The sequence below is a fragment of the Pedobacter vanadiisoli genome, assembly GCF_042684385.1.
Classification (GTDB): domain Bacteria; phylum Bacteroidota; class Bacteroidia; order Sphingobacteriales; family Sphingobacteriaceae; genus Pedobacter; species Pedobacter vanadiisoli.
The window spans coordinates 1-81,006 of record NZ_JBHULL010000012.1; the positions used below are offsets into that span (position 1 = coordinate 1).

Genomic DNA, 81,006 nt, shown 5'->3' on the forward strand with positions numbered 1-81,006 from the left:
AAACCAAAGATTTCTCTCTACTTAAGACCTGACCGATGATAGCCAGTTTAAATTCCAGACTATACTTAATTTTTCTGCTCATAAAATGCTCCTATTAAAGTGTCCAACTTTTTGGGGGCAGTCCACAACATGTGGCTTTTTTTTATAAAAAAATCGAGAACCACTGTAGCGTTTTCATTTCGTAAACCGTTTTACAAGAAAAAAGCGTTAATGGCCATTAACCAATTTGCTTTATAAAATTGATTTAACATTAAAATGAAAACGAATTTGAAAAATTTTAGCATTACGGCAAAAATTATACTCTCTCTCTTCGCAATAACCTTAACCATTACCGCTTGTAAAAAGGATTTTAATAATGATCCGATAGAAGCAGCAGGAATTGGTTTCGTGCATGCATCGCCAGGTACAGGCCCCCTGGATTTTATTCTGGATAATCAAAAAATAAACTTTTTTACCTACACCAAGGATTTAGGATATTATGCAGCTTACCCGGGAATAAGACTGGCAGGTGTTGCTAAAAAAGATTCTTTAAAATATTTAACAACTTCTTCTGTTAGTTTAAAATCAGGATCATTTTATTCGGTATTCGTTGTTGATACTTTAAAATCCACAAAACTCTTAGTTCTTGAAGATGATTTAAAAGCACCTGAAGCAGATAAAGCCAAAGTTCGTTTTGTAAACTTAAGCCCTGGAACGGCCACTTACGATCTAGCTATAGCCGGAACCGATGCGCCATTATTCACCGCCAAAGCTTTTAAAGAATTTACCACCTTTACCAATATTGCACCTAACGACAGCTATACTTTTCAATTAAAACAGAGCGGTACGGTTAAAGTAAGTTTACCATCAATTAAAATTGAAAAAGGAAAGATTTATACCATTTGGGCAAAAGGTTTAACCAGTAAAACGGACAGTACCGGACTGGGTTTATCGGTGATGACGAATAAGTAAAAAAATCACTCTACCTGTGAGATGGAAAATTAGCACCGCCCAGAAAATTGGGCGGTGTTATTTTCTTAAATTTGAAAGCAATTAATCATGATAAACCTTTAAAAAATAGTCCTTTACAAGGGTGATAAAAAAAATACTCAGTTTTGAGGAAATTTTAAAAGGCTGTGTAAAAAACGACAATAGCTGTAAAGAAATGATGTATAAATCATTTTATGGCTATTTAATGGGCATTATTTTAAGGTACACCAAGAACACTTCTGATAGTGAAGAGCTTGTAAATGACAGTTTTATCAAGATTTTTAAACATGTTGCCGGCTTTAAGGCACCTAAAAATCCGGAAGAACTGCTTCGGTCTTTTAAAGGCTGGATTGCCCAGATTGCTTCGAGAACCGCAATAGATAAAATACGAAGTTCGAAAGCGCAATACTATGTAGATGACCTTTCAGAAAACGAACATCCGATTTCGCATGTTTCTGTTGCTTCAGAACTTCATGTTAATGATATTTTAAATTTATTAAATCACTTACCAGACACACAAAGACTGGTGTTTAACTTATACGAAATTGAAGGTTTTGCACACGATGAGATATCGAAGATGCTGAATATCCCTGAAAGTTCGAGCCGTGTGTATTTAACACGTTCTAAAAATAAGTTACGTACCCTTTATTTAAATACCATGGTCAATTCATACGAGAAAAATGGATAAGGAATTAATTGAGCATATTGCCACGCAGCTCAAAAACCATGAGGAAACCTATCCTAATGGTGCCTGGGAGCGCTTTTCGGAAAAAGAAAAGAAGAAAAGGAGAATAGTGTATTGGCCTCTTTGGGCTGCTGCTGCCCTGATTTTGGTTTTTGGCGGTGTATTTTTCACCTTAAACAATGCCAATCAAAAAACTGATCTAACAACAGCTAAAACTAAAACACCACGAAACTCAATCACCGGGCTTAATAACCATGCTCCTGCAAAAAACAGCACTGACCAATTAAATGAAAATACCATTGTTTTAAACAACCTTAATGGAACTAAGCTTCCGGTTAAAACTGCAGAAAGAACAACTCTGCCCCTTGAAGAGAACAAGCAGTACAGTGATGTCAATAATTCGGAATATTTAGTGCCTGTAAACACAAATTTATTAGATAATAAACTTGCGGGTAATAATATTTCGACTTTTAGCTCTAAAAATTTTGAAATTTTAACTGAAAAGAAAAAAACAGCACCAAATAAAAAAGTAACATTTGAGGAATTATTGGCACAGGATAGTCGTGCAAATCAGCATAAAACTTCATCTAAAACGAATGAAAACTCCAAATGGCAACCAGATGTATATGTTGCCCCTGCTATGGGTAATGACAATAAGGTAAATATGAATTATGGATTTTCTTTATCGTATGCCATTGCCAACAAGTTATCAATAAGCTCTGGTATATCTTACGCCTCTATAAGTGCAACAGAATCGCTGGATGCTTCTGCACCACAAACCTTATCAGGCAAAAATCTGGCTTCTGTTGATGCTAAAGTACGTGGAATTAATGTTCCTTTAGAATTAAAATATAATATAAGTGATAAACTTTATACAAATGTTGGGGTTTCTGCACTTGCTGTTTTAAATAATTCGCTGCAAAACAGCTATATCGTAAACCAGGTTCAGAGTTTCTCTTCTCCGGCGGTAAATGGCTATGCTGATTCCAAAACCATGATTGTAAAGGAAAAAACAGTTGAGCCACAGCCCGAAGCCAGTATAGACCCCGATAAATATATCGGATTTTACAATTTCTCTCTGGGCTATAAGCAAAAAATATCCAAAAAGAATAACATTGCGATAGAGCCCTTTTTAAGGCTGCCCATGAAAACCTTTTCTAAAGAAAACCTTAACCTTACCAATGGTGGACTGCGGCTGAAAATTGATTTTTAAAAAACTAAGATATTTAGTATATTTGGTTAAATACCTCATATGAAAAATATCAAGCCATATCCTACCGAAGAAGAGCTACCTCCTATTAAAACCCTTAATGAGGTAGATTTTTCTGCTATTTACAGTTATGCAGATTATATGCGTTTCGAATTTGAAGAGCGTTTAGAAATTATTAAAGGCTACATTTTTGAAATGAGCCCAGCTCCTTCCAGGATTCATCAGAAAATATCAGGAAGAATCTATGTACCAATTTACAATGCATTAAACGGCCATCAATGCGAAGTTTATTCAGCACCTTTTGATGTACGTTTAGCCAAGAAAACGCAAGATGACAGAGATGTTTTTACCGTAGTTCAACCCGATATTGTGGTGGTATGTGATCCTGCTAAACTCGATAAACGGGGCTGCATTGGCGCACCGGATATCGTTGTCGAAATTTTATCGCCTGGCAATAATAAAAAGGAACTGGTTAACAAATATGAAGTCTACGAAGAAGCAGGCGTAAAAGAATACTGGATTGTAAGTCCTTCGGATAAAACATTTTTCAGGTATATCCTTGATGATAACGGCAAGTTTCAGCCTACCAAACTCCTCACTGAGGGCGAAGAGGTAACTACCCGGATTATACCTGGCTTTAAACTTATTTTAGAAGAGGTTTTTCAGGATTAGGCATAGATATAAATGAAAGAAGTCAGGTTTAAACGGCAATTTGCTATTTAAACCTGACTTCTTTGAAAATCGCTATATTTATTATTTAGTGACCTGAATGTCCATCTGCTCCATGAGCATGGCCATGGGCCAATTCGTCTTGAGTCGCTTCGCGTACATTTAAAATCACGCCGCTGAACAATAAATTTTTACCAGCCATTGGGTGATTTAAATCAACTGAGATGGTTTCATCATGAACTGCAGTAACGCCAGCCCTGAACTGATTACCATTATTGTCCTGTAGAGGGATTACATCACCAACATTTGGCAGTTCGCCACCGGCTTCGGTAAACATTGTTTTTGGCAGGTCGGCAAAAGCCCCTGGATCGATATCGCCATAACCATCTGCAGCAGATAGCTCGAAAGAATACTCATCGCCAGTTTTTAAACCGGTTAAATGCTCTTCAAATTTAGGCAACATCATGCCAACGCCATATAAAAATACTAAAGGATTTTGTTCGTCAGCTTTTTCTACAAAAACTTGTTGTCCTTCTTCGTTAGTAGTATGCAATTCGTAAGTTAACGCTACTACAGAGTTTGGTGAAATATTCATTTAAATTAATTTATTGTACATACAATAATGCTTCCTCAACAGTGTTAACCGGCAACTGGCATACTTTATTTCGGCAAATATAAACTTTTGTTTCATTGCTTTGCTTACCTTTTAACAGCGGGAGGCTACTTTTTGTTCCACCCAATGTAATTTTATTCGGAATATAATGTCCGCTTAATGCTAATTTAATACTATCGGTTTCGAAACCGGTTATGGCAATTTCGTTTATACAGTAAATTTCGTTTAACAATTGAATGGCCCAGTTTGAGTAGGCAGAACCATAGCTTTTAATCTTCGGATGAACCGCAGCGAGCATTTCAGAAGCTTTTTCGGTATATTTTTCTATGTCAAAAAGCAAGCCTAGTTTCTTTAAGTTCTGCGCCATGGTAGAGTTTGAAGCCGGAATAACATTGTCCATCACTTCGTGTTTACGGGCAATTAAATCTTCACTTTCAGCAGAGGTATAAAAAAACATAGGTGAATCTGCATCTGTAAAATTAGTCATCACATAATCGGTCAATAATTTCGCTTCTTCTAACCATTTTTCATCAAAATCGGCTTCATACAAAGCAATCAGTGCTTCAATAAAAAAGGCATAATCGTCTAAGAACCCTATAATTGAAGCCTTTCCATTCTTATAATTACGGTATAAGCCACCATTTTCTGATTTTAAGTGGTTTAAAATAAAATTAGCTGCAGTTGAGGCTTTTTCGTAATATGGCTGATGATTGAATACTTCGGCAGCATCAGCTAATGCTTTAATCATCATTCCATTCCAGGCGGTTAAACATTTATCATCCAAACCTGGCCTGATCCTTTTGCTACGCACAGCCAATAATTTTTCTTTGGCTGCGTTTACCTTATCATAAAGCACCTCAGCCGTAATGTTAAATTTCGCCAGTAAATCGTCATCACTGATTGTTTTGCGCAAGATATTAGTTTGTTCTTCTTCCCAGTTACCTTCTTCTGTAATATTGTAATAGGCCCCAATCAATTGGGCATCTTCGCCCAAAACCTGGTCGAATTCTGTTTTATCCCAAACGTAAAATTTGCCTTCTATCCCTTCGCTATCCGCATCCAGTGCCGAATAAAACAACCCCTCTGCAGAAGTCATCTCATCAGCAACCCAATGTATCGTTTCCACAACAGTCTGTTTAAAGGAATCGAATTTGGTGCACTGGTAAGCTTCGGCATATAAACTGATCAATTGCGCATTATCGTAAAGCATCTTTTCGAAGTGAGGCACATGCCATTTATCATCAACCGAATATCGGGCAAAGCCTCCCCCAATCTGATCGTAAATCCCACCTCTGCTCATTTCTTCGAGCGTATGGCAAACCGCCGTAAAAACAGATTCATCGTCTTTTAAAAAGCCATAACGCAATAAAAATACCCAATTATTAGGCAAAGGAAATTTTGGAGCCCGGTTATAACCTCCGTAACCAATATCGAAATGACGTTTCCAGGGATCGATAATTTCAGTTAAATGTTCGTGCGCATATTCTTCTGCTGTTTCCACAGCAATTATCTTTTCGCTGTCTTTGATCCCCGAAGTTAAACGCTCGGCATATTGAATGGCTTTATCGGGTTCGTTTATCCAAAGGGCAGCCACATTTTCCAGAATATTGATCCAATCGTTTTTCCGGAAATAAGTTCCGCCATAAATCGGACGCTGATCGGGCAAACAGATGCAGTTTAAAGGCCAGCCGCCGCTACCGGTCATGAGTTGGATGGCATACATGTAAATCTGGTCAATATCCGGACGTTCTTCCCGATCAACTTTAATGCACACAAAATGCCGGTTCATTACTTCGGCAACTTCGTGGTTTTCGAAACTCTCTCGCTCCATTACATGGCACCAATGGCAGGCTGAGTAACCAATACTTACCAAAATCAGCTTGTTTTCGGCTTTTGCTTTTTCTAATGCCTCTACACCCCATTCATACCATTCAACCGGGTTATGGGCATGTTGAAGCAAATAAGGCGATGAAGCGTGGATTAAATTATTGGTTTCTGACATGGGATGGCCTGTAAAATGTAAGAAAGAAAGTGGAATTTTAATTTGAGGCGTAAATCTATTAATATTCTACAAACCTGTTCCTATTTAGTTTTTGTTTTTATACTTTAGTTGGAAATCCAGCCTTAAAAAAAATGAAAATCACCCACACCGAAATATACCGCTTCAGCATCCCCATGGAACCTTTTGTGATTGCCACAGGAACCATGCATTTTGCCCAAAATGTGTTGGTACGCATTTACACCGATACCGGCATTCATGGTATTGGCGAATGCTCGGCATTTCCGATGATTGTGGGCGAAACGCAGGAAACCTGCATTGCCATGGCCAAAGACTTTGCCGCCATTTTAAAAGGTAAAGATCCCTTAGATATTCCGGAGCGGATGAACGACCTGCTGGGTTATGCTGATCATAACAGTACCATTAAAAGTGCTTTCGATATGGCTTTATTTGATATTTCAGCTAAAAATGCAGGCTTACCACTTTATAAATTCCTCGGTGGAACTAAACGTATTATAGAAACCGATATGACCATTGGCATCGATACACCAGAAGGAATGGCCACTACGGCTTTGAAATATAAAAGCCAGGGTTGCCGGATTTTAAAAATTAAACTGGGCAAAAAAGTACATGACGATATAGAAAGGGTAAAACATATTCGTGAGGCAGTGGGCGAAGATTTGATTTTACGCCTGGATGCCAACCAGGGCTGGAGTTTTGATGATGCTTTATTCGCTTTAGGTGAATTGGAAAAATACAATATAGAGTTTTGTGAACAACCCATGCGCACCTGGTACGATGATAAATTACCCGAACTGAAACTTAATTCGCCAATTAAATTAATGGCCGATGAAAGCTGCTACAATCACCACGACGCCCGGAAACTGATCAATAGCCAGTCTACCACTTACCTGAACATTAAATTTTCAAAATCCGGGGGTATTTTAGAAGCGCAAAAAATCCACGAAGAAGCCTTACAACGGGGTGTGAAATGTATGATTGGCAGCATGCTCGAAACCAGGATTGCTTTAAGTGCCAACCTGCATTTCGCTTATGCAAGTCCGAATGTAGAATTTTTCGACTTAGATACAGCTCTATTGGGTCACCTGGTTGATCCGGTTGTTGGCGGCCTCACCTACAACGGCTACTTTCTTGATGTTCCCGAAGAAATTGGTATCGGTGCTGAAGCCGATGAATTTTTCTTAGCGGAATGTGAAAGCTGGACTATTTAGTTCAGTTGTTCATTGGTCAATGGTTTATTAGTTTTCAGGTATAGCGCCAATTACATAATGTAGTTTAGGGTTTATGGTTTAGCATGATAGTTTGGAGTTGAGCGTTTGGCGTTTGGAGTCGCTTAACCGATTTGAACAATTAACCCACGAACTAACGACTAGTGAACCAATAACCTATCAAGTGCCAGGCTATCGCCGTTAAAAGCATTAAAATCGACTACATGGCCTATTCCGTTAATTTTGGCTTTATCAGAATGCTGCCAAAATTTCCAGCGGCTTTTATCCATCCTTAACTTTGGCTGATAATAATGGGCAATCCATAAGGGATAATCATCAAAATAACCGGCCAGATAATCATCATAAAATTTAAGTCCCGTGTAAACAATCGGCCTTACTCTGGTCTTCATTTCTATGTAATTGAGAAAATCAGAAAGTTCTGCCCTCATTTTTAGCGGAGAAACGCCATCTAAAGATTCAATATCTACAACGGGCGGTAAATCGCCTTTCTCGATGTTTACCACTTGCAAGAAAAATTTAGCCTGCGTTTTCCCATCTTTTTTTGGCCTGAAAAAATGATATGCACCGCAAATAATACCTGCTTTTGGGGCTTCGCGCCAGTTACGCTGAAAATATGGGTCAACCAACATTAAGCCTTCTGTGGCTTTGATAAAGGCAAAACTGATACTCACTTCATCCTCCTTCATTTCCTTTACTTTTTGCCAGTTTATTTTACCCTGATAGTAAGAAACATCAATACCATGAACCGTATATTTTTTAGGGATCCTGATGTTAAAGCTTTCATAAGTCCTGTAATTAGGGTCTTGCCCCCAGTCTTTCACCCACCGCCAGGTTGCCACAAAACCCTTTAATACATAACCATAATAAAAGGGAGAGAGTAGAATCAACAATAGACCGGCAATAACCAACTTCAGCTGAATGGAAAGCACTGCTTTCTTTTTTCTGCCCGATGTAGATTTTCTGGCTACAGGTTTCTTAGCAGCGGGTTTTCTAGCAACCGGGGTTTTGTTTATTGGGGTTCTTTTCTCTGGGGGCATTTGATCTTTTTCCGGATGCAAATTTGTAAAAATTATAGAACATTTTTCGCTCAACTTTTTTAGTTTAATACAGGATATGGAATTCAGATGATTAATTAATACCCCGCTTTTGGTATTTTTACAGCATCCGGAATTACCATGTTCAAACTCATTTTTAATACTTATAAAGCATCTTTTAGCGGCCTCAGTCGCGAAACCTGGTTATTAAGCATCGTAATGATGTTTAACAGGTGTGGCAGCATGGCCGTTCCATTTATGGGTTTATATGTTACCCAAAGTTTACACCGGTCTGAAATGGACGCAGGTTTAATCATCACCTTATTTGGTGTGGGTTCTATTTTAGGTTCGGCAACAGGAGGTAAACTAACCGACATGATCGGATTCAGGCCGGTACAGATCCTATCATCCGTTATCGGGGGATTGTTGTTCATCTTGTTTTCTACCATTACCCATTTTTCTACCCTGTGCGTACTGGCAGTGGTGATCAGCTTTTTTTCTGAAGCCTTCAGGCCTGCAAATTTTACAGCAGTGGCCCATTATGCAAAAGAAGATACCATTACCCGCTCCTATTCATTAAACCGTTTGGCGGTAAATATCGGTTGGTCGGCCGGGATTAGCCTGGCCGGTATTGTTGCCTCTATTAATTATAAGCTTTTGTTTATTGTAGAAGGTTCTGTAAGTATCCTGGTGGGGCTCTCTATTCTGCTTTTGTTGCCTAAAGTGAAAGATTTTATCAAAAAAGCGAAAGAAACGCGTAATAACATGGTGATTTTAAAACCCTGGGAGGATGGTTTTTATGTAAGATTTATTCTTTTAACCACCCTGTTTATTACTTGCGCTTTCCTGATGTTCAGGGTTGTACCCGTATTTTTCAAAGAACAATGGCACATCAACGAATTTGCCATCGGGATTATTATCGGCTTAAACGGCGCAATAATCGCGCTCTTCGAAATGATTATGATCAATAAGATCGAAAAGAAAAAATCGCCCATGTTTTTTATCAATATCGGTGCAATTTTCTTTTCTGTTTCTTACCTGTTGTTAAGTGCACCGATTATTTTTCATGTCATATCTGCTGCATTAACCATCGTAACTTTTACAATCGGCGAAATGTTTGTACTGCCCTTTATAAATACAATAGTAATTAGCCGGAGTAATGCCCATAACAGGGGCTTATATGCAGCAGGTTATACATTGAGCTGGTCGTGTGCGCAAGTTGTCGGACCGTATTTTGGTTTTTTAATTGCCAAACAATTTGGTTACAACTGGCTTTGGTTTGGATTGGCATGTATCCTTTTGCTTTGCGCCTATGGCTTTAGCGTGTTGAATAAACGTCAGCAGCCTGTATTAAAAACAAATTAGTTTACAGTGGAAACATCCCCACTGTAAACTAAAAATATGAGTTAAAAGGCAAACTATTTCACTTTTTGTGCCTTAACGCCTTCATTGGTAATTTTTACAGGTAAAATCATTCCATTTGTATCAAATTTCATTTCATCAATGCAGGTAACACGGTGGTTTCCATCAGTTTCGGTTAAAGGCCTGCGGTGATACACAATATAATAAGCGCCTTTTTTCTCGTTGATAATTACCGAATGATGCCCTGCACCTGTTGCTATAGCCGGGTCTTGTTTTAATATTTTACCAACGCGCTTAAAAGGTCCGAAGGGCGAATCGCCAATAGCGTAGGCTACAGAATAATCCGGGCCGGTCCAACCACCTTCGCTCCACATGAAATAATATTTACCGTTCCTGATAAACATATAAGGTCCTTCAACATAATTATCAGGTGTAATTTCTTTAAAGGTTGTACCATCTTCAAAAGGCAAAAACCCACTAAAATCTTTATTCAGTTTTGCAATGTTGCAATGTTTCCATCCACCATAAATTAAATAGTATTGCCCATCTTTATCTTTAAACACAAACTGATCAATAGGTTGTGCACCATTGTAGAATTTATCAACCAAAGGTTTACCTAAATGATCTTTATAAGGTCCTTCAGGCTTATCGGCCACCGCCACCCCAATCCCACCGATTTCTCGATCATTCTGAATATCATTAGCACCGAAAAACAAATAGTATTTTTTGTCTTTTTGCACTATTGCTGGTGCCCACATTGCTTTATTGGCCCATTTTATTGCGGCGGTATCTAAAATATGGGGATGTTTTTCCCATTTCACCAAATCATCAGAAGAAAAGGCATCCAAAAATACCTGTTCCTTATACTTTGCTGAATAAGTTGGGTAAACCCAGTATTTATTGTTGAAAATAGTTGCATCAGGATCGGCATACCAACCCTGAAAAATTGGATTTCCAGACTGCTTAATCGTTTTAGTATTCTGAGCAAAAGAAACGATACCGGATAAAAGTAAAAGAGGTGAGAATAAATATTTCATAGGTACAAGTTAGAAAAAAATCTGTGGTTTAAAAATTTGACGTTCTATTTAACTGCTAAGTACAAGAAGGAAGTACGCAAAGCACGCTGAGTGAAGGCAGGGAGAACACTAAGTCGAGCAGGAGTACAAGCCAAAGTTAAATAAACCCGACAAAGCCGATAGCCAGAAATGAAGTGCAACGCAATGAGGACTATAAGCGATGGCGGGACGAAAGCACCTATGAAAAGCAAACCACTCATTTTCAAAAAAATACCTGAGATAAGAATTCGTATCGTTTTGGAAAGCAAAACCTGTAATCCTTAGCTTGGGGAAGCCCCGCTCTTGGTTTCAAATCCTCGTCCTCATGCTTCGGCCTGCGGGTTTTACACTCCGATCAGGTTTAGCTGGCCAAGCTGGCAATACTATTTAAGTTTTATAACCTGGTGCCATAACAGGCCATTCTCCGAAGAAAAAACCGCGGTTAAATAAACCCGACAAAGCGGATAGCCCGGAATGAAGTGCAACGCAATGAGGACTATGAGCGATGGCGGGACGAAAGCAACTATGAAAAGCAAACCGCTCATTTTCAAAAAAATACCTGAGATAAGAATTCGTATCGTTTTGGAAAGCAAAACCTGTAATCCTTAGCTTGGGGAAGCCCCGCTCTTCGTTTCAAATCCTCGTCCTCATGCTTCGGCCCGCGGGTTTAAAATTGACATCGGGTTTAGATGGCCAGGCCAGCAATATTATTTAGGTTTTAGAATCCGGTATTGCAAAAAAATCCCTGCTCATTATAAAATAGACAGGGATTTATTCTTCGACTCCGCTCAGACTGACACATCGGTTGTTCAGACTGATGCGATTAAGCTTATTTACTCAATTCTGCGAAATATTTATGGAATAATGGCAATGTTTCGATTCCTTTATAATAATTGTAAATATCATATTTCTCGTTTGGAGAATGTAAGGCATCACTGTCTAAACCAAAACCGAAAAGTACTGATTTAATACCCAAAACATCCTCGAACAACGCTACAATCGGAATACTGCCCCCACCACGTGTTGGTATAGCGGTTTTACCGAAACTGTCTTCAATCGCTTTTTCAGCGGCTTTATACGCTACGCTGTCGGTTGGGGTTACCACCGGCTCGCCACCATGGTGCGGTGTAACTTTTACCTTTACATTTTTAGGCGCTATGCTTTCGAAATGTTTGGTAAAAATTTCGGCAATTTCTTCTGAGTTTTGGTTCGGCACCAAACGCATCGAAATTTTGGCATTGGCTTTACTTGGCAGTACCGTTTTTGCACCTTCACCAATGTATCCACTCCATATTCCGTTAACCTCTAAAGTTGGACGGGTACCGGTACGCTCTAAAGTGGAATAACCTTTTTCGCCCCAAACTTCTTCAATATCGAGATCCTTTTTATATTCTGCTTCATCGTAAGGAGCAGAATTCAAGGCTTTTTTCTCTGCATCTGTTAATTCTACCACTTTATCGTAAAAAGCAGGAATAGTAATATGGTTATTTTCATCGTGTAATGAAGCGATCATTTTGCAAAGAATGGTTGCCGGGTTAGCCACTGCCCCACCATATACACCTGAGTGTAAATCGCGGTTCGGTCCAACCACTTCCACTTCCATGTAGGCCAAACCGCGTAAACCGGTTTCGATTGATGGATGCTCCATACTAATCATTGACGTATCTGAAATTAAAACCACATCGGCTTTTAAACGTTCGGCATTGTCTTTTACAAAAATACCAAGGTTTGCTGAACCTACCTCCTCTTCACCTTCGATCATAAATTTAACGTTGCACGCCAGTGTATTGGTTTCCATCATCAGCTCGAAAGCCTTAACATGCATGTAAAACTGTCCCTTATCATCGCAGGCACCACGGGCATAAATTTTGCCATCGCGCACTGTAGGTTCGAAAGGAGGAGTATGCCAAAGTTCTAACGGATCGGCCGGCTGAACATCATAATGGCCATATATTAAAACGGTTGGTAAAGCAGTATCTATAATTTTTTCGCCATATACAATCGGGTAACCGGCTGTCGGACAGATCTCAACATTATCTGCGCCGGCATCCTTTAATTTCTGCGCAACATAATCGGCAGTTTTTAAAACATCGCCTTTGTATTTCGGATCAGCACTAACCGATGGAAAACGCAACAACTCAAACAGCTCATCTAAAAAACGTTGCTTGTGCGTTTCTACGTATTTTTTAATTTCTTGCATAACAAAATGAATTTGGACAAATATAGGCTTTACCAAATAAATGGCCTAAAAGTAGCTACAAATTATAACTTTCGGCAAATGAGGATCAGGTACACTCCTGAATTCGCTTTTTAAACCCACATTCGTCTGTTAACAAATACAAAAAATCGTTTATTGTTTGTAAAAAAGAAAAAAGCCCAGTATCATTTATATTTACTTTTTTGTAAATTGCGCCCTTAACAGATATCCTTAAATCCTGTAAGAAAGAATTTTAACAATGAAGTTTAGCGCAAAAGTATTTTTATCTCTGCTGCTGCTTCTGTTTGTCTGCATTTATTCTTTCGCTCAAGGCCAGAATCCTACCCGTGTAAGCTGCCCTGAAGCAGCTCAATATTACTCAAAAGACAGCATAAATATTGTAACGTTTGGAGCCAGCACTGTCGAAGGGGTAAAAGGTCTTGGTTTTCAAACCATGCTACAGAACAATTTTTTAAATTGTTATACAAATAAAATCGTTGATATTACCAACCATGGCATTGGCGGCCAGACTACCTTTCAGGGCCTGCTCAGAATTGATAACGCAATAGCCAATAGAACAGGCTTTATTGTGATTGATATGGGCATTAATGATGCGATTTCGATTGCTGCCGGCAAAGGCAGTGTAGCTGAAACCGTTGCCAATATGAGGGCTTTAATTACGGCAAGCCTCAAACAAAAATTAGTCCCGATTTTGTGTACACTTCAGTTTATAGACGACAGGACCAATAAAAGTTATGTTGCTGTAAATACCAATATCAGGAACATTAACACGGCATACAAAAAGTTGGCTCTTGAGTATAAAATATATTTAGCGGATGTAAATGCAGTAATGAGACGCGATTTCAGCTTATATCAGGATGCCTTTCATCCAAATGCTCGCGGCTATAGATTGGTAAGTTATGTGATTTTTGACACAATTAACAAGGCTATTTTCGATAAATTCCTAAAGTTCACCGTTTCTCAGAATTATCCCAACCCTGCTGCCATGCAAACTTTCATTGATGTGGTTTTACCTGAATCGGATAAACTTAACATACAGATTTATGATTTAATGGGCCGATTGGTTAAAACTGTGGTAAACGAATATCTGAATACGGGTAAACATACATTAGAAATCAATACTTCTACTTTCGTTCCTGGTATTTACTTCTTTAAAATCTCTTCGGATTCAGGACAATACAATAGTGTAAAAAAGTTTATTGTGGCGAGGTAACAAAAGATTTAAAGATTAGTCTATTCATAGATTAATATGATTTGTACCTTTAAATATGAGCACTGAGACATTTTTTACCAATGAAGTTATTGATCTTGAACTTCTTCCAAAATATGAAGAAATTCAGTTACGCCGCCCACATCCCGATTATTGGAAAATCATCTGTATTAACCTATTGATCTTTTTTGGCTTGTTGGGCCTGGGATTAGGTACTCTCCTGTTATTTGTTGATGAATTTAAAGCCAATGCTGTATGGATTATACCTGTTTATGTGGTTTTAATCATTATTTTTTTCCTTCTTTTCCGTTTAAGCTTTAAAAAACGTGGTTATGCGGTACGTACGCATGATGTAATTTATAAAAGTGGAATTATAGCCGAATCGACCACAATTGTTCCCTTAAACAGGATTCAGCATATCGAATTAAACGAAGGTATTTTTTCGAGGATATATAAATTAGGATCACTGCAGTTATTTACTGCAGGTGGTCAAAGCGGGCATATTCACATTTCTGGTATAGCCATCAGCGAGGCAAAAAGCATCAGGGACTTACTTTTGAAAAAATTAGACCTGCCAGAAAACTCAATAACTGAAACAGAAGCGTAATGGACAACGATTTTAGCAAACCACAACGTGAATCGGCCTTTGGTATTATTATAATGGGTGCGCATACCCTGCTAAAAATTGTAAAGGCAAGCTTTTTCTTATTTATAATAGCATTTGTAAAAATGTCGAGCACCTCTTTTATCTACCTGGTATTGGGCATTCTGGCTATTATATTAATCAGCTTCGTATTTGCTTATTTATGGTATTTAAAATTTACCTTCTTTTTAGATAAGGAGAAGCAGGAATTTGTAGTAAATAAAGGCATATTCAGCCGTGATCAGGTCATTATTCAACTCGATAAAATACAACAGGTTAACATTAACCAGAATATTCTGCAAAAAATTATTGGCGTTTATGGATTAAAAATTGATACCGCCGGTGCGCATGGAGAAGAAGTAAGCATAAAAGCCATCGACGAAACGGCTGCCTACAACCTTCAGGCACATCTACTGAACAGAAAGGCCATAGGTGGAGAACAACCGGAAGCGGTTCGTGAAAATAACCTTACTGAAGAAACACCATTTTTAAAGATCAGTGGTCTTACTTTACTTAAAGTGGGCCTAACTTCTAATTACGGACAAAGTTTAGCTTTGCTTGCCGCTTTTTTTTATACGGTTATTTACGAAGGCAGGCAACTGCTTGATGCATTCAAAATTAACAGGGATGAAATTCAGAGTACGGTAACAGGAATGCTAACCATTGTTACGGTTTTCATTTTAATTGCATGCCTTTTAATTGTACTGCTGATTATCAATCTCGTAAGAACCTTCTATAAATATTTCGAGCTTCAGATCATGCAGCATAAAGATGCCCTGCTCCTTTCTTCGGGATTAATTGCCAAGAAAAATACATTAATCAGCCCAAATAAAGTGCAGGTTACCAAGTACAGCCAAAATTATTTTCAGAAAAAAATGAACATGCTGAATATGAGTTTAAAGCAGGCTCATTTTGGCCAAAGTAAAAAAGGACATGAAATGCAGGGGAACACCCTTGAAATCCCGGGTTGTAATGTTACTGAACGTGATGAACTGTTAAAAATGATTCTGGGGAAGGCTCCCCTAAAGGGTAAAACCTTCATCCCGGACTGGCGTTTTCTGAACCTGCCGATTTTTTTCAAACTGGTTTTACCCGTTTCAATCTTTTTAATCCTGGCTTTTAATATTCCAGAGGTGAAACCCTTTATCGGTGCTGCATTCGCCTACTTTTTAACAGGTGTATTGATGATTTATATCAGTTACAGAAGGCACCGCATATCGGTAAATCAAGATTTCATTATCAAAACCAGTGGAATATGGGATATTTCGAATGAAATTGTGCAGCCAAATAAAATTCAGGCCATTACTACCTTTCAATATCCTTGGCATAAAGGGGTTGATGTTGGCCACCTCACCTTACATACCGCAGCAGGTCAGATCCATTTCAAATATGGCAATTATACCCAAATTAAACGGCTCGTAAATTATTGGTTATACCAGGTTGAGCACGATAACAAGAGCTGGATGTAAATGAAATAGCAATTGCCAGGTTTTAAAACCCGGCAACTATTATGGTATCTTACTATTGTAAACAGCTGCAAATTCAGCTGCAAAATCCTGAAGAGTAATGTTTCCCAGAACCGTTCTGTTTTTGTAATAATCTGTAAAAAGCCTGTTGCTTCTGATCGCATCGCCCATTTCTACGTAGTTTTTGGCAATTTCTTCTGGTAAACCCGCACCAGTCATACCATTAAAAGCTTCCTCATCGCTAAATTCAATCCATGGTAATTCGGGTTTACCAACAGCGGCTCCTAAAGTTTTAGCTACATCGGCAGCTGTGCTTTGGTCATCATTAGCTACATACAATACACTTTTCCCACTAAATTCACCTTCCAATGTTTCGGCAGCCACTTTGGCAATATGACGTGGGTGTACCAATACTAATTTTGCATCGGCACCAAAGTTAGAACCTAAAATATTGGCATGTTTAACCATATCGATATTTGCCAGGAAATTGATAAAGAAATAACCTGCACGCAAATGTTTAATCGCTACTCCGTCCAGTTGGGCAAAAGTATTTTCCACCTGGTGTAATCCGGCAATAGGCCCGGTTCCGTCTGGTAAATCGGCACCAATACTGCTCAAATTCACTACCTTTTTTATGCCCGATTGCTGAATGGCCACAGCATAGTTTTTACCGATTTCGCTAATGTAAGCTTTAAATCGAGGTGCAGAAAAATCAGGCGGCACCATGGTGTAAATAGCATCGGCACCTGTAAAAGCGGCGGTTAAAAATGTAATATCGGCCACGTTACCAATCAGCGGAATAGCGCCCAGTGCCTTAATAGCCTCTGCCCGACCGGGATTGCTGCTGATAATTTTTACTTCGTGACCTTTGGCTAGTAAAGTTTCGGCAAGTGGTTTGGTAATATTTCCTAACGATCCTGTTAATGTGATTTTCATGATATTTTGTTTTTAAATTATGGATGCAAAGCTATATTTGTACTTACTTTTATACAAGTACTTACCCCAAAGTATGTAGACATGACAGCAATTAAAGAGCTTTCGACCAGAAATTTTAACAAGGGTGTGGCATTAACCAGCTGCCCGGTAACCTTTGTAATGGAAAAAATTGGCGGTTACTGGAAGCCTATCATTATATATCATTTAATGAGTGGGCCAAAACGTTACAGTGAATTGAAAAGAGCCATTCCGCAGATTACCGAAAAAATGCTCATTCAGCATTTAAAGCAGTTACAGGCTGACGATATTGTGTACAGGGATGCACAGGCTGTTGTGCCTCCTGTTGTTACTTATAGCTTAACAAAACCAGGAGAAGATCTTTTTACCGTGCTCGACTCAATGGTGGATTGGGCAGTTAAGAATGGGTCGATTTAACTTCAGTATTGTTTATACTATATCATTAAAAAGCACCCACCCAAACGAACGGACCGGTATGAGCAAAGCAAAAGACTAACAGTACAAATGAAATACGGAAGTGGCTTTTATGAAAACCAGGGTAACCGTTTTGCATACCAATAATTAATCCGCCGGAATTAAGTATAGTTGATTTCCCGTTGATGCTGAAACAAGTTCAGATGATGAACGATAAAATATAACCTTGGGTTCTAACCCTTAATAGTTGCACAGCATAGTCTAAAGAATCATAATTCCTTTGATGTTTCCAACCTGCTTATAAACAGCAATTACCTCATCGGCATTTTGCACCTGTTTTTTCACCGTAATAGACACATATTTCCCAGTTTTTGAGGGCTGCTCAATAAATTCATCATCAGGTAAAATAGTGCGTAAATCATTTATTTTATCTAAACCACCGGTAATGATAAATTTAAAGTGGTAAACCCCAGGGAACCGCTCAACACTTTCCAATTTCTCTTTTAAATTCACATAAATATCCTGACTCTTTCCCTCTGGTATATCAGTTAATTCAATATCCTTGTTTATTCTTTTCTCTTCCATGATCAGATCCAATCAAAATCTATACCTAAACTACCTATGTGTAATTCTGACAGCATCATGCATATATTTCACCTAAATTCGGCCATTTTAGCCTACTTACCTTGTCCTTCCACAGCACCCAATTTGTCTTCGGGAGGCATTATTTCAGATAAGGTGAATATCAGGGCAATAGTACTTTTTGGCCCCTAAATAGTAGCACAGCATAACCTTGCCTAAACCTTGGCGAAGCGGGTACCGGCCCTGGAGCATAAGGCCTGCAGGCGTATGAGCAAAGCAAAGGACTAGCGGTACAATGAAACAACGATGTAACTTATCTATAGGCCTTCAGAATAATTCAAATTCACAACACCAAAGGTGGTTACCCATATAGGCTTTATATAAGCTCAGCTAAAAAAATTCTTAATTTAATGCTTTTCTTAACCTTATATTTTCGTATATGCCTTCATTTTTTTGAAATATTACAGCAAATAATTTCGAACAAGTTCAACCCGAAAATAAAGTAATTATCTATATTAGTTTTTTAATTAATGCTCAAAAAATGCTGAAAGAAGAAAAAATTAGTGCGCTTGCACAGATGTTTAGAAGCGATGCCTACGAATTTGAAATAGAAAATTTCATCAAAGCAAACACCGTAGATGATGATGACGCTAAGGATATAACCGAAAGAGCAAGGAAAATTGTTCTACAGGAAAAATTAAAATACCTACCTAAGAGAAATTTAATCATTTTTTCAGCCTGGACAATAGGTGTAATAGTCTCTTTCTATCTCTTCAATTCTGTTATCCCCTATCAGGACGTGGTGGGCTACACCACGTTATTATCAATCATTGGTGCTATTATTGTCTGTTTTTGTATCTTACATGCTTACGCATATTTTGAAACCTGGACTATTGATTTTCTTAAAACAATGGATAAACCAAACATCCAGTATAGCTTTTCCATTATTTTCTTGATACCCTGTTTTATATTGGTATATGTATTTTCAAAAAAGTTTGATTATGCAGAAAATGAACTGTTACAAGCTTCGAAAATACAAACTGTGGGTACTGTAATTTCTGGTAACTCAACCGAATATAAAAGGTTGCTTCGAGGGGGGAGTGGAGTGAAAACAAACAAGGTGAATGTAAAATTTGTAACCAAAGAGGGAAAGGAATTTATAGTTACTAAAGAAATCGGTAGTTATGATTACACCAGAAAATTTTACAAAGGCTTAAATGTAGATTTGATATATTCAAAAAACAACCCTAAAAACATGCAATTAATTAATCTCGAGAGTCTACCGGAACAACCAATTGATTTTGAAAGCATTTATCGACAGTAAATCGGAAAAAGAATAAGAAAGCATTCAATAACGTCTGGATATAGATTTTCAAAAAACTGCACTCTATTTCTCAACAAATTCAAATAAAAGCCACAGGAATTGTTATTTTTGAACCTCAAAAAAACAGGAGCCGATTTGGATTATTTAGCAGGATTAAACCCACAACAAAGAGCAGCAGTAGAAAACACAAAGGGACCGGTAATGATTGTTGCGGGTGCCGGTTCGGGCAAAACCAGGGTAATTACCTTCCGGGTAGCCCACCTGATCCAAACCGGTACCGACCCGTTTAACATCCTGGTTTTAACCTTTACCAACAAAGCGAGTAAAGATATGCGCGAGCGTATCAGTAAAGTGGTTGGTGCAGAGGCTAAAAACATCTGGATGGGCACTTTTCACTCCGTTTTTGCAAAAATATTGCGTGTAGAGGCCGAGAAAATCGGTTACCCTAACAATTTTACCATTTACGATACTGACGACAGTAAAAGCGTAATCCGTGCCATCTTAAAAGAGATGCAACTGGACGACAAATTATATGCCCCGAATTTTGTTTACGGCCGGATTTCCTCGGCAAAAAACAACCTCATTTCGTGGGGAGAATATCAGGCTAACGATCAGATCCAGGCTGAGGATATCCAGAATAAACGTCCACTGTTAGGCCAGATTTACGAACAATACACCAAACGCTGCTTTAGGGCCGGGGCAATGGATTTCGACGATTTATTGTTCAAAACCAATATCCTTTTAAAAGAGCATCCTGATGTTTTAAACAAATACCAGCAGAAATTCAGGTACCTGATGGTGGACGAGTACCAGGATACCAACTTTTCACAGTATACCATTGTTAAAAAGCTGGCTGCCGCCTATCAGAACATCTGTGTAGTGGGCGATGATGCACAGAGTATCTACGCTTTCCGTGGTGCAAACATCCAGAACATCTTAAATTTCGAACGCGACTATCCGGATTTGAAGGTTTACAAACTGGAACAAAATTACCGTTCTACCCAGAATATTGTTGATGCAGCAAGCAGTATTATTGCCAACAACAAAAACCAGCTGGAAAAAAATGTATTTTCTGAAAATGTTCCAGGCGACAGGATCAAAGTTTCCCGTGCTTTTACCGATAATGAGGAAGGTAAACTGGTTGCCGAATCTATTATCCAGGAGCGCGGCTTAAAAGGTTATTCCTACCATGATTTTGCCATTCTTTACCGTACCAATGCGCAGAGCCGTGCAATGGAAGAAGGTTTGCGCAAACTGAATATCCCGTATAGAATTTACGGGGGTACATCTTTCTATCAACGTAAAGAGATTAAAGATTTAATTGCCTATTTCCGTTTAACCTTTAACCCGAAAGATGAAGAAGCCATTAAAAGGGTAATCAATTATCCAAAACGTGGTATTGGTGATACTTCGGTCGATAAAATTATAGTTGCAGCTGATCAGCACAACCTCACCATGTGGGATGTGATTTCGAATGCGCACCAGTATGTAGACGGACGTTTAGCCAATCAGCTAAATGATTTCGCGATGATGGTACAAAGCTTCCAGGCAGAGGCAAAAAAACTCGATGCCTACGATTCGGCCCTTTTTATCGCACAGCATACTGGCATTTTAAAGGAATTATATACCGATGACAGTGTTGAAGGACGTGCACGTTACGAGAATATCCAGGAATTATTAAATGGTATTAAGGAATTTGCCGAGCGTGAAGATATAGAAGAAAAGGGACTTGATATCTTTATGCAGGATGTTGCCCTTTTAACCAATGATGATAAAGACGGAGATAAAAACAAAGATACCGTTTCGTTAATGACCATCCACTCTGCCAAAGGTTTAGAGTTTAAAAACGTATTTATTGTAGGTTTAGAAGAAAATCTTTTCCCATCCCAAATGTCTGTCAATTCCCGTTCCGATCTGGAAGAGGAACGCCGTTTGTTTTATGTGGCCATTACCCGTGCTGAGGTTAAGTTAACCATTACCTATGCTACTTCGCGCTACCGTTGGGGAACACTAACCAACTGCGAACCAAGCCGTTTTATCAACGAAATTAATCCTAAATTTTTAGAACTGGACGTTAAACCTGCCAGGTCCAATTCTTTTGACGGTAATTTTGATGATGAGCGCAAAACATGGACTTCGCAACCACGCGATTTCTTTAGCAAACCCAAACCGGCTGCAGGTGCAACGGCTCCTGCCCCGCCGGCAAGACCAAAAACCACCTCATTACTGGCAAAGGCACACATTCCAACACCTGGTTTTACCCCATCACAACCACATGAATTTCAAGGCGGTATGGAAGTAGAACACGAAAAATTTGGTTTTGGAAAAATCATTAGCCTCGAAGGAACATTACCAGATGTAAAAGCAACGGTATTTTTTCAGGGATTAGGTAATAAACAACTGCTCCTGAAGTTTGCAAAACTGATGATTGTGAAGTAATTTTTTACCACAAAGGCACCAACGCACGAAGAAAGTTAATTTATACTTTGTGTTTTTGTGCCTTCGTGGTTAATTATGAAAAATAGAATAAGAACAATGAAGTAATTATCCTTTCAATTTTGCGTTTTTTACGTTTTCTGTCATTGGCCTTTACGGTGAAAGCCACTTGAAAAAACACAAAATTATCCTTAATATTGAGGTCGGTTCTCCCGATTATAAACCATGCAACTTACCAGGTTAGAAATTAAAGGTTTTAAGAGCTTTGGCGATAAAGTGACCATCAATTTTAATGAGGGGGTTACCGCTATTGTTGGCCCTAATGGTTGTGGAAAATCAAACGTTATCGATGCCATGCGCTGGGTTTTGGGCGAGCAGAGTACCAAAGCCTTACGTTCTGAAAAAATGGAGAACATTATTTTCAATGGAACAAAAAACCGTAAACAGGCACAACTTGCCGAAGTTTCGCTAAGCTTTGACAATACCAAGAACATTCTTCCTACCGCGTACTCACAGGTAACCGTAACCCGTAAACTTTATAGAAACGGCGATAGTGAATACCGTTTAAATGATGTTCAGTGCAGGTTAAAAGACATTACCGACCTATTTTTGGATACCGGGATCGGATCGGATAGTTATTCGATCATCGAACTCAAAATGGTCGATGAGATCATTACCAATAAAGAACACAGCCGCCGTTCCCTGTTCGAGGAAGCCTCCGGAATTTCGAAGTACAAGCTACGTAAAAGACAGACTTTCAATAAATTAAAAGATACCGAAGCCGATTTAGAACGTGTTGAAGATTTACTTTTCGAAATTGAAAAGAACCTTAAAACATTAGAAAACCAGGCGCGTAAAGCCGAACGCTATTATAAATTAAAGGAGCAGTACCGCGAATTGAGCGTGCAATTGGCTACCCATCGTATTGCTTTCTTCCGTACTGATTTAAATGCCCTGGAAACACAGGAGCAAAATCAGCAAATTAACCGCACCGAACTTAGTGCCAAAATTGATACCGGCGAAGTCGAACTGCAAAAACTTAAGCTGGCGAGCATCAGTCAGGAGAAAAACCTTTCGGTACAACAAAAAGCTACAAACGAGTTTATTTCCAAAATCCGCGCCTACGAGAGCGAGAAAAAAGTAAAGAACGAACAGATGCGCTTTTTACAGGAAAAAGAAACACGTTTATCCGGCGAACTCGAAAAAGATAAGAACCAGATTAACCACATAAAATACAATATCAAGCGCTTAAACGAGGAAGTAGTAACTGAAACAGAGGTATTTAACCGACTGGATTCTGACTTAAAACAGCTAAAATCAACGCTTGATACTTTACGCGAACAGCAGCAGACTGAAAAAAACAGGATCGATAACCTGATCAGATCAGTTAATGAACTGCAGAACAACGTGTATCAGTCTCAAAAGGAAATAGATATCCTCAATATCCAAAAAGATGCCCTCGTACAGGAAAGCAACCGGAATGTTGATGATACCGAAACCAAGACTTTAGAATTAAAAGCATTTGATCATGCCCTAGCTGAGTTAGATATACAGGTTAGGGAAAAACAGGCCCATATTAAAAACCTGACTGAAGCCGAAGAAATCTTAAAGGAAAAATTGGCCGATTCAGAAGTAAACCTAAGTTCGAACAAGGAAAAACTAACGGCCGAAAACCGTAAAAAAGACGCCAAGCAGAACGAATATAACCTGACTAAATCGCTGGTAGACAGCCTGGAGGGCTTTCCGGAATCAATCTGTTTTTTAAAGAAAAATAATGCTTTTGCGAAAAGTGCCCTACTCCTTTCAGATATCTTGTTCTGTAATGAGGATTACCGGATTGCCATAGAAAATTACCTCGAACCGGTAATGAACCACTACGTTGTTGAAAAATATGCCGATGCCGTTCAGGCCATTAATCTTTTAACTGATGCGAGCCGGGGAAGAGCGAATTTCTTTATTTTGGAAAATGTTCCTGATAAAAACCCGGTTATTGGTACCCATGAAGGCCTGATTTCTGCTTTATCGGTTATTGAGGTCGACAAAAAATACCAGCACCTCTGCAACCTGCTTTTACAAAATGTATATATCGCCGTAACCGAGCAGGAAAACCTGTTCAAGGAAACGCCAACCGATAGTTTAACCATTTTAGCCAAAAATGGAAAATATGCACAGACCAAATTCACCTTATCGGGTGGTTCAGTGGGTTTGTTTGAGGGTAAAAGAATTGGTCGTGCCAAGAATTTAGAAAACCTGGCCAAAGAAATTAAAGCTTCAGAATCACTGATTAATCAATATAATGCAGCCATAAAAGCTGAAACAGACAATATATTCGCCCTAAAAGAGGCTTCAAAAATCAATCAGATCAATGCTTTACAGCAGGAAATGAACCGTTTAAACAACGAACACATTTCAGTGCAGACCCGTCGCGATCAATACCAGGAGTTTATCACCACCAGCGAAAACCGCAAAACTGACATTGCCCAGAAGATCGTATCAATAGAAAAAGCTTTATCAGAAAAATTGCCGGCCCTTGTTCAACTGCAAAAAGACCAACAGGAAGCACATATTAATTTACAGGAGCAACAGCTTAATTATCAGGAAATTGCCGACCAGGTAAATGAAAGCGCGGGTAAATACAACCAGGACAATATCCGTTTCCACCAACAACAGAATAAATTATCAGGTCTGGAAAAAGATTTAGACTACCGTTTTGTACAGGAAGAAGCGTTGAACAAACGTATTGCCCAAAACGACAAAGAGTTACAGGAAGCTTTAGTCCAGATTACCGCAACATTACAACATACCGACCTGAATGATGATACGCTCTTAGAGATGTATCAACAACGTGAGGAAATGGAGAAAGGGCTTGCTGAAGCCGAACAAGCTTATTTTACAAGCAAGGGAAGTATAAACGAGGTTGAAAACGACTTGACCAATATCCGTAAAAACCGTGAAGAAACAGATTTTCTATTAACCGAGATCAAGGATAAAAAAAATGCTTTAAAAATCGACTTAAATGCATTAAAAGAGCGTTTGGCTGTCGAATTTAACATTGATATTAATGACCTCTTAGAAACCGAGAATGAAATTGAAGTGCTGGAAAGCGAGTTCGAACTGCGCCAAAAAGTAGAAAAAATGAAGCGCCAGCTGGATGAGTTTGGTGCCATCAACTCGATGGCTATGGAGGCCTTTAAAGAAATGGAAGAGCGTTATACTTTCATCCAGAGTCAGAAAAAAGATCTCAATGCAGCAAAAACTGATCTTTTACAGACCATTAAAGAAATAGACGACACCGCAAAAGAGAAATTTATGCAGGCTTTTACCCAGGCCCGCGAGCACTTTATAGTGGTATTCCGCTCTTTATTTAATGAAGAAGATAGCTGCGACCTGATTTTATCAGATATCAACAATCCTTTAGAGGCTGATATCGACATAGTGGCCCGTCCGAAGGGTAAAAGACCATTATCCATCAATCAACTATCGGGTGGTGAAAAAACATTAACAGCTACAGCCCTGTTATTTTCACTTTATCTGTTAAAACCTGCGCCTTTCTGTATTTTCGACGAGGTTGATGCGCCACTGGATGATACCAACATCGATAAATTCAACAATATTATCCGTAAATTCTCTGATCAATCGCAGTTTATTATTGTATCGCATAATAAACGGACCATTGCCAGTACCGATATTATTTATGGTGTAACCATGGTAGAGCAAGGCGTTTCGAGGGTTGTGGCCGTCGATTTAAGAGAAGTAGCGGCATAGCATATTCCAGACCCTGCAGGTTTTAAAAACCTGTGAGGCCTAAGGGGTTACAATAGCACACCTCAATTTTAGACAAAGCAATCTTTTATTAGCATTTTTTTTAATTTGAAAATGAAAGCAACAGCTTTTGTCGGCCTTCAGTCCTGCTGTACACTATAGCCTCGCGAAAAGCTCGGGCTGCCGTTTCCATCAGGTTTAGCAATGCAATACAGTACAAAAAACAGCGTTTGCAGTTCTATATCCTAATAATTAATATCTTTAGAAAATTTTAAACGTTTAATCGTCATTTCGAGCAAAGTGCAACGCAGTCGGGAAATCTGTACCGATAGCTGTCGTAGCAGGATGACGACCTAATTATGACAAAATAATCATGAGAATCCTATATATCCTTCCCTTAGCCATGATGCTAAGCTGCTGTTCATCAGTAAAGAACCAAGGCACAAGCAGCAGTGAAAAACTTGACAACCAATTACTTAAAGATATCGAAGTACTGTCTTCAGATGCTTATCAGGGTAGAAAAACAGGTACCAAAGGTGCAGAAATGGCCAGGGCCTATATCATTGCACGTTTTCAGAAACTGGGTTTAAAATCTTATCCGCAGCATGTCAACTATGCCCAGGAGTTCACTTTTAATAGTAGGAACAGCACTAAAGTAAATGGCACCAACATTATTGGCTACATTCCCGGAAAAGGTAACAATGCAATTGTAGTTTCGGCGCATTACGACCATTTAGGGGTAATTAAAGATGAGGTTTTTAATGGTGCCGATGATAATGCTTCGGGTACGGCCGGATTATTAAAAATTGCAGCTTACTTTGCCAAACATAAACCAAATAACACTATCATTTTTGCTGCATTTGATGCAGAGGAATTGGGCCTGCAGGGCGCAAAAGCTTTTGTAGCCAATCCTCCGGTACCGGTTAATACTATTGCCATTAACCTGAATATGGATATGATTAGCCATAGCGATAAAGGCGAACTTTATGTATGCGGAACTTTCAAATATCCCGACTTAAAGAAATATGTAGATACCACTAAAACCAATATCAAAGTACTTTTCGGTCACGACGATCCCAAACTTGGTCACGACGACTGGACAAATCAAAGCGACCAGGGCGCATTTAATGCTAAAAATATTCCATTCTTATATTTTGGTGTAGAAGATCATAAAGATTATCACAAACCTACCGACGAATATTCGACCATCACCAAGCAATTTTTCAGCAATGCAGCAAATACTGTATTAGATGTGGTAAAAAGTATCGATACACAAACCGGCTTACAACAGTTGTTGAAGGATAAAATGATCATGATGGACAATCCAAGAAAATCAGAAAGATTTTAACAAACTGATTGATATAAAAAAACCTGCCCTATCGGGCAGGTTTTTTTATGCTCTGATATTTTTTATATTAAATTAATAATCTGATTATCAAATATTTATAATAAATACTATAAAAATAGTTTGAAAACTATTTTTATAGTATTAACTTCATTTAACCAAACTATAAAAATAGTTGAAATGATAAAAGAACTCACAAAAGCAGAAGAACAGATCATGCTCATCCTTTGGGAAATGGGCGAAGCGCTGGTAAAAGACGTAATTGAGAAAATGAACGAGCCCAAACCGGCTTATAACACGGTTTCTACCGTAATCAGGGTTTTAGAAACCAAAGGCTTTGTCGATCATAAAGCCATTGGTAATACCTACATCTACTTCCCGATTATAAAAGAAACTGATTATAAACGCTTTGCTTTAAATAAAGTGATGAACAATTATTTCGAAAACTCGTACGAAAGCCTGGTTTCATTTCTGGTAAATGAAAAAAGCATGAGTACCAAAGAGCTTGATGAAATTATCCAATTGGCCGAAAAACTTAAAAACAACAAGTGATGAACTGGTTATATTACTTACTCGAAGCCAATCTGTATCTCGTCATATTTTACGGATTTTACAGATTGTTCCTGCACCATGATACTTTTTATGGTTTAAACAGGTATTACCTCATTTTCAGTTCAATACTGGCCTTTGCACTCCCATTTTTTCAACTGGGCTTTCTAAAAAAAGAAGTAGTTATCAGTTATGCTACGTTTACCGGCACTCCGGAAACACCTTCACTTTTTACCCTTGAAAATGGCTTGTTATTATTGTATGCCACTATCTCGCTGGTTTTAATTTTAAAAATTTGCCTTGGATTACGCAACCTTCAAAGTATCATAAGCAAAGCCAAAAAGACTAAAGAGAATGGCATCATCTTAATCGAGATCGAAAACTCCAAAATGGCATTTTCATTTTTCAATTTCCTGTTTATTGATCCCGAACTTGATCAAAAAACAACCATTTTAAAACATGAAATGGTCCATATCAGACAAAAACACAGCTTAGATATTCTGTTATTCGAACTAATCCAGATTTCAAGCTGGTTTAATCCAATAACCTATCTCATTAAAAACGATATTAAGCTGATTCATGAATACCTGGCAGACGAGGTAACTACCAATAAAGATATTGCCAAATACGAGTATGCCATATTCCTGATCCAAAACTCATATGGTAATCAGAAAGTTAGCCTGACCAATCATTTTTTTAATTCGTCATTATTAAAAAATAGAATAAGTATGTTAAATCAAAAAAAATCGGCAAAATGGGCCAGGCTCAAATTGTTGTTTATCCTTCCGCTAACCGGATTGATGCTATGCCTGTCTACGATGGCATTTACAAAAGATTACGGCACCATCCAATTTGGACAAAAAAAGGAAAATTTAGCCATCGTTTTTCAAGACACCACCAAGAAAAAAGCGGGCAAAAAGAGCTTACAGCCGTCACCCCTTAAAGAATCAGGCCAAACAAAATCTAAAAAAGTTAAAGAAATCACGATAAATGAACCACTTATCATTGCTGATCATAAAAAATTACCGCCACCGCCGGCACCTGGCCCTTTAAAATCAAAAAAACCTGGTCAACCGAAAGTTAATGAAGTTCGTTTCCCTCTTCCTATCGTAAAAAAAGATAAAAAGGACATGCCGGCACCACCACCACCGCCACCGGTTGAGCCAAAAGCAGCCAAAAGCGGAAATGGAAGCGAAACGATTACCGGTGTTGTCGTAATCAATGATAATAATAAGGCACAGTCTGTTACAAGCACCTCACCATCAGAACAAAAGGAGTTAAAACCGGTAACTGTTGTTGGCTACCAAAGTACAGTCAATAAAAGTACAATTCCGGTTAAAAAGGTAAAAGGGACAAAGATCGAAGAAGTTATAGTGGTGGGTCAGCCCAGCAAAAAACAATAACTACTGTGGTACGTAAACCACATACTTTGTTTCGAAGAAGTCTTCCTCAAAATAAGCTGAAAGCGGATATAATTCTGCTTTCAGTTTAGATTCTTTGATTTCTTCAGCCAAATCGCCACCTTTTAAATACAGGATCCCATTCGGAATTGCGTTAACCGATTCTTTTTTAAATTTACCTTGTATCCAGGGATAAAACTCACCTAAGCGGGTAACTGCCCTCGAAACCACGAAATTAAATTTTTCTTTAACCTGTTCGGCCCTTAAATGATCGGCCCTTAAATTCTTCAAACCTAATGCCGAGGCCACTTCTTTTACCACTTTAATCTTTTTTCCGATAGAATCAACCAGGTAAAATTGCGTATCAGGAAATAAAATGGCTAAGGGAATACCAGGAAAACCGCCACCTGTACCAACATCCAAAACAGATTCGCCGGCTTTAAAAGTACATACCTTCGCTATCCCCAACGAATGTAACACGTGGCGCTCATACAACTCTTCAATATCTTTTCTGGAAATTACATTGATCTGGGCATTCCAAAAGCTATATAATTCGAACAGCTGCGAAAACTGGGCAATCTGTTTTTCACTCAAATTGGGAAAATATTTTAAAATGATATCGGGCTTTACATCAGGCATATTGTACTTTCTAAAGTATTATTGATTATTTCCAGGTTACTTTTTTCTTACCAAATAGGGCTAAAAATCCGTTCAGCGTTAAAAATACAAACAAAAGTATATCTAAAATCGGGAACCACCAACGCAAATCGCCATAGTTTAATCGTTTCAACAGCTTTGGATAAATAAAACACCTGATGATAACGCTTAATGCCAGTATACTTAAGGCTATATATCGTGTTTCGGGGCTAAAAAACATACAGGCAGCAAAAAAGCCGTAAAACAAAAACTGAAATACAATCTGAAGGCTCAAAATAAACTTATGTTTGGGTTTATAAAGTTTACCCGCCCCAAAATGCCTCTTTTTCTGTCTTAGATAACCTCGCCAGGTTCTATTGGGTTCGCTCCAAACATGGCTGTCGCGATGTAAACGGATTTCAGTATTGTATTTAGTTGCATGTGCATTTACAAATAAATCGTCGTCACCAGATGGGATGTGCATGTGTGCTGCGAAGCCCTTATTCTTAAAAAATAGCGATTTTTTGTAAGCCATATTACGCCCAACCCCCATATATGGCATACCTTTTAATGCAAAAGACAGGTAATTTACTGCGGTAAAAAAGGTTTCAAACCTGATCAATGCGTTTAAAAGGTTCCTTTTTTTCAGATAAGGAGAATACCCCAATACAATTTCCGTATTTTCATTAGCTGGCTGCTGCATATCCATTAGCCAATGTTCTGAAGCGGGTGTACAATCGGCATCTGTAAAAACCAGCCAATCATATTTGGCCGCTTTTATGCCCATAGTTACCGCAAATTTTTTGCCCGCAATAAACTTATCATTATCTAAAATCTTTACCACTTTTAGATTGGAATACCTCTTTTCCATTTGCTCTAAAAACTCGCCGGTACCATCCCATGAGCGATCGTTAACCACAATCACCTCAAATTCAGGGTAATCCTGATTAAATAAAGAAGGAAGATACTGCTCTAAATTTACAATTTCATTCCGGGCACATACAATAACACTTATTGGCTTACGTGCCGATAACGGCACTTCCTCAATCGCAACCCTTGCCAGTTTCAAATGAACAAAAAGTACATAATAGAGCTGAACCAAAAGGCAAAAAGCCAATATCGAGAGTAAGATAATTTCAAATGGGGTTAATATCACGATGGTAAAATAAACAGGCGCAAATTTCTCATTTTTAATCTGTAAAACACTTTTATGTGGATAAAAAATTAAACAAAATAATGCCCTCAATTTTTGCTATTTTTGGCAGATTTTTGACGAGAAAAAACACATTATGAAATTTAGTTTACAGGCTAACGATCCATTATCAAAAGCCAGGGCCGGGACGGTAACAACAGCCCATGGCGAAATACAAACCCCTATTTTTATGCCTGTTGGCACTGCTGGAACAGTTAAGGCTGTACATCAGCGCGAACTTAAAGACGATATCGACGCAAAAATCATTCTGGGCAATACTTACCACCTTTATTTAAGGCCAGGCCTGGATACCCTGGAAAAAGCTGGCGGATTACATAAATTCATTGGCTGGGACCGTCCTATCTTAACCGATAGTGGTGGTTACCAGGTATATTCTTTAAGCAAAGTCCGTAAAATTAAGGAAGAAGGTGTTACCTTCTACTCCCATATTGACGGCTCGAAACACCTTTTTACCCCGGAATATGCCATGGATATCCAGCGCACCATTGGTGCAGATATCATTATGGCATTTGATGAATGTACGCCTTACCCTTGCGACTATACCTATGCGGCGCAATCGATAAAAATGACACACCGTTGGTTAAAACGCTGCTGTGAACGTTTTGATACTACAGAACCCAAATATGGTTTCGACCAAACGCTATTTCCTATCGTACAGGGTTCAGTATATAAAGATCTGCGAATTAAATCTGCAGAATTTATTGCCAGTATGGGTCGTGAAGGCAACGCCATTGGTGGATTATCAGTCGGTGAGCCTGCAGAAGAGATGTACGCGATGACAGAAGTAGTTTGCGATATATTACCGTCAGAAAAACCGCGTTATTTAATGGGAGTGGGTACACCGATCAATATCCTGGAAAACATTGCATTAGGTGTGGATATGTTCGACTGTGTAATGCCTACCAGAAATGCAAGAAACGGCATGCTTTTTACCAGAAACGGGATCATCAACATCAGGAATAAGAAATGGGAAAACGATTTTTCGCCATTGGATGCCGAGAGCGACCTCTATGCTGACCAGGTAACCAGCAAGGCTTATTTAAGGCATTTGGTACACAGCAAAGAAATGCTTGGCGCACAAATTGCTACCTTGCATAACCTGCATTTCTATCTTTGGTTGGTAAAACAAGCCAGAGAGAAGATTATTAGTGGGGAATTTTACGAGTGGAAAAACAAAATGGTTAAAATATTAGGCAATAAGCTATAAAATGAATCTGTTAAAAGGAAGGATAAAAATCATCGATCAATACATTATCGGCAAATACCTGGGTACATTTATCTACACCCTGGCTATTTTCGTAATTATTATTGTGGTGTTCGACCTATCTGAAAAGATGGATGATTTTATGAAAAGCGGACTGAGTTTTTGGGGAATCCTCTCTAAATATTATGCCGGTTCCATTCCTTTTTATGTGAATATGCTTTCGCCACTGATTAATTTTATTGCGGTAATCTTCTTTACGGCCAAGATGGCCGATCAGACAGAAATTGTTCCGATTTTAAGTGGCGGCGTTAGTTTTAACCGTTTTTTGTTCCCTTACCTGGTATCGGCTACAATCATTTTCTCTGCCAACCTCTTGTCCAACCTGTACATTCTTCCTTATACCAACACCCTAAAAAATAGTTTCGAAAACACTTATGTAAAGCGCAACGACCCTTCTTCTAAATCTAAAATCCACATGAAACTGGACGATAGAACTTATATCTATATCGATAACTTCGACAATAAAACAAATTCAGGCTACCGTTTTTCGCTTGATAATTTTAATGGCGATATTTTAACCAAAAAAATTGTTGCAGAGAATATTAAATGGGATTCGCTCAAGCGTAAATGGCAATTAACCAATTATTCCATCCGTAAAATTGATGGCCTTAAAGAAACCATGATTTACGGTAACGGGAAGTTAAAAGATACCATCCTGGATATGCGACCGGACGATTTCTCGGCTTACGATAATGTGGTGCAAAATTTAACTACAAAGGAACTCTCAGACAAGATCAAAAAGGAAAAAATACGAGGAACCGGCGTAATGAACGATCTTCAGTTCGAAAAATACAAGCGTTACCTCCACCCTCTTTCTGCCTTTGTATTAACACTTATCGGTGTTGCACTATCATCACGTAAAGTGCGCGGAGGGGTCGGTGTATCGCTGGGTATCGGGATCTTTATTAGCTTTGCTTATATCGTGTTTAATCAGTTTACACAGATGTTCTCTACCAAAGGCGGATTACCCCCATTTGCAGCTGTTATTATGCCTACGCTTTTCTTCGGACTATTAGGTTTTTATCTATTAAGGAAGGCACCAAAATAGTAATGGAAGCTACCAAAAAAAACCTGCTTATTCTTCATCTTACCGTATTTGTTTGGGGCTTTACCGGCGTGCTCGGAAAAATAATTTCCATCGATGCCGTACCAATGGTTTGGTACCGGGTACTCATTGCAGCCACCACACTTTTTGCCTGGTTTTTAATTACCGGGAAGAACATCAGGATCAGTAAAAAACAGTTTTTTCAATTCTTTTTAACTGGAGGAATTGTAGCTATTCACTGGATATTTTTCTTTCATGCCATCAAAGTATCTACCGTTTCGGTTACGCTGGTATGCCTTTCTTCTTTCACTTTATTCACTGCAATTTTAGAACCTTTAATTAAAAAACAACCTATACAAATGGGCGATATCCTGATCGGATTATTGATCATTTTAGGCATCTACATGATCTTTAAATTTGAAGGCCAATACACTTTGGGAATCATTTTTGGATTATTGGCTGCAGTAGCATCAAGTCTTTTTTCAACGATCAATTCGACATTTGTACAAAAAAGTGATCCTGCTATTATTGGTTTTTATGAGCTGGTTGGCGCGCTTTTCTGGATCACCATATACCGACTTTATGATGGAACTTTGCTGCATACATCTTTTAATCTGAGTGCAAAAAACTGGTTCTATTTAACACTCCTTGGTACGCTCTGTACATCGGTTGCCTACGTTGCAGGTGTTGCTGTTATGCGGACATTGTCTGCTTTCAGAACAGCTTTAATTACCAACCTCGAACCTGTTTATGGCATTCTACTCGCCTTCATTTTCTTCCAGAACAAGGAACAGATGACTGGCGGTTTCTATATCGGTGCAACCATTATTTTAGGCTCTATATTCCTGTATCCTATCTACAAAAAAAGAAAGAACAAACTGTAGTTATCGGCAAAACGAGCCTGTAGTTTTTTAATAAAATTTAATCAATAAATATCAGCTGTTAACCAGCCTAACACTGATCAAAATCCCGGTTCAGACGATAGACCTAAGCTTACGTTAGCAGCACCTAAAGAGCCTTTAGATATGCGATAGTTAGCCAAGAAAGAATTCCCATACTTCTAATGAACTGACCTCCTCATTCTGTAAAAAACGGCCAATACCAACAACTGTAAAACCATTCTTCATTTACCGGATTACTAAGCTTTACCACAATAAAAAACTTGCTTATTAAAACCAATAAATCTCAATTTTCACTCATGATTTAGCCCACATTGAAAGTTCATCAGGTATAAATAACAGTCAACATGCTACTCTTAAAACCCTAAACAGATTAAGACCATTTCAACAATTTAAAAACAAGCTGCGAACAATACAAAAACACAATTTTAAAATCAAAAATAAAATCATCATAAACCGAATTTTAACTTTAAAAAAGAGGGGATGAAATAATCAAAAATAGGAGTTAATTTAGAATAAAAAATCATTTAAATATTAATCAAAAAGGAGACATAGAATACCAACAAACCAATGCTATAAAAACACAATTACAGGCTTACAAACGAGTTAAAAACAACAACAATAAAACAAGCAAAACCGAAGTAAAAAATCATACAGATAATGCAATAGACCAACAGAAAATCAAGCTAAGATAACACTATAAAACATTGCATAATTCCACTTAAAAACTTACGTGATTCGGAGCAAAAAATTCAGTAAATCTTTTAACTATATTCCTTTTTAAACGATCATTATTTTTAGTTTATTCTTGCTGTAAAAAATAAACTGAAATGCATTATATCCTATAAACATTTTAAATTACAGGTCTCAATCTTGACCATAAACGAACGCTACCAAGTCAAAAAATGCTTCTATTTTAACACATAATAATTCAAAAAAAACATTGAAAAATGAACTTGCGATGGCCCCATAACTGTGTCTTTCTAAATAAAAAAGATCAAATTCTTATTAATTTTACTTATTGAAAAACAAGCAATGAAATTCACAAAAAACGTCATTTAAACTATATTAAAGGCATATTTTTCATGTAAAATTGATTTTTCATAAAATTTACCCAAAAGTTCATTCACCCGGGAATATTGCAAGGAAATCGCATTATCAGTGCAAAAATCTGGTCTTTTAAGGACTAAAAACGTTAAAAAAATATACAAAATGGAGTACCTGGTCTAAAACTCAGAAAAGAATTTTGATGCTAAAACCCTGATTCCGACCGTAAAAAAACAAATTTTAAATCGTCAACTCAACATCCCCAAACTCCTAAATTTAGAAATCGCCTGTCATGAAAGTTAAAATTTGGGTCGGATAAAGAAAAAACCGGGATGAATTAAAGATCAAAAAAAAAGACATTTTGTCATAAGCAATCACCTCACAAGCAAAACAGAATTTTAAAACCTGTATCAATTTAGAAATTAGGCAACGTAAAATCCCAAAGTTAAGGGCTTTAAAAATCAAATTTCAGACCACTTAAAAATCAATCTTACAGCAGGAATTTTTCCATCCCCAACCTAAAATACCGAGCACTTTTCAACTCATATAAATCAAGCCGAACGGCACCGTAAATCGAGCGGACAAGCTTTAATTTTCAGGACTAAAACCTTGTTCAGCCATTCATACAAAAATTTAAAAAGCCATAAAAATTTTCAGTAAAAATCGATTAATAAGTGTAAATTAAGTTAATAAATCTAAGCAGATAAAAAATTTAAAAAAGTGCTTTAATTCGTTGCAAAAACAGGCATACATACACGAAAAAATCAATAATTAACAAATTTACATAATATCTATTAATACCAACAAATCAACAACTTAACACATTAAATGTAAATTAAAAATTCACTTTTAAAAACACTTACAAAATTTAAAAAACTAAATATTTTAGCAAAGATTTTAGATGAATTTAAAAAAACAAAACAAAAAACTAATTATCAGCTATTTAAGTATAATTACTTCAAGTTTTATTTCACCATCATGTTTTGGGCAGATTTTCAGCACTGCACAAAACCCACTTAGTGTAAAATGGAACTACATTTCATCAGGAGGCTTTAAAATCATCTATCCTGCAGAACTGGAGAAAGAAGCCCAGAGAATGGCCAATACCCTACCCTTCATCTATCCTAAGATCGGGCTGGGTTTGAGACAACAAAAAACCACTATCCCACTCCTGTTACAGAACCGCGGAACGGTTGCAAATGGCTTTGTTCAGCTTGGACCAAAGAAGTCTGAGTTCTATGCCACCCCACCACAATTTTTCGACAGTCAGGATTGGCTGAATAACCTCGCTGTACATGAACTCAGGCACATTGCACAGTTTGACAAATTGACAGGAACACAAGCTCACCCTTTTCCTGAGCTGGTTTACTTTGCCTATTTTGGGGCGGGCATCCCGATCTGGTTTTTCGAAGGTGATGCCGTAGTGAACGAAACAGCACTCACGTATTCGGGCCGTGGCCGGCAGCCGAACTGGATCATGCCTTACCGGGCTTCGATTTTGGAAGGTAAAAAATTCACCTACAGTAAAGCCTATTTTGGCTCGAACAAAGACGTTACACCTGGTTACTACCAAACCGGATATTTGATGGTAGCCGACATGAAGGAAAAATATGGTCAGTTCATTTCCGATAGCTTACTTGGCGACATCAGAAAGAAACCCGTGAGACCATACCCTTTTTCGAAAAGCCTAAAAAAATATACAGGAGAAAACACCCGGCAATATTTTTTAGCTACCCAAAATAAACTTGCCGAAAAATGGAAAATACAGGAAGAAAAATCTACTCCTGAAAACTATGAAAGTTTAAACCAGAAAACATCATTAGCAACGAATTATTTTTTACCAGTAAGACTTAATAAGGACCAGATTTTAGCGCTCAAAGAAAGTAAGACAGATGCCCGGTATTTCGTACTGATCAATGAAGATAAAACGGAACAAAAATTATTTGGAATCGGTTACCAGGAACAACCCTGGTTCAGCCTGAAAAACAACCTCCTGGTTTGGGACGAAATCCGCTACGATCCGAGATATAAACAACGGAGTTATAGTGTAATCTGTTCGTACAATTTAAAGACAAAAAAATTCAACAAACTCAGCAGTAAAAGCAGGCTCTTCTCTCCAAGCCTTTCCAATGATGGCAGGAAAATTATTGCAGCCAAAGTTGAACTCGATAACCAGTTCAACCTGGTAGAAATTGATGCAGCCTCTGGCAGAATTTTAAAGACCTATCCGAATCCAGCAAATGAAATCCTGCAAACACCAGCCTTCAACAAGAGTGGAAACCAAATTGCTTACATCGGCGTAACAGAAAAAGGAAAAAGTTTGTGGCTGATGGACGGAGAAAAAAAATCGGCATTGATTTCGAACAGCCGGCAACAGCTCAGTCGTCCGGTTTTTATTAACGATAAAATTGTATTCAATGCGCATTTCAATGGCATCGATAATATTTATGCAATTGATCCGGTTTCAAAAAAAATAACAGCACTTAGTGCATCTAAATATGGAGCCTTTAATCCAACCGAAACCGGTGATGGAAAAATCATTTTTAACGACTATAAAATTAACGGTTACGAAATTGCCGAAACTACCTTTACAGAAAAACCGATAGGTGAAAATAACTTTGTGGATTTTTCGGTAGCAGCACAAAAGCAGGAAAATGTCGGGAATGTTTTCGACAACATACCCGATAGCACCTACCAACCTAAGCGCTATCATCAGGCGCTAAATCTTTTCAGCGTTCATAGCATTATCCCGGTAATTGATAATGAATATGTTTTTGGTTTGGAGCTTCAATCGAACAACCTGCTTAATACTATGGACTTTTATTCTGGAGCAAAATATCACCGCGATTTAAAGCGCTTTGAATACACGGCAGATATTAGCTATAAGGCGCTTTACCCTGTGTTTAGTGTTTTGTATCGCAATCGTCCGAAAAGAACGTTCTACCGGGCTAAAAATGTGGTACAGCAAGGCGATTGGAGAGAGAACTATATCAAGCTTAATGCATCTCTTCCTTTATCGTTCAACGCCCGTAACGAGAACTATTCTTTTACGCTGAATACAGCAACCAGTTATACGCAAAGATACATGCCGGAAAACATGCCGACGGGTTTTATCAGAGAGCTTAAATTCCCGATGGAATACAATTTCACTTTCAACCACAGTGTACGCACCACCGAAAGAGACATTGCCCCCAGGTGGGCACAGGTGTTAAGGGCTACTTACAACCACCAACCTTTCGACAAGAATTTAAAAGGAGAAATTTTAGCACTCGAAAGTTTCCTATACTTCCCTGGCTTTGCAAAAAATCATTCCTTCCTGGCAAGCTTTAATTATCAAAAAGCAAGCGGGGTAAACCAGTATGCAACGGAGATTGCAACTGTGTATGGGTACAACAATATTTTAGCAAAAAACAAGCTGCAGAACACCCTGCTTTTTAATTATCGTTTTCCATTTGCCTTTCCCGATTGGGAGCTGGGTCCGCTGGCTTACGTGAGGAATTTCAGAGCAGGCTTATTTTGCCATTATGAGAACATCGGCAAGGGTACAACCTTTAACGATCCTAAAACTTATGGTGTAGAATTAAACACCAGTGTAAACCTTTTAAGGTACCAGCCTGTTGTAGATTTAGGGGCAAGATTGGTTTTTGTCAACCAGATTTACAATCAAAATCCGATATTAGAGTTTTCATTTAATTACAGCTTTTAAACCATGAGTGCAAAAACAACTTCGATTATTATCCTTACGGCATTACTAACCATTTTTTTAATGGTAAACACCGACCCTGTAGATTTTGATTTTTTGGTTGCAACGGTTCCTGTATCCAAACTTTTGGTTATCGGCGTCTGCATCATCATCGGTTTCATTATTGGCTTTGTTGTAGGCCGGCCAAGAAAAACGGTGAGTAGTTATGACGACGATATTGAGCGGAAAGCGCAAACTACCGGCAGCAAAAAGGAGTTGAGTGATGAGGATAGGGATTACATCAGCTAGTGCCAGGATTGAACAGGATTATTAGATTCCAGTGCTTTGATCATCCATAGACAGATCGTCATCTCGACTGGAACACAGTGAAACGGAGAGATCTGTTTTGATAGATCTCTCGGCTTTGTTGCACTTCGCTCGAGATGACGGCAACTTAGGATAATGATCTTCTTAAACTTTCTTTCAATCACATTGGTTTTTATCTAACAGATCATTATCCGAATAAAGGATATTTTTTTTAGTGATTAAGCGCGGTCATGATTTCCCCATACAATAAGCCACTTCCCCCACCGTAATGCTGGATGATTTTCAGGCCAGGCCTAATTCCGGTCAGTTTTGCTCTTAATGCTTTTTCACATTCGGCATCAATTCCGTTTCCAAGCAGAACCAGGTCAAGGTGTTGTTCATTGCAAATGGCAATGGCCTCATCATCCGTACATACGCAGATCCCTTTCCATTCTGGCCTGGCATTTAACAGGCGGCTCATTACTGTGGTAATTTCAGTATCTCTTCCGATATAAAGTATGGTAGTTTGCATAATTCCTTACATAAATAAACCTCGCAGGTTTAAAACCTGCGAGGTTTGGTTAATTGTTTTTAATTCAATTCCATGGGAACATCCATCAATAAAACTTCCGCCCCAGCGGTATTGGCTTTAAAGCTGATGCTATCGATATCCCAAATTCCCAATGCATCTCTTTTGCCCAACACTTGTCCGTTAATGGTTACTTCTCCATTGATTACGAAAGCATACACACCGTTACCGGCTTTTTTGATTTTATACTCAGTTTCGAAGCCTTCATCAAAATTACCCAGCGAAAACCAGGCATCCTGATGGATCCAAACACCTGCATCGTCTGCATTTGGCGATAAGATCTGTTGGAAGTTGTTGTGGCGGGCAGCAATATCCAACGTTTGCTGATCATAGCGTGGAGTAACGTTTTTCTTGTTAGGGAACAACCATATCTGTAATAAATTTAACTGCTCATCGGCATTTGCGTTAAATTCACTGTGGCTAACCCCTGTTCCGGCACTCATTACCTGGATTTCCCCATTTTTAATGACCGCCGAGTTGCCCATACTATCTTTATGTGCGATTGCCCCAGCCAATGGAATGGTAATAATTTCCATATTATCGTGTGGGTGGGTACCAAAACCCATACCACCATCAATCAAGTCATCATTTAAAACCCTTAAAACCCCAAAGTGCATCCTTTCCGGATTGTAATAATTAGCAAAACTGAATGAATGGTGTGCATTTAACCAACCATGGTTAGCATGGCCGCGGGTGTTCTCTTTGTGCAAAATGAACTGTGACATAAATTTCCTTTCTTGTTTATGACACAAATTTACTGCGCATTTGCCAGTCCGGCATTGATGTAGGATAAGAAGTGATTGAGTGGAGAGCGTTAAGTGAAAATCGTTATCGGAAAGGACTAATAAGTAAGCAGTTAGCGTTTAGAGTACTATTTGGGTCCTTTAAGCTTTATCTTTACTGATTTTAGCCAGTACCGCATTGCTATTCAGTTCCCTTAATGCATCTAAAGCCACCCAATTGGCCTTTTTATTCTTTTGAGCAAGAATATTGTTAGCCGTTTCAATGGCATGGCCATGCAGAAAGGCATTGCGTTTACCGATCTGCCTGAGTGCCCAGTTAATCGCTTTTTTCACAAAATTGCGGCTGTCGTAAGCTTCGCGCTCAATAATAGGCAAAAAAGACAGAAAAGTTTCGTTCGTTTCTTTTTTGAGATGAACAGCGGCTTCGGCCATGAGCACAAAACCGGTCCGCTTTACAAATTCAGGTTCAGCCTGTGTAAACTCCAAAACCTTCGGCTTAAAATAAGGCGTTTTAACGAAAAGATTTCCGCAGGCCTGGCCACATATATCCCATGAGCTGAAATCGTTTGTCCATGCGCTTATTTGCGCTTCTGTAACCTGTTTATAATCGCCGATAAAAGCAGCCAGCAAGCGTGCTTCGTGAAAACCTGTTTCCCAGAGCAACAGGGAGAGCTCCTGGTTTTTACCGATCTGCTTGCCAAGCTTGCGAATGTGCGGCACCCGGATACCGTAAGCTTTGGAAATATCGATCCCAAAATGAGCCATTTTATTTAAATAACCAGGCTCACTTATGGCTTTTAGTTCAGAAAGAATAAATTCTAGATCATTCATGGCCATTTGTCAGAAATTAACGTATGCTTTAACCCCAGTTATTCTACAACGAAATCACTTGCAGAAACTGCCTTACGTTTCGATGTTCCCACACTATACTCCAGTTGCAGGGTATAACCACCCCCACCTTCAAGGAACAACAACTCGAACGGATGATAGCCTTTTTTAAGCGCGATCTGAGCTGATTTTTCAATTGCAAAGTGCATTCCATCATTATCGACCAGGGTTTTGTTTTGTATTTTCAATACACTACCATCATCCGAACGAAGAAAAAACGAATAAATACCATCTTCTGCAGCATAGAAATAACCCTGATGGCGGGTGGCAAAACTCCCTGCTTTATCTTCAACCGGAATTTCGATCGCTGCAGTAGTTGCGGTTTTAGTTTTATCGGCCTCCGAAATCAAGTTTACCGCTTTATAAAACTTAGGATAATAGCTAAAGTTTAAGCCCGGTTTTGGATTTTTAAGCGATACCGCATCAACATAACCTGTTTGCACATAATTTGCTGTAAAAACATCGCCCATTCTGCCATTAGCTCCAAATATAACGGCCCTTATGGTTTGGGTTTTATCAATATAGATCGGTTTGGTATATTTTGGGGCACTAATTTTGGGTACACTTCCATCAGTAGTATAATGCACAACAGCATTTTTTGGTGCTTCAATGTGAAGATATGCCGATTTCAGAAAAACATTATTTTCGGCAAAGCCTTTGAGGTCGGTAAAACGGTAATTGATGCGCATGGCATCTAAAACAGCAAACTGCCGATCCATTTTCCGGCTAAAGGTTTCAAAATCCTGTTGATGCCCCCATAAAACTTCGCTCATGGCTAACATGCGCGGGAAAAGCATATATTCCAATCGTTGTTCTGAAGGAATGTACTCCGTCCAGATATTAGCCTGTCCGCCTAAAACGTATTGCTGCTCACTTTCATTGAGCCCGAAACCAACCGGATTGAAGCTATACACCTTTTGAAGCGAATGGCCATCTTGCTGTGCATCAAAATAGCAATATTCGCCCGGGGTCATAATGATCGGGTTACCTTTTTCTGCTGCGTGTTTAGGGGCTGTTGGCACCCAGGTACGCCAATACATTAAAGTAGCGGTTGGAGAAATACCACCATCCAGAATTTCATCCCAGCCAATCAGTTCTTTGCCCAGGCTATGGAAATATTTTTCCATCCGTTTTACAAAATAGCTCTGTATTTCATCAATATTTTTTAGGTTTTCGCGCTTCATTAAGGCCTCACATTCAGGAATATTCTTCCAGCTGCTTTTTTCAACCTCATCTGCCCCCAAATGGATATATTTTGATGGAAACAGTTGCGCAATTTCCTTAAAAATGTTTTCAGCAAACTCAAAAGTGGTTTCTTTACATGGACAGATCGGATCGGTAAAGTTTTTTTCTTTTTGTACCGATCCTGTGGAAGTTAGCCACGGAAAAAGCCTGGTTGCAGCTTGCATGTGGCCGGGCATATCGATCTCAGGGATAATTTCAATCCCTTTACCGGCTGCATATGATACCAGTTCTTTAATTTGCTCCTGCGTATAAAACCCGCCATACATTTTTTCTCCATCGATCATTTTGAAATGTTTCTCCGGAATATTGTAATCTGGATTGGTAATTGCCAGTTTTAAGCATGCAGAATCCTGATTATTTAATTTTCTCCATGCCCCTTTTGCCGTTAACTCAGGGTATTTCTTAATTTCAATCCGCCATCCCTGATCGTCGGTAAGGTGCCAATGAAATTTATTAAACTTGTAAAAGGCAAGCCGATCGATAAAACGATGAAGGTAATCGATATCGAAAAAATGGCGGGAAACATCCAAATGAACGCCCCTCCATGAAAATTTAGGACGATCATTAATTTCCGATGCTGGCAAAATCCAGGTGTTTTTGGTTTTAAAGGCATTAGTGGCAGCCAATTGTTTAAGGGTTTCGACAGCCCAAAAAGCACCTGACTGATCATTTGCAGCTATGGTAATCTGAGTAGGATCAATACGCAAGCTATAGGCTTCTGGCTTTAAATCCGTACGCTTAATAAACGAAATTTTATTTGGAGTCCCCTTCAACCTATCTTTTTTAAGCAGGTTGAGCTCCTGAATGGCAATTGAAAAAATACCATCAGTGTTTGCTGAAATGGTGGTGCTGGCAGAGAAAATAAAGGTACCCGACAACAGTTTGAGGGATTGGGGTTGAGGAACGATACTTAATTGTGCAAAAGTAGATTTAACAATCAAGAAAAAGGCTAAGCCAAGCACTAAGCTGAAATTATTGATTTTCATTACGGATGTGTTTTGATCAGATAACCAAGTATTTTTTGCAAAGATTATCTAACAGCCCGAAATTACATTTATCGGTTGTCAAATTCAATAGCCCGCCAAAATTGCGCAATAAAAAAGCGGGACATACTTAAATATCCCGCTTTTAATGATCAATCCTGTTTAAAGGACGGAAGGTTATTGCTTAAATTTTTCATTAAGAATGCTATCTATTAAAATGATATTCGTTTGAGGATCATTTTTGTACAATTTGAAATCGCCCTGCATCACTTTATATTCCTTTGTTTTAGCATAATTTTTCTGTTGTATGCTATCAATTTTTGCTGCCTCGGCTCTGTTAAAAATAAGCATCTGCATATTAAATATTTGCTTAAGGTCTGTTTTCTTTCCAGATATTACCTCCATTGAAAACCCTTTAGAATAATTGATTTGTATACGCCTATCTTTGGCAGACCATTCGTAAAAAACGTCTTCAGTAGTTTGTGGACTAAAAGCTGGCTTGCCAAATTGTTTCTCCAACTGTTTAACAAACTCATTGTAAACCGTATCAGATTTTAGTTCTGCATCGGCTAAAATCGCTACAGTTTTATTATTACGTGTTAAAAAAGCGATCCGATTGAAGTATATATTCCTATAATAAGCAATGCTGTCTATAACTTTGCTGTAGTATGCCTTGCCATAATAGGAATCTTTGCCATTCCAGGCGTCCAACTTATACCCAACCGGGTAGTCGAAAGGCATTGAATAACCCTTTTTCACGTAATCGGAATCATAATTTACATTTGAATCTATTTTGGATTTTAAAAATTCAAGTGGTTTTTCTTTAAAATCAATTTTCTCCAAATCCAGTCCTGTTTTTTTCTCAGAAGCCGGATAATCTTTATCATTTTGATGGCAAGAAAACAAAACCGCACTCAATAACAATAAAAAAAAGTTTCTCATCGAGTTATTTCAAATTAAAATACCCTGTTAATACCCAAAAGGGGCGAATAAATATTTTTTTAATATTTAAATTTTATCCGTTTTAAAGGTTAATCCAAAGCCTGCTCAATATCGGCCAAAATATCGTTAATATGCTCTAAACCGATTGATAAACGGATGGAACCCTGCTCAATACCCACTTCGTTACGTTGTTCTTCGGTAAGTTTACTATGTGTACTGGTAGCCGGGTGTGTTGCAATTGAACGTGTATCGGCCAGGTTGGCAGAGATCGAAAACATTTTCAAGCCATCCATAAACTTGCGGGCCGCATCTATACCGCCATGAACTACAATGGTTACAATACCTCCACCCTGTTTCATTTGTTTTTTAGCGATTTCGTACTGCGGATGTGACGGCAAAAACGGATATTTCACCAGTTTGATTTTAGGATGTTTTTCTAAATATTCGGCAACTTTTAAAGCATTTTCGCAATGACGGTCCATACGAATGGCCAACGTTTCTAAGCTTTTAGATAAAATCCAGGCATTAAAAGGCGATAAAGCCGGCCCACTATGACGGGCGAAACCTACCACTTCTGCAATTAGCTCTTTTGTGCCTAAAATAATGCCACCTAATACACGGCCCTGCCCATCGATATACTTGGTGGCGGAGTGGATAGAAATGTGCGCACCATATTTAATTGGCTGTTGCAGGTAAGGTGTAGCAAAACAGTTATCAACCACCAGCAATAAATTGTGTTTTTTAGCCAGATCGCCCAAAAATTCCAGGTCGATGATATCGATGCCCGGATTTGATGGGGTTTCAACAAAAATCATTTTAGTGTTTGGTTTAATCAGTGCTTCCCAGTCCTGAGGTTTATCCAAATCCGCATAATCGAAAGTTACGCCCCAGTTTGAAAAAACATTGGTTAATAATTGGTGTGTTGAACCAAAAACTGATCTACTGGATACCAGGTGATCGCCATTTTTCAAGAAAGCACCAAAAGTGGTAAAAATGGCTGCCATACCTGTTGCGGTTGCAAAACCATCTTCAGCACCTTCTAAAAGGCACATTTTATCGATAAACTCTGAGGTATTAGGATTTGAATAACGGCTATAAACATTCCCTTCTTTTTCGTTCGCAAATAAAGCACGCATTTCTTCCGCATCTTCAAACTTATAACTCGAAGTAAGGTAGATCGGTGATGAATGCTCCTTGTGTAAGCTGCGTTCGGTTTGAGTGCGTATAGCTATGGTTTCAAAATTTTCAGATTTCATTATAATGTAAGATATGAGTATTGAGATTTGTGATGTGAGACATGAGATTTGGGATTCTATCCCTAAACCTTGAAGACTCCACCCTAAACCTTATTGATATTGTAAGTAAAATTAATGGTTGCCGACCGGCCTAAAATATTCGATACCGAGCAATATTTATCGAAAGTCATTTGTAATGCACGCTCAACCTTGTTAACGCTTAAATCGCCAAAAAGGTCGAAATGAATATCGATTACATCAAAAATCGGGGGCATTTCTTCGTCCTTACGTGTTGCTTTTATCGCAATTTTAATATCATCAAGCGGCTCCTTTTGTTTGGTTAACACATTTACCATATCAATTCCACTGCAACCACCCAGGCCTACCAGCAGCATTTCCATTGGCCTGAAACCTTTCCCCTGGCCACCTATTGCAGCTTTTGCATCCAGCTCTACTGTAAAACCGTTTTCGTTTTCTGCTTCAAAATTAAATTTACCGCTCTTGCGGATTAGATTTATGTTCATGTTGTATCGTATTGAGACCTGAGATAGGAGATGTTAGGTATGAGACTTAAGTCTTCTTTAAATCTTACATCTTACACCCTCTACCATTCACCTCTACTTAAATTTATTTCTACTGGTATCAAGATGTTAGATCTGAGGTACAAGGCATATTAAGCGCCCAAAAACCTTCCAACCTTCAACCTTTCAACCTTATTTACTATTCAAACGCTACACGCCATGCGCCCAGCTTAAATACCATAAAATATTAAGTTGTTTTTTTCCAGTTCTGGCAATTTAACCGGATGGTCGAAAATTGCAAAAACAGAAGAGCCGCTGCCACTCATCAAAGCGAATGTTGCGCCTGCATCGTATAAACTGGTTTTTATTTGACGAATTTGGGGATATTTAGCGAAAACGGATAATTCGAAATCGTTTATAACCTTATATTTCCATGTTGTTGGATGCAAATGTATGATTTCTTTTAACGATTGCAAAGGTTTTTGAGGTTTTACATGCGCATAAGCATCGGCAGTACTGACGTGTACGGGCGGTTTTACCAAAACTTTAAACCAGGATGACAAATCTACTTCGTATTTTTCGAATTCATCTCCTTTATTATATGCATAAACAGGTTTGTTTTCAATAAAGAAAGCACAGTCGGCACCGAGCTGACGGGCATAATCCTCCATTTTACCAACAGATAACCCCAGGCTAAATTTTTCATTTAACAGTTTGATCAGAAAGGCACAATCTGCTGATCCTCCGCCCAGACCTGCACCAACAGGAATGTTTTTCAGTAGATTGATCTGCTGGGCAGGAATATCATAATCCTTTTTCAGGAGCTGATAGGCTTTGAAGCACAGGTTATCGTTAGGATCGCCGGGAATATCGATGCCATGTATTTTACACGAGGTTACCGCCGCATCGGTAATTTCAACCGAGTCTTTAATATCGACCGGATAGAAAACGGTTTCGAGGTTATGATAGCCATCAGCACGTTTTTCGGTGATATTTAAACCTAGGTTTATTTTTGCATTGGGAAAAGATAGCATGTTAGTCCTGAGTTGTGGGTCTTAAGTCCTGAGTCCGTGGTGTCAAAACCAGTAGCGGCTCATTTTGCAAACATACAAACAAGTCATGAGTTTTGAATTGTAAGTTTGGGGTTCATGATACAGAAAACAATCAATGGATAATTGTTTTTCACCATGCTGTACTTATTTTCATTTTTATATAGTCAGTCTTCTTTTTGGAGCGCAATTGTGATAGTTCATCATTTACTTTGTTCCCGTGTTCCGCTTTTACGCTTCGCTTCGTCCTACCTCCTCGCTGCAGGGTAGCTGCTCAACCCGGGGTTAAGGGGCCTGTTGCTGCTTCTATTAATATTTAAGCCACTGAAAACATAAAATTTCAATCCGTGTTAAAAACAATTATCATCACAATGTTAGTAAGTGAGCAGTGTTTATAAAAATGATTTACAACAGCTGATAAATTTTAGATATTTGTAAATTATCAGAACAGTATGAAACAATATTTAGATTTAATGCAGCATGTGCTTGATCACGGTGCTCAAAAGCACGACCGTACCGGCACGGGAACAATGAGTGTTTTTGGCTACCAGATGCGTTTTAACCTGCAAGAGGGTTTTCCGATGATAACCACAAAAAAACTGCATTTAAAATCTATCATTCACGAACTGATCTGGTTCTTGAGCGGCGATACCAACATTAAATACCTTAAAGATAATGGTGTGCGCATCTGGGATGAATGGGCCGATGAAAACGGCAACCTAGGGCCGGTTTATGGCTCGCAATGGAGAAGCTGGCCAACACCCGATGGACAGCATATTGACCAGATTACGAATATTATCAATACGATCAAGAACAATCCCGATTCGAGAAGGATTATTGTTTCAGCATGGAATGTAGCCGAAATCGAAAATATGGCACTACCTCCCTGCCATGCTTTTTTTCAGTTCTACGTGGCCGATGGAAAATTAAGTTGCCAGTTGTATCAGCGTAGCGCCGATATTTTCCTTGGTGTGCCTTTTAATATTGCTTCTTATGCTTTATTAACGATGATGGTGGCGCAGGTGTGCGATCTGGAAGCAGGAGATTTTATCCACACGCTTGGCGACGCCCATTTGTACAACAACCATATTGAACAGGCCAACCTGCAGCTCAGTCGCGAGCCTAAACCTCTTCCAACCATGAAAATCAATCCAGAGGTAAAGAACATCTTCGATTTTAAGTTTGACGATTTTACACTCGAAAATTACGAGGCGCATCCGCATATTAAGGGAATAGTGGCGGTATAATAAGAATTATTATTTAGTTTTGTATTAATGAAAAGTATAGCCTACGATAAGAATATTTCAGCAATAGTAGCCATTGATAGAGAATATGGAATAGGATTTGAAAATCGACTTTTATGCAGACTTCCTGATGACTTGAAATACTTTAAAGAGAAAACTTTTGGGCATTCGATAATTATGGGTAGAAAAACTTTTGAATCGCTAGGCAAGCCATTACCAGGAAGAAGAAATATAATACTTTCAAAACAGTTAGACTTTAAAGTTGATGGTTGTCTCGTTTATAATTCTATACCTGAATGCTTGAAGAATATTCCAACCGAAGAAGAAGTTTTTATAATTGGCGGTGAAAGTATATTTAAGCAAACTTTAGAATATTGCAATAAATTATATGTAACTAGAATAGATGCAAGCTTTCAAGCCGATTCTTTTTTCCCAAAATTTGATACTATTGAAAATTGGAAAGAAGTAATGTCTTGTAATAAATTTCATGATATTGATGAAAAACATAACTATTCGTTTACTTTTCAGGTTTTCAAAAGATTAAAGACAATTAAAAAAAGTACTTCTACTTCTCAATTTACGATTGGATTATAATAGAAATCACTATTACCAATTAATTCTATTGAGGTTTAGAAAAGATTTAAGGGTAAGGTTTTTATTAGGATCGTCATGCTGATCACGTTAAGAATAAAGCCAAATATAATCATCATTGTGAATGAACCAAGGTAATTATTATTTTTACTGGAATAGTGCTTCTGCCCTTGCCAGCTAAACCCGATGGCAGTGAGCATGGAGCGCAGCGAAATAAAACGGACAGCGGGACTTTCGGAGCCAAATAACTGCAGTTTTTGCTTTCCAATAAAAAGATGCTACGCACCCCAGCATGATAGAAGTTTGAAAGACTGAAAAACATTACTGGGTAGAACCATATCCCAAAAAAGCTACAGCAATTGCTTTCCAAATCAATTACAACCTAAATACAACGGTCTAAAATGAATTCCGCGCGATGAATCTCTTAGGATTATTGCCCGATAAAAATTAATCTTAATAAATTATCAATTAAGGGGTTCTATAATTTAAAAATTTAATTAGATTTGCCGACTTGTTAAAAAACAGCGAAAGACAAATTATTTTAAACAAACAATGCAAGGAAAAGGTTTTATTAAGTTTATAGCGATAGTATTGGCTATCGTTTGTGCGTATGCGCTTTCTTTTACTTTGGTAGCATCCAAGGTAGAAAAAGACGCAAAAAACTATGCGAAAGGTGATTTAGCCAAAGAAAAGGCTTACTTAGATTCAATGAGTACCGAGAAAGTTTACCCGGTTGTTGGCTTTACCTACCAAGAAGTAAAAGCCAAAGAAATCAATTTGGGTCTAGACTTAAAAGGCGGTATGAATGTAACGATGGAGATATCGTTAGCTGAACTGGTTAAATCGTTAGCTGGTAATCCTACTGATGCGAACTTCAACAAAGCAGTTCAGAACGCACAGATCCAGTTAAATGCCGGCGGTAAAGACTACATCAAAATTTTCGTTAAGGAATTCGAAAAACTAAGTCCAGGTGTAAAACTTGCCGATTTCTTTTCAAACCAGGATAACGCATCGCAATTAAAACCCAACGCCAGCAATGGCGATGTTGAGTCTTTCTTAGAGAAAGAAGCAACCAGCGCTATCGATCGTTCGTTTACAGTATTACGTTCGCGTATTGATGGTTTCGGTGTAGTAAGTCCGAACATGCAAAAACAAGAAGGCAGTAACCGTATCCTTATCGAAATGCCGGGTGTGCAGGATAAAGAGCGTATTGCTAAACTTTTACAAGGTTCTGCCGAATTACAGTTCTGGCAGGTATACCAGGTGCAGGAAGTTGCTCCTTTATTAGAAAATATTAATAAAACCTTAGCAGCGACATTAAAAGCTGATGCTCCTGCAACTAAAGATACAACAGCTGCTCCGGCTGCTGGCAGTAAATTGGCCGGTTTAGAAAAGGCTGCAACCAAAGATTCTACAGCCAAAGGTGGCAAACTTGCCGGTTTAGGTAAAAAAGATTCTACAGCGGTTAGAGCTGAGTTATTAAAATCAAATCCACTTTATGCAGTTCTTAATCTCCCTATTTACCAGGGACAAAACGGACAACAACAATTAATGCCTGGTGCAGTTGTTGGGATGTCATTACAAAAAGATACTGCAAAAGTTAATGCATATTTAAGAATGCCTGAGGTGGCTGCTGCAATTCCATCTACGATGAAATTTATGTGGAGCGTTAAACCAAGGGAAGGTTCTAAAGTTTTCGAATTATATGCCATTAAAGTGGTAAGCGCTGATGGCAAACCTGATTTAGGTGGCGAAGCAATCAGCGATTCGCGTGCCGATTTTGATCAGAAAGGTAAACCAGAGGTAACCATGTACATGACCAGTGAAGGTTCTGCCAAATGGAAAAAAATTACTGCCGAAGCTGCTGCTGATCCGAATAACAAAAAATCAATCGCTATTGTACTAGATAACCAGGTTTATTCGGCACCTACCGTACAGAACGAAATAGCTGGTGGTGTTTCCTCTATCACTGGTAACTTTACCCAGGCAGATACCAAAGATTTATCAAACATCTTAAAAGCGGGTAAATTACCTGCTCCTGCACGTATTGCGGGTAGCTACATTGTTGGTCCTACTTTAGGTGCACAAGCTATCCACGATGGTTTAATCTCTTTCGTAATTGCCTTTATCGTAATCCTGATCTTCATGGCGTTGTATTATCACCGTGCAGGCTGGGTTGCCAACTTTGCATTGTTGATCAACTTATTCTTTGTGATCGGTATTTTGGTATCGTTAGGTGCTGTGTTAACTTTACCTGGTATTGCCGGTATCGTATTAACTATCGGTTTATCGGTTGATGCGAACATCCTTATTTTTGAGCGTGTACGTGAAGAACTTGCACATGGCAAAAACGTTGGTGCTGCGATTAAAGAAGGCTTCAAACATGCGATGCCTTCCATTATCGACTCAAACGTTACCTTGTTCATTTTAGGTGCTATCCTTTATGCTTTTGGTAGCGGTCCGGTTCAGGGTTTTGCAACTACATTATGTATCGGTATCCTTTCATCATTATTTGCTGCCGTAGCCATTTCAAGAGTAGTTTTCGAATCGTTATTAGCCCGTAAAATTGAAGTTAATTTCGATAACAGCTTAACCCGTAACGCATTCAAAAACCTGGCATTCAACTTTGTTGGCCGTCGTAAAATTTACTACATTATCTCTACTATCATCATTGTGGCAGGTATTGGCATGTATTTCAAAAATGGCGGTTTAAACCTTGGTGTTGACTTTAAAGGAGGCAGAACTTACCTGGTTCACTTCGATAAAGCGGTTAACACCGAAGATTTAAAATCGAAATTAACTCCTGTTTTCGGTAACGAAACCCCAGAGGTTAAAACTGCTGGTGAAGACAGTCAGGTTAAAATTACCACTACTTTCCACATCGAAGATCAGGACATTAAAACTGATAAAGTAGTGGAAGATGCCTTAAACAAAGGTTTAGCAGGTTCTAAATATGAAATCGTAAGCTCGCAAAAAGTAACACCTATTATCGCCAGCGATATCGTAAACGGTGCTTTCTACGCAGTATTGATCTCATGCTTGTTCATGTTTATCTATATCGTAGTACGATTTAAAAAATGGCAGTATGGTTTAGGTGCGGTAATTGCATTATTCCATGACGTTTTAATGGTATTATCTTTCTATACCATTTTAGATGGTATCTTGCCATTCTCATTGGAAATTGGTCAGGATTTTATTGCAGCAATTTTAACAGTAATGGGTTACACCATGACAGAAACCGTTGTTGTATTCGACCGTATCCGTGAAAAATTAAAAGAATCTGGTAAAGAAGATTTACATGGCGAAGCGCGTAACAACTTAATCAACTTCGCATTAAACAGTACCCTAAGCCGTACCATCTTAACTTCATTAACTGTATTTTTCGTATTACTGGTAATCTTTATTTTCGGTGGCGATAGCATCCGCGGATTTATCTTTGCATTGTTGATCGGTCGTATCATTGGTACATACTCATCACTATGTATCTCTACCCCTATCGTAATTGATTTGGGTAGCTCAGCTGAGAAAAAATAAGAGATTAATTTCTTAAAATATAATAAGCGCTCCGATTTATCGGGGCGCTTTTTTTTGTACCTGCTTTTTTACCGCTAAGGCACAAAATCTTCTTTTTTTGTTTTTGAAAAGCAAAGCCAGTAATGCTTAGGCTACGATAGTCCTGCTGTCTGTTTTTATCCCGATGAAGAATCGGGATGCCCACTCCCATCAGGTTTATTTATCTTGAGTCAGTACAAATAAAGCCACAAAATCACCCTTCGTCATACCAGCGTTATATCTCTCACAAAACGATAGTTGGCAAGCCCAAACACCCATTTTGTAAACCTTTTGGCTATCTTTTTGTTACATTAGCAGCAGATAAACCGATAGAAAATGGATTTACAACTTCCTAAAAGCGAATACCCAAGAGTAGTTATTGTAGGCGGCGGATTTGGTGGAATTGAATTAGCTAAACGTTTAAAGAATAAACCTTTTCAGGTGGTGATGCTCGATAAGCATAATTACCATACTTTCCAGCCTTTACTTTATCAGGTAGCTACAGGAGGTTTAGAAGCCGATTCGATCGCTTTCCCATTAAGAAAGATTTTTAAAGGACAAAAGAATTTAATTTTCAGGGTAACCAAAGTTACGGCTGTTAACGCTGCTGAAAATTGCCTGGAAACCGATATCGGTAAAGTGAGCTATGATTACCTTGTACTGGCCACTGGTTCTACCAGTAATTTCTTTGGCAATAAAGAAATTGAAGCCAACTCGATGCCCATGAAATCTATTCCCGAAGCGCTGGACCTCAGGAGCCTGATTTTACAGAATTTCGAAAAATCGCTGATTGAAAAAGATCCCGATAAAAAGAATGCGCTACTTAACTTCGTAGTAGTAGGTGGTGGACCAACAGGTGTAGAAACCTCCGGAGCCATTGCAGAGCTTAAAAAGCATGTTATACCAAACGATTATCCCGAAATGGATGTAAACAAGGTAAACATTTATCTGATTGAAAATTCGCCGGAGTTATTAGGGGTAATGTCGCCGCAGGCACAAAAAAAATCGAAAGATTTCCTGACCGATATGGGTGTGCAGGTGATGAACGAAACACGCGTATTGGGTTACGATGGCCATACTTTAACCTTACAGGATAAAGCCCCTATTTTAAGCTCAACAGTGATCTGGAGTGCTGGTGTTAAAGGGCAGGTGATAAACGGGCTAGATAAAGCAGAAATTGTTCGGGGAGGAAGATTAAAAACCGATACCCAGAACCTGATCGTTGGTTACCAGAATATTTATGCCATTGGCGATGTGGCTGCCATTATTGATGAAGAAACCCCCAATGGCCATCCGGGCGTAGCACCAGCCGCTATCCAACAAGGGCATCATCTGGCTAAGAATCTGATCAATATTGCTACAAACAGGCCATTGGAGAAATTTAAATACTTCGATAAAGGATCGATGGCTACAGTTGGCCGGAACAAAGCTGTTGTAGATATTGGCAAGATCCGCTTTCAAGGTGTTTTCGCCTGGTTTACCTGGATGTTTGTGCACCTGATGACTTTAGTGGGCTTCCGAAATAAGATTATTGTTTTTGTAAACTGGATCTGGAGTTATTTCAGTTATGATAGAGGAACTCGTTTAATCATCAGAACCTTTGCAAAAGACCGTAGTGTAGATTACCGTGAAGAAGTGAAGAGTGAGGTGAATGTTCATTAGTTCATTGGTCATTGGTTCATTGGTCATTGGTCATTGGTTCATTAGTTTGTTGGGTAATAGTTTATTAGTCAATAGTTTGTAGGGTAATAGTCAATGGTTTATTAGTGAATAACCTTTAATCAACTGAAAATTGTTTACTGCAAACTGAAAATTGGTCAAGTGATACTATGTACCATGTTATACTTCTTTTTTACGAAAACTTTCCTCAATTTGCATTTAAACCAAAAATATGAGCCAAAATAAATTCAAATTAGTAGAGTGTCCCCGCGATGCCATGCAGGGACTTCATGATTTTGTACCTACCGGACTCAAATCCGAGTACCTTAATTTGTTGCTTCAGGTAGGCTTTGATACGCTCGATTTTGGAAGTTTTGTTTCGCCAAAGGCCATTCCGCAAATGGCAGATACTACCGAGGTTCTGGCAAAATTGGATTTAAGCAATGCTAAAACCAAACTGCTGGCCATTGTAGCAAATTTGCGTGGTGTAGAAGCAGCTGTTCAGCACCGGGAGATCAATTATCTTGGTTTTCCTTTTTCCATATCCGAAACCTTCCAGCAACGCAATACAAACTCCAGCATTGCACAATCGCTCAGTACAGTTGAAGAAATGCTTTCTCTTTGTGCTAAAAACAATAAAGAGGCAGTGGTTTACCTCTCTATGGGTTTTGGAAACCCCTACGGCGACGAATGGAATTATGAAATTGTAGAGCAATGGGCTGATGTGCTTGTAGGTAAAGGTGTGGGGATATTGTCGCTGGCCGATACTGTAGGTGTTTCTACGCCTGAAAAAATTGAATATATATTACCCAAACTGATTTCAAGGTTTTCCCATACAGAAATCGGTATCCATTTGCACTCTACTCCTGCCGAACGCTTTGAAAAAATTGAAGCGGCATACCATTCGGGGGTTAAACGCATCGATTCTGCTTTAAAAGGCTTTGGAGGCTGCCCCATGGCGGCTGATGACCTTACAGGCAATATTGCCACGGAGGATGTAATTGGCTTTTTAAAGAGCAAAGGCGAAAATTTAAGCCTGAATATGGATAAATGGAACGAGGCAATGGCTTTTTCAGGGAAGATTTTCGGTTAAGGCCGTAGTCTGCAATAAAACAAGTTCCAGGAATTGATATATTGGAGGCCCGTTTAAACCATCATTGATGGTATTTATGGCGGTCATTCGACAGGCCAGGGATAGCTATTCTAAATCTACGCTACCCCCTCAATTACCACTTCGTTTACCTTTTTATGCATCATATTGCTTACGATATTAATTACTGTTTTTCGTGGAAAAAGCCTTGGTATAAACGAGGTTAAATAGTTTGTAAAGCCTACAATTTTAAAACTTTTCCCCTTTAACATACTTTTAATTCCCATATGAGCGACCGTTTCTGGAGTGTCAGCATTCATTCCCCGTGTATTTGCCCTTGCAATGCTTTGAAAACCAGTGCTGGTATTTCCAGGGCAAAGTGCCGTAATTATTATGCCCTTTTTATGGTATTCACCATACAATGCCTCAGAGAATGCCAAAACAAAAGATTTACTTGCACAGTAAACTCCAACATAAGGGCAAGGCTGAAAGGCGCCCGTTGAGGCTACGTTAATGATACCGCCAGATCCATTTTTCAACATGGCAGGAATAAACAAATGAGTTAACTTAACCAGCGCATTGATGTTAAGTTCCAGCATATTCTCGTACACTTCTATGGTTTCATCTAAAAAGTTAGTCCATTTACCAAAGCCTGCATTATTTATCAGTAAATCAATAGTCAGGCCTTCTTTTATAATTTGGTCATAAAGTTTTTCAGGTGCATCTTTTTTAATTAAATCGGCTGCAAAAACAAATACCCTGACACCATATTGTTCATTCAGTTTTAAGGCCAGTTCCTGTAATTTATCAAATCTTCTGGCAGTTAAAACTAAAATTGCCCCCATTTCAGCTAATTTGTAAGCGAAAGCTTCGCCAATACCCGATGATGCCCCTGTTATTAAGGCAACCTTTCCATTAATACTTTTCATCTTTAAAATGTTAAAATCTTGAAGTTGTAAAGATCAATAGGGACTCAATAAAAACTACTGAACAAATGTTAAGAAATTGCGGCGATTTTTTTTCTGATGCGGCTTAAAGACTGTGGTTCAATGCCTAGGTAAGAAGCGATGTATTGCAGCGGTACATTCTGAATCATTTCAGGATGATTTTTCATTAAATTATGATAACGTTCATCAGCAGAGCAGGTAATCATCTCCTGGGTTCTTTGTTCGTTATATAATAATGATTTTTCGTAGATCACTTTACTAAAAACATCCCAATTCGGGCTTTTTTGATAAAGAATATCAAGATTTTTTCTGTTAATCTTTAACAAATCGCAATCTGTAACGCATTTAACACTATCTTTTGATGTTTTTTGATGTAAAAAGCTATTGAATGATGTAATAAATCCGGGTGGACAATTGATGTGGCTGGTTATTTCATTTCCATTTTGATAATGGAAAACACGCACAAAACCACTATTAACAAAGTATAAATTTACCGGAATCTTATTTTCGAACTCCAAAAAATCATTTTTTTTATGCTTAACGGGCTCAAATAGTTGCTTCATTAAACGGACGTCTTCATCATTAAAGCCGATGTGCGTAGAAATGAGATTTAAAAGTTTATCGTGAGCCATAAATCATAAGTTTAAAGCCGATAAAAACTAAACCTTCTTCACCATTTTAAAATGCTGTATGCCAGCTTCTTCAAACTGCTCACCTTCTGCAACAAAACCAAACTTGGCATACAAGCTCATGGCATCTAATTGTGAGTTTAGGTAAATATAATGTGCATCTTCCGGCAGATCGGATAGAGCCTCGGCAATTAATGCACGGCCCACCCCCTGCCCTCTAAAATCCTTTAAAACCGCAAAACGTTCCAGCTTATAACCAAGATCGGTTTTACGCCACCTGCAGGCGCCGCAAGGCTGTCCGTTGCTGGTAGCCAAAAAATGCGTGGATTCGTCTTCATGCTCCCATTCTAGCTCCGGCGGACAGTTCTGTTCGTCTACAAATACAATTTTACGTATGGCAAATACTTTATCTAAATCTTCAGGATGATTAACCTTTTGAACGTGCAGACTCATTATCGTGGTGTTTAAAGTGTTTATTAGTACTTAATTTAAGCTCATTCAACTCTTTGGCTACATCAATTGAATGAGAACAGTGAATATCGGTCTCTTTTTTGGCTAAGGTAGCCAGCGTAACGTAAAATTTGTGTAACTGATCTAAATCCTTTTCCGTTAAATCTTCAATATCGACCATCCGGTTACTGGCTTTTTCATGTGCTGCAATTAATTCGTTCAACTTTAATTGTATCGCCTTTCCATCCTTATTTTGTGCCTTTTGAATCAGAAAAACCATTAAAAAGGTAATAATCGTTGTACCCGTATTAATCACCAGTTGCCAGGTTTCAGAGTAATTAAACAAAGGGCCGGTTATTGCCCAAATAATTACAATAGCCGTAGCTGCAATAAATGCAATAGAACTCCCTGTAAACTTGGTCGCTGCATTAGCGAATTTCTCAAAAAAATTATTTTTCCTGCTTTCGTTTCTAGATTTTGCCATTACAAATTTGTTTGCTTAAATATAACCATAAAAACAAACAAAAGCGCCATAAGTTTTTAAACCCATGGCGCTTTGTTTATTGTTGGAAATTAAAAATGTTAGAAGGTTTTAATGTTAAGACCTTTCAACTTTCCTAATTTAAAACCCGATTAAAGTTTATCGTTTACATTAATACAGTTTAGATCTTCAAAAGCAGTAGTTAAACGCTTAACAAAAGCCTCTTCACCTTTACGTAACCAAACACGTGGATCGTAATATTTTTTATTTGGTTTATCATCGCCATCAGGGTTACCAATCTGGCCTTGAAGATAACCTTCATTCTTTTTGTAATATTCTAAAATACCTTCCCAAAATGCCCATTGCATATCCGTATCGATATTCATTTTTATAGCACCATAAGAAATTGCTTCCCTGATTTCTTCCTGAGAAGAACCAGAACCACCGTGAAATACGAAATTGATTGGTTTTTCAGCTGTCAGGCCAAATTTTTCTTTGATAAAATCCTGAGAGTTTTTCAGAATTACCGGTTGCAATTTTACATTACCCGGTTTATAAACGCCATGTACATTACCAAAAGCCGCAGCAACTGTAAAGCGCGGAGAAACCTTGCTTAATTCTTCGTAAGCATAAGCAACCTCGCTTGGCTGGGTATATAATTTAGAACTGTCTACATCGCTATTATCAACACCATCTTCTTCTCCGCCTGTAACACCAAGTTCGATTTCGATAGTCATGTTCATTTTAGCCATGCGTGCCAGGTATTTAGCAGAAATTTCCATGTTTTCTTCAATCGACTCTTCCGATAAATCCAACATGTGCGATGAAAACAAAGGTTTTCCGGTTTCAGCGAAGAATTTTTCGCCGTAGTCTAAAAGTCCATCAATCCAAGGCAATAATTTTTTAGCGGCGTGGTCGGTATGTAAAACCACGGCAACACCATAATGTTCTGCCAATAAATGTACATGTTTAGCAGCCGATACAGCTCCTAAAATACATGCTTGCAATTTCTCGTTATCTAACGATTTACCAGCATAAAACTGGGCACCACCATTAGACAATTGAATCATAACAGGCGAATTTACTGCCTTAGCAGTTTCCATTACCGCATTTACCGTATTGGTACCGGTAACGTTTACTGCTGGTAAAGCAAACTGATGTTTTTTAGCCTGCTCAAATAATTCTTGAACAGCATCTCCGTAAATTACGCCTTTGTAGCCTTTTAAACTCATTTCTTGTTAATTTTATTAAACTCGAAGTTATAAAAAAAAATAACATTCCAAGCTTTTGTAACAACAGAATTATTTGCTTAACAGCAAAATAAGGCCTATTTAGTGTAAAAAACACATTATCCTTAGTGTAAAAAACACACACTCTGGTTTTCAATCCCTTTCACAACCGGCAATCAAATAATCAACCAACTAAGCATTAACTATTTTTACAGCTAAATAAGGTTCGACTTTATTTTATTTTTCGTTTCTTTGCAATCCAATTCTTTAAAAAATTATATGGCTTGGTTTAAAAGAGAGAATAAAGGTATCATTACCACAACTGAAGAGAAAAAGGAAGCACCGGATGGTTTGTGGAATAAATGTCCAAATTGTAAGAAACCGCTACATCAGGCAGAACTTCAGGAAAACAAATATGTTTGTCATTACTGTGATTACCACCTGAGAGTAGGTTCAAAAGAATATTTCGAGGTTTTATTTGATAATAATCAGTTTAAAGAGTTATTCCCCAACCTCACATCGGGCGACCCTTTAAATTTTAACGATAATAAACCTTATACTGATAGAATTAAAGAAAGCCAGGCTAAAACAGGCTTAAAAGATGCCATCAGGGCAGCAGTTGGTAAAATCGAAGGTCAGGACCTTGTTATTGCCTGTATGGATTTCGCCTTCATAGGTGGTTCCATGGGCTCGGTTGTAGGTGAAAAGATTGCACGTTCAATCGACTACAGCATCAAACACAAAGTTCCTTTCCTCATGATTTCCAAATCAGGTGGTGCCCGAATGATGGAAGCTGCATTTTCATTAATGCAAATGGCTAAAACTTCAGCAAAACTGGCATTGTTAGCGCAGGCTAAAGTTCCCTATATATCTTTATTAACCGATCCAACTACGGGAGGCGTAACGGCATCTTATGCTATGCTTGGCGACATTAACATTGCCGAACCAGGCGCTTTGATCGGCTTTGCAGGTCCGAGGGTAATTAAAGAAACCATCAAAAAAGATTTACCGAAAGGTTTCCAAACAGCAGAATTTGTACTGGAACACGGTTTTCTGGATTTTATTGTCGACAGAAGAGCCATGAAAGCTAAATTGGGCGCTTTTATCAAAATGATGAATAACTAAATTGGTTCAGTAGTTCATTGGGCATTGGTTCATTACTGTAAATCGACCAATAAGCAAACGACAAATGAACTGGTAAACGATAATAAGAAAAGCAGGGCTAGAATAACTTAGGTTAATTCAGTCCTGCTTTTTGCTTGTAGTCCCGATTAGAAAAAATCGGGAGCTACCGCTGCAATCAGGTTTACATTACGCAAGCCAGTAATTCTTTGGTGTGGCGGTTTTCCTAGCGAGTGCTTCAACTATACCGCAGGGTGGGCTATTTTAAAAAGCGCCCCGTCCTGCGGGCGCCCCTCCAAAAAAGGAAAATACCACAACTTTTCGTATTTTTAACTTAACCAAACTTAAAAATCCAGATGAAAAAGATATTACTCTTCACCTTCCTCATCGCCACCTTTATTTCCGTTAATGCGCAGGAGAAAAAAACTAAAGTACCATACGATGAGGCTTTAGCCAAAAAACTCGGGGCTGATAATTATGGAATGAAAATGTATGTGCTGGTAATCCTTAAAACAGGCCCGAACACTACAGAAACCAAAGCTAAAACCGATAGTTTATTTGCCGGTCATATGGCCAATATGGGTAAAATGGTCGAGATGCAAAAACTGGTAATTGCCGGCCCAATGGGCAAAAACGACAAAAATTACCGTGGTATTTTTATTTTAAATACAAAATCGATCGAAGAAGCCAAACAGTTATTGGAAAGTGACCCTGCAATTAAAGCTAAACTGCTGGAACCAGAATTGTATAACTGGTACGGATCTGCTGCACTTTCCGAATATCTGCCTTTTCATGACAAGATACAGAAAAGTAGTTTCTAGGCTTGTTTAGCCACGGATGTGCGGAAAACACGGAAAGTTATAGTGGTGGGGTCAGATGTTGCTATCTTACCTTTTAGCTTAGTCCACTGTTTTCATATTATTTTTCCAATACCTTAAAAGAACCAGCATCCCACATCAGATCTTCATTAAATTTAGGCACCATTTTATGCACTTGAGTTGGGGTTTTATCTCCCGTGGTAATAAATTTCCAGGTTTTACCTTTATCAGCGCTTATGGCTAGTAATGTTGTCCTTAAAATCGTTGTGCCCATATCGCTACTGCTTTTGTTTTCTACGGAAATAGCACAATGAAGCTCTTTTCCGGCCTGATAAACTTTTGAAGTACTTATTATTTTTTGACTAACGGTTTTTATATTAATAGAGTTACTAATTTCATCATTAGCTCTTAACAAGCTTACAAACTTATCTTTACCCCCTCTATATTTAATTTCTGTAGGGTATAAAAAATCAACATAGTTTTCGTAATTTTTTTTCAGGTAATTATCTATCATCAATTGAGCTGTGCGTCTGGCATTGGCGATAACATTCTGTTGAGAAAAGGCAAATTGCCCAACAAAGAGTAACAATAATATAGAGACCGTTTTTTTCATCATTTATAGTTTTTTGTCAAGTATAGAAAAATAAGCGCATCAAAAAAACATATCAATATAATTCGTACAGGCTCAGTGCAACATTTCCATTAACATCCTTCAATCCTACCCCTTATTCCATAAATTAGCACATCAAATAATCAACCCTAACTAATTATGAATAAAAAACTACTATTTTCTGCATTATTCCTATGTGCTTCGGCAAGCGTTTTTGCGCAAGACAGGAAAGTAATCGACAATATTGTTAAAGAAGTAAACGAAAACTCTCAATTAGAGAAACTTGCACACGAACTGTTGGATGTTGTTGGTCCGCGTTTGGTTGGTTCACCCCAAATGAAACAGGCTAACGATTGGGCAGTAAAAAAATATAGCGACTGGGGGATCTCTGCCAAAAACGAAAAATGGGGCGAATGGGCCGGTTGGGAACGTGGCATTACCCATATCGACCTGGTAAGCCCGCGGGTACGCACTTTAGAAGGCACACAATTGGCATGGAGCCCTTCAACCAACGGAAAAGCCATCAATGCAGAAGCTATTATCTTACCCGAGATTACCGATTCGGTATCTTTTCAGAAATGGTTACCCAATGTAAAAGGCAAAATTGTTTTAATTTCCATGAACCAGCTTTCTGGCCGGCCAGAAAAAAACTGGGAAGAATTTGCGACTAAAGATCTTTTCGAAAAGTTTAAAAAAGAAAAAGCCGATGCCTCAAAAGCGTGGATAGCAAGTCTGGCAAAAACGGGTCTAACAGCCAAAACCCTTCCGGTGGCTTTAGAAAATGCTGGCGCTGTGGCCGTAGTAATCAACAACTGGTCGCAGGGATTTGGGGTTGATAAAATTTTTGGCGCGAACACCACCAAAGTGCCAACGTTAGATTTATCGGTAGAAGATTATGGCCTGGTTTACCGTTTGGCTTTAAATGGCAATAAACCCATGCTTAAAATCGAATCAGAATCTAAAAAATTAGGGGCTGTGCCTACTTTTAATACCCTTGCCGAGATTAAAGGCAAGCAAAAACCAAACGAATATGTAATGTTATCGGCGCATTTCGATTCGTGGGATGGCGCAAGTGGTGCTACAGATAATGGCTCAGGCACCATTTTAATGATGGAGGCCATGCGTATTCTAAAGAAATTTTATCCGAACCCGAAACGTACCATTTTAGTGGGGCATTGGGGCAGCGAAGAGCAAGGCTTAAACGGCTCGAGGGCCTTTGTAGAAGATCATCCGGAAATTGTAAATAACCTGCAGGCTTTATTTAACCAGGATAATGGTACCGGCCGCGTAGTCAATATCGGTGGACAAGGTTTTGCCAAATCAAAGGAGTATATTACCCGTTGGTTAGCCGCAGTTCCTGATACGATTAAAAACCAGATTAAAACCAATTTCCCTGGCGCACCTGGCGCAGGAGGATCAGATTTTGCTTCATTTGTAGCTGCGGGAGCTTTAGGTTATTCGCTAAGTTCTACCAGCTGGGATTATGGTACTTATACCTGGCATACCAACCGCGATAGTTATGATAAATTGGTTTTCGACGAAATCAGGAGTAACGTAATTTTAGCCGCCATTATGGTGTATATGGCTTGCGAGGATCCTGAAAAAACTTCAAACGAAAAAGCTACTGATTTACCGGTAAATGAACGTACCGGAAAACCGGCAACCTGGCCAGTTCAGACCAAAGCAAATAGAAAAGGTGGATTGTAAATCGATATTTTGAATCGTTTATTAAAGAGCATTTGGAAACAGGTGCTCTTTTTTAGATTCACAATTATTAATACAAAATGACTGACGCTCACTTACAATTAACGTTTTTCTTTCTTTCTGGATTAGTCTGTATTACTTTAATTGCTACATTGGGTGCATTAGCCTCCAGGAAATTTAATTTCAAATATACCCACCTAAGTGTATTATCTTTTGCAGTGTATATTGGTATCGGTTACCTCCTATCTAGCCATTTCCAATTAATAGTTATTGTTGCAATAACCGCACTTTTAGGATTATACGACTGTACGATAGGCTTGAAATTATCAATCAGATTAAAAGCCAACTCAGAAAACATCAATGTTGTAAAAAGCAATGTTAAAATGATAATATTGATGATTATGGTAGCAGTTTTATTTGGTTTTATAGGATATTGTATCAACGGATACTTTAGGTCCTGATCAATAGCCGTTTTTAAAACTCCAAACTAATAACTCTACACTCCAAACTCATTTTCTACTCCTCTTTCTTCTGAAACTTATAAAACAGATACCCTAAAAAAGGCAAAATCAATACACTTCCTAATAAAAGTGCCAGTCCTAAGCTATAAATGGTTTTCTCTGGTCCAACGGTTTCCAGCAAAGAAATGGCATTTCCGCTCTTTAAACGGATAAAATTTGGAAAGTGGGCATAACTGATCGCCAGGAGGATCATCGTTACCTGAAAGCCTGCTAAAATGCGTAAAATCTTGGTTTTGCCTTTAATTAACAAATACCATAACAATACCAGCGATAAACTGGCCAAAATAATGGCCGATAACCCCACATTGCTCTTAAAAACCCAGTCAATCAAAGGAATCTGATCACGTTGTGCGGCTATAAATACCATTGCACCAAAAACTACCGCAGCGATATTCATAAACTCAGCCTTTTTAATAAAACGGCGTTTATCATGAGATTCTTTGGTTTCACCAATGAGATATATTGCAGCGAGGAAACCACACAAGGCCACCGTAAAGAAGCCTACAGCAACAGAAAACCAGTTTAACCAGCCCGATATATAAGCAGTATAAAAATCAGTCGCTTGCGTATCAATATGCCCTGAAATCAGGCTTCCGGCAATAATACCCAGAAATAATGCGGTTATAAAGCTCGAATACCGGAATATCCGGTTGTATAGCCATTGCATATCGTCTTTTACAGCATCATAATGGCGGAATACAAAGGCGGTACCGCGTGCAATAATACCAATGAGCATAATTGCCAATGGAATATGCAGGTAAACCGACATGGTGGTATAAATAAAGGGGAAACCCACAAAAAGGATCACGATAGCAATAATAAGCCACATGTGGTTCGCTTCCCAAACCGGACCAATGGCATGATACATGGTTTTACGCGTTCTGCTCCTGTTTTTGGTTGAGGTAAAAAGCTCTATAATCCCCGCACCAAAATCGGCACCTCCCAATAAGAAGTAAAGCAGGATAGCCATGCATAAAAAGGTAATTACAACGTCTTTCATCATCTATTTTTTCACAGATTAACACTGATTTTAAACACCCGATTCATATATCTAACTGTGTACATCCTCTCTATCTGTAGTTAAATTTGATTCGGTTTTATGATATAACACAGGCACCATTTTTATCTGGCGGTAAAGCAAAAATGTTACGATTATACTTAACGAAACATAAATTGCCGAGAAGATATAAAATGAATAGGCAATACCTGGCATAGGGGTAACCGCATCTTGAGTACGCATAATGCCATAAATAATCCAGGGCTGCCTGCCAACCTCTGTAACTACCCAACCGGCCTCTAGAGCGAGGTAACCAAGCGGAATGGCAAAAACAAACAGTTTTAACAGCCAGCGCTTTTCGGTTAAAGGTTTCTTTTTAAGAAGAATGAAAAAGTAAATTAAAGATACCAGGAGCAGCAGTGTACCAATACCAACCATAATCTGAAAAGCATAATGGGTTATGGCTACCGGCGGATGATCGCTTTCAGGAATTTGATCCAGCCCCTTAACTTCGGCCTTGAAATCGCCATGTGCCAGGAAACTCAATGCCGCTGGAATTTTAATTGCACCTTTTACCGTTTTATCTTTTTCATTTACAATACCACCAACCAGTAGCGGCGCAGGTTTTTCTGTTTTATATAATGCTTCCATTGCGGCCAATTTTGCAGGCTGGCGTTTAGCAACGTCTTTTGCAGAAATATCACCACTTAATGGCTGTAACACCGCAGCAATGCAGGCAAATACAGCAGCTATTTTAAAGGCTTTTAAATGGAAATATGCATTTCTGTTCCGAAGGATCATTAAAGCGTGTACACCTGCCACAGCAAAGCCAGTAGCGGTAAATGCGGCCAAGCACATGTGCAGAGACTGTGTAAACCAGGCTTTATTGAACATTGCCTGTATGGGATCGATATTAAGGTATTGCCCGTTTACAAAATCGAAACCTGCCGGACTGTTCATCCAGGCATTTGCCGCAACCACCAAAATACCCGAGGCTAAACCGCTTACTCCGACTACCATCCCTGTAAACCAGTGGAACCATTTGTTTAACTTGTTCCAGCCGTAAAGAAAAAAACCGAGGGCAATGGCTTCAATAAAAAAGGCTGTTCCCTCAAGCGAAAAAGGCATTCCGAATATTGGTCCGGCGTGGTCCATAAATTTTGGCCAGAGCAGGCCAAGTTCGAATGATAACATCGTACCCGATACGGCACCTGTGGCAAAAAATATGGCAACACCTTTACTCCAGGCTTTGGTAAGGTTTTTATATACCTCTTCTCCCGTTTTAAGCCATTTATAATGCGATACAGCCATAAAGAAAGGCATAACCATACCTATACAGGAAAAAATAATGTGAAAGCCTAATGATAAGGCCATTTGGGAGCGGGCTGCGATAAAATCATCCATGGGCTGTAGATTTTGAATTGTAACAAATATAACTGTTAAAGACTAAAGCCTAGGGTAATTCAATGACGTTGAAAGGATTATTTTAAATATAGAACGTTTATAAATTGAAAAAAGATTTGGAGATTCTTTGTCGCAAAGACAATTATTTTTTTTTAACCAGAGATAAACACAATCAGATATCGTCATTTCGAACGGAGTGCAACGCAGTCGGGAAACACGTTGGTGCTCAGTGAAGCTAGATCTGTCAAGACAGATCTCTCCCATTCCGCTGCGATTCAGCCGAGATGACGATTTTTATTTTGGAATATTAGAATTAAGCTCCCTTCAATTCATCATAAGCAGCGCTTAAGCTTCTTTGAATGCCTTCTCCCTGCCATTCGGGGGCATTTGGAATAGCAGTAGTTTTTAGAATATCTTCTTTACTTTTTCCGGCTTTAATTTCGCCGCCCACAAAAGTTAGGAGGTTTTGAAGGTAATTTTGATAAGCCTTTACGTCTGCTTTGTTGCCTGTTACTTTTTCAGGATCTAAACTATGCCCCCAGATAAATAGGGTGTCGTTATCAAACTGGTTCTGTATCTTTTCCAAAGCTGTAATCCAGTTGCCAATATGTGCTCCATTTTCACGGTCAATGTACGGGAATTTCCGGTTGAAAACCAGGTCGCCAACGTGTACAATATTGGCATTTTCGAAATGGTAAACAGCATCGCCATTAGTATGTCCTGAACCATAATAATAGGCTTTGATATTTTCGTCGCCCACTTTAGCGGTCCATTTTGTTCCGAAAGTAGTATCAGGCAGAAGCTGTTTATCTAAATTATTTGCTTTTTCTGCACCTCTTTTCTGATTAATCAGCGAATTTTGGTGTGCCACTACTTTTTCGGTCAATCCCTTAAAAGAAATATTCCCTGCGGTATGGTCGCCATGGTGGTGCGTATTGATCAGGTATTTGAAAGGTTTTTCACCAAGTTTTTTTAATTCGTCGATTACATGCGGCGCCGTGGTCGGGAACTGTGCATCTACCACTACAAAACCATTTTTAGAATTTAGCCAGCCAATGGTGCCGCCCTGTTCGGTAAATATCCCCACATCATTACGGAGTGGTTTAAAATTATAGGCGCGGAACAATTCCTGCTGCGCAAAAACATCTGTTTTATAAATTGATAACAAGGCCATGGCCAGTGCAGAATTCTTGATAAAATTTCTTCTTTCCATATTGGGATTGAGCTAAAAAACCACGGCATTTACCGTGGTTTGAATTTAATGATTTTGATCGTGAATTAGCAAAAATTATATTTGCGAGCCTGGTGTGGTACCAGGCTCATGCCCTGGCCCAAAGGCATTATTCTTGCGGTCTTTATCCTTATTGAACAGATTGGTGGATACCTTGGATGACTTGTTTTCATCAAGTGACCTATTCTCTTTAATATCTTCTGCGGTTTTATCCAGTAAATCGTTCTCAACAACCTTACCTTTTTCTTTATTCGTTCCCATAATAACTGTAAATTGATGTATTATAGGAACAAGCTAAAAATAAGATTGTTTTAATAGTTATTATTGGAATAGGTTTATTCCTGCACAACACTTCCAATGCTTGGTGGCTGGCCAAACACGATATGCAATAATGTTAAAGCTGATGGTTCAACAAACAAAAAACAGCTGAAACGAACGGTTTTACAACATTGCCCCGGGTAATTTACCCAACTCATGAATGCACCCGAAAGAATGAAACCTCCTTTTATGGATTTTATTGAAATGGTTCGAAGATTCGAATGAAAACGGATTGAAGATAAACTTGTAAATGTGTTTTCTTTCTTCGTTTAGTTTTTCTGCCAGCTTTGCGTTTTCCAGATTCTGAGTGTTGTGGTTCTTTTCCATGACGATATAGATTATTGAAAACCTGGTGGGCTTTCAGGGTTAACAATTTTAATACTCGAAAAAAGCTTTTTAAAATTTGCTTAACCTTATACCATGGGGTGTTTGATAAGGTTTCGTTCAGGAACAACAGATAAAATGGCGTAAATTGCTTTATTGTTGATTAAATATAAGCTTAATTTTTGATTTTTGCAAGCTATTTTTTTGTTTTTAGGGTTCTATCTCCCAATGTTCAAACTTTTTTTTGAAATCAGTTGCAGAAGCACTCTGGTAGTCACAGTTCGTTCTCACCAGGTATAGGTAGCACAGCTGGCAACACTATTTCAGATGGCAACGTGCAGAGAATTTGTTGTTATGCCTAAATCATTCTTCAGCAACCTGCTGTTAACCTGAAATAGAAATACTAACTGCGGTATATAAACCTGATTGAAGCAAATACCGGCCAGGTGCCTAATACCTGCAGGTGCCCGCCTGAACAAATGGGCAGATATAAGCGGAAAGCAGGGACAAACATCAAAACAAGAAGCTGTCTCTGCTTTTCAAAAAATTAGCATCAAATTATTTTACAACAAAAAAGTCCCGATTTTCACCGGGACTCTCCTATTTGGTTAATGATATTTTATGCCAGTGCATTTTGTTTCACTACCATTTTTACTTTTTCGATTACGTAATCCAAATCCTCTTTGGTGGTATATTTACTAAATGAAAAACGTACTGACGGACGGTTTGGATCGGCATTTATACCATTTAGCACATGCGAGCCAATGTTTGAACCCGAAGAACAGGCACTACCACCCGAAGCGCAGATCCCGTTGATGTCCAAATTGAACAGTAACATATCGGCCATGTCCATTTCAGGGAAAGAAACATTTAGCACCGTATAAAGACTTTTGTCGGCATCGGTTTCGCCGTTAAAGCCAATACCTGGGATTTCGGCAATCAATTGCTCTTTTAAATAATCTTTTAAACCCTGGATATAAGTCTGGTGCGCCGTCATCTCGGCATAGGCAATTTCTAAAGCTTTGGCCAAACCCACAATACCATATACATTTTCGGTACCGCCACGCATATTGCGCTCCTGTGCACCGCCGTAAATCATTGGCGGAATTTTGATATTGCTGTTTACGTATAAAAAGCCTACGCCTTTTGGTCCGTGCAGTTTATGTGCTGCACAAACAATAAAATGCGCTTTAAGCTCCCTTACATTGTGCGGATAATGCCCCATGGTTTGCACAGTATCTGCATGGTAAATGGCATTGTATTTTTCGCAGATATCGCCCACTTTAACCATATCGGTCAGCGTACCCAGTTCATTATTGGCATGCATTAAGGAAACAAAAGTACGCTCATTATTCTGAAGCAGTTCTTCTAAATGGTTATAATCTATGTTGCCTTTTCCATCGATATTCACAAAGCTCAGTTTGTCGATCTCGCCGTTTTTAAGCATGGTATTTAAGGTATGCTCAACCGCGTGATGTTCGATTTTTGAGGTAATGGCATGTTTAATACCATAAGCAGAAATGCCGCAACGGATAGCAGTATTATCAGCCTCGGTGCCACCAGAAGTGAAAAATATTTCGGAAGGTGACGCGTTTAACAGACCAGAAACGGTTTTACGGGCTTTTTCTACCAGCGTCCGCACCTCTCGACCAAGCGCATGAATGGCAGATGGATTACCGAAATAATTTTCCATCACATTTGTCATTTCTGCAATTACCGCCGCATCTAAAGGTGTTGTGGCCGCATTATCTAAATAGACCCTTTTCATTTCTTACGAATATTTAAAAGTTAGTATTTCAAAGATGTTTTGCTAATCAACATCCCTGTTTAAAATAATCGGGACTTAATCGTTCTCTATTAAGTCCCAATCTTTATGCTTAAAGCCTTAAATCCTTTTGAGGGATTAAAGGTGTAATATTTCCTTGATATCGGAAATAATCTTATTTGCCAGATTTTCGGCGATGGTTTCATTTTCGGCCTCGCTGTAAATCCTGATAATCGGCTCTGTGTTCGAACGGCGCAAATGTACCCAAGTTTTATCAAATTCTATCTTCAAACCATCAATAGTACTGTAAGGCTGTTTTTTGTATTTTTCCTCTACCTGTTTCAGCAAATTATCAATATCCATTTCTGGCGTAAGGGTAATTTTATTTTTAGAGATGTGGTACTGAGGATAACTGCGTCGTAATACGGAGATTGATTTGCCAAACTTAGCCAAATGCGTTAAAAACAAAGCAATACCCACCAAAGCGTCTCTGCCGTAGTGCGATTCAGGATAGATAATTCCACCGTTTCCTTCACCACCAATAATGGCATTCGTTTCTTTCATTTTGTTTACAACATTAACCTCACCTACAGCCGAAGCATTATAGTCTGTACCTGCCCTTTCGGTTACATCGCGCAGAGCACGGGTTGAAGAAAGGTTAGAAACGGTGTTTCCAGGTGTGTTCTTCAATACATAATCGGCAACGGCAACAAGGGTATATTCTTCGCCAAACATACTGCCATCTTCGTTTACAAAACATAAACGGTCAACATCCGGGTCAACTACAATACCTAAATCAGCGTGCTGTTTCTGAACCTCTTTCGATATTTCAGTTAAATGTTCCGGTAAGGGCTCAGGATTGTGCGGAAAATGCCCATCAGGTGTGCAATACAGTTCTATTACCTTATTTACTCCCAAAGCTTTTAATAAAGCCGGGATAAAAATACCTCCTGTTGAATTTACACAATCGATTACCACTTTAAAATCGGCTTTTTTAATGGCTTCAACATCCACCAATGGTAATGCTAAAACTTTATCGATGTGTTTTTGAAGATAAGTATCGTTTTTGATTACTTTTCCAAGCTTATCTACATCGGCGAATTCGAAATCGGCACTCTCGGCTAAATCTAAAACTTCTTTACCATCTGCATCGCTAATAAATTCGCCCCTGGCATTCAGTAGCTTCAAAGCATTCCATTGTTTTGGGTTATGGCTAGCTGTTAAAATAATACCGCCTCCTGCATTTTCATCAGGTACAGCTACTTCTACAGTTGGAGTTGTTGACAAACCCAGGTCAATTACCTCAATGCCCAGGCCCTGTAAGGTTCCGATTACTAAATTATTAACCATTTCGCCGGAAATACGGGCATCGCGTCCCAAAACAATTCGTTTATTGCCGGTTTTTTTTACTACCCAGCTGCCAAATGCTGCTGTAAATTTCACAATATCAAATGGTGTTAAGCCGTCGCCAGCCTTTCCGCCTATGGTTCCGCGTATTCCTGAAATCGATTTTATTAAAGTCACCGTGTATAATTTATTTTGAGGTCCAAAAATAACAAAAAAAACAACATAGAGGCTATTTAGCAAGGTTTTGCCCAGCAAATTTACATTGTTTTTATATCTATAAACACGATGTGCCCGGTAGAAATTAGCTGCATGATTAAAATCAAACGTGTGTCTTAACCACCAGCTGGTCTTCAATCTTTTATCTTCATTTTCAACAAAATAAAAAAATGATCCATAATATTCTTGCAACATTATTGCATAAAAGCATATTCTGACTTCACTAGCAGTTGTAAAACCTTATATTTGCATCTTTTTAAGATAAAAAAGGCTTTTATATGCAGCGCAAGTGGTTTCAATATTGGTTTAATTCGCCGTATTATCATATTCTATATCAACAACGGAATGATGCTGAAGCCGAGTTTTTTATTGATAAACTCACACACTTCCTTCATCCTAAAGCCGATGCCAAAATGCTGGATATTGCCTGTGGAAAAGGCCGTCATTCTATTTACCTGAACAAAAAAGGTTTCGATGTTACAGGGATAGACCTTTCTGAACAAAGCATTAAATACGCCAAACAGTTCGAAAACAATAAATTGCATTTCCTGGTGCACGATATGCGCAGGTTGTTCTACATCAATTATTTTGATGTGGCCTTAAACCTTTTTACCAGTTTCGGTTATTTTGATACCGAGAAAGAACATGTGAATGCCCTTAAAACCTTCAGAAAATGTCTAACTGCCGATGGGATTTTAGTGCTGGATTATTTTAACACAGAAAAAATTATCCGCAATTTAAATTCATGCGAAACCAAGTCGCTTGATGGCATTACTTTCAACATCACCAAAAATATTGTGGATGGAAAAATCATCAAGAAGATAAATTTTGAAGACAAGCACAAGGTATATAATTTTGAAGAACGCGTGCAGGCATTCAGTTTTGAAGATTTTCAACGCATGCTTACCAAAGCCGGGATGAGGATCGAAAAAACCTTTGGCAACTATAGTTTAGATGAATTTGATCAATCTACTTCCGACCGCTTAATTTTAATCTGTAAAAAAGCATGATAGAAAGTATACAGCAATTTGATGTAGAATTATTCCTGAAAATCCACCGCGGACTTTCAAACAGCTTTTTTGACTGGCTGATGCCATTAATGCGAAACCGTTTCTTTTGGTCGCCGCTTTATCTTTTTATCATTGTATTTTGTATTAAACAGTATAAAAAACAAGGCTATTACATTATTGGTATGGTACTTTTTACCTTTGCAATGGGCGATTTAATTGCATCGAGGGTAGTAAAGCCATGGGTATCGAGGGTAAGACCATGTAATGACCTGACTTTGGCCAACGATATCATACACCGTGTACCTTGCGGTAGCGGATTAAGTTTTCCTTCTGCACATGCCACCAATCATTTCGCTATAGCCGTTTTTTTGATTTGTGTTTTCTATAGCAGGTGGAAACCTATTTTGCCTATCGGCCTCTTTTGGGCGTTTATTATCAGTTTTGCACAGGTATATGTTGGTGTCCATTACCCTGTTGATGTTACAACCGGTGCCTTGCTGGGAATAACGATAGGCTTTATCTGTTCGAGAATATTTAAAAAATTACAACCTGATTTTTAACCTATGGAAATCTGGAAATTCTGCGTACTCTTTTTTTCTGCTTTTTTGGGCGGGATAGCTATTTTTATGGTAAAGAGCGATAAATCGAAACTGCTGAAATTGATCTTATCTTTCAGCGGTGCCTATCTTTTTGCCATAACGGTTTTACATCTAATTCCTGATGCTTATAGCGGACCAGATAAGTGGCAGATTGGAGTTTTTATCCTGATCGGTTTCTTATTACAGATTTTTTTAGAACAGTTTTCGGAAGGGGTGGAACATGGGCACATCCATAAACACCACGATGGACATGTTTTTCCTTTTGGTATTATGATCAGTTTATGCCTGCACGCTTTTTTAGAAGGCATGCCCCTGGCAAAAGAACAACACAATGAATTGATTTTTGGTATTTCGCTGCATCACATTCCGGCAGCATTTGCATTGGCGAGTATACTCACTCAGAACCATTTCAAGAAAGGTAGCATCGTACTTTACCTTACTTTATTTGCCGTAATGGCACCGTTTGGCTTTTATGTAAGTGTTGGGCTCAGCAACGGCACCATAGGAGGCCTTGATGCTTATTTCAATAAGATTATGGGTATCGTAATTGGTATTTTCCTGCATATTTCTACCACAATTTTATTTGAATCGAGTGCCGATCATAAAATCAACACGCGCAAAATGATTGCTGTTTTACTGGGGATTGGTGTGGCATTGATCGGTTTCTTTGCGGGACATTAGGCCGGTTCTCAGTTGACAATGATTAGTTATCAGCTTGCAGTTTATCGACTTAAATAACTATCATTCAAACAATTAACCCCATAACCGTTTTAAACGTTTAATCGCTTAAATTTTAAAAACAGCTGTAAAAAATTAGGTAAATTAGTGTATGGATAAAATTGTGAATGAGCCCGTTGCAGCCTATCAAAAAAGACATTATACTGTTGAAGAATACCTGGAGATGGAAAAACCATCTACAGTGAAACATGAATATTATCAGGGAGAGATCTTTGCCATGTCGGGGGCTGGACTCAATCACAATAAAATTTTCAGTAATGTTTTTATAGAAATAGGAAATTATTTAAGGGGTAAGCCATGCCGACCTTACGGAAGTGATATGCGAATGAATATTCCGGAGAATACTTTATTCACTTATCCTGATATTTCCATTTACTGCAATGGTTTAACGCATAGCGATGTTGATGAAGATACCTCAATTTTACCTACTGTAATTATTGAAATCCTGTCCCCTTCTACCAAAAATTACGATAGAGGGAAAAAATTTAAGCTCTATAAAGATATCCCATCATTGAAAGAATACATGATGATTGATTCGGAATCGGTTTCCGTTGAGGCGCATTATGTCAATGATGAGCAAAATTGGTTACTCAGTAGACATGAAGAGATTACTGATGTGCTAAGTTTTGTTTCGATGGGGTTTGACATAGCGCTAAGTGATATTTATTACCATGTTCGTTTTGGTAAGGAGAAATGAGTTTGCACATAAAAATTCAAAAGTATGAACTGAAAATTGCCAACTACAAACTGTATCACTTCTTTTCTTTCTTTTTCCCATAACCCCAGGGACAATGCTTGCACTTATTTTTACAGCAATAACCACGTTTTAAATGGTAAACCTCAGTAAAAACCATTAATCCGTCTTCGTTAAAGTAAAAATCTTCACCCTCTTTCATATACCATCAATTAAAAGATCCTGAAACAAGTTCAGGAAGACAGACAGCTGATATTTAGTACTATTCTCCAACTATTACAATTACTAATTTAATATTTTAACTTCCAGTTTATTTTTAAAATAATCTTTAAGCTGTTTTCCATCGCCGTGTAAAGTCCATACCTGTTTTGGTTTTACCATGCTGATGGTTTCTAAAATCGCATCCCAATCGGCATGATCGGAAATGTAAAGTGAAATCCCATTTTGCTGCTGCAGGTTTTTCCAACCTGAGGCAAATGCCCTTACTACATTAATTGCCTTATGATAACTGTGAAAAACCATTGGAGGAACAATATAAACCTGGTTTTCGTGGTTGTTTTTCATCACTTTACGGTCGTACATGCTATAATTACCCAGTCTGATGCCATAATCTTCATATATTTTAACAAATGGCATAATGCTAAAATGCACCATAACATTCCGCGTTGGACAATGATCATTCAACAATTGGATAATCCGCTGGCTTTTACCTAAAGCATAGGAACCCAGCATGATATTCGCACGGGTCTCGTTCAGCTTTTTAATTTCGTCAACAGGAGAAGGATGCTTGGTTTCAGGATCAGCAAAGGTGCTTTCCGTAATCAAAACGTCTGCTTCCACAAATTCAAAGGGCTCACAGGTCTTATCCGGTTCAATCTTGTAATCGCCTGTATAAAGGTACTTAACACCTTTATATTCCATTAAAACCTGTGCGGAACCCAAGATATGCCCGGCAGGATAGAAAGTAACGGTAACCTCTTTTAATTTGAAGGATTGATGATAACTTTTGGTAAAAAAATCGACCGCCGCAAATTTTCGGTAACGGTGTTTCATAAAGGCTGCAGTGGCAGCTGTACAGTACACATGCTGACTTCCGCCGACAGCATGATCGCCATGCGCATGCGAAACCACTGCTTCTTTAACGGGTTGTTGCGGATCGAGGTAAAAATCACCATAAACACAATATAAACCTATTGGACTAATGGTAATGAAATCTTCTAAAATCATGATCGGGAAAAGATTTAATAGTATGATTAAAGTAGATTATGCTATGGTATTTTTAAATGCTTCTGCCGCCTCGATTAATTGCTGGTGCAAAGCCAAAACCTGCTCTATAACAGACTGCTTCTCGTCGTTAACAATAAAATGATCGGCCATTTTCGTCTTTTCCTCATCGCTAAGCTGTTTATCCATCCGGGCTTTTACCTGCTCTTCTGTAGCCCCATCACGTTGTATTAAACGCTTTAACTTAATTTCGTAAGGTGCTGTGACCAAAATTGTAGTATCGCATAATTTATAAGAGCCGCTTTCGAATAATATTGCAGCTTCTTTTAGGGTATAGGGAACTGTTGAAGGAATAGTGGCTTCCCAGGCATCAAAAGCCCTGAAAACGGCCGGATGTACCAAAGCATTTAGTTGTGCGAGTGCTTTCTCATTGTTAAAAACAATGCCGGCGATATGTTTATTATTTAGTTTGCCATCTTCAAAATAACTTTCATTGCCAAAAGCAGCTTTAACTCCCTCTATCAACAAAGCATCCTGGGTCATGATCTCTTTAGCTGCGCTATCTGCATAAAAAACAGGGATCCCCAATAGCTCAAAAACCTTGCAAACGGTGCTTTTACCGCTGCCTATACCGCCTGTTATTCCTACTTTATACATTATTTTTCTACTATGAAATCTATTTTGGAAGGCATTACGCTTACCAGTTTACAATAATCAGGAAATTCGGTTATTTTAACGGTAAACTGATGATGTTTTAAATTTTGCCATTCATCTACATCAATAGTGGCAGTAATAAAACTTTCATCAACCTGGGCGTAATTGCTCAATGCTACTAAAAAAGTAACCTTAACCTTTTTTGGGTAAAGTTTTATGCTGTTGTAATTCCTGTTATTGATGATTTTTAAAGGTACCTCAATGGTTTTCTCGGTAAACTCATCAACCGGTAGTTTAACCTCCACTGAAGAAGGATAAATACTTACATTTTTGTGTATACTGTGCTGCAGCGCAACTCTTGTTGTACTACTGCTCTGAACTTTATCCAGTTTTAAGGTATCAGTAGGCCAAAATTTTATTTTGTTAAGTTCTTCGGTTGGTCCGGCAACCTTAACATATTTTGGGTTAAGGATAATTTCGCTGGCAATACCATACTGTTTTTCAAAGTCTAATTTATCGATCAGTTTTACCGGTACCCTTTTCACCATCCTTTTGGTAAAATCGAAATATAGTGTATCGGGCTTAACAGAAATTACCTTTTGTGTGCTTTCCAACTGCTTGTTGATGTTGAACAGCTGGTCGGAAAAAACGATAAAATCTTTGGTATTAAGCTGACTCAGGTTAACAGAAACAGAGGGGGGACTTATTCTTAAACGGGCAAACAGCAACTGCCAGCCTGTTCCCTCTACCTGCAGATCTATCGTATCAGATTGTAATGGATAAAATGCTCTTTTGGTTGGCGTGTTTTTAAAAACCAAAACTGTTTTAGCCACATAAATATACTTATTGTTCAATGCCATAAAAAGCCATGCAGCTATAGCCAGTAGCAAGCAGGCCAATAAGCTAAATACACGTCTTTTTTCAATCTTCGTTAACCTAATGAAGGGCATAATAAACTAAATATTTGCTGTAAGCTGGAAAATATTATCCAGAAAATGCATTTAATCAAATGTAGTAAAACAAAAACAGTCCCGAAAGTTTTCGGGACTGCACTTAATTTTTATTAGTTTATTAGGCTTTAGGGGCTGCAACTGCTTTGGTCGCATCTAAAGAAACTGCTGATTTATCGAAACGGATCTTTACACCACCTTCAACCTCAATTAAAAAAGTGGTTTCATTCATATCCGCAATACGGCCGTGAATACCTGCTGTAGTTACAATTTTATCTCCTTTTTTCAACTCGCCGATCAGTTTTTTATGGTCTTTAGCTTTTTTAAGCTGAGGGCGGATCATAAAAAAGTAGAATACCAGTGCAATCAATCCAAACATGATTAACTGCCTTGGATCAAATCCTCCAGTTGCTTGTAAAATTACTGTTGATGTCATTATTTTATATTTTTTGTTTTTTCTTTATGGATAGTTAATGATTTATGCATGAGTACATAAGCCATAACCAATTTACTTTTTAGTAAGTACCTCTCCTACCAAATGAACTGTAGCTACTGTTGGGTTTGCATTTGATGTTACGGTTACCACCTTATCTTGCATCCCCATTTTGCCTTCGCTGTTAAAAACCACGCTAATTACACCTTCTTTACCTGGCAAAATTGGTTCGCCCGGTATCTGTGGAACGGTGCATCCACAAGTTGCTGTCGCATTTGAAATAATGAGCGGGCTTTTACCTGTATTTTTAAGTTTGAAATCGTGCTTAACTTTTTCTCCCTGCGTTATTTTGCCGAAATCGAAAATATCGCGTTCGAAAACGATGACAGGTGCATCAGCAGGAGCAACTTTAGCTGTTTTTGATGTATCGTTGCCAACTGAAACAGCTGAAGCAGATTCGCTGGTTTGATTATTTGCATTACGACAAGCTGCAAATGAAAGTGCAGCAATAGCCAGGATAAATGTTCTTCTCATTTCTAATCTTCAATTAATCCGCGACCGATCTTTTTAATGGTATTGTTTTTCTTAAGATCGCCTAAAATTTTGTCTAAAATACCGTTTATAAATGAATTGCTCTTCGGTGTACTGTAATCTTTTGATAATTCCAGGTATTCGTTAATGGTTACTTTAACCGGAATAGAAGGGAAGTTTAGCAGTTCGCAGATGGCCATTTTCATCAGGATGGTATCCATAAGTGCAATACGCTCTGATTCCCAGTTTTTGGTCCTATCGGCAATCATTTCCTGGTATTTCGAGTCGTTCTGCAAAGTGTGTACAAAAAGATCCTGAACAAATTTACTATCCTCTGCCCAATCAGCACTGATTTCGGTCAGTTTGTTTTTGAATGGGTCATCAGAAGTGAAGTTTTTAAGGGTTTTGGCTACCATGCCTTTCATCACTTCATGATCTACCTGCCAGTTGATAAATTTCTCTTCAAAAACCTGGATAATCGCCTGGCTTTTTAAAATAATTTTACGGAAAATGTATTTGATAATGTCTTTTGATGATTCTAAAGTCTCTTTAGGATCAGCAAGGTAATCGGCATATTCTTTTGATGCTTTTAAAGAATTGTACACCGTTTTACGGATTTCGGGATCAAAACCCCAATCTACCTTGTACTTCTTAATTGCAGCAACATATTCAGGGTTCTGCTGCAATAAGACGCTAAACTTATTGTGTAGCAATTTCATGTTCGGATTAATATCCTCTGCCGTTTTAATGAATTTGTTTGCGCGTTCAGCCGCGTCGTTGGCAGTAAATTCGGTAACTTCTACCAATAAAGAGAGCATCCAGATGTACATTTCATACACGCTATCGATACTTTGCATTAAGGTTTTTAAATCACCTTTAATGTCTTTTTTGTCTGCCATGTGCCATGCAAAGATGTTTTGCAAAGCTTTGATTCTTAAGTGCCTTCTGTTTAACATGAATGTAAGAACGAGTGTGGTTTTTAAAACCTGTTTTAATAATTATAATTTAATATGACGATTTAATTTTTTTTATGTCTTCAATCCGCTTCTCGGCAATCCGGTTTGCAGCAATGTTTGTTGATATATTTTCAGCTTTACTTAATTTAATTACGCTGCGCGTAGCATCATAAATATTTTCGGTAAGCTGTACAGTACGTTTTTTACCAAAACCTGTCAGCTCAGAATAGCATGAAATCAGCCCACCTGCATTAATCAGGTAATCAGGTGCAAACAATATTCCTTTTTTTAATAGCAATTCGCTATCCAAAACCTCATCTTTTAACTGGTTGTTTGCCGAACCTGCGATAATAGCAAACTTCATTTTTTCGATGGTTTTATTGTTTACCGTGGCCCCCATGGCACATGGTGCATAAACATCGGCATCGGTTGTGAAAATTTTATCCGCTTCGATCGGTTTTGCCTTATATTTTCTGGCTACGTATGTTAACTGCTCCTGATTGATATCGCTGATCAATACCTCAGCATTTTCTTTTCTCAATAAAGCAACGAGGTGTTCGCCAACATTGCCAATTCCCTGTACCACAATGGTTCTACCGGCAAGCATATCGGTACCGAAAACTTCTTTTACACTCGCTTTAATACCTAAATAAACACCCTGAGCGGTAAATGGAGCCGGATTACCAGCACCACCGATTGATTCAGGAACTCCGGTAACATGTGTGGTTTCCATACGGATATATTCCATATCGCGGGTATTGGTACCCATCTCTTCAGCCGTAATGAATTCGCCATTCAGGTTTTTGATAAACCTGCCATAGCTGCGCATTAAAGTCTCTGTTTTATCTTTTCTCGAATCGCCAATGATTACACCTTTTCCTCCACCAAGGTTTAAACCGGTGATGGCTGCTTTATAGGTCATTCCACGCGATAAACGAAGGGCATCTTCCAGCGCTTCGGCTTCAGTAGAATAACTCCACATCCTTGTACCGCCCAAGGCAGGTCCCAAAGTGGTGTCGTGTATGGCAATAATTGCTTTTAAACCTGTATCTGGATCATTACAGAAAACCAATTTTTTATGCCCATAAGCACTTAACTGATCTAAAATTGATGAATCTGACTGAGAATTTGCTGGCATATTAACGTTCGGCTAACCTGCTGCAAAATTAAAATAAAAAACCATTATTACACGTTTTTAACTAAACTATAGAAAAATTAATTTGGACAGGATTAAATAAACCAAGTTATAAGTTTAAAAAGTATTGCTTAGGAAAAAATAATGGTATCCGTGGAGACACGAAACCTAGGCTCTGGGTCCGGGTTTCTTTACATTGATATATTCTTCTTCGCCACTGTCCCATTTATGAGCCACAGGCTGACGTTAAATAAACCTGATAAAGTGGAAAGCCCGCAGCGCTGGACTGCCCCCAAAAAGTTGGACACTTTAATAGGAGCATTTTATGAGCAGAAAAATTAAGTATAGTCTGGAATTTAAACTGGCTATCATCGGTCAGGTCTTAAGTAGAGAGAAA

Annotated in this window: 70 protein-coding genes; 33 read left to right on the plus strand and 37 right to left on the minus strand. The window is 38.5% G+C overall.

Annotation, left to right across the window (positions count from 1 at the left end; translation table 11 throughout):
• The first annotated feature begins 255 nt into the window (after positions 1 to 255).
• The 4 genes from ACFSR6_RS15195 to ACFSR6_RS15210 all read left to right on the plus strand — a co-directional run bounded on the left by ACFSR6_RS15195 (position 256) and on the right by ACFSR6_RS15210 (position 3,536).
• On the plus strand, positions 256 to 951 hold the full coding sequence (locus ACFSR6_RS15195) for a DUF4397 domain-containing protein (protein ID WP_379080320.1): 696 nt from the start codon (positions 256 to 258) through the stop codon (positions 949 to 951).
• Positions 952 to 1,072: 121 nt separating this feature from the next.
• On the plus strand, positions 1,073 to 1,657 hold the full coding sequence (locus ACFSR6_RS15200) for an RNA polymerase sigma factor (RefSeq protein WP_379080322.1): 585 nt from the start codon (positions 1,073 to 1,075) through the stop codon (positions 1,655 to 1,657).
• On the plus strand, positions 1,650 to 2,867 hold the full coding sequence (locus ACFSR6_RS15205; RefSeq protein WP_379080323.1) for a hypothetical protein: 1,218 nt from the start codon (positions 1,650 to 1,652) through the stop codon (positions 2,865 to 2,867). The genes ACFSR6_RS15200 and ACFSR6_RS15205 overlap by 8 nt, the downstream gene beginning before the upstream one ends.
• A 39-nt stretch (positions 2,868 to 2,906) precedes the next feature.
• A complete protein-coding gene (locus tag ACFSR6_RS15210; protein WP_379080325.1) occupies positions 2,907 to 3,536 on the plus strand; it encodes a Uma2 family endonuclease in 630 nt (209 codons plus the stop codon).
• An 85-nt stretch (positions 3,537 to 3,621) separates the two neighbouring features.
• Here the strand turns inward: ACFSR6_RS15210 and ACFSR6_RS15215 are convergent, their stop codons facing one another.
• Complete coding sequence (locus tag ACFSR6_RS15215) at positions 3,622 to 4,128, minus strand: FKBP-type peptidyl-prolyl cis-trans isomerase (protein WP_379080327.1); 507 nt, start codon at positions 4,126 to 4,128, stop codon at positions 3,622 to 3,624.
• Positions 4,129 to 4,138: 10 nt separating this feature from the next.
• Positions 4,139 to 6,148 carry a thioredoxin domain-containing protein gene (locus ACFSR6_RS15220; RefSeq protein WP_379080329.1) on the minus strand — a complete coding sequence of 670 codons (2,010 nt, stop codon included), beginning with the start codon at positions 6,146 to 6,148 and terminating at the stop codon, positions 4,139 to 4,141.
• A gap of 131 nt (positions 6,149 to 6,279) precedes the next feature.
• Between ACFSR6_RS15220 and ACFSR6_RS15225 the strand changes: the two genes are divergently transcribed.
• Positions 6,280 to 7,377, plus strand: a complete 1,098-nt coding sequence (locus ACFSR6_RS15225; protein WP_379080330.1) for a mandelate racemase/muconate lactonizing enzyme family protein — start codon at positions 6,280 to 6,282, stop codon at positions 7,375 to 7,377.
• A gap of 158 nt (positions 7,378 to 7,535) precedes the next feature.
• Here ACFSR6_RS15225 and ACFSR6_RS15230 read toward each other — a convergent pair whose 3' ends face one another.
• Entirely contained in the window at positions 7,536 to 8,432 is an 897-nt protein-coding gene (locus ACFSR6_RS15230; protein ID WP_379080332.1) for a glycoside hydrolase family 25 protein, read from the minus strand.
• A gap of 138 nt (positions 8,433 to 8,570) precedes the next feature.
• Between ACFSR6_RS15230 and ACFSR6_RS15235 the strand changes: the two genes are divergently transcribed.
• A complete protein-coding gene (locus tag ACFSR6_RS15235; protein WP_379080334.1) occupies positions 8,571 to 9,794 on the plus strand; it encodes an MFS transporter in 1,224 nt (407 codons plus the stop codon).
• Between the two features lie 53 nt (positions 9,795 to 9,847).
• Here the strand turns inward: ACFSR6_RS15235 and ACFSR6_RS15240 are convergent, their stop codons facing one another.
• Together ACFSR6_RS15240 and ACFSR6_RS15245 are read right to left on the minus strand one after the other, a co-directional pair.
• On the minus strand, positions 9,848 to 10,828 hold the full coding sequence (locus ACFSR6_RS15240; protein ID WP_379080336.1) for a glycoside hydrolase family 43 protein: 981 nt from the start codon (positions 10,826 to 10,828) through the stop codon (positions 9,848 to 9,850).
• Between the two features lie 847 nt (positions 10,829 to 11,675).
• Positions 11,676 to 13,046, minus strand: a complete 1,371-nt coding sequence (locus ACFSR6_RS15245; RefSeq protein ID WP_379080338.1) for a dipeptidase — start codon at positions 13,044 to 13,046, stop codon at positions 11,676 to 11,678.
• A gap of 256 nt (positions 13,047 to 13,302) precedes the next feature.
• Between ACFSR6_RS15245 and ACFSR6_RS15250 the strand changes: the two genes are divergently transcribed.
• From ACFSR6_RS15250 to ACFSR6_RS15260, 3 genes are read left to right on the plus strand one after another with little or no spacing between them, the layout of a single operon-like run.
• Positions 13,303 to 14,277: a GDSL-type esterase/lipase family protein gene (locus ACFSR6_RS15250; RefSeq protein WP_379080340.1), complete on the plus strand. Its 975-nt coding sequence runs from the start codon at positions 13,303 to 13,305 to the stop codon at positions 14,275 to 14,277.
• A 55-nt stretch (positions 14,278 to 14,332) separates the two neighbouring features.
• Positions 14,333 to 14,881: a PH domain-containing protein gene (locus ACFSR6_RS15255; RefSeq protein WP_379080342.1), complete on the plus strand. Its 549-nt coding sequence runs from the start codon at positions 14,333 to 14,335 to the stop codon at positions 14,879 to 14,881.
• Entirely contained in the window at positions 14,881 to 16,386 is a 1,506-nt protein-coding gene (locus ACFSR6_RS15260; protein WP_379080344.1) for a PH domain-containing protein, read from the plus strand. Before ACFSR6_RS15255 ends, ACFSR6_RS15260 begins: the two co-directional genes overlap by 1 nt.
• Before the next feature lie 39 nt (positions 16,387 to 16,425).
• Here the strand turns inward: ACFSR6_RS15260 and ACFSR6_RS15265 are convergent, their stop codons facing one another.
• Positions 16,426 to 17,319 (minus strand): NAD(P)H-binding protein, encoded by an 894-nt coding sequence (locus ACFSR6_RS15265; protein WP_379080346.1) that lies wholly within the window; start codon positions 17,317 to 17,319, stop codon positions 16,426 to 16,428.
• Positions 17,320 to 17,400: 81 nt separating this feature from the next.
• Here ACFSR6_RS15265 and ACFSR6_RS15270 point away from each other — a divergent pair, with 81 nt between their 5' ends.
• Entirely contained in the window at positions 17,401 to 17,754 is a 354-nt protein-coding gene (locus ACFSR6_RS15270) for a winged helix-turn-helix transcriptional regulator (protein WP_379080348.1), read from the plus strand.
• Positions 17,755 to 18,012: 258 nt separating this feature from the next.
• Here the strand turns inward: ACFSR6_RS15270 and ACFSR6_RS15275 are convergent, their stop codons facing one another.
• Entirely contained in the window at positions 18,013 to 18,336 is a 324-nt protein-coding gene (locus ACFSR6_RS15275; RefSeq protein WP_379080350.1) for a DUF493 family protein, read from the minus strand.
• Positions 18,337 to 18,874: 538 nt separating this feature from the next.
• Here ACFSR6_RS15275 and ACFSR6_RS15280 point away from each other — a divergent pair.
• The 6 genes from ACFSR6_RS15280 to ACFSR6_RS15305 all read left to right on the plus strand — a co-directional run bounded on the left by ACFSR6_RS15280 (position 18,875) and on the right by ACFSR6_RS15305 (position 29,152).
• Positions 18,875 to 19,657, plus strand: coding sequence for a hypothetical protein (locus ACFSR6_RS15280; protein WP_379080351.1), 783 nt, complete (start codon positions 18,875 to 18,877; stop codon positions 19,655 to 19,657).
• Positions 19,658 to 19,792: 135 nt separating this feature from the next.
• Positions 19,793 to 22,096: an ATP-dependent helicase gene (locus tag ACFSR6_RS15285; protein WP_379080448.1), complete on the plus strand. Its 2,304-nt coding sequence runs from the start codon at positions 19,793 to 19,795 to the stop codon at positions 22,094 to 22,096.
• 222 nt (positions 22,097 to 22,318) lie between these two features.
• On the plus strand, positions 22,319 to 25,858 hold the full coding sequence (gene smc / locus ACFSR6_RS15290; protein ID WP_379080353.1) for a chromosome segregation protein SMC: 3,540 nt from the start codon (positions 22,319 to 22,321) through the stop codon (positions 25,856 to 25,858).
• A gap of 370 nt (positions 25,859 to 26,228) precedes the next feature.
• Positions 26,229 to 27,203 (plus strand): M28 family peptidase, encoded by a 975-nt coding sequence (locus ACFSR6_RS15295; protein WP_379080355.1) that lies wholly within the window; start codon positions 26,229 to 26,231, stop codon positions 27,201 to 27,203.
• 177 nt (positions 27,204 to 27,380) lie between these two features.
• Complete coding sequence (locus ACFSR6_RS15300; RefSeq protein ID WP_379080357.1) at positions 27,381 to 27,752, plus strand: BlaI/MecI/CopY family transcriptional regulator; 372 nt, start codon at positions 27,381 to 27,383, stop codon at positions 27,750 to 27,752.
• Positions 27,752 to 29,152: a M56 family metallopeptidase gene (locus tag ACFSR6_RS15305; RefSeq protein WP_379080359.1), complete on the plus strand. Its 1,401-nt coding sequence runs from the start codon at positions 27,752 to 27,754 to the stop codon at positions 29,150 to 29,152. Before ACFSR6_RS15300 ends, ACFSR6_RS15305 begins: the two co-directional genes overlap by 1 nt.
• Here ACFSR6_RS15305 and rsmG read toward each other — a convergent pair whose 3' ends face one another.
• Together rsmG and ACFSR6_RS15315 are read right to left on the minus strand one after the other, a co-directional pair.
• Positions 29,153 to 29,788 (minus strand): 16S rRNA (guanine(527)-N(7))-methyltransferase RsmG, encoded by a 636-nt coding sequence (gene rsmG, locus ACFSR6_RS15310; protein ID WP_379080361.1) that lies wholly within the window; start codon positions 29,786 to 29,788, stop codon positions 29,153 to 29,155. It lies immediately after the preceding gene.
• A 25-nt stretch (positions 29,789 to 29,813) separates the two neighbouring features.
• Positions 29,814 to 31,031 (minus strand): glycosyltransferase, encoded by a 1,218-nt coding sequence (locus ACFSR6_RS15315; RefSeq protein WP_379080363.1) that lies wholly within the window; start codon positions 31,029 to 31,031, stop codon positions 29,814 to 29,816.
• A 43-nt stretch (positions 31,032 to 31,074) separates the two neighbouring features.
• Between ACFSR6_RS15315 and tgt the strand changes: the two genes are divergently transcribed.
• The 5 genes from tgt (at position 31,075) to ACFSR6_RS15340 (ending at position 39,244) form a co-directional block, all read left to right on the plus strand.
• Positions 31,075 to 32,205, plus strand: a complete 1,131-nt coding sequence (gene tgt, locus ACFSR6_RS15320; protein WP_379080365.1) for a tRNA guanosine(34) transglycosylase Tgt — start codon at positions 31,075 to 31,077, stop codon at positions 32,203 to 32,205.
• A 1-nt stretch (position 32,206) separates the two neighbouring features.
• Positions 32,207 to 33,310: an LptF/LptG family permease gene (locus ACFSR6_RS15325; protein WP_379080367.1), complete on the plus strand. Its 1,104-nt coding sequence runs from the start codon at positions 32,207 to 32,209 to the stop codon at positions 33,308 to 33,310.
• Between the two features lie 2 nt (positions 33,311 to 33,312).
• Complete coding sequence (locus ACFSR6_RS15330) at positions 33,313 to 34,191, plus strand: DMT family transporter (RefSeq protein ID WP_379080369.1); 879 nt, start codon at positions 33,313 to 33,315, stop codon at positions 34,189 to 34,191.
• A 1,963-nt stretch (positions 34,192 to 36,154) separates the two neighbouring features.
• Positions 36,155 to 38,959, plus strand: coding sequence for a TolB family protein (locus ACFSR6_RS15335; protein WP_379080371.1), 2,805 nt, complete (start codon positions 36,155 to 36,157; stop codon positions 38,957 to 38,959).
• Between the two features lie 3 nt (positions 38,960 to 38,962).
• A complete protein-coding gene (locus ACFSR6_RS15340) occupies positions 38,963 to 39,244 on the plus strand; it encodes a lipopolysaccharide assembly protein LapA domain-containing protein (protein WP_379080373.1) in 282 nt (93 codons plus the stop codon).
• Between the two features lie 229 nt (positions 39,245 to 39,473).
• Here the strand turns inward: ACFSR6_RS15340 and ACFSR6_RS15345 are convergent, their stop codons facing one another.
• From ACFSR6_RS15345 to ispE, 8 genes are all read right to left on the minus strand, one after another.
• A complete protein-coding gene (locus ACFSR6_RS15345; protein WP_183759607.1) occupies positions 39,474 to 39,773 on the minus strand; it encodes a hypothetical protein in 300 nt (99 codons plus the stop codon).
• A gap of 59 nt (positions 39,774 to 39,832) precedes the next feature.
• On the minus strand, positions 39,833 to 40,555 hold the full coding sequence (locus tag ACFSR6_RS15350) for a pirin family protein (protein ID WP_379080375.1): 723 nt from the start codon (positions 40,553 to 40,555) through the stop codon (positions 39,833 to 39,835).
• A gap of 159 nt (positions 40,556 to 40,714) precedes the next feature.
• Complete coding sequence (locus ACFSR6_RS15355) at positions 40,715 to 41,404, minus strand: DNA alkylation repair protein (RefSeq protein WP_379080377.1); 690 nt, start codon at positions 41,402 to 41,404, stop codon at positions 40,715 to 40,717.
• Between the two features lie 38 nt (positions 41,405 to 41,442).
• Entirely contained in the window at positions 41,443 to 43,692 is a 2,250-nt protein-coding gene (locus tag ACFSR6_RS15360) for a family 20 glycosylhydrolase (protein ID WP_379080379.1), read from the minus strand.
• Positions 43,693 to 43,866: 174 nt separating this feature from the next.
• Positions 43,867 to 44,631 carry a hypothetical protein gene (locus ACFSR6_RS15365; RefSeq protein WP_379080380.1) on the minus strand — a complete coding sequence of 255 codons (765 nt, stop codon included), beginning with the start codon at positions 44,629 to 44,631 and terminating at the stop codon, positions 43,867 to 43,869.
• A gap of 89 nt (positions 44,632 to 44,720) precedes the next feature.
• Complete coding sequence (locus tag ACFSR6_RS15370) at positions 44,721 to 45,887, minus strand: trans-sulfuration enzyme family protein (protein WP_379080382.1); 1,167 nt, start codon at positions 45,885 to 45,887, stop codon at positions 44,721 to 44,723.
• Positions 45,888 to 45,970: 83 nt separating this feature from the next.
• The gene (locus tag ACFSR6_RS15375; RefSeq protein WP_379080384.1) at positions 45,971 to 46,390 is read right to left on the minus strand and encodes an OsmC family protein; all 420 of its coding nucleotides are present in this window, start codon (positions 46,388 to 46,390) and stop codon (positions 45,971 to 45,973) included.
• A 227-nt stretch (positions 46,391 to 46,617) separates the two neighbouring features.
• The gene (ispE, locus tag ACFSR6_RS15380; protein WP_379080386.1) at positions 46,618 to 47,421 is read right to left on the minus strand and encodes a 4-(cytidine 5'-diphospho)-2-C-methyl-D-erythritol kinase; all 804 of its coding nucleotides are present in this window, start codon (positions 47,419 to 47,421) and stop codon (positions 46,618 to 46,620) included.
• Between the two features lie 467 nt (positions 47,422 to 47,888).
• Between ispE and ACFSR6_RS15385 the strand changes: the two genes are divergently transcribed.
• The 5 genes from ACFSR6_RS15385 to ACFSR6_RS15405 all read left to right on the plus strand — a co-directional run bounded on the left by ACFSR6_RS15385 (position 47,889) and on the right by ACFSR6_RS15405 (position 55,575).
• Positions 47,889 to 48,683, plus strand: a complete 795-nt coding sequence (locus ACFSR6_RS15385) for a thymidylate synthase (protein WP_379080388.1) — start codon at positions 47,889 to 47,891, stop codon at positions 48,681 to 48,683.
• A 27-nt stretch (positions 48,684 to 48,710) separates the two neighbouring features.
• A complete protein-coding gene (locus ACFSR6_RS15390) occupies positions 48,711 to 49,274 on the plus strand; it encodes a dihydrofolate reductase (RefSeq protein WP_379080390.1) in 564 nt (187 codons plus the stop codon).
• Between the two features lie 549 nt (positions 49,275 to 49,823).
• Positions 49,824 to 52,805 (plus strand): protein translocase subunit SecDF, encoded by a 2,982-nt coding sequence (gene secDF, locus ACFSR6_RS15395; RefSeq protein WP_379080392.1) that lies wholly within the window; start codon positions 49,824 to 49,826, stop codon positions 52,803 to 52,805.
• A gap of 354 nt (positions 52,806 to 53,159) precedes the next feature.
• A complete protein-coding gene (locus ACFSR6_RS15400; protein ID WP_379080394.1) occupies positions 53,160 to 54,485 on the plus strand; it encodes an NAD(P)/FAD-dependent oxidoreductase in 1,326 nt (441 codons plus the stop codon).
• A 229-nt stretch (positions 54,486 to 54,714) separates the two neighbouring features.
• Positions 54,715 to 55,575, plus strand: coding sequence for a hydroxymethylglutaryl-CoA lyase (locus ACFSR6_RS15405; RefSeq protein WP_379080396.1), 861 nt, complete (start codon positions 54,715 to 54,717; stop codon positions 55,573 to 55,575).
• 116 nt (positions 55,576 to 55,691) lie between these two features.
• Here the strand turns inward: ACFSR6_RS15405 and ACFSR6_RS15410 are convergent, their stop codons facing one another.
• The 5 genes from ACFSR6_RS15410 to fbaA all read right to left on the minus strand — a co-directional run bounded on the left by ACFSR6_RS15410 (position 55,692) and on the right by fbaA (position 59,311).
• A complete protein-coding gene (locus ACFSR6_RS15410; protein WP_379080398.1) occupies positions 55,692 to 56,501 on the minus strand; it encodes an SDR family NAD(P)-dependent oxidoreductase in 810 nt (269 codons plus the stop codon).
• A 68-nt stretch (positions 56,502 to 56,569) separates the two neighbouring features.
• Positions 56,570 to 57,151, minus strand: a complete 582-nt coding sequence (locus ACFSR6_RS15415; protein WP_379080400.1) for a Crp/Fnr family transcriptional regulator — start codon at positions 57,149 to 57,151, stop codon at positions 56,570 to 56,572.
• Between the two features lie 27 nt (positions 57,152 to 57,178).
• Complete coding sequence (locus ACFSR6_RS15420; RefSeq protein WP_379080402.1) at positions 57,179 to 57,601, minus strand: GNAT family N-acetyltransferase; 423 nt, start codon at positions 57,599 to 57,601, stop codon at positions 57,179 to 57,181.
• Entirely contained in the window at positions 57,576 to 58,082 is a 507-nt protein-coding gene (locus ACFSR6_RS15425; protein WP_379080404.1) for a low affinity iron permease family protein, read from the minus strand. Before ACFSR6_RS15425 ends, ACFSR6_RS15420 begins: the two co-directional genes overlap by 26 nt.
• Positions 58,083 to 58,231: 149 nt before the next feature.
• Complete coding sequence (fbaA, locus tag ACFSR6_RS15430) at positions 58,232 to 59,311, minus strand: class II fructose-bisphosphate aldolase (RefSeq protein WP_379080406.1); 1,080 nt, start codon at positions 59,309 to 59,311, stop codon at positions 58,232 to 58,234.
• A 276-nt stretch (positions 59,312 to 59,587) separates the two neighbouring features.
• Here fbaA and accD point away from each other — a divergent pair, with 276 nt between their 5' ends.
• Both accD and ACFSR6_RS15440 read left to right on the plus strand, forming a co-directional pair.
• Entirely contained in the window at positions 59,588 to 60,433 is an 846-nt protein-coding gene (gene accD / locus ACFSR6_RS15435) for an acetyl-CoA carboxylase, carboxyltransferase subunit beta (RefSeq protein WP_379080408.1), read from the plus strand.
• A gap of 353 nt (positions 60,434 to 60,786) precedes the next feature.
• The gene (locus ACFSR6_RS15440) at positions 60,787 to 61,251 is read left to right on the plus strand and encodes a YciI family protein (protein ID WP_379080410.1); all 465 of its coding nucleotides are present in this window, start codon (positions 60,787 to 60,789) and stop codon (positions 61,249 to 61,251) included.
• Positions 61,252 to 61,348: 97 nt separating this feature from the next.
• Here ACFSR6_RS15440 and ACFSR6_RS15445 read toward each other — a convergent pair whose 3' ends face one another.
• Positions 61,349 to 61,864: a hypothetical protein gene (locus ACFSR6_RS15445; RefSeq protein ID WP_379080412.1), complete on the minus strand. Its 516-nt coding sequence runs from the start codon at positions 61,862 to 61,864 to the stop codon at positions 61,349 to 61,351.
• 153 nt (positions 61,865 to 62,017) lie between these two features.
• Here ACFSR6_RS15445 and ACFSR6_RS15450 point away from each other — a divergent pair, with 153 nt between their 5' ends.
• A complete protein-coding gene (locus tag ACFSR6_RS15450) occupies positions 62,018 to 63,565 on the plus strand; it encodes a M20/M25/M40 family metallo-hydrolase (protein WP_379080414.1) in 1,548 nt (515 codons plus the stop codon).
• 513 nt (positions 63,566 to 64,078) lie between these two features.
• Here the strand turns inward: ACFSR6_RS15450 and ACFSR6_RS15455 are convergent.
• The 6 genes from ACFSR6_RS15455 to glmM form a co-directional block, all read right to left on the minus strand.
• Positions 64,079 to 65,083 carry a cytochrome d ubiquinol oxidase subunit II gene (locus ACFSR6_RS15455; protein ID WP_379080450.1) on the minus strand — a complete coding sequence of 335 codons (1,005 nt, stop codon included), beginning with the start codon at positions 65,081 to 65,083 and terminating at the stop codon, positions 64,079 to 64,081.
• Between the two features lie 51 nt (positions 65,084 to 65,134).
• Positions 65,135 to 66,484, minus strand: coding sequence for a cytochrome ubiquinol oxidase subunit I (locus ACFSR6_RS15460; protein WP_379080416.1), 1,350 nt, complete (start codon positions 66,482 to 66,484; stop codon positions 65,135 to 65,137).
• 313 nt (positions 66,485 to 66,797) lie between these two features.
• Entirely contained in the window at positions 66,798 to 67,697 is a 900-nt protein-coding gene (locus ACFSR6_RS15465) for an MBL fold metallo-hydrolase (RefSeq protein ID WP_379080418.1), read from the minus strand.
• Between the two features lie 75 nt (positions 67,698 to 67,772).
• Positions 67,773 to 67,976 (minus strand): hypothetical protein, encoded by a 204-nt coding sequence (locus ACFSR6_RS15470; protein WP_379080420.1) that lies wholly within the window; start codon positions 67,974 to 67,976, stop codon positions 67,773 to 67,775.
• Between the two features lie 1,000 nt (positions 67,977 to 68,976).
• Positions 68,977 to 70,125 (minus strand): cysteine desulfurase family protein, encoded by a 1,149-nt coding sequence (locus ACFSR6_RS15475; protein ID WP_379080422.1) that lies wholly within the window; start codon positions 70,123 to 70,125, stop codon positions 68,977 to 68,979.
• A 135-nt stretch (positions 70,126 to 70,260) separates the two neighbouring features.
• Positions 70,261 to 71,646 carry a phosphoglucosamine mutase gene (glmM, locus tag ACFSR6_RS15480; protein ID WP_379080424.1) on the minus strand — a complete coding sequence of 462 codons (1,386 nt, stop codon included), beginning with the start codon at positions 71,644 to 71,646 and terminating at the stop codon, positions 70,261 to 70,263.
• Between the two features lie 317 nt (positions 71,647 to 71,963).
• On the opposite strand from glmM, the gene ACFSR6_RS15485 reads away from it, so the two are divergent.
• From ACFSR6_RS15485 to ACFSR6_RS15500, 4 genes are all read left to right on the plus strand, one after another.
• Positions 71,964 to 72,695: a class I SAM-dependent methyltransferase gene (locus ACFSR6_RS15485; protein ID WP_379080426.1), complete on the plus strand. Its 732-nt coding sequence runs from the start codon at positions 71,964 to 71,966 to the stop codon at positions 72,693 to 72,695.
• A complete protein-coding gene (locus ACFSR6_RS15490) occupies positions 72,692 to 73,255 on the plus strand; it encodes a phosphatase PAP2 family protein (RefSeq protein WP_379080428.1) in 564 nt (187 codons plus the stop codon). Before ACFSR6_RS15485 ends, ACFSR6_RS15490 begins: the two co-directional genes overlap by 4 nt.
• A 3-nt stretch (positions 73,256 to 73,258) precedes the next feature.
• The gene (locus ACFSR6_RS15495) at positions 73,259 to 73,975 is read left to right on the plus strand and encodes a ZIP family metal transporter (protein WP_379080430.1); all 717 of its coding nucleotides are present in this window, start codon (positions 73,259 to 73,261) and stop codon (positions 73,973 to 73,975) included.
• Between the two features lie 148 nt (positions 73,976 to 74,123).
• Complete coding sequence (locus tag ACFSR6_RS15500) at positions 74,124 to 74,729, plus strand: Uma2 family endonuclease (RefSeq protein ID WP_379080432.1); 606 nt, start codon at positions 74,124 to 74,126, stop codon at positions 74,727 to 74,729.
• A gap of 55 nt (positions 74,730 to 74,784) precedes the next feature.
• Here ACFSR6_RS15500 and ACFSR6_RS15505 read toward each other — a convergent pair whose 3' ends face one another.
• The 8 genes from ACFSR6_RS15505 to ACFSR6_RS15540 all read right to left on the minus strand — a co-directional run bounded on the left by ACFSR6_RS15505 (position 74,785) and on the right by ACFSR6_RS15540 (position 80,612).
• Entirely contained in the window at positions 74,785 to 74,928 is a 144-nt protein-coding gene (locus tag ACFSR6_RS15505; protein WP_183759576.1) for a DUF5522 domain-containing protein, read from the minus strand.
• 83 nt (positions 74,929 to 75,011) lie between these two features.
• Positions 75,012 to 75,953, minus strand: coding sequence for an MBL fold metallo-hydrolase (locus tag ACFSR6_RS15510; protein ID WP_379080434.1), 942 nt, complete (start codon positions 75,951 to 75,953; stop codon positions 75,012 to 75,014).
• 36 nt (positions 75,954 to 75,989) lie between these two features.
• A complete protein-coding gene (coaE, locus tag ACFSR6_RS15515; RefSeq protein WP_379080436.1) occupies positions 75,990 to 76,607 on the minus strand; it encodes a dephospho-CoA kinase in 618 nt (205 codons plus the stop codon).
• Positions 76,607 to 77,554: a CdaR family protein gene (locus tag ACFSR6_RS15520; RefSeq protein WP_379080438.1), complete on the minus strand. Its 948-nt coding sequence runs from the start codon at positions 77,552 to 77,554 to the stop codon at positions 76,607 to 76,609. Before ACFSR6_RS15520 ends, coaE begins: the two co-directional genes overlap by 1 nt.
• 121 nt (positions 77,555 to 77,675) lie before the next feature.
• A complete protein-coding gene (yajC, locus tag ACFSR6_RS15525; protein ID WP_379080440.1) occupies positions 77,676 to 77,990 on the minus strand; it encodes a preprotein translocase subunit YajC in 315 nt (104 codons plus the stop codon).
• Between the two features lie 72 nt (positions 77,991 to 78,062).
• Positions 78,063 to 78,521 (minus strand): DUF1573 domain-containing protein, encoded by a 459-nt coding sequence (locus ACFSR6_RS15530; RefSeq protein WP_379080442.1) that lies wholly within the window; start codon positions 78,519 to 78,521, stop codon positions 78,063 to 78,065.
• Between the two features lie 2 nt (positions 78,522 to 78,523).
• Complete coding sequence (nusB, locus tag ACFSR6_RS15535) at positions 78,524 to 79,474, minus strand: transcription antitermination factor NusB (protein ID WP_379080444.1); 951 nt, start codon at positions 79,472 to 79,474, stop codon at positions 78,524 to 78,526.
• 49 nt (positions 79,475 to 79,523) lie between these two features.
• Positions 79,524 to 80,612 carry a Glu/Leu/Phe/Val family dehydrogenase gene (locus ACFSR6_RS15540; RefSeq protein WP_379080446.1) on the minus strand — a complete coding sequence of 363 codons (1,089 nt, stop codon included), beginning with the start codon at positions 80,610 to 80,612 and terminating at the stop codon, positions 79,524 to 79,526.
• Between the last annotated feature and the right edge of the window lie 394 nt (positions 80,613 to 81,006).

Coding starts and splice junctions, on each gene's coding strand:
- ACFSR6_RS15445 (WP_379080412.1), bottom strand. CDS start 61,864: ATGATGAAAAAAACGGTCTCTATATTATTGTTACTCTTTGTTGGGCAA.
- rsmG (WP_379080361.1), bottom strand. CDS start 29,788: ATGCCTGATGTAAAGCCCGATATCATTTTAAAATATTTTCCCAATTTG.
- ACFSR6_RS15345 (WP_183759607.1), bottom strand. CDS start 39,773: ATGCAAACTACCATACTTTATATCGGAAGAGATACTGAAATTACCACA.
- ACFSR6_RS15455 (WP_379080450.1), bottom strand. CDS start 65,083: ATGAAAGACGTTGTAATTACCTTTTTATGCATGGCTATCCTGCTTTAC.
- ACFSR6_RS15355 (WP_379080377.1), bottom strand. CDS start 41,404: ATGAATGATCTAGAATTTATTCTTTCTGAACTAAAAGCCATAAGTGAG.
- ACFSR6_RS15425 (WP_379080404.1), bottom strand. CDS start 58,082: ATGGCAAAATCTAGAAACGAAAGCAGGAAAAATAATTTTTTTGAGAAA.
- ACFSR6_RS15390 (WP_379080390.1), top strand. CDS start 48,711: ATGAAAAGTATAGCCTACGATAAGAATATTTCAGCAATAGTAGCCATT.
- ACFSR6_RS15470 (WP_379080420.1), bottom strand. CDS start 67,976: ATGGGAACGAATAAAGAAAAAGGTAAGGTTGTTGAGAACGATTTACTG.
- ACFSR6_RS15270 (WP_379080348.1), top strand. CDS start 17,401: ATGACAGCAATTAAAGAGCTTTCGACCAGAAATTTTAACAAGGGTGTG.
- ACFSR6_RS15405 (WP_379080396.1), top strand. CDS start 54,715: ATGAGCCAAAATAAATTCAAATTAGTAGAGTGTCCCCGCGATGCCATG.
- ACFSR6_RS15205 (WP_379080323.1), top strand. CDS start 1,650: ATGGATAAGGAATTAATTGAGCATATTGCCACGCAGCTCAAAAACCAT.
- ACFSR6_RS15370 (WP_379080382.1), bottom strand. CDS start 45,887: ATGAAATCTGAAAATTTTGAAACCATAGCTATACGCACTCAAACCGAA.
- yajC (WP_379080440.1), bottom strand. CDS start 77,990: ATGACATCAACAGTAATTTTACAAGCAACTGGAGGATTTGATCCAAGG.
- ACFSR6_RS15300 (WP_379080357.1), top strand. CDS start 27,381: ATGATAAAAGAACTCACAAAAGCAGAAGAACAGATCATGCTCATCCTT.
- ACFSR6_RS15220 (WP_379080329.1), bottom strand. CDS start 6,148: ATGTCAGAAACCAATAATTTAATCCACGCTTCATCGCCTTATTTGCTT.
- ACFSR6_RS15490 (WP_379080428.1), top strand. CDS start 72,692: ATGATAGAAAGTATACAGCAATTTGATGTAGAATTATTCCTGAAAATC.
- ACFSR6_RS15410 (WP_379080398.1), bottom strand. CDS start 56,501: ATGAAAAGTATTAATGGAAAGGTTGCCTTAATAACAGGGGCATCATCG.
- ACFSR6_RS15420 (WP_379080402.1), bottom strand. CDS start 57,601: ATGAGTCTGCACGTTCAAAAGGTTAATCATCCTGAAGATTTAGATAAA.
- fbaA (WP_379080406.1), bottom strand. CDS start 59,311: ATGAGTTTAAAAGGCTACAAAGGCGTAATTTACGGAGATGCTGTTCAA.
- ACFSR6_RS15340 (WP_379080373.1), top strand. CDS start 38,963: ATGAGTGCAAAAACAACTTCGATTATTATCCTTACGGCATTACTAACC.
- ACFSR6_RS15440 (WP_379080410.1), top strand. CDS start 60,787: ATGAAAAAGATATTACTCTTCACCTTCCTCATCGCCACCTTTATTTCC.
- ACFSR6_RS15500 (WP_379080432.1), top strand. CDS start 74,124: ATGGATAAAATTGTGAATGAGCCCGTTGCAGCCTATCAAAAAAGACAT.
- ACFSR6_RS15255 (WP_379080342.1), top strand. CDS start 14,333: ATGAGCACTGAGACATTTTTTACCAATGAAGTTATTGATCTTGAACTT.
- ACFSR6_RS15330 (WP_379080369.1), top strand. CDS start 33,313: ATGGAAGCTACCAAAAAAAACCTGCTTATTCTTCATCTTACCGTATTT.
- ACFSR6_RS15540 (WP_379080446.1), bottom strand. CDS start 80,612: ATGCCAGCAAATTCTCAGTCAGATTCATCAATTTTAGATCAGTTAAGT.
- ACFSR6_RS15530 (WP_379080442.1), bottom strand. CDS start 78,521: ATGAGAAGAACATTTATCCTGGCTATTGCTGCACTTTCATTTGCAGCT.
- ACFSR6_RS15360 (WP_379080379.1), bottom strand. CDS start 43,692: ATGAAAATCAATAATTTCAGCTTAGTGCTTGGCTTAGCCTTTTTCTTG.
- ACFSR6_RS15365 (WP_379080380.1), bottom strand. CDS start 44,631: ATGAGAAACTTTTTTTTATTGTTATTGAGTGCGGTTTTGTTTTCTTGC.
- accD (WP_379080408.1), top strand. CDS start 59,588: ATGGCTTGGTTTAAAAGAGAGAATAAAGGTATCATTACCACAACTGAA.
- ACFSR6_RS15250 (WP_379080340.1), top strand. CDS start 13,303: ATGAAGTTTAGCGCAAAAGTATTTTTATCTCTGCTGCTGCTTCTGTTT.
- nusB (WP_379080444.1), bottom strand. CDS start 79,474: ATGTTAAACAGAAGGCACTTAAGAATCAAAGCTTTGCAAAACATCTTT.
- ACFSR6_RS15385 (WP_379080388.1), top strand. CDS start 47,889: ATGAAACAATATTTAGATTTAATGCAGCATGTGCTTGATCACGGTGCT.
- ACFSR6_RS15245 (WP_379080338.1), bottom strand. CDS start 13,046: ATGCAAGAAATTAAAAAATACGTAGAAACGCACAAGCAACGTTTTTTA.
- ACFSR6_RS15485 (WP_379080426.1), top strand. CDS start 71,964: ATGCAGCGCAAGTGGTTTCAATATTGGTTTAATTCGCCGTATTATCAT.
- ACFSR6_RS15260 (WP_379080344.1), top strand. CDS start 14,881: ATGGACAACGATTTTAGCAAACCACAACGTGAATCGGCCTTTGGTATT.
- ACFSR6_RS15465 (WP_379080418.1), bottom strand. CDS start 67,697: ATGGAAAGAAGAAATTTTATCAAGAATTCTGCACTGGCCATGGCCTTG.
- coaE (WP_379080436.1), bottom strand. CDS start 76,607: ATGTATAAAGTAGGAATAACAGGCGGTATAGGCAGCGGTAAAAGCACC.
- ACFSR6_RS15400 (WP_379080394.1), top strand. CDS start 53,160: ATGGATTTACAACTTCCTAAAAGCGAATACCCAAGAGTAGTTATTGTA.
- ACFSR6_RS15275 (WP_379080350.1), bottom strand. CDS start 18,336: ATGGAAGAGAAAAGAATAAACAAGGATATTGAATTAACTGATATACCA.
- ACFSR6_RS15280 (WP_379080351.1), top strand. CDS start 18,875: ATGCTGAAAGAAGAAAAAATTAGTGCGCTTGCACAGATGTTTAGAAGC.
- ACFSR6_RS15475 (WP_379080422.1), bottom strand. CDS start 70,125: ATGAAAAGGGTCTATTTAGATAATGCGGCCACAACACCTTTAGATGCG.
- ACFSR6_RS15325 (WP_379080367.1), top strand. CDS start 32,207: ATGAATCTGTTAAAAGGAAGGATAAAAATCATCGATCAATACATTATC.
- ACFSR6_RS15195 (WP_379080320.1), top strand. CDS start 256: ATGAAAACGAATTTGAAAAATTTTAGCATTACGGCAAAAATTATACTC.
- ACFSR6_RS15225 (WP_379080330.1), top strand. CDS start 6,280: ATGAAAATCACCCACACCGAAATATACCGCTTCAGCATCCCCATGGAA.
- ACFSR6_RS15210 (WP_379080325.1), top strand. CDS start 2,907: ATGAAAAATATCAAGCCATATCCTACCGAAGAAGAGCTACCTCCTATT.
- ACFSR6_RS15240 (WP_379080336.1), bottom strand. CDS start 10,828: ATGAAATATTTATTCTCACCTCTTTTACTTTTATCCGGTATCGTTTCT.
- ACFSR6_RS15495 (WP_379080430.1), top strand. CDS start 73,259: ATGGAAATCTGGAAATTCTGCGTACTCTTTTTTTCTGCTTTTTTGGGC.
- ACFSR6_RS15450 (WP_379080414.1), top strand. CDS start 62,018: ATGAATAAAAAACTACTATTTTCTGCATTATTCCTATGTGCTTCGGCA.
- ACFSR6_RS15265 (WP_379080346.1), bottom strand. CDS start 17,319: ATGAAAATCACATTAACAGGATCGTTAGGAAATATTACCAAACCACTT.
- ACFSR6_RS15520 (WP_379080438.1), bottom strand. CDS start 77,554: ATGCCCTTCATTAGGTTAACGAAGATTGAAAAAAGACGTGTATTTAGC.
- smc (WP_379080353.1), top strand. CDS start 22,319: ATGCAACTTACCAGGTTAGAAATTAAAGGTTTTAAGAGCTTTGGCGAT.
- tgt (WP_379080365.1), top strand. CDS start 31,075: ATGAAATTTAGTTTACAGGCTAACGATCCATTATCAAAAGCCAGGGCC.
- ACFSR6_RS15335 (WP_379080371.1), top strand. CDS start 36,155: ATGAATTTAAAAAAACAAAACAAAAAACTAATTATCAGCTATTTAAGT.
- ACFSR6_RS15415 (WP_379080400.1), bottom strand. CDS start 57,151: ATGGCTCACGATAAACTTTTAAATCTCATTTCTACGCACATCGGCTTT.
- ACFSR6_RS15235 (WP_379080334.1), top strand. CDS start 8,571: ATGTTCAAACTCATTTTTAATACTTATAAAGCATCTTTTAGCGGCCTC.
- ACFSR6_RS15215 (WP_379080327.1), bottom strand. CDS start 4,128: ATGAATATTTCACCAAACTCTGTAGTAGCGTTAACTTACGAATTGCAT.
- ispE (WP_379080386.1), bottom strand. CDS start 47,421: ATGCTATCTTTTCCCAATGCAAAAATAAACCTAGGTTTAAATATCACC.
- ACFSR6_RS15460 (WP_379080416.1), bottom strand. CDS start 66,484: ATGGATGATTTTATCGCAGCCCGCTCCCAAATGGCCTTATCATTAGGC.
- ACFSR6_RS15505 (WP_183759576.1), bottom strand. CDS start 74,928: ATGAAAGAGGGTGAAGATTTTTACTTTAACGAAGACGGATTAATGGTT.
- ACFSR6_RS15230 (WP_379080332.1), bottom strand. CDS start 8,432: ATGCCCCCAGAGAAAAGAACCCCAATAAACAAAACCCCGGTTGCTAGA.
- ACFSR6_RS15375 (WP_379080384.1), bottom strand. CDS start 46,390: ATGAACATAAATCTAATCCGCAAGAGCGGTAAATTTAATTTTGAAGCA.
- ACFSR6_RS15350 (WP_379080375.1), bottom strand. CDS start 40,555: ATGTCACAGTTCATTTTGCACAAAGAGAACACCCGCGGCCATGCTAAC.
- ACFSR6_RS15305 (WP_379080359.1), top strand. CDS start 27,752: ATGAACTGGTTATATTACTTACTCGAAGCCAATCTGTATCTCGTCATA.
- ACFSR6_RS15510 (WP_379080434.1), bottom strand. CDS start 75,953: ATGATTTTAGAAGATTTCATTACCATTAGTCCAATAGGTTTATATTGT.
- secDF (WP_379080392.1), top strand. CDS start 49,824: ATGCAAGGAAAAGGTTTTATTAAGTTTATAGCGATAGTATTGGCTATC.
- ACFSR6_RS15295 (WP_379080355.1), top strand. CDS start 26,229: ATGAGAATCCTATATATCCTTCCCTTAGCCATGATGCTAAGCTGCTGT.